93 protein-coding genes, 2 tRNA genes, 1 pseudogene and 1 riboswitch (1 of these 97 running past the window's edge) are annotated in these 115,343 nt (G+C 60.5%); of the genes and pseudogenes, 28 read left to right on the top strand and 68 right to left on the bottom strand.

Annotation, left to right across the window (positions count from 1 at the left end; translation table 11 throughout):
* Positions 1-198: 198 nt before the first annotated feature.
* The 8 genes from KW849_RS19905 to KW849_RS19940 form a co-directional block, all read right to left on the bottom strand.
* The gene (locus KW849_RS19905; RefSeq protein WP_218430960.1) at positions 199-969 is read right to left on the bottom strand and encodes an SDR family oxidoreductase; all 771 of its coding nucleotides are present in this window, start codon (positions 967-969) and stop codon (positions 199-201) included.
* Between the two features lie 949 nt (positions 970-1,918).
* Positions 1,919-2,635, bottom strand: coding sequence for an ABC transporter ATP-binding protein (locus KW849_RS19910; protein WP_218430961.1), 717 nt, complete (start codon positions 2,633-2,635; stop codon positions 1,919-1,921).
* The gene (locus KW849_RS19915; RefSeq protein WP_008001872.1) at positions 2,632-3,507 is read right to left on the bottom strand and encodes an ABC transporter ATP-binding protein; all 876 of its coding nucleotides are present in this window, start codon (positions 3,505-3,507) and stop codon (positions 2,632-2,634) included. The genes KW849_RS19910 and KW849_RS19915 overlap by 4 nt, the downstream gene beginning before the upstream one ends.
* Positions 3,504-4,787: a high-affinity branched-chain amino acid ABC transporter permease LivM gene (gene livM / locus KW849_RS19920; RefSeq protein WP_218430962.1), complete on the bottom strand. Its 1,284-nt coding sequence runs from the start codon at positions 4,785-4,787 to the stop codon at positions 3,504-3,506. The genes KW849_RS19915 and livM overlap by 4 nt, the downstream gene beginning before the upstream one ends.
* Positions 4,788-4,790: 3 nt before the next feature.
* Positions 4,791-5,705 carry a branched-chain amino acid ABC transporter permease LivH gene (locus tag KW849_RS19925; protein WP_108218440.1) on the bottom strand — a complete coding sequence of 305 codons (915 nt, stop codon included), beginning with the start codon at positions 5,703-5,705 and terminating at the stop codon, positions 4,791-4,793.
* A 238-nt stretch (positions 5,706-5,943) separates the two neighbouring features.
* Positions 5,944-7,077 (bottom strand): branched-chain amino acid ABC transporter substrate-binding protein, encoded by a 1,134-nt coding sequence (locus tag KW849_RS19930; RefSeq protein ID WP_108218439.1) that lies wholly within the window; start codon positions 7,075-7,077, stop codon positions 5,944-5,946.
* Positions 7,078-7,440: 363 nt separating this feature from the next.
* Complete coding sequence (locus KW849_RS19935; RefSeq protein WP_218430963.1) at positions 7,441-8,724, bottom strand: FAD-binding oxidoreductase; 1,284 nt, start codon at positions 8,722-8,724, stop codon at positions 7,441-7,443.
* 156 nt (positions 8,725-8,880) lie between these two features.
* Positions 8,881-10,371: an aldehyde dehydrogenase family protein gene (locus KW849_RS19940; protein ID WP_218430964.1), complete on the bottom strand. Its 1,491-nt coding sequence runs from the start codon at positions 10,369-10,371 to the stop codon at positions 8,881-8,883.
* A gap of 174 nt (positions 10,372-10,545) precedes the next feature.
* Here KW849_RS19940 and KW849_RS19945 point away from each other — a divergent pair, with 174 nt between their 5' ends.
* The 3 genes from KW849_RS19945 to nadE all read left to right on the top strand — a co-directional run bounded on the left by KW849_RS19945 (position 10,546) and on the right by nadE (position 13,779).
* Positions 10,546-11,457, top strand: a complete 912-nt coding sequence (locus tag KW849_RS19945) for a LysR family transcriptional regulator (RefSeq protein WP_218430965.1) — start codon at positions 10,546-10,548, stop codon at positions 11,455-11,457.
* A gap of 263 nt (positions 11,458-11,720) precedes the next feature.
* Positions 11,721-12,947 carry a nicotinate phosphoribosyltransferase gene (pncB, locus tag KW849_RS19950; RefSeq protein WP_218430966.1) on the top strand — a complete coding sequence of 409 codons (1,227 nt, stop codon included), beginning with the start codon at positions 11,721-11,723 and terminating at the stop codon, positions 12,945-12,947.
* A 4-nt stretch (positions 12,948-12,951) separates the two neighbouring features.
* On the top strand, positions 12,952-13,779 hold the full coding sequence (nadE, locus tag KW849_RS19955; RefSeq protein ID WP_218430967.1) for an ammonia-dependent NAD(+) synthetase: 828 nt from the start codon (positions 12,952-12,954) through the stop codon (positions 13,777-13,779).
* Positions 13,780-13,930: 151 nt separating this feature from the next.
* Here the strand turns inward: nadE and azu are convergent, their stop codons facing one another.
* Positions 13,931-14,377 carry an azurin gene (gene azu, locus KW849_RS19960; RefSeq protein ID WP_218430968.1) on the bottom strand — a complete coding sequence of 149 codons (447 nt, stop codon included), beginning with the start codon at positions 14,375-14,377 and terminating at the stop codon, positions 13,931-13,933.
* Positions 14,378-14,720: 343 nt separating this feature from the next.
* On the opposite strand from azu, the gene KW849_RS19965 reads away from it, so the two are divergent.
* The gene (locus KW849_RS19965) at positions 14,721-15,308 is read left to right on the top strand and encodes a TIGR00730 family Rossman fold protein (RefSeq protein ID WP_218430969.1); all 588 of its coding nucleotides are present in this window, start codon (positions 14,721-14,723) and stop codon (positions 15,306-15,308) included.
* Between the two features lie 68 nt (positions 15,309-15,376).
* The gene (locus KW849_RS19970; RefSeq protein WP_110660080.1) at positions 15,377-15,568 is read left to right on the top strand and encodes a hypothetical protein; all 192 of its coding nucleotides are present in this window, start codon (positions 15,377-15,379) and stop codon (positions 15,566-15,568) included.
* A 184-nt stretch (positions 15,569-15,752) separates the two neighbouring features.
* Here KW849_RS19970 and KW849_RS19975 read toward each other — a convergent pair whose 3' ends face one another.
* The 11 genes from KW849_RS19975 to rnr form a co-directional block, all read right to left on the bottom strand.
* Positions 15,753-16,643, bottom strand: coding sequence for a transglutaminase family protein (locus KW849_RS19975; RefSeq protein WP_218430970.1), 891 nt, complete (start codon positions 16,641-16,643; stop codon positions 15,753-15,755).
* Positions 16,643-19,129, bottom strand: a complete 2,487-nt coding sequence (locus tag KW849_RS19980) for a circularly permuted type 2 ATP-grasp protein (protein WP_218430971.1) — start codon at positions 19,127-19,129, stop codon at positions 16,643-16,645. The genes KW849_RS19975 and KW849_RS19980 overlap by 1 nt, the downstream gene beginning before the upstream one ends.
* 88 nt (positions 19,130-19,217) lie before the next feature.
* The gene (locus KW849_RS19985) at positions 19,218-22,493 is read right to left on the bottom strand and encodes a transglutaminase family protein (protein WP_218430972.1); all 3,276 of its coding nucleotides are present in this window, start codon (positions 22,491-22,493) and stop codon (positions 19,218-19,220) included.
* A 282-nt stretch (positions 22,494-22,775) separates the two neighbouring features.
* Positions 22,776-25,079 (bottom strand): YgiQ family radical SAM protein, encoded by a 2,304-nt coding sequence (locus tag KW849_RS19990; protein WP_218430973.1) that lies wholly within the window; start codon positions 25,077-25,079, stop codon positions 22,776-22,778.
* A 268-nt stretch (positions 25,080-25,347) separates the two neighbouring features.
* Positions 25,348-26,745 carry a replicative DNA helicase gene (gene dnaB / locus KW849_RS19995; RefSeq protein WP_108218426.1) on the bottom strand — a complete coding sequence of 466 codons (1,398 nt, stop codon included), beginning with the start codon at positions 26,743-26,745 and terminating at the stop codon, positions 25,348-25,350.
* 134 nt (positions 26,746-26,879) lie between these two features.
* Positions 26,880-27,326: a 50S ribosomal protein L9 gene (gene rplI, locus KW849_RS20000; protein ID WP_034149636.1), complete on the bottom strand. Its 447-nt coding sequence runs from the start codon at positions 27,324-27,326 to the stop codon at positions 26,880-26,882.
* Positions 27,327-27,345: 19 nt separating this feature from the next.
* On the bottom strand, positions 27,346-28,239 hold the full coding sequence (locus tag KW849_RS20005; protein WP_108218425.1) for a hypothetical protein: 894 nt from the start codon (positions 28,237-28,239) through the stop codon (positions 27,346-27,348).
* Between the two features lie 36 nt (positions 28,240-28,275).
* Positions 28,276-28,506, bottom strand: a complete 231-nt coding sequence (gene rpsR / locus KW849_RS20010; protein ID WP_002551829.1) for a 30S ribosomal protein S18 — start codon at positions 28,504-28,506, stop codon at positions 28,276-28,278.
* Between the two features lie 28 nt (positions 28,507-28,534).
* Positions 28,535-28,957, bottom strand: a complete 423-nt coding sequence (gene rpsF, locus KW849_RS20015) for a 30S ribosomal protein S6 (protein WP_007982042.1) — start codon at positions 28,955-28,957, stop codon at positions 28,535-28,537.
* Positions 28,958-29,248: 291 nt separating this feature from the next.
* Positions 29,249-30,016 (bottom strand): 23S rRNA (guanosine(2251)-2'-O)-methyltransferase RlmB, encoded by a 768-nt coding sequence (rlmB, locus tag KW849_RS20020; RefSeq protein ID WP_007973273.1) that lies wholly within the window; start codon positions 30,014-30,016, stop codon positions 29,249-29,251.
* The gene (rnr, locus tag KW849_RS20025; protein ID WP_218430974.1) at positions 30,013-32,637 is read right to left on the bottom strand and encodes a ribonuclease R; all 2,625 of its coding nucleotides are present in this window, start codon (positions 32,635-32,637) and stop codon (positions 30,013-30,015) included. Before rnr ends, rlmB begins: the two co-directional genes overlap by 4 nt.
* Positions 32,638-32,862: 225 nt before the next feature.
* Between rnr and KW849_RS20030 the strand changes: the two genes are divergently transcribed.
* The 4 genes from KW849_RS20030 to KW849_RS20045 all read left to right on the top strand — a co-directional run bounded on the left by KW849_RS20030 (position 32,863) and on the right by KW849_RS20045 (position 36,032).
* Positions 32,863-32,949: transfer RNA gene (locus KW849_RS20030), tRNA-Leu, on the top strand.
* Positions 32,950-33,115: 166 nt separating this feature from the next.
* A tRNA-Leu gene (locus KW849_RS20035) sits at positions 33,116-33,202 on the top strand.
* A gap of 263 nt (positions 33,203-33,465) precedes the next feature.
* Positions 33,466-34,476 (top strand): iron ABC transporter substrate-binding protein, encoded by a 1,011-nt coding sequence (locus KW849_RS20040; protein ID WP_218430975.1) that lies wholly within the window; start codon positions 33,466-33,468, stop codon positions 34,474-34,476.
* On the top strand, positions 34,476-36,032 hold the full coding sequence (locus tag KW849_RS20045) for an iron ABC transporter permease (protein ID WP_218430976.1): 1,557 nt from the start codon (positions 34,476-34,478) through the stop codon (positions 36,030-36,032). Before KW849_RS20040 ends, KW849_RS20045 begins: the two co-directional genes overlap by 1 nt.
* Before the next feature lie 97 nt (positions 36,033-36,129).
* Here KW849_RS20045 and KW849_RS20050 read toward each other — a convergent pair whose 3' ends face one another.
* The 12 genes from KW849_RS20050 to KW849_RS20105 all read right to left on the bottom strand — a co-directional run bounded on the left by KW849_RS20050 (position 36,130) and on the right by KW849_RS20105 (position 51,131).
* Positions 36,130-38,064, bottom strand: a complete 1,935-nt coding sequence (locus KW849_RS20050; protein ID WP_218430977.1) for a methyl-accepting chemotaxis protein — start codon at positions 38,062-38,064, stop codon at positions 36,130-36,132.
* A gap of 150 nt (positions 38,065-38,214) precedes the next feature.
* Positions 38,215-39,504 carry an adenylosuccinate synthase gene (locus tag KW849_RS20055; RefSeq protein WP_218430978.1) on the bottom strand — a complete coding sequence of 430 codons (1,290 nt, stop codon included), beginning with the start codon at positions 39,502-39,504 and terminating at the stop codon, positions 38,215-38,217.
* A gap of 54 nt (positions 39,505-39,558) precedes the next feature.
* On the bottom strand, positions 39,559-40,746 hold the full coding sequence (locus KW849_RS20060) for an ATP phosphoribosyltransferase regulatory subunit (RefSeq protein WP_218430979.1): 1,188 nt from the start codon (positions 40,744-40,746) through the stop codon (positions 39,559-39,561).
* Positions 40,747-41,056: 310 nt separating this feature from the next.
* Positions 41,057-41,926 carry a protease modulator HflC gene (gene hflC, locus KW849_RS20065; RefSeq protein WP_056725458.1) on the bottom strand — a complete coding sequence of 290 codons (870 nt, stop codon included), beginning with the start codon at positions 41,924-41,926 and terminating at the stop codon, positions 41,057-41,059.
* Positions 41,926-43,101 carry an FtsH protease activity modulator HflK gene (hflK, locus tag KW849_RS20070; RefSeq protein WP_108218416.1) on the bottom strand — a complete coding sequence of 392 codons (1,176 nt, stop codon included), beginning with the start codon at positions 43,099-43,101 and terminating at the stop codon, positions 41,926-41,928. Before hflK ends, hflC begins: the two co-directional genes overlap by 1 nt.
* A gap of 96 nt (positions 43,102-43,197) precedes the next feature.
* Positions 43,198-44,499 (bottom strand): ribosome rescue GTPase HflX, encoded by a 1,302-nt coding sequence (gene hflX, locus KW849_RS20075; protein WP_008048071.1) that lies wholly within the window; start codon positions 44,497-44,499, stop codon positions 43,198-43,200.
* 12 nt (positions 44,500-44,511) lie between these two features.
* Positions 44,512-44,772, bottom strand: coding sequence for an RNA chaperone Hfq (hfq, locus tag KW849_RS20080; protein ID WP_218430980.1), 261 nt, complete (start codon positions 44,770-44,772; stop codon positions 44,512-44,514).
* A gap of 92 nt (positions 44,773-44,864) precedes the next feature.
* Positions 44,865-45,836, bottom strand: a complete 972-nt coding sequence (gene miaA, locus KW849_RS20085; RefSeq protein ID WP_218431054.1) for a tRNA (adenosine(37)-N6)-dimethylallyltransferase MiaA — start codon at positions 45,834-45,836, stop codon at positions 44,865-44,867.
* On the bottom strand, positions 45,836-47,746 hold the full coding sequence (gene mutL, locus KW849_RS20090; protein ID WP_256357301.1) for a DNA mismatch repair endonuclease MutL: 1,911 nt from the start codon (positions 47,744-47,746) through the stop codon (positions 45,836-45,838). The genes miaA and mutL overlap by 1 nt, the downstream gene beginning before the upstream one ends.
* Entirely contained in the window at positions 47,743-49,173 is a 1,431-nt protein-coding gene (locus KW849_RS20095; protein WP_371319163.1) for an N-acetylmuramoyl-L-alanine amidase, read from the bottom strand. The genes mutL and KW849_RS20095 overlap by 4 nt, the downstream gene beginning before the upstream one ends.
* On the bottom strand, positions 49,174-49,644 hold the full coding sequence (tsaE, locus tag KW849_RS20100) for a tRNA (adenosine(37)-N6)-threonylcarbamoyltransferase complex ATPase subunit type 1 TsaE (protein WP_218430981.1): 471 nt from the start codon (positions 49,642-49,644) through the stop codon (positions 49,174-49,176).
* Positions 49,632-51,131: an NAD(P)H-hydrate dehydratase gene (locus KW849_RS20105; protein ID WP_218430982.1), complete on the bottom strand. Its 1,500-nt coding sequence runs from the start codon at positions 51,129-51,131 to the stop codon at positions 49,632-49,634. The genes tsaE and KW849_RS20105 overlap by 13 nt, the downstream gene beginning before the upstream one ends.
* 63 nt (positions 51,132-51,194) lie before the next feature.
* Here KW849_RS20105 and queG point away from each other — a divergent pair, with 63 nt between their 5' ends.
* Complete coding sequence (gene queG, locus KW849_RS20110) at positions 51,195-52,274, top strand: tRNA epoxyqueuosine(34) reductase QueG (RefSeq protein ID WP_218430983.1); 1,080 nt, start codon at positions 51,195-51,197, stop codon at positions 52,272-52,274.
* Here the strand turns inward: queG and KW849_RS20115 are convergent.
* On the bottom strand, positions 52,256-52,867 hold the full coding sequence (locus tag KW849_RS20115) for a trimeric intracellular cation channel family protein (protein WP_108218410.1): 612 nt from the start codon (positions 52,865-52,867) through the stop codon (positions 52,256-52,258). The two genes, queG and KW849_RS20115, sit on opposite strands and share 19 nt — an antisense overlap.
* Positions 52,868-53,024: 157 nt before the next feature.
* Positions 53,025-53,567 carry an oligoribonuclease gene (gene orn / locus KW849_RS20120; protein WP_008035288.1) on the bottom strand — a complete coding sequence of 181 codons (543 nt, stop codon included), beginning with the start codon at positions 53,565-53,567 and terminating at the stop codon, positions 53,025-53,027.
* Positions 53,568-53,674: 107 nt separating this feature from the next.
* Between orn and rsgA the strand changes: the two genes are divergently transcribed.
* From rsgA to KW849_RS20140, 4 genes are all read left to right on the top strand, one after another.
* A complete protein-coding gene (rsgA, locus tag KW849_RS20125) occupies positions 53,675-54,706 on the top strand; it encodes a small ribosomal subunit biogenesis GTPase RsgA (RefSeq protein WP_095943175.1) in 1,032 nt (343 codons plus the stop codon).
* A gap of 198 nt (positions 54,707-54,904) precedes the next feature.
* Entirely contained in the window at positions 54,905-55,312 is a 408-nt protein-coding gene (locus KW849_RS20130) for a TIR domain-containing protein (RefSeq protein ID WP_218430984.1), read from the top strand.
* Between the two features lie 2 nt (positions 55,313-55,314).
* The gene (locus KW849_RS20135) at positions 55,315-56,274 is read left to right on the top strand and encodes a caspase family protein (RefSeq protein ID WP_218430985.1); all 960 of its coding nucleotides are present in this window, start codon (positions 55,315-55,317) and stop codon (positions 56,272-56,274) included.
* Complete coding sequence (locus KW849_RS20140) at positions 56,274-56,765, top strand: toll/interleukin-1 receptor domain-containing protein (protein WP_218430986.1); 492 nt, start codon at positions 56,274-56,276, stop codon at positions 56,763-56,765. Before KW849_RS20135 ends, KW849_RS20140 begins: the two co-directional genes overlap by 1 nt.
* 51 nt (positions 56,766-56,816) lie before the next feature.
* Here KW849_RS20140 and motB read toward each other — a convergent pair whose 3' ends face one another.
* On the bottom strand, positions 56,817-57,845 hold the full coding sequence (gene motB, locus KW849_RS20145; protein WP_218430987.1) for a flagellar motor protein MotB: 1,029 nt from the start codon (positions 57,843-57,845) through the stop codon (positions 56,817-56,819).
* 3 nt (positions 57,846-57,848) lie between these two features.
* Entirely contained in the window at positions 57,849-58,700 is an 852-nt protein-coding gene (gene motA, locus KW849_RS20150; RefSeq protein ID WP_218430988.1) for a flagellar motor stator protein MotA, read from the bottom strand.
* Between the two features lie 167 nt (positions 58,701-58,867).
* On the opposite strand from motA, the gene KW849_RS20155 reads away from it, so the two are divergent.
* From KW849_RS20155 to asd, 3 genes are read left to right on the top strand one after another with little or no spacing between them, the layout of a single operon-like run.
* A complete protein-coding gene (locus KW849_RS20155) occupies positions 58,868-60,406 on the top strand; it encodes an HDOD domain-containing protein (RefSeq protein ID WP_218430989.1) in 1,539 nt (512 codons plus the stop codon).
* 42 nt (positions 60,407-60,448) lie between these two features.
* The gene (locus KW849_RS20160; protein ID WP_218430990.1) at positions 60,449-61,264 is read left to right on the top strand and encodes a rhodanese-like domain-containing protein; all 816 of its coding nucleotides are present in this window, start codon (positions 60,449-60,451) and stop codon (positions 61,262-61,264) included.
* Between the two features lie 18 nt (positions 61,265-61,282).
* Positions 61,283-62,143, top strand: coding sequence for an archaetidylserine decarboxylase (gene asd, locus KW849_RS20165; protein ID WP_218430991.1), 861 nt, complete (start codon positions 61,283-61,285; stop codon positions 62,141-62,143).
* Between the two features lie 128 nt (positions 62,144-62,271).
* Here asd and serB read toward each other — a convergent pair whose 3' ends face one another.
* Entirely contained in the window at positions 62,272-63,486 is a 1,215-nt protein-coding gene (serB, locus tag KW849_RS20170) for a phosphoserine phosphatase SerB (RefSeq protein WP_108218400.1), read from the bottom strand.
* Positions 63,487-63,621: 135 nt separating this feature from the next.
* On the opposite strand from serB, the gene KW849_RS20175 reads away from it, so the two are divergent.
* On the top strand, positions 63,622-65,145 hold the full coding sequence (locus tag KW849_RS20175; RefSeq protein WP_218430992.1) for an AhpA/YtjB family protein: 1,524 nt from the start codon (positions 63,622-63,624) through the stop codon (positions 65,143-65,145).
* A 292-nt stretch (positions 65,146-65,437) separates the two neighbouring features.
* On the opposite strand, the gene KW849_RS20180 is transcribed toward KW849_RS20175, so the two are convergent.
* The 9 genes from KW849_RS20180 to KW849_RS20220 all read right to left on the bottom strand — a co-directional run bounded on the left by KW849_RS20180 (position 65,438) and on the right by KW849_RS20220 (position 75,117).
* Positions 65,438-66,151 (bottom strand): membrane integrity-associated transporter subunit PqiC, encoded by a 714-nt coding sequence (locus tag KW849_RS20180; protein WP_218430993.1) that lies wholly within the window; start codon positions 66,149-66,151, stop codon positions 65,438-65,440.
* Between the two features lie 443 nt (positions 66,152-66,594).
* Positions 66,595-68,862, bottom strand: a complete 2,268-nt coding sequence (gene parC, locus KW849_RS20185) for a DNA topoisomerase IV subunit A (RefSeq protein WP_218430994.1) — start codon at positions 68,860-68,862, stop codon at positions 66,595-66,597.
* A gap of 7 nt (positions 68,863-68,869) precedes the next feature.
* On the bottom strand, positions 68,870-69,394 hold the full coding sequence (locus KW849_RS20190; protein ID WP_218430995.1) for a TIGR02281 family clan AA aspartic protease: 525 nt from the start codon (positions 69,392-69,394) through the stop codon (positions 68,870-68,872).
* On the bottom strand, positions 69,391-70,380 hold the full coding sequence (locus KW849_RS20195; protein WP_218430996.1) for an esterase-like activity of phytase family protein: 990 nt from the start codon (positions 70,378-70,380) through the stop codon (positions 69,391-69,393). Before KW849_RS20195 ends, KW849_RS20190 begins: the two co-directional genes overlap by 4 nt.
* Complete coding sequence (parE, locus tag KW849_RS20200; protein WP_095943188.1) at positions 70,380-72,284, bottom strand: DNA topoisomerase IV subunit B; 1,905 nt, start codon at positions 72,282-72,284, stop codon at positions 70,380-70,382. The genes KW849_RS20195 and parE overlap by 1 nt, the downstream gene beginning before the upstream one ends.
* Before the next feature lie 43 nt (positions 72,285-72,327).
* Positions 72,328-72,936 (bottom strand): YqiA/YcfP family alpha/beta fold hydrolase, encoded by a 609-nt coding sequence (locus KW849_RS20205; RefSeq protein WP_218430997.1) that lies wholly within the window; start codon positions 72,934-72,936, stop codon positions 72,328-72,330.
* A gap of 192 nt (positions 72,937-73,128) precedes the next feature.
* Positions 73,129-73,944 (bottom strand): 3',5'-cyclic-AMP phosphodiesterase, encoded by an 816-nt coding sequence (cpdA, locus tag KW849_RS20210; protein ID WP_218430998.1) that lies wholly within the window; start codon positions 73,942-73,944, stop codon positions 73,129-73,131.
* A gap of 112 nt (positions 73,945-74,056) precedes the next feature.
* Complete coding sequence (locus KW849_RS20215; protein WP_108218392.1) at positions 74,057-74,509, bottom strand: DUF1249 domain-containing protein; 453 nt, start codon at positions 74,507-74,509, stop codon at positions 74,057-74,059.
* Complete coding sequence (locus KW849_RS20220; RefSeq protein WP_218430999.1) at positions 74,500-75,117, bottom strand: NUDIX domain-containing protein; 618 nt, start codon at positions 75,115-75,117, stop codon at positions 74,500-74,502. The genes KW849_RS20215 and KW849_RS20220 overlap by 10 nt, the downstream gene beginning before the upstream one ends.
* Before the next feature lie 224 nt (positions 75,118-75,341).
* Between KW849_RS20220 and KW849_RS20225 the strand changes: the two genes are divergently transcribed.
* On the top strand, positions 75,342-76,088 hold the full coding sequence (locus KW849_RS20225; protein ID WP_218431000.1) for an RsiV family protein: 747 nt from the start codon (positions 75,342-75,344) through the stop codon (positions 76,086-76,088).
* Here KW849_RS20225 and cytX read toward each other — a convergent pair.
* Both cytX and thiC read right to left on the bottom strand, forming a co-directional pair.
* Positions 76,057-77,349 carry a putative hydroxymethylpyrimidine transporter CytX gene (cytX, locus tag KW849_RS20230; RefSeq protein WP_218431001.1) on the bottom strand — a complete coding sequence of 431 codons (1,293 nt, stop codon included), beginning with the start codon at positions 77,347-77,349 and terminating at the stop codon, positions 76,057-76,059. The two genes, KW849_RS20225 and cytX, sit on opposite strands and share 32 nt — an antisense overlap.
* Positions 77,350-77,500: 151 nt before the next feature.
* Positions 77,501-79,390 (bottom strand): phosphomethylpyrimidine synthase ThiC, encoded by a 1,890-nt coding sequence (gene thiC, locus KW849_RS20235; protein WP_108218388.1) that lies wholly within the window; start codon positions 79,388-79,390, stop codon positions 77,501-77,503.
* A 165-nt stretch (positions 79,391-79,555) separates the two neighbouring features.
* Positions 79,556-79,661: riboswitch (TPP riboswitch) on the bottom strand.
* 204 nt (positions 79,662-79,865) lie between these two features.
* On the opposite strand from thiC, the gene KW849_RS20240 reads away from it, so the two are divergent.
* Complete coding sequence (locus KW849_RS20240; protein ID WP_218431002.1) at positions 79,866-81,305, top strand: TolC family outer membrane protein; 1,440 nt, start codon at positions 79,866-79,868, stop codon at positions 81,303-81,305.
* Between the two features lie 100 nt (positions 81,306-81,405).
* Here KW849_RS20240 and waaA read toward each other — a convergent pair whose 3' ends face one another.
* Together waaA and KW849_RS20250 are read right to left on the bottom strand one after the other, a co-directional pair.
* On the bottom strand, positions 81,406-82,683 hold the full coding sequence (gene waaA, locus KW849_RS20245; protein WP_218431003.1) for a lipid IV(A) 3-deoxy-D-manno-octulosonic acid transferase: 1,278 nt from the start codon (positions 82,681-82,683) through the stop codon (positions 81,406-81,408).
* Positions 82,684-82,694: 11 nt separating this feature from the next.
* Positions 82,695-83,597: a LysR family transcriptional regulator gene (locus KW849_RS20250; protein ID WP_218431004.1), complete on the bottom strand. Its 903-nt coding sequence runs from the start codon at positions 83,595-83,597 to the stop codon at positions 82,695-82,697.
* A gap of 103 nt (positions 83,598-83,700) precedes the next feature.
* On the opposite strand from KW849_RS20250, the gene KW849_RS20255 reads away from it, so the two are divergent.
* From KW849_RS20255 to KW849_RS20270, 4 genes are all read left to right on the top strand, one after another.
* Complete coding sequence (locus KW849_RS20255) at positions 83,701-84,033, top strand: multidrug efflux SMR transporter (protein WP_126048879.1); 333 nt, start codon at positions 83,701-83,703, stop codon at positions 84,031-84,033.
* A 147-nt stretch (positions 84,034-84,180) separates the two neighbouring features.
* Positions 84,181-85,356, top strand: a complete 1,176-nt coding sequence (locus KW849_RS20260; RefSeq protein ID WP_218431005.1) for an FAD-binding oxidoreductase — start codon at positions 84,181-84,183, stop codon at positions 85,354-85,356.
* Positions 85,353-86,165, top strand: coding sequence for an aldo/keto reductase (locus tag KW849_RS20265; protein ID WP_218431006.1), 813 nt, complete (start codon positions 85,353-85,355; stop codon positions 86,163-86,165). The genes KW849_RS20260 and KW849_RS20265 overlap by 4 nt, the downstream gene beginning before the upstream one ends.
* 32 nt (positions 86,166-86,197) lie before the next feature.
* Positions 86,198-87,163, top strand: a complete 966-nt coding sequence (locus KW849_RS20270) for a metal ABC transporter ATPase (RefSeq protein ID WP_218431007.1) — start codon at positions 86,198-86,200, stop codon at positions 87,161-87,163.
* A 172-nt stretch (positions 87,164-87,335) separates the two neighbouring features.
* Here the strand turns inward: KW849_RS20270 and hldE are convergent, their stop codons facing one another.
* The 3 genes and pseudogenes from hldE to msbA form a co-directional block, all read right to left on the bottom strand.
* Entirely contained in the window at positions 87,336-88,757 is a 1,422-nt protein-coding gene (hldE, locus tag KW849_RS20275; RefSeq protein WP_218431008.1) for a bifunctional D-glycero-beta-D-manno-heptose-7-phosphate kinase/D-glycero-beta-D-manno-heptose 1-phosphate adenylyltransferase HldE, read from the bottom strand.
* 102 nt (positions 88,758-88,859) lie between these two features.
* Positions 88,860-88,976 (bottom strand): annotated as a pseudogene (locus KW849_RS31455) (adenylyl-sulfate kinase); the annotation flags it as partial.
* A 99-nt stretch (positions 88,977-89,075) separates the two neighbouring features.
* Positions 89,076-90,878, bottom strand: coding sequence for a lipid A export permease/ATP-binding protein MsbA (gene msbA / locus KW849_RS20280; protein WP_218431009.1), 1,803 nt, complete (start codon positions 90,876-90,878; stop codon positions 89,076-89,078).
* A 154-nt stretch (positions 90,879-91,032) separates the two neighbouring features.
* Here msbA and KW849_RS20285 point away from each other — a divergent pair, with 154 nt between their 5' ends.
* Together KW849_RS20285 and KW849_RS20290 are read left to right on the top strand one after the other, a co-directional pair.
* Positions 91,033-92,895, top strand: a complete 1,863-nt coding sequence (locus KW849_RS20285; protein WP_218431010.1) for a bifunctional O-antigen ligase/aminoglycoside phosphotransferase family protein — start codon at positions 91,033-91,035, stop codon at positions 92,893-92,895.
* The gene (locus KW849_RS20290; RefSeq protein WP_218431011.1) at positions 92,895-94,118 is read left to right on the top strand and encodes an acyltransferase; all 1,224 of its coding nucleotides are present in this window, start codon (positions 92,895-92,897) and stop codon (positions 94,116-94,118) included. The genes KW849_RS20285 and KW849_RS20290 overlap by 1 nt, the downstream gene beginning before the upstream one ends.
* 69 nt (positions 94,119-94,187) lie before the next feature.
* Here KW849_RS20290 and KW849_RS20295 read toward each other — a convergent pair whose 3' ends face one another.
* From KW849_RS20295 to glnE, 15 genes are all read right to left on the bottom strand, one after another.
* A complete protein-coding gene (locus tag KW849_RS20295; protein WP_218431012.1) occupies positions 94,188-95,072 on the bottom strand; it encodes a glycosyltransferase in 885 nt (294 codons plus the stop codon).
* On the bottom strand, positions 95,069-96,223 hold the full coding sequence (locus KW849_RS20300; protein ID WP_008016942.1) for a glycosyltransferase family 4 protein: 1,155 nt from the start codon (positions 96,221-96,223) through the stop codon (positions 95,069-95,071). The genes KW849_RS20295 and KW849_RS20300 overlap by 4 nt, the downstream gene beginning before the upstream one ends.
* Positions 96,220-97,662 carry a PIG-L family deacetylase gene (locus tag KW849_RS20305; RefSeq protein ID WP_218431013.1) on the bottom strand — a complete coding sequence of 481 codons (1,443 nt, stop codon included), beginning with the start codon at positions 97,660-97,662 and terminating at the stop codon, positions 96,220-96,222. Before KW849_RS20305 ends, KW849_RS20300 begins: the two co-directional genes overlap by 4 nt.
* Before the next feature lie 8 nt (positions 97,663-97,670).
* On the bottom strand, positions 97,671-98,567 hold the full coding sequence (locus tag KW849_RS20310; protein WP_218431014.1) for an antimicrobial resistance protein Mig-14: 897 nt from the start codon (positions 98,565-98,567) through the stop codon (positions 97,671-97,673).
* The gene (locus tag KW849_RS20315; protein WP_218431015.1) at positions 98,567-99,697 is read right to left on the bottom strand and encodes a glycosyltransferase; all 1,131 of its coding nucleotides are present in this window, start codon (positions 99,695-99,697) and stop codon (positions 98,567-98,569) included. The genes KW849_RS20310 and KW849_RS20315 overlap by 1 nt, the downstream gene beginning before the upstream one ends.
* Complete coding sequence (locus tag KW849_RS20320) at positions 99,681-101,438, bottom strand: carbamoyltransferase (RefSeq protein ID WP_218431016.1); 1,758 nt, start codon at positions 101,436-101,438, stop codon at positions 99,681-99,683. Before KW849_RS20320 ends, KW849_RS20315 begins: the two co-directional genes overlap by 17 nt.
* A gap of 175 nt (positions 101,439-101,613) precedes the next feature.
* The gene (locus KW849_RS20325) at positions 101,614-101,949 is read right to left on the bottom strand and encodes a YceK/YidQ family lipoprotein (protein WP_218431017.1); all 336 of its coding nucleotides are present in this window, start codon (positions 101,947-101,949) and stop codon (positions 101,614-101,616) included.
* Positions 101,950-102,119: 170 nt separating this feature from the next.
* Entirely contained in the window at positions 102,120-103,571 is a 1,452-nt protein-coding gene (locus KW849_RS20330) for a lipopolysaccharide kinase InaA family protein (RefSeq protein ID WP_218431018.1), read from the bottom strand.
* The gene (locus KW849_RS20335) at positions 103,571-104,323 is read right to left on the bottom strand and encodes a lipopolysaccharide kinase InaA family protein (RefSeq protein WP_218431019.1); all 753 of its coding nucleotides are present in this window, start codon (positions 104,321-104,323) and stop codon (positions 103,571-103,573) included. The genes KW849_RS20330 and KW849_RS20335 overlap by 1 nt, the downstream gene beginning before the upstream one ends.
* The gene (locus KW849_RS20340) at positions 104,320-105,054 is read right to left on the bottom strand and encodes a lipopolysaccharide kinase InaA family protein (protein WP_218431020.1); all 735 of its coding nucleotides are present in this window, start codon (positions 105,052-105,054) and stop codon (positions 104,320-104,322) included. The genes KW849_RS20335 and KW849_RS20340 overlap by 4 nt, the downstream gene beginning before the upstream one ends.
* Positions 105,054-105,860 carry a lipopolysaccharide core heptose(I) kinase RfaP gene (gene rfaP / locus KW849_RS20345; RefSeq protein WP_218431021.1) on the bottom strand — a complete coding sequence of 269 codons (807 nt, stop codon included), beginning with the start codon at positions 105,858-105,860 and terminating at the stop codon, positions 105,054-105,056. Before rfaP ends, KW849_RS20340 begins: the two co-directional genes overlap by 1 nt.
* Positions 105,861-106,982 carry a glycosyltransferase family 4 protein gene (locus KW849_RS20350; RefSeq protein WP_218431022.1) on the bottom strand — a complete coding sequence of 374 codons (1,122 nt, stop codon included), beginning with the start codon at positions 106,980-106,982 and terminating at the stop codon, positions 105,861-105,863.
* A complete protein-coding gene (gene waaC / locus KW849_RS20355) occupies positions 106,982-108,043 on the bottom strand; it encodes a lipopolysaccharide heptosyltransferase I (protein WP_108218367.1) in 1,062 nt (353 codons plus the stop codon). The genes KW849_RS20350 and waaC overlap by 1 nt, the downstream gene beginning before the upstream one ends.
* Position 108,044: 1 nt before the next feature.
* Entirely contained in the window at positions 108,045-109,079 is a 1,035-nt protein-coding gene (gene waaF, locus KW849_RS20360) for a lipopolysaccharide heptosyltransferase II (protein ID WP_218431023.1), read from the bottom strand.
* Positions 109,080-109,282: 203 nt separating this feature from the next.
* On the bottom strand, positions 109,283-112,222 hold the full coding sequence (gene glnE / locus KW849_RS20365; protein WP_218431024.1) for a bifunctional [glutamate--ammonia ligase]-adenylyl-L-tyrosine phosphorylase/[glutamate--ammonia-ligase] adenylyltransferase: 2,940 nt from the start codon (positions 112,220-112,222) through the stop codon (positions 109,283-109,285).
* 383 nt (positions 112,223-112,605) lie between these two features.
* Here glnE and aceE point away from each other — a divergent pair, with 383 nt between their 5' ends.
* Complete coding sequence (gene aceE / locus KW849_RS20370) at positions 112,606-115,251, top strand: pyruvate dehydrogenase (acetyl-transferring), homodimeric type (RefSeq protein WP_218431025.1); 2,646 nt, start codon at positions 112,606-112,608, stop codon at positions 115,249-115,251.
* Positions 115,252-115,262: 11 nt separating this feature from the next.
* Positions 115,263-115,343: the beginning of a dihydrolipoyllysine-residue acetyltransferase gene (gene aceF / locus KW849_RS20375; protein WP_218431026.1), read on the top strand. Its footprint extends 1,863 nt past the window's final position; only the first 81 of its 1,944 coding nucleotides appear in the window; its start codon is at positions 115,263-115,265; its stop codon lies beyond the right edge, outside the window.

The raw sequence follows: 115,343 nt of genomic DNA on the forward strand, positions 1-115,343 counted from the left end.
TCTCCTCTAAAACCTCTAGACCGCCGGGTGTGGCGGGCTGCTTGAGGGAGGAGTCTAGCTGAAGCTTTGTATCGTCTGAACCGGCCCCTTCGCGAGCAAGTCGGATCGCCGCACCGCCGCTCCCACATTCGATCGCGGTCTAATGTGGGAGCGGCGGTGCGGCGATCCGACTTGCTCGCGAAGAACGATGACTCGGTATTAAGCCTTACCACCACTGCGATCAATCGAAAAACCAGCCCAGGTCTGGCTCACCGGCATCAGCTCCAGGCTGTTGATGTTGATGTGCGCAGGCGCATTGAGGACCCAGAAAATGGTCTCGGCGATGTCTTGTGGCTGAATCGGCTCGGCGCCGGCGTAAGTGGCGTTGTAACGCTCCTGGTCCCCGGCAAAACGCACCAGCGAGAACTCACTCTCGCACAGGCCCGGCTCGATGTTGCTGACCCGTACGCCTGTGCCTTGCAGGTCGCAGCGCAGGTTCAGGGAGAACTGTTTGACGAACGCCTTGGTCGCGCCATACACGTGGCTGCCCGGGTACGGATAGTTGCCGGCGATGGACCCCAGGTTGACGATGCCGGCACCACGACCGTGGGCGATCAGGCGTGGCAACAGCAGACGGGTGCTGTACATCAGGCCTTTGACGTTGGTATCGACCATGGTGTCCCAATCGTCCAGGTCGCACTTGGGTGCCGGATCGACGCCCAGGGCCAGGCCGGCGTTGTTGATCAACCCGCGCAGCTTGGCGAAGGTTGGCGGCAGATTGGCAATCGCCTCCTCCATGGCCTTGCGATCACGTACATCGAGCACCAGGCCATGGACTTCGGTCTGCTTCGACAGCTCGGCGCACAACGCATTGAGGCGCTCTTCACGACGGCCAGTCAGCACCAGTTTCCAGCCGGCCTCGGCAAAACGACGGGCGCAGGCTTCACCAAAACCGGAAGTCGCGCCGGTAATAAACAGGGTGTTGGACATCGTGTTCTCCTTGCTTCGGCTGATCGCCAGCCATTGGAATAGAAAATCAGCAGGCAGCATGCCCGGCCACGCTCATACCGGCAACCTTTGCCCCGTAGGAGCTGCCGCAGGCTGCGATCCTTTGATCTTGCCGTGCGCCTGTGGAAAAGATCGCAGCCTGCGGCAGCTCCTACGTTTACCGCACTTTCTGTATAAAAATCGATCAATCCTTGCAAACCCTCGACCAGCGCGGCCTGCAGCCATGTGCGCGCACGTTATCCACAGGCCGGTCCACAGTCTTTGGGGGCAAGTGGAAAAGCTGCAAGCCGCTATCCACAAGGCTTTGCGCGGGGTTTTAAAACTTTTTTGCTTGACCCTCAACCGCCAGCTGTGTAGCCCTTGGCCATTTTCGCGACTGACGGGTCAAACCCGCGATGGCGCCAAGCCAGTAACCACGGCCTTCAGCCGGGTCTTTCCAGAGTTTAGTCACAGACTTATCCACAGGCTTGTCCATGCCGATTCCACGCACTTTCGTCCCGAACAAAAAGGTTGACAAAGCAGCCTTCAAGCCAAGCAAAAACACCTGATCAAAAAATAGTCACACCTCTGAAAGCCACGGTTTCAGGGGCGTACAGCCAGCTACTCCCACGTTATTCACAGCCGGCTCCACAGCAAACGGGGACAAGTCAAAACTGTGACAAAACAACTATTTGCAGCGGCTTTATGTCGCGCTTTGCGAGCTTGGGAATATTGTTTTCCACAATTTCCTGTAGGAGCAGCCGGTCGACGCTCGATAGCTCGCGATGGACGTCAACGATAACCCGCACATTCTGGAAAAACGCGTTGCCCTTGAGACCTTCGCGAGCAACCGAGCGTCGACCGGCTGCTCCTACAGGGGATTTGCGGTGGATTGGAGATGTAAAAAAGCCCCGACGATTGCGCGCCGGGGCTTGTGCATAACAAAGCAGACTCAGTGCCCGCCGAGATAGGCGTTACGCACGTCCTCGTTGACCAGCAACTCCTTGCCGGTACCCGTCATGCGGATTTCGCCGTTGACCATCACGTACGCCCGGTCCGACAACCGCAGGGCGTGGTTGGCGTTCTGCTCCACCAGAAAGATGGTCATGCCGGTCTTGGCCAGTTCCCGCAGTGTCGCGAAGATCTGTTTCACCACAATCGGCGCCAGGCCCAGGCTCGGCTCATCCAGCAGCAACAACTTGGGCCGACTCATCAGTGCCCGGGCGATGGCGAGCATTTGCTGCTCGCCGCCAGACATGGTCATCGCCCGCTGGGTGCGCCGCTCTTCGAGCCGCGGGAACAGCTCGAACATGCGTTGCATGTCTTCCTTGGCGTACTTGTCACCGATAGGGATGGTGCCCATCAGCAGGTTTTCTTCGACTGTCATGTCGGGGAACACCCGCCGCCCTTCCGGCGATTGCGCGATGCCGTTGGAGGCGATGTAGTGGGACGACTTGTGGGTGATGTCCACACCCTGATAGAGGATCTGCCCGTCCGCCGCCCGCGGCTGGCCGAAGATCGACATCAGCAGGGTCGACTTGCCGGCACCGTTGGAGCCGATCAGGCTGACGGTTTCCCCTTCGTTGATGTGCAGCGAGACTTTCTTCAGGGCCTGGATCGGCCCGTAAAACACGTCCAGTTCCTTGAGTGCGAGGATGGGTTTGCTCATAGCACCACTTCCTCTTCATCGGCGCCCAGGTAGGCCGCAATCACTTTCGGGTCGTTACGAATCGCATCGGGTCCGCCCTCGGCGATGACGATGCCGTGGTCCAGCACCACGATGTGATCGGAAATGCTCATTACCATGCCCATGTCGTGTTCGATCAGCACCACGGTCAGATCGTGCTCGTCGCGCAGCAGCCGGATCATCGCGCTCAGCGCTTCGGTTTCCTGGGGGTTGAGGCCGGCGGCCGGCTCGTCAAGGCAGATGATCTGCGGACGGGTGCACATGGCCCGGGCGATTTCCAGGCGACGTTGCTGGCCGTAGGACAGTTCACCGGCCAGGCGGTTGGCGCAATCCACCAGGTCCACCACCTCCAGCCAGTAGAACGCGTGGTCCAGCGCATCGCTTTCGGCCTTGCGGTAGCCCTTGGTATTGAGGATGCCGGCCAGCATGCTGCGGTTGACCCACATGTGCTGTGCCACCAGCAGGTTTTCCAGCACCGACATTTCCTTGAACAGGCGAATGTTCTGGAACGTACGCGCCAGGCCGGCGCGGTTCACCAGGTGGGTGCCGCCGAACGCCTTGTAGAACAGCCGACTGGCGAACGATTTAGGCGACACGAAATCGGTCGGCTTGAACGATTCGCCCAGCAATTTGATGACGTTTGTCTGCTGACCACGCACATTGAGTTCGATTTTGCCGCCGGAGGCCTTGTAGAACCCGGTCAGGCAGTTGAACACCGTGGTTTTGCCGGCACCGTTGGGCCCGATCAGGGCGAAGATCGAATTGCGGTGGACTTTCAGGCTGACATCGTTCAACGCCTTGATGCCGCCGAAGTGCATCATCAGCTTTTCGACACTGAGTACGACTTCGCTCATGGCGCTACTCCTTTACGCGGGGTCACACCGGTACGGCTGATCCGAATCAGGCCGCGCGGTCGCCAGATCATCATCAATACCATCAGGATGCCGAACAGCAGCACGCGGTATTCGGCGAAGCCACGCAGCAGTTCCGGAGCCACGGTCAGCACGAATGCCGCGATGACGACACCTATGGTCGAGCCCATGCCGCCGAGTACCACGATGGCAAGGATCAGCGCCGACTCAAAGAAAGTGAACGACGTCGGATTGACGAAGCCCTGATAGGTGGCAAAGAACACACCGGCCAGACCCGCCGTCGATGCGCCGATGGTGAACGCCGAGAGCTTGACCAGCACGTGGTTCAGACCCATTGAACGACAGGCGATTTCGTCTTCACGCAAGGCTTCCCAGGCGCGGCCGACCGGCATGCGGGTCAAGCGGTCCTTGATGTACAGCACGGCCAGGACCACCAGGAACAACACGGCGTAGATGAAGTAGTACTTCACGTCAGGGTTGTAGGCGATACCGAAGAACTCATGGAACGGCACCCCGCCTTCTTTCGCCCTTTTTCCGAACTCGATGCCGAAGAAGGTTGGCAACGGCGCTGCCATGCCATTCGGGCCGCCGGTCAGGGACAGCCAGTTATTGAGGATCAACCGAATGATTTCACCGAAGCCCAGGGTCACGATCGCCAGGTAGTCACCGTGCAGGCGCAGCACCGGGAAACCGAGGATACAACCGGCCAGACCGGCGGTGATCGCCGCCAGTGGCAACACCGTCCAGAATCCCAGCCCCAGATACTGATAACCGAGCGCCAGGCCGTAGGCGCCGATGGCGTAGAACGCCACGTAACCCAGGTCGAGCAGGCCGGCCAGGCCGACCACTATGTTCAACCCCAGCCCCAGCAATACGTAGATCAGCCCGAGAATAACCACGCCCAGCAGGTAGGAGTTGGAGAAAAACGGGAACACCACGGCGATGACAATCAACAGCGGGATGATCCAGCGCAACCGGGATTTGTAATCAGGCGCCAGTACATGAACCCCGGAGCCGGTGGTTTCAAAGCCTTCGAGAATTCTCAGGCCCTTTGGGGTTTGCAGGAACAGGCTCAAGGCAAAACGACCGGCCATGACAATAGCGACAATCCAGGCCACGCGAGTGGGCTGCAAGTTGAAGCCGTAGCCGTCGAGGACGATGCCGACAATCGGGCCGAACACAATCAGGGCCACGAGGCCGGCAAGAATCGCGTCAACCAGACTTCTTTTGATATCAATGGTTTTTTCAGTGGTTGAAGACATCGCTTACACCTTCGACACAAGAGGACGGCCGAGCAGGCCTTGGGGCCGAAAGACCAGAACGAGAACGAGCAGCGAGAAGCTGAAGACGTCTTTGTAGTCCGAGTTGACCAGACCGGAGAACAGCGACTCGGAGATGCCGAGGATGATCCCGCCGAGCATGGCACCAGGCAGCGAGCCAATCCCGCCGAGCACCGCGGCGGTGAACGCCTTGATGCCGATGACGAAGCCTGCATAGAAGTCGAACGTGCCGTAGTTCATGGTGATCAGCACGCCGGCCAGGGCCGCCATCGCTGCACCAATGATGAACACGTAGGAAATGATGCGGTCGGTGTTGATCCCCAGGATCGAGGCCATCTTGCGGTCTTGCTGGGTCGCGCGGCACATGCGGCCGAGCTTGGTGTACTTGATGACATAGGTCAGCAGGCCCATCCCGACAAACGCTGCGACCAGAATGAAGATCTTGGTGTAGGTGAGCTGGACGAAGCCGGTCCCTACGTCTACTCGCCATGCACCGGTCAGCAGTGTCGGAACGCCTTGTTGGCGGGCACCCTGGGCGATCTGTGCATAGTTTTGCAGGATCAGCGAGATGCCGATGGCGCTGATCAGTGGTGCCAGTCGGGTGGAGTTACGCAGGGGTTTGTAGGCAACACGCTCGATGACCCAGCCATACACCGCCGTGACGACGATGGTGAAGATCAGTGTGCCGAGCATCAACAGAGGGAAGGATTCAATACCGAAGTATGCCAGCAGAGCCAGACTGATTGCCGCGAGGTAAGCGGAAATCATGTAAACCTCGCCGTGGGCGAAGTTGATCATGCCGATGATGCCGTAGACCATTGTGTAGCCGATGGCGATCAGGCCATAGACCGACCCGAGGGTCAGGCCGTTGACCAGTTGCTGCAGGAAAATACCATCCATAACGCAATCTCACGCAATGAGAACCTGCACATGTGGCTGTGCGGTTCTTCTAAGGAAAATACAGATTTACGTCGGAGCAATGTCAGCCACGATCAGGCAGGCCGCCACCGCCCCCTGTAGGAGCTGGCTTGCCAGCGAAAGCGGTTGAACATTCGACCAGGTTGTCGTCTGCATGTCCGCCTTCGCGGGCAAGCCCGCTCCTACAAGGGATCTGGGGGGCACCCGATTGAGTCAGCCCTTACTTCTGTGTTTCCAGCTGGTGGTATTTGCCTTCCTTGTCCCACTGGTAAACCACGTAGTCGGAGACCTTCAGGTCGCCCTTGCTGTCCCAGGTCTTCTCGCCCATGACGGTCTTGACCGGGTTTTTCTTCAGCCAGGCAGCCGCGTCTTCGCCCTTGTTGGACTTGGCGCCGTTGAAGGCTGCAGCCAGGGTCTGGACCGATGCGTAGGCGTACAGGGTGTAGCCTTCAGGTTCGGTGCCGGCCTTGCGGAAAGCGTCTACCACGGTCTTGCTGTCTGGCAGCAGGCGTGGGTCGGCGCCGAAGGTCATCAGTACGCCATCAACGTTCTGTGGGCCACCGGCGGTGGTCACCAGTTCGTCAGTCACGATGCCGTCATCGGACATGAACTTGACGTCTTTGAGGCCTTGTTCACGCAGTTGCCGAACCAGTGGACCGGCTTCCGGGTGCAAGCCGCCGAAGTAGACTACGTCGGCACCGGCCGCACGGATCTTGGTGACGACGGCACTGAAGTCTTTCTCGCCGCGGGTCAGACCCTCGTACAGCACAGGCTTCACGCCGCGTTTTTCCAACTGAGCCTTGGTGGCGTCCGCCAGACCCTGACCGTAGGTGTCCTTGTCGTGCAGTACGGCGACTTTCTTGCCCTTGAGCACGTCGACGACATAGTCGCCAGCCACGATACCTTGCTGGTCGTCACGCCCGCACATGCGGAACATGGCACTCAGGCCGCGCTCGGTGACCTTGGGGTTGGTGGAACCCGGGGTGATCGTGATGATGCCGGCTTCGTCGTAGATCTCGGAGGCCGGGATGGTCGACGAGGAGCAGAAGTGGCCTACCACACCAACGACTTTCTTTTCGGTCAGGTCCTTGGCGACTGTCACAGCCTGTTTCGGCTCGCAGGCGTCATCGCCCTTGACCAGTACGATTTTTTCCCCGTTCACGCCGCCCGCTGCGTTGACCGCGTCGGCCGCCGCCTGTGCACCCTTCATGTACTGTTCGCCAAATGCCGCGTTGGCGCCCGTCATCGGTCCCGCTACGCCGATCTTGATGTCAGCCTGAGCAAACGCAGAAACACCCAGCGCAGTTGCCACTGCGAGGGCCAGAAAGCCTTTCTTGTAAAACGTCTGGGACATGAGGTGGTGCTCCATGGTTTTTTTTAATTGGCACTGCGACTTCACTGAATGCTCAGAGCAAGGGCCGTGCCATCGGTTTTTTATTCTGAAAAAAGTCGCTGCTTTCTTGTTATTTCGACTGTTTCGGGCCCATTTTCATTGGGCGTGCAACCGTCTAAACCGCGGAAGGTAAAACCATTATTTTTTTGAGGCGCAACCCGCCTGCGCCATCATTGCAACCGCGGCTTTAAACGATGTGCAACCAGCCTGTAACAACGTGCGTCACCGAAGTGCACACTGCTGGTGCGGGACTGCTACAACCCGCACCACTACAGGCTAGCCGCAGATCGAAAAAGCGCCGCTTCCCACTGCAAAAATCAACCTTCAGATAACGATCCGCAGGCACTGGCCTGCGTGATACAGCGAGAATCCCGCCTCATACAGACAGCTGCGCAACCCCACCCCGGCCAATGGCTGCATGGGCGCGAAAGGAATCGGTAGCGCTTGAGGATTTCCGTTACACAGGTAATCGGCGAAGGCCTTGCCAACCACCGTTCCCGTGGTCACGCCCCGCCCGTTGTAGCCGGTGACTGCCACCAAACCGGGCGCCGGTTCGAACAGGCGCATCAGATGATCGGGGGTGAAGGCGATGCAACCGGTCCAGGTGCACTCCCACTCCACCGGTTTGAGGTACGGGAAATAGTGCTGCTGCACCCGGTCAGCCCAGGCCTTGAGAAACCAGGCCGGTTTCTGATTGCCATTACCGAGGCTGCCCAGCAGCAGGCGTCCGTCTTTATCCCGACGAATGCTGCTCAAGACCTGGCGGGTGTCCCATGAACCCTGGCCGCCGGGAAGAATTTGCCGGGCAGCCTCTTCGGTCAACGGGACCGAAGCCACCTGGTAGTAATACCCAGGGAAGAAATTGCGCCGCAGCTCCGTCCAGTCGCCTTCGGTGTAGGCATTGGAGGCAATCACCACTTTCTCGGCCATGACCGAACCCTGGGCGGTTTGCACAGACCAGCGCTGACCCTGACGCTCGAGCCGGGTGACCGGGGAATGATCGAACAATTGACCACCGAGGCCGATGGCTGCTTTGGCCAGCCCCGTGGTGTAGGCCATCGGGTTGAGCGTGCCGGCACGGCGATCGAGCAGCGCAGCGGCGATCTTTTTCGTGCCCGTCGCTTGTTCGCAGGCCTGACCGGTCAACAGCTCCACCGGCGCCCCGCGGCGTTTCCATTGTTCTTCACGACTGCGCAAGTCGGCTTCGCCACGGGCGTTGTGCGCCATGTGCAGCGTGCCTTCGCGGCGCAACTGGCAATCGATGTCGTACTTGTCCACAAGGCTGAACACCAGGGATGGTGCTGCACCCAGCATGCGGTTGAGCTGACTGCCGACTAGCGTGCCAAACCCGGCTTCGATCTCGTCCGGTGGAATCCACATCCCGGCGTTGACCAGCCCGACGTTACGCCCCGAACCACCGTGGCCGGCGCGATGAGCCTCCAGCACACAAACGGTCTTGCCTTGCTCCAGCAGATGCACCGCCGCCGACAAACCGGTAAAACCGGCGCCGATGACGCAGGCATCCACCGAAACCTCACCCTTGAGGGCCGAATTGTCCGGCCTTTGCGGCGTCAGTTTTTCCCACAGACACTCTTCGCGTAACGGCATTGCCAGACTCCGAAAATGAAACCTAACCACCCACACAAATCAGTGTGGGAGCGGGCTTGCTCGCGAAAGCGGTATGTCAGTCAACATTAATATCGGCTGACAGATTGCATTCGCGAGCAAGCCCGCTCCCACAGGGGATCTTGTTTGACTCAAGACTCAGTCAAACGTAATACCCTGCGCCAACGGCAACTCCAGCGAATAGTTCACGGTGTTGGTCTGGCGGCGCATGTAGCCGCGCCATGCATCGGAGCCGGACTCACGACCACCGCCGGTTTCTTTCTCGCCACCAAATGCACCACCGATTTCAGCGCCGCTCGGGCCGATATTGACGTTGGCGATGCCGCAGTCGCTGCCTACTGCCGACATGAACTGCTCGGCTTCACGCACGTCGGTGGTGAAGATGCACGAGGACAAGCCTTGTGGCACGGCGTTGTTCAGGCGCAGGGCTTCCTGGAAATCGCTGTAACCGACCACGTACAGGATCGGGGCGAAGGTTTCGTGGCAGACCACATCGCTCTGCTCCGGCATTTCGACGATGGCCGGCGACACGTAGTAGGCATTCGGGAACTTGTCTTGCAGCTGACGCTCACCGCCAAACACCCGGCCGCCTTCGCTCAGGGCCTGTTCCAGCGCGTCCTGCATGTTGTCGAAGCTTTGTTTGTCGATCAACGGGCCGACCAGGTTGCCTTCCAGCGGATGGCCGATACGCACTTTCGAGTACGCGGCTTTCAGGCGGGTGACGATTTCTTCTTTCACCGACTCATGCGCGATCAATCGACGCAGGGTGGTGCAACGCTGGCCGGCGGTGCCGACGGCGCTGAACAGAATCGCGCGAACGGCCATGTCCAGGTCGGCGCTCGGGCCGAGGATCATTGCGTTGTTGCCGCCCAGTTCGAGAATGCTGCGGGCGAAACGTGCGGCGATTTTCGGCGCCACTTCACGGCCCATGCGGGTGCTGCCGGTGGCGCTGATCAGGGCCACGCGCGGGTCATCCACCAGCGCTTCGCCGGCATCGCGACCGCCAATAATCACCTGGCTCAGGTGCGCTGGCGCGTCGCTGAAATTCTTCAGCACGCGTTCGAACAGCGCCTGGCAGGCCAATGCGGTCAGTGGCGTCTTTTCCGACGGTTTCCAGATCACCGGGTTGCCGCAGACCAGTGCCAGCGTGGCGTTCCAGGCCCAGACCGCGACCGGGAAGTTGAACGCACTGATCACGCCAACGACGCCCAGCGGATGCCAGGTTTCGCGCATGTGGTGGCCTGGACGCTCGGAGGCGATGGTCAAGCCGTACAACTGGCGCGACAGACCGACGGCGAAGTCGCAGATGTCGATCATTTCCTGAACTTCACCCAGGCCTTCCTGAGTGATCTTGCCGGCCTCCCAGGACACCAGCTCGCCGAGGTCGGCCTTGTATTCACGCAGGATGTCACCCAGTTGCCGCACCAGCTCGCCACGGCGCGGCGCCGGAACCTTGCGCCACAGTTCGAACGCATGATCTGCGCGACTGATGTGCTGCTCGACTTCAGCAGCGCCTTCCCAGTTCACGGCAGCGATCCTGCTGCCATCGATCGGCGAGTGCACCGGCACTTTGCCGTTCTGGTACAGGGCCGGGTTCACACCTAGACGATCAAGCAATGCGGCAACCATGGGTCACTCCTCAAGCAAAAGACAGTACACGTGCAGCCGCAATAGCACGGCTGATCAGACCTGTAGTTTTAGCTGCACGGAGGTTACTCAACAAACGACCTTTAAGAGAGATATCATTCCGTTTATTCATGCTGTGCATTGCTGGCAATAAGAAACAAGAACCAAGGACCGCCCATGCTGAATAAACGCTACTTGCCATCGATCGCTGCGTTGCAGTGCTTCGAGGCCGTCACCCGGCACTTGAGCTTCACCCGGGCCGCCGAAGAGTTGAACCTGACCCAAAGCGCCGTGAGCAAACAGGTTGCGCAACTCGAAGAGCTGTTGCAACACCTGCTGTTTCGCCGGGTGCGCCGCCGCCTGCAGATGACGCCGGCGGGCGATCTGTATCTGGTTGAGGTGCGAAAAATCCTCACGCAGGTCGAAATGTCGACCCATTACCTGCGCTCCTACGGTGGCGAAACAGAAGTCCTGCGGGTTTCGACGCCTCCCACCTTCGGCGCACGCTGGCTGGTGCCGCGCCTGAAAGGCTGGCGTCTGCGGCACCCGTCGATCCACCTGGACCTGTGCAGCGAACAGGAAGCCGACGACCTGTTGCAAGGTCGCAGCGATCTGGCGTTCTACTTCGGCCAGGGTTCACGACCCGGCACCGAATGCCTGAAGCTGTTCGGCGAAGAGCTGGTGCCGGTGTGCGCCCCGGGCAGCCTGCCTGCCCAACCGTTCACCGATCCGACGCAACTGTCCGATCTGGTACTGCTGCAAAACGCCTCCCGCCCCCAGGCCTGGCACGACTGGTTCGAGCATCAGGGCTACCACACCGAGCACAGCTACCACGGCCCGCGTTTCGAAACCTTTTACATGTGCATCCGCGCCGCCCAGGTCGGTTGCGGCGTGGCGTTGCTGCCGCGCTTTCTGGTGGAAGAGGAACTGGCCGACGGCAAGCTGGTCATTCCCTGGCAGCATGCAATGCCCAGCACGGACGCCTATTACCTTGCATACCCGGAGCACTCGGCGGAAGTGCCCAAGGTGCGGGACTTCGTGAAGTGGATGCTGGAGCAGATCGATAGTCCGGAGGCAGTGCAGCACTAACGTCTTGCACTTTCCCTGTGGCGAGGGGGCTTGCCCCCGTTGGGTTGCGCAGCAGCCCCAAAATTTGCAACTTCGTAGCTGGAGCTATTGCGACTGCTGCGCAGCCGAACGGGGCGATGCGGCGATCCGACAAGCCCCCTCGCCACAAAAACTCACACCTGCAGGGATCTGCTGCGGTCTAAAAAATTGCTGGCAATCCTTGCCTCTGATATGCGCCACTAGCCCCATTGTTCAATACCGCTGCAACGCTGGAGATTCCCGTTATGAGCGAGAGTGTGTTTGCCGATCGCATCGTGCAGAACCTGCTCGACACCGACTTCTACAAACTGACGATGATGCAGGCGGTGCTGCACAACTACCCGAACGTCGAAGTCGAATGGGAGTTTCGTTGCCGTAACAGCGAGGACTTGTGCCCCTACCTGGCGGAAATCCGCTTCCAGATCGAGCGCCTGGCCGAACTGAGCCTGAGCGCCGATCAATTGAGCTTTCTGGAGCGCATCAGCTTCCTGAAGCCGGATTTCCTGCGCTTTCTCGGGTTGTTCCGCTTTAACCTGCGCTACATCCACACCGGCATCGAAAACGGTGAGCTGTTTATCCGCCTGCGGGGCCCCTGGCTGCATGTGATCCTGTTCGAAGTGCCGCTGCTGGCGCTGGTCAGCGAGGTGCGCAACCGCTATCGCTACCGCGAAATCGTACTGGAGCAGGCCCGCGAGCAGCTCTACCGCAAGTTCGACTGGCTGAGTGCCAACGCCAGCAGTGATGAATTGTCCGAATTGCAGGTGGCCGATTTCGGTACGCGCCGTCGCTTCTCCTATCGCGTGCAGGAAGAAGTGGTGAATGTGCTCAAGCATGACTTCCCCGGACGCTTCGTCGGCACCAGCAACGTGCACCTGTCCCGGGAGCTGGACATGAAACCGCTGGGCACCATGGCCCACGAGTGGATCATGGCGCACCAGCAACTCGGCCCACGGCTGATCGACAGCCAGATCGCCGCACTCGATTGCTGGGTCCGCGAATACCGTGGCCTGCTGGGGATTGCCCTGACCGACTGCATCACCATTGATGCCTTCCTCGGCGATTTCGATCTGTTTTTCGCCAAGCTTTTCGACGGTTTGCGCCACGATTCAGGCGATCCGGTATTGTGGGCGGAAAAAGCCATCGCCCACTATCACAAGCTCGGCATCGACCCGATGAGCAAGACACTGACGTTCTCCGACAGCCTGACCCTGCCCAAGTCCCTGGAGATATTCCGGGCGCTGCGCGGTCGGATCAATGTCAGCTTCGGCATCGGCACCAACCTGACCTGTGATATTCCGGGTGTCGAACCGATGAACATCGTGCTTAAAATGGCCGCCTGCAACGGCCAGCCGGTGGCGAAGATCTCCGACGAGCCAGGCAAGACACACTGCAAAGACCCGAATTTCGTCGCTTACCTGCGACACGTTTTCCAGGTTCCTGCCGCCCTTTCAAGTACATCAAGCAAGGAGTGAATTCATGCAAGCCGTACAGCGTGAGATTGCTGAACAGCTCAAGGTCCAGCCGCCATTCGCCGACGAAGCCGCCCTTGAGGCCGAAGTCGCCCGGCGGGTGACCTTCATTCAGGACTGCCTGGTCAATTCCGGGCTCAAGACCCTGGTACTGGGCATCAGTGGCGGTGTCGACTCCCTGACCGCCGGCCTGCTGGCCCAACGGGCCGTCCGTGAACTGCGCCAGCGCAGCGGTGATGCCGCCTATAAATTCATCGCCGTGCGCCTGCCCTACGAGACCCAGTTCGATGAGCACGACGCCCAGGCGTCGGTGGACTTCATCAAACCGGACGAGCGCCACACCGTGAACATCGGCCCGGCGGTCAAATCCCTGGCCAATGAAGTGGCGGCCTTCGAAGGCAAACATGCGGTGTCGGTGGACTTCGTGCTCGGCAACACCAAGGCGCGCATGCGCATGGTCGCCCAGTACACCATCGCCGGCGCAACCCAGGGCCTGGTGATCGGTACCGATCACGCGGCGGAAGCGGTGATGGGTTTCTTCACCAAGTTCGGTGACGGCGCCTGCGACCTGGCGCCACTGAGTGGCCTGGTGAAAAACCAGGTCCGCGCCATCGCCCGCAGCTTCGGCGCGCCGGAGTCGCTGGTGGAGAAAGTCCCGACCGCCGATCTGGAAGACCTGTCACCCGGCAAACCGGACGAAGCCTCCCACGGCGTGACCTACGCCGAGATCGACGCCTTCCTGCATGGCAATCCGGTGCGTGAAGAGGCGTTCAATATCATCGTCGATACGTACAACAAGACCCATCACAAGCGGGTGATGCCGTTTGCGCCGTAACGCCTGCGCGCAGGAGCGTGTAGGAGCTGTCGAGTAAAACGAGGCTGCGATCTTTTGATGTTCAAAATCAAAAGATCGCAGCCTGCGGCAGCTCCTACAAGAGCAAAAAAAAGCGTCCACTAAGGACGCTTTTTTTATGACTGCGATTCGATTACTTCAGGGTTACCGTGCCTTTCATCATCGAGATGTGGCCCGGGAACGAGCAGAAAAAACCGTACTTTTCAGCGGCATCCAGCTTGGACACGTCGAAGGTCACCGAATCGGTTTCCTTGGCGCCGATGATCTTGGTGTGGGCGATCACGCGGGCGTCGCCTTCTTTCAGGTAGTTCTTGTCGATACCGGCGCTCAGGCCGTCGGTGGCGATCGGCTGCATGTCGGCTTCTTTACTCAGCACCCAGTTATGGCCCATGACGTTCTTCGGCAAGCTGCCGGTGTGAGTCAGCTCGACAGTGAAGGTCTTGCAGCTCTTGTCGATTTCAATGGCCTTGGTGCTGAAGGACATTTGATCGGTGGAGTCAATGGTGGTCTTGCACTCGGCAGCCATCAATTGGCTGCTGGCCAGTGTCAACAGGGATACCGCAACAAGTTTGGCAAACATGGTGAATCTCCAAGGCAGGGTTAACGAAATCGCGAACGAACAGAAGACTGCCTGAAAACTTCGCAAGTTCATATGACTTGAATCAAAAATTGTATACAACTTTTGGACTATGAGGCCGATACGAAATATCTACCGGCCAAGTGTCTGGCCCGGGCCTACCATCAGGCCGTCCCCTTCAAATGGAACGCCTGTCATGTCGATCAACAGCCTGTTTTGCAGTTTGCTCGCCGCCTACGCCTGCGGCGCCAGCGGTACGTACGAAACCCCGGAAAACCAAACCTAGCCCTTGGAGTGTCGTGCGCCTGCCTTTACTCTGTGGCCCTGAGCGAACATGGAGCAAGGCATGTCTTTAACATCCGTTTGTGTATTTTGTGGTGCCAGCACCGGCACCAACCCGGCTTACCGCGAAGCAGCCGTGGCCCTTGGCCGGGCATTGGCCGAGCGCAAGTTGACCCTGGTGTATGGCGGTGGCGCCGTGGGCCTGATGGGCATCGTTGCCGATGCGGCCCTGGCGGCCGGCGGTGAAGTGATCGGCATCATCCCGCAAAGCCTCAAGGACAAGGAAATCGGCCACAGCGGCCTGACTCGCCTGGAAGTCGTCGATGGCATGCACGCGCGCAAGGCGCGGATGGCCGAGCTCAGCGATGCCTTTATCGCACTGCCCGGTGGCCTTGGCACCCTCGAAGAACTGTTTGAAGTCTGGACCTGGGGCCAGCTCGGCTACCACGGCAAACCGCTGGGTTTGCTGGAAGTGAACGGTTTCTACAGCAAATTGACGTCTTTTCTCGATCATATCGTCGGCGAAGGCTTCGTTCGCGGGCAGCACCGTGACATGCTGCAAATGAGCGAATCGCCGCAAACCCTGCTCGATGATCTGGATGCCTGGCAACCTTGCGTAGCGCCAAAATGGGCCGAGCAAAAACCCAGCTAACGGCTCGGCACCGATACAGGGCAGAATATGCGCCGCTCAACCTCACCTTCGACCCCAGAGGATCGCCCATGGCCAAACCTAATTATTCCTTCGCCAAACGTCAGAGAGACTTGGCCAAGGAGCAGAAGAAAGAGGAAAAGCTTCAGCGCAAGAAAGCTACAGCTGAAGAAGAAGCAGCCGCACTGAACCCGGAAGCAGAAGGTGAAGTGGCCGCAGAAAGTGATGTTGAAGCACCGAAAGATCAGGCGCCCGACGCCTGAGACCCTCAGGGCCCGATGATCTGATCAGGCCCACCGGATCTGTGTAAAGGGTTGGCAGCTTGGCTGCCGATCCTCTGTAGGAGCGAGCTTGCTCGCGATAGTCGTTAACGATAACGCTGCAAGTCTGACACCCCGGCGCTCTCGGGTTCTTCGCGAGCAAGCTCGCTCCTACAGGGGACCTGCGTTAATCCAGTGGCATCACTGTGACGCGCACTTCCGGATCGTGGTTCCCTCCTCCCAGAATCACCCCCCGCAATGGCGATACATCGGAAAAATCCCGGCCCCAGGCCAGGGTGATGTGCTCCAGCGCCGGTTGCACATTGTTGGTCGGATCGAAATCCACCCACCCCAGCACCGGGCAAAACACCGAAACCCAGGCGTGGGACGCATCGGCACCGATCAATCGCGGCTGCCCCGGTGGTGGCTGGGTCAACAGGTAGCCGCTGACGTAGCGCGCCGCCAATCCTCTGGAACGCACGCAAGCGAGCATCAGGTGAGCAAAGTCCTGGCAGACCCCGCGTCGGCGCTCCAGCACCTCCACCAGCGGCGTCGCCACTTGGGTCGCCTCGGCATCGAAGGTGAACTCGCTGAAGATTTTCTCCATCAGCGCCTGCACGCCGAGCAGTAACGGTCGACCGGGCGGAAAACAGCTTTGCGAGAACTCGACGAAGTTTCTTTTCAAATGCACATACGGCGATTCAAACCGGTATCGGCAGGCTTCGAGCAATTCGGGCGACAGCGGTTGGCTGCTGTAGGTCAGCGCGCTTCGAGTGTTTTCCCACGCCGCAGACCGATTGAAGTCCAGCACAGGCCGGGGCAACACTTCGATCGTGAGGCTGGCGTTGACCAGCAACTCATCGTGGGGACGCTCGAACGCCAGCCGGGTCAGCGGATTGCCGAACACATCCAGTTCATCGCGACGCGAGGTCGGCTGCGGACTGATCTGCAATTGCCGGTCGGTGCAGCGCTGCCAGGCACAAGGCCGCGGCCACAAATGCGCCAGTTGCTGAGCCAGGGACACCGGGCTGTCGTAGTGATAATGGGTGTCGTGGAAGATCTGGTAGCGGGCGCTCATCAGACGGACACCGTGCGCTGACTGACATCGTCGACATGGGCGAAATGCCGCAGCGCCAGGCGATCGGAAACTTGCCCGCTGGCGTCGGCGATCTCCTGCAACAGCGCGGCCAGCCCCTCGATGGCGGCGCGAACACTCGCATCGCCGAACAGCGGATTTTCCAGGCAGCCCAGATCGAATCGCGCCAGACGCGCTACCAATTGTGGCAGCGCTGCTTCACGCGGTACGCCAAAGTCATCATTGAGCCGTTTGAGGGTGCGGGTCACCAGTTTCAACTGGAACAACACGGCGTGAGGGTTCTGCTCGTCGAGCAACAACAGGTCGAGCACCGGGATCAGCTGCGCCACCGCCAGGTATCGAGAACGATAGGTGATACTGCTGTTGCCCAGTTCCAGCAACCACTCCAGCCCGGCCTGATCGAAAGCCCCGGCGCCCCGCAGGAACGCCGCCAGGCTGCCGCTGAGAAACTGCAGACGCTCGAGCCGCCGGCCAATCATCAGGAAACGCCAGCCTTCGTCCCGGGTCATGTCGTCCAGGGCAAAGCCGGACAGTGCCGCCAGGGACATCACCAGACGGTTGAGGAAATCCAGCAACTCGCCGAAATCCGGCTCTTCGGTTTCCAGCTCCATGGCTTCACGCTGCAACTCCACCAGTGCCTGCCAGTTTTCCCGCGAGAGTTTGCCGCGCACCTGTGAAGCAGCCCACTGCAAGCGTTGCAGGTTGGAACGCAGGCTGAAGGGCCAGTCATCGCCGAGCAGCGCCGCCAACAGGCGCTCCGGCAATTCGCCCTCATCGGGCAACAACATCAGCCGTTCGCCGAGATCCACCGCGGCCTGCAGGGCTTGCGGGTCGTCGCCGTCGACATAGCGCGCCAGCATGATGCGCAGCAAACGGGCACTGTCATCGCAACGTTCGCAGTAACGACCAAACCAGAACAGGTTTTCCACCACCCGCGATGGCAGGTACGGATCGCGCCGCACCAGGTCATGCACGCCGATGTTGCGCTGGGCCTTCCATTGTTCGCCGCTGGGCGCACGATCGCCCAGCACCCAGGTGTCCTTGCTGGCGCCGCCGCGCTGCATCGACACCACTTCGGCATCGGCATCGGCGGCGACCCGGGTCAAGCCACCGGGCAGCACCCGATAGCCCTCGCGGCTGGCCACCGCATACACGCGTATGCCGATGGCACGGGGTTGCAGCTGACCGTCTTCGGCTTGCCAGATCGGCGCCTGCGACAATTGCGCGAGTTCTTGCGCCACATAAGCGTATGGTCGTGCCTGCATGCGTTCGGCGAGTTCCTCGCGCTGTTTTTCACTCAAGTCACGGCCAAATACCGGTGCAAAGCTCTGGGACGGAAATGCCGGCTTGATCAGCAGCTCTGGCAGTTTTTCCAGGGCCTGGGCCAATACCGGCGCTTCACCGCACCACCAGGTGGCGATGGACGGCAGGATCAGTTCTTCGCCGAACAGGAATTGATTGATCTTCGGCAGGAAACCCAACAAACCGGGCGACTCCAGCACACCGCTGCCCAGAGCATTGGCCACCAGCACCCGCCCCTGCCGCACGGCCTCAAGCAGGCCCGGCACGCCGAGGGCTGAGTCGGTACGCAGCTCCAGCGGGTCGCAGAAATCATCGTCGAGCCGACGCATGATCACGTGCACCCGGCACAGACCGCTCAGGGTCTTCAGGTAGACCGTCGCATCGCGCACCGTCAGGTCACTGCCCTCCACCAGTGGATAGCCGAGCTGGCGGGCGAGGTACAAATGTTCGAAATAGCTTTCGTTGAAACGCCCCGGCGTCAGCAGCACGACCAAGGGCGCGTCCCCGTCACTCGGGGCCTGACGAGCCAGGGTTTCCTGCAAGGTGCGAAAGAACCCGGCCAGGTGCTGCACCTTCAGATCGCGGTACAGCTCGGGAAAGGCCCGGGACACAATCGTGCGGTTTTCCAGCGCATACCCGGCTCCCGAAGGCGCCTGGGTACGATCCGCCGTCACCCACCAGCGGCCATCGGGCGTGCGCGCCAGATCCACGGCATACAGATGCAGAAAGGCTCCGTCAGGCGGGCTGATGCCCTGACAGGGCCAAAGGAAGTTGTTGTGACCGAACACCAGCTCGGCGGGCAAAAGACCTTCGGCAATCAGCCGTTGCGGACCGTAAAGGTCAGCCAGCACGGCGTTGAGCAACCTGGCCCGTTGCGCGATGCCGGCCGCCAGGTGCTCCCACTCCTCGGCGGCAATGACATGGGGCAGCAGGTCCAGTTCCCATGGCCGGTCAGCGCCTTTGGGATCGGCATAAACGTTATAGGTAACGCCGTTCTCCTGGATTTGCCGGGTCAGCAGGGCCTGACGCTGCACCAGTTGCGCCGGCGTGCTGCGTTGCAACTGTTCGAACAGCCGGCGCCAGTGCGGGCGCACGGCGCCACTGTCGTCGAGCAGTTCGTGATAGGTGCCCGCCGTCAGCGGGTAGCGGTCTAGCAGGTCAGGCATGGAAAGCTCGGCAGACAGCAATGAACGGTCAGACTAACGCAGGCTCGTGACGCCCGGATATACGTAAAATCCGAGCGTCGCGTACGGTTTAGAAACGTCGCAAATCGAGTGTCATCGGTAGCTCGTCGTTAATGTCCAGATTGGGCATAGGAAGCTTCCCTGGTGTGTGTCCGACGCGGAAGAAACGCGCCATCCGCCGGCTCTCGGCCTCGTTGGCGTTGACCGGCAAGCTGTCGTAATTGCGCCCGCCCGGGTGGGCGACGTGGTACTGGCAGCCGCCCAACGAACGCTGCATCCAGGTATCGAGCAAGTCGAACACCAGGGGCGCGTGCACCGGGATGGTCGGTTGCAGGCAGTTCGCCGGTTGCCAGGCACGAAATCTCACGCCCGCGACGAATTCGCCTACACGCCCGGTGGGCTGCAAGGGCACCGGGATACCATTGCAGGTCAGCAGATAACGCTGGGGTGGTAGACCGCTGAGCTTGACCTGCAATCGTTCAAGCGAGGAATCCACGTAACGCACCGTACCACCCATGGCGCCCTCTTCGCCCAACACGTGCCAGGGCTCGAGCGCCTGGCGCAACTCCAGCGCAATGCCACTGACAGCGTAGTCGCCAACCTTGGGAAAACGGAACTCCAGATGCGCGGCGAACCATTCGGCCCGCACCGGATAACCGGCGGCGTTGAGGTCGACGATGACATCGGCGAAGTCTTGCTCGATAAAGTGCGGCAACAGAAAGCGATCGTGCAGCTCCGTGCCCCAGCGCGCCAGTTTCGGCGGCGCATAGGGCTCGCGCCAGAACCGCGCGACCAGCGCTCGCAGCAACAATTGTTGCGCCAGGCTCATGCGGGCATGGGGCGGCATTTCGAACGCACGCAGCTCCAGCAATCCGAGGCGCCCGGTGGCGCCGTCCGGCGAATAGAGCTTGTCGATGCAGAACTCGGCGCGGTGGGTATTGCCGGTCACATCGATCAGCAGATTGCGCAGCAGTCGATCCACCAGCCATGGCGGGCATTCCTCACCCGCTTCAGGCATTTGTGCGAAAGCAATTTCCAGTTCGTACAAGGCATCGTTGCGTGCTTCATCGACGCGGGGCGCCTGGGACGTCGGGCCGATGAACAATCCGGAAAACAGGTAGGACAGCGACGGATGGTTGTGCCAGTAACTGATCAGGCTGCGCAGCAGATCCGGGCGCCGCAGAAACGGCGAGTCTCCCGGTGTCGCGCCCCCCAGCACGAAATGGTTACCGCCACCCGTGCCGGTGTGCCGACCGTCGATCATGAATTTTTCAGTAGTCAGCCGGGTCTGCCGCGCTTCTTCGTAGAGAAACTCGGTGCGCTCGACCAACTCATCCCAGGTCGCGGACGGCTGTACGTTGACCTCGATCACCCCCGGATCCGGGGTGATTCGGAAGTTGCTCAGGCGTGGATCGCTTGGCGGCTCGTAGCCCTCAAGCAACACCGGGCACAGCAACTCTTCGGCAGTGGCTTCGATGGCAGCGACCAGTTCGAGGTAATCCTCGACCCGTTCCAGCGGCGGCATGAACAGGTGCAACCGGCCTTCCCGCGCCTCGGCGCAGAAGGCGGTGCGGGTCAGCCAGTCGGCGGATTCGTCGAGCTTCGGTGCGCGCTCTTGTACCTCGGCAGCTTCGCTTTGGCTTTGCAGTTGCGCGGTGTCGGGCAGCGGCGGGAAGTCTTGATTCGGGTCTTGCGGATGAATGAACGGATATTCCGCCGCTTTCACCCAAGGCTGCGAACCCAACGGCAAGCGATAACCCAGCGGCGAGTCCCCCGGCACCAGGCGGCAGTGCTCGTCGCGCAGATACCAGCGCCCGCTCTGCCACTGATCGCCCTTGGCGGTGCGCGCCAGCGGCAGGACCTGACCGATGACCTTGTCCAGCCCTTGGCTGAATACTTTGCGCAGGCGAGCCCGTTCCAGCGGTTCTTCCAGACGCGAGTCTTCGGCGCTGACGTTTTTCGGCAGCATTCCTTCGCGCCAGAGGTAATAGAAATTGTCTTCGTAGGCCGGAAACACAAAGCGTGTCGGAATCTTCAAGCGTTCGGCGACACTCGCCAAAAATCGCCCGGCCAGTGCGCCATCGGCGCCGTAGTCTTGCTGTTCGTCGGCGATCAGCGCGCTGTTGTGCCAGATCGGCACGCCGTCACGACGCCAGTAGCAATTGAGCGACCAGCGCGGCAGTTGCTCACCGGGGTACCACTTGCCCTGCCCGAAATGCACCAGCCCCTGGGGCGCGTAATGCTTGCGCATGCGCTGGAACAGTTCGGCGGACAACCGTCGTTTATCCGGCCCCAATGCCGCGGTATTCCACTCGGCGCCGTCCGGGTCATCAATGGACACAAAGGTCGGCTCGCCGCCCATGGTCAGGCGCACATCGCCTTCCAGCAGGTCAGCATCGATCTGTCGGCCCAAGGCTTGAATCGCCAGCCACTGGTCGTCGGTGTAGGGCTTGGTGACCCGCGGTGCTTCCCAAATCCGCTCCACGGACATTTCGTGGCTGAATTCGCACTCGCAGGGTTCCACCAGGCCACTGATCGGGGCCGCAGAAGACGGATCGGGACTACAGGCCAACGGAATATGCCCTTCACCGGCAAACAGCCCGGAGGTTGCGTCCAGGCCGATCCAGCCGGCACCAGGCAAGTACACCTCGCACCAGGCGTGCAGGTCGGTGAAATCCACGTCGGTGCCGGACGGACCGTCGAGACTTTTGACGTCGGCGGTCAGCTGAATCAGGTAACCCGACACGAAACGCGCCGCCAACCCCAGGTTGCGCAGCAGTTGCACCAGCAACCAAGCGGAGTCGCGGCACGAACCGGAGGCTTGGTCGAGGGTGTGCTCAGGTGTTTGTACGCCGGGCTCCATGCGGATCAGGTAGTCGATGTCTTCGCTCAGGCGCTGGTTGAGTGCGACGAGAAAATCCACGGCGGGCAACGGTGTGCGGTCGATGCCGTCCAGATAGGCCTTGAACTTCGGCGTCAGGGGCAAGGTTTCCAGGTACGGCGCCAGTTCCTTGCGCTCATCGGCGGCATAGGTGAAGGGAATCTTTTCCGCGTAGGGTTCGAGGAAGAAGTCGAACGGATTGAAGATCGCCATTTCCGCCAGCAGATCGACCTCGATTCGCAATTCCTCGGTCTTCTCCGGGAACACCAGCCGCGCCAGGTAATTGCCCTGAGGGTCCTGTTGCCAGTTGATGAAATGCTGCTCGGGCGAGATTTTCAACGCATAGGACAGAATCCGCGTTCGGCTGTGAGCAGCGGGACGCAGGCGAACGATCTGCGGGCCGAGCTCGACAGCGCGGTCATAACGGTAATGCGTGACGTGGTGCAATGCGACATGAATCGACACGGCGTGCCTCCTGCGAGCCTAGAGCGTATGGGAAAGCGCGCAAGACTTATGCCATCCAGCAATGCTGGCGCTTCCTTCGGTTGCCTGAGGCAGTACAGCACCAAAATCGGGCGAGGCGGGAAAATGGTTTGGCGTTGGCGCACATAATTGTGGCGATCAATCAAAAATTGGTTGGCAATTCCGGCCTCTTCGCGAGCAGGCTCGCTCCTACAAAGGCTCGTTCAGGCCCTGAATGCAAAACGCCAACCCGAAGGTTGGCGTTCTGTTCCGTTCAAGCGAGGCTTAGCGCGGCACGACCGGCTTGCGGGTCGGTTTGGGGCCCTTGCCCTTGGCCGCGTCCTTGCGCTCCTTGGCCGCCTGCTGGTTGCGAGCGAATGCCGCCGCCTTGGCCTGTTCACGCTTGTCCCACGGATTGCCGCCATCGCTCGCGCGGGGTGGCAGGCCGGTGTGCTGAGTGAGGATCTTGGTGGTCTTTTCCCCTGCAACCTTGTGGCTGCCAGCTGGCGTCGAATTCTTGCGACGGGCACTCTGGTAGCTGTCGGTGGACGGCTGGTGCAGCGGGATCAACTGGTTCTTGCCCGGCCCGATCAGATCAGCGCGACCCATGCGGGTCAACGCTTCACGCAGCATTGGCCAGCCTTTCGGGTCGTGATAACGCAAGAACGCCTTGTGCAGACGACGCTGCTCTTCGCTCTTGACGATGGTCACCGCGTCACTCTTGTAGGTGACCTTGCGCAGCGGGTTCTTGCCCGAATGGTACATCGCGGTGGCGGTGGCCATCGGCGACGGGTAGAACGCCTGCACCTGGTCGGCACGGAAACCATTACCCTTGAGCCACAGGGCCAGGTTCATCATGTCTTCATCGGTGGTGCCCGGGTGGGCGGCGATGAAGTACGGAATCAGGTACTGCTCCTTGCCCGCTTCCTTGGAGTACTTCTCGAACATGCGCTTGAACTTGTCATAGCTGCCGATGCCCGGTTTCATCATCTGGTTGAGCGGACCTTCCTCGGTGTGTTCCGGGGCGATCTTCAGGTAACCACCGACGTGGTGGGTCACCAGTTCCTTGACGTATTCCGGCGACTCGACCGCGAGGTCGTAGCGCAGGCCGGAAGCGATCAGGATCTTCTTCACACCCGGCAATTCACGGGCACTGCGGTATAGCTGGATCAGCGCCGAGTGGTCGGTGTTCAGGTTCGGGCAGATGCCAGGGAACACGCACGATGGCTTGCGGCACGCGGATTCGATTTCCGGGCTCTTGCAGGCAATGCGGTACATGTTCGCGGTCGGGCCGCCTAGGTCGGAGATCACGCCGGTAAAGCCGGGAACCTTGTCACGAATTTCTTCGATTTCACGAATGATCGATTCATGGGAGCGGTTCTGGATGATCCGCCCTTCGTGCTCGGTGATCGAGCAGAAGGTGCAGCCGCCGAAGCAGCCACGCATGATGTTCACCGAGAAGCGGATCATGTCGTAGGCCGGGATCTTCTCCTTGCCGTACGCCGGGTGCGGAACGCGCGCATAAGGCATGCCGAACACGTAGTCCATTTCTTCGGTGGTCATCGGAATCGGTGGCGGGTTGAACCAGACATCGACCTCGCCATGCTTCTGCACCAGCGCACGGGCATTGCCCGGGTTGGTTTCCAGGTGCAGCACGCGGTTGGCGTGGGCGTAGAGCACTGCGTCGTTACGGACTTTCTCAACGGACGGCAGACGAATGACGGTCTTGTCGCGGGTCATGCGCGGGCTGGCCAGGATCTGCACGACCTTGGCTTCCTGTGGATCCTCGACCGGACCCTTTTCCTGCTCGATGGCGCAGGCCTGGGTGTCCTGGGTATTCACGTACGGGTTAATGATCTTGTCGATCTTGCCCGGACGGTCGATGCGCGTGGAGTCGACTTCGTACCAGCCTTGCGGCGTGTCACGACGGATGAACGCGGTACCGCGCACGTCGGTGATGTCTTCGATCTTGTGACCGTAGGACAGACGCTGGGCGACTTCGACAATCGCACGCTCGGCGTTGCCGTAAAGCAGGATGTCGGCGCTGGCGTCGATCAGGATCGAGTTGCGCACACGGTCCTGCCAGTAGTCGTAATGGGCGATGCGGCGCAGGGACGCTTCGATACCGCCGAGCACGATCGGCACGTGCTTGTAGGCTTCCTTGCAGCGCTGGCTGTAAACCAGGCTGGCGCGGTCCGGCCGCTTGCCCGCCAAACCACCCGGGGTGTAGGCGTCGTCGGAACGGATTTTCTTGTCCGCGGTGTAGCGGTTGATCATCGAGTCCATGTTGCCGGCCGCGACACCGAAGAACAGGTTCGGCTCGCCGAGCTTCATGAAGTCGTCTTTGGACTGCCAGTTCGGTTGGGCAATTATCCCGACGCGGAAGCCCTGGGACTCCAGCAGCCGGCCGATGATCGCCATGCCGAACGACGGGTGATCGACGTAGGCATCACCGGTGACGATGATGATGTCGCAGGAATCCCAGCCGAGCTGATCCATCTCCTCCCTGCTCATGGGCAGGAATGGCGCTGGCCCGAAACATTCGGCCCAGTACTTGGGATAGTCAAATAACGGCTTGGCTGCTTGCATGTCGATAACCGGTGTTGGCTTTCATTGAATTTCGCGGGCGCGGAATATAGCACAAATTTTGACCAATTCCGACGGCCATGGTCGGAAATTGGTGGGAGCTCTGACACACACAACCTATGTGGCGAGGGAGCTTGCTCCCGTTCGACTGCGAAGCAGTCGCAAAACCAGCAAAAGTGGTGTGCCTGAATCAGTACCGTTGCAGGTATTGGGGCTGCTGCGCAGCCCAGCGGGAGCAAGCTCCCTCGCCACAAGAGCCCTGCATCAACAGTTACTCGTCATCATCGAAGTTATAGCTACCCGGCGCCAGGTTCTCGAATCGGGTGTACTTGCCGATGAACGCCAGGCGGATAAACCCGATCGGGCCGTTCCGCTGCTTGCCGATGATGATCTCGGCGATGCCTTTGTGCTCGGTCTCCGGGTGATACACCTCGTCGCGATACACGAACATGATCACGTCGGCGTCTTGCTCGATCGCTCCGGATTCCCGCAAGTCGGAGTTCACCGGGCGCTTGTTCGGCCGTTGCTCCAGGGAACGGTTGAGCTGCGAGAGCGCCACCACCGGGCATTGGAATTCTTTCGCCAGGGCTTTCAGGGACCGGGAGATCTCGGAAATCTCGTTGGTCCGGTTATCGCCACTGGAACCCGGGATCTGCATCAGTTGCAGGTAGTCGATCATGATCAAGCCGATTTCGCCGTGCTCACGTACCAAGCGGCGGGTCCGGGCGCGCATTTCCGACGGGCTGATGCCGGCGGTATCGTCGATGAACAACTTGCGGTCGTTGAGCAGGTTGACCGCCGAGGTCAGGCGCGGCCAGTCGTCGTCTTCAAGCTGACCGGAACGGACCTTGGTCTGGTCGATACGACCCAGGGAAGACAGCATACGCATGATCAGCGATTCGCCTGGCATCTCGAGGGAGTAAACCAGGACGGCCTTTTCGCTGCGCAACACGGCGTTTTCCACCAGGTTCATCGCAAAGGTGGTTTTACCCATCGATGGACGGCCGGCGACGATGATCAGGTCGGACGGTTGCAGGCCGCTGGTTTTCTCGTCGAGGTCGGTGTAACCCGTGGACAGCCCGGTAATGGCGTTGTCGGTGTTGAACAAGGTGTCGATGCGGTCGATGGCCTTGGTCAGCAGGTCATTGACACCCACCGGGCCACCGGTTTTAGGTCGAGCCTCGGCGATCTGGAAGATCTGCCGCTCAGCCTCGTCGAGAATCTCGGCGGCAGTGCGACCCTCAGGGTTGAACGCGCTGTCGGCAATCTCGGTACTGATGCCGATCAGTTGGCGCAACGTCGCCCGCTCGCGAACGATCTGCGCATAGGCCTTGATGTTGGCGACGGACGGGGTGTTTTTCGCCAGTTCGCCCAAGTAACCGAGACCGCCGACCTGTGAAGTCTGACCTTCCTTGTCCAGTTGTTCGGACAGGGTCACGACGTCGATCGGCATGTTCTGATCGGCCAGCTTGGCGATCGCACGGAAAATCAGACGGTGGTCATGTCGATAGAAATCGCCGTCGGAGACTTGATCGAGCACGCGCTCCCAGGCGTTGTTGTCCAGCATCAGACCACCGAGCACGGCCTGTTCGGCCTCGATGGAATGCGGCGGCACCTTCAGCGCGGCGGTTTGCAGATCGTATTGCTCAGGAGCGGAGATATCGTTCATGGCCACTTGGTTGTTTAGAAAAAGCAGGGATTGAAAAACAGGAGCTACCAAAAAGACAAAGGGCACGACCTGTAAACAGGATCGTGCCCGATGTTACCGGCAAGCACCCGAGGGTGCCAGCCGACAAGTGCTGCTTAAGCTGCTACCACGACAACGCGTACGGTGGCTTCAACTTCGGCGTGCAGGTGCACGGCTACGTCGAATTCGCCTACGTTGCGGATGGTGCCGTTCGGCAGACGAACTTCGCTCTTCTGCACTTCAACGCCGGAGGCGGTCAGTGCGTCAGCGATATCGTGAGTACCGATCGAACCGAACAGCTTGCCTTCGTCGCCAGCGGTGGCAGTGATGGTCACTTCCAGCTCGGCCAGTTGGGCAGCGCGGCTTTCAGCCGACGATTTACGATCTGCTGCAGCTTTTTCCAGCTCGGCACGACGCTCTTCGAACGCAGCCAGGTTGGCTGGGGTCGCAGCGGTAGCTTTACCGTAAGGCAGCAGGTAGTTACGACCGTAACCAGCCTTAACGTTCACTTTGTCACCCAGGTTGCCCAGGTTGGTGACTTTTTCCAGAAGGATCAGTTGCATGTGAAAATCCTCTTAACTTTTAACCTTCACCGTTCGCGTTATCGGCATCTTTCGGTGCCGAACGACCGCGAAAATCAATCAGGCTGTCGACGATGGCCAGGACCACCAGCAACGGATAGATCAGTTGCATGAACAGCAACAGCGTCACGTACAACCCCACCAGCCAGAACCTGGCCAGTCGCTTCTGCGCCACCAGCCCGTGAATCAGGGCCAGCCCGGCGAACACCAGCGGTACGCTGCACAACGGCGTCAACATGGCCATCTGTGGGCCGATGTTCGGCCCCAGAAGCATGCACGCCAGCAGCAACATCGCCGGCAACAGCGGGAAGCGGATGGCGCGAAACTCGCGACCAAAACCACCCGGGTTGTACAACAACGCCTGCCAGTAGCGCCCGACAAGCAGGCTCAGCAAGCTGACGATTTGCAACAACGCCGCAATCAGGCCGGTCAGGACCGGTGCAATCAGGGACGCGAAACGCGCTTGTTCGTCTACCGACAACTTCTGGTAGACGTCACCGAGTAGCGACGGCATGACCTTGATCAAAGCCTGCGCCAGCATCTCGATCTGGGGAGCAAAAGCTGTCCCCAACACCACTGAAAACACCACTCCCATCGCTATGCTGACCAGCAGCACGCGGTTCCAGGACTCGCTTGCGCGCAAAACCAGCGCAAGGCTCGCCGACCCCAGCAGCACCAGAAGTGCCCGTGGGTCTTCGGAGTACAGCCACCAGGCCAATGCCGGCAGCAGTCCCAGAGCAAGAACGCCCAGGGCGTCCCTCAATCCGCGCCGCAGGAGCACAAGGCATCCGGCGGCAGCACCCAACCAATACAACAACGGCATCGCCGCGCATCCAGCCACTACCAGAGTGGCCTGCATACGGCCGCGCATGATGAACTCAGCTATGGCCCGCATGCATTCAATCCTTTGCTACGTGTCGACTGCCCGGTCTCAGCGGCCGTGGCTGTCGGTGTAGGCCAGCAGGGCCAGGAAGCGGGCGCGCTTGATAGCGGTGGCCAGCTGACGCTGATAACGAGCTTTGGTACCGGTGATGCGGCTTGGAACGATTTTGCCGGTCTCGGATACGTAGGCTTTCAGAGTGTTGAGATCTTTGTAATCGATCTCTTTCACGTCTTCAGCGGTGAAGCGGCAGAATTTACGACGACGGAAGAAACGTGCCATTTGATAGGCTCCTTAAAAGGTCCGTGGATTACTCGTCAGCGTTATCGCTGTTGTCGCTGTCATCACTGTCAACGCTTTCAGCGCCTTCGTGCTCAGGACGGTCGCGACGCTCACGGCGCTCACTGCGGTTTTCTTCAGCCTTGAGCATCTCGGACTGGCCGGTAACGGCTTCGTCGCGACGGATGACCAGGTTACGGATCACTGCATCGTTGTAGCGGAAGTTGTCTTCCAGCTCGGCCAGGGCCTTGCCAGTGCACTCAACGTTCAGCATCACGTAGTGAGCCTTGTGAACATTGTTGATTGCGTAGGCCAGTTGACGACGGCCCCAATCTTCCAGACGGTGGATTTTGCCGCCGTCTTCTTCGATCAGCTTGGTGTAACGCTCAACCATGCCGCCGACTTGCTCGCTTTGATCCGGGTGGACCAAAAAGATGATTTCGTAATGACGCATGAATGCTCCTTACGGGTTGTAGCCTGCCGCTCAAAAGCGGTCAGACAAGGAGTGAATGACACTTATGGACTTGCGGACGCTAGACACGTTGGTGCCTGCCATCACAGCAAGGGGCGCAATTGTAGAGAAGGGGCGAGGGAGGCGCAAGGTAATTGGTGATTATTTGAACAATCACTTCAACCATATGCCGAACACCTGTAGGAGCTGCCGAAGGCTGCGATCTTTTGACTTTGATTTTTCAAGATCAAAAGATCGCAGCCTTCGGCAGCTCCTACATGGCATCCATATAGATCAGGATTTCTTGGCGGCAGCCTTGGCTTTGACACTGCGCTGACGCTGCGCCTCGAACAGACAGACACCCGTCGCCACCGACACGTTGAGACTGCTGACACTACCGGCCATCGGCAGGTTCACCAGATAGTCGCAATGTTCGCGGGTCAGGCGGCGCATGCCCTTGCCTTCGGCACCCATGATCAGGATGGTCGGGCCAGTGAGGTCCTGGTCATAAAGACTGACTTCGGCCTCCCCCGCCGTACCGACAACCCACAAGCCGCGCTGCTGGAGTTTTTCCAGGGTGCGCGCCAGGTTGGTCACGGCAACCAATGGAATCACTTCCGCCGCGCCGCAGGCGATTTTTCGCACAACCGGAGTCAGGGTCGCCGACTTGTCCTTCGGCACGATCACTGCCAACGCACCCGCCGCATCGGCCGAACGCAGGCAGGCACCGAGGTTGTGCGGATCGGTCACGCCGTCGAGCACCAGCAACAACGGCGCGCCGTCGGTGCGATCGAGCAATTCGTCGAGCATCGCCTCGCCCCAGACCTGGCTCGGACTCACGTCCGCGACCACGCCCTGGTGCACGCCCTCAACCCAGGCGTCCATTTCGCGGCGCTCGGCCTGGCCGACCTGGACCCGGTTTTCGTTGGCCAGCTCGATCAGCGTCTGGACCCGAGGGTCATTGCGACCTTCGGCCAGCCAGATCTGCTTGACGCGTTTCGGGTGGTGACGCAACAACGCTTCCACAGCGTGTACGCCGTAGATCTTTTCCAACTGACTCATGGCTTGGCCTTAGGTTTACGCGCCCCGCCGCTTTTGGCTGGGGCCGAGCCCGCTTTTGGCGGGCCTTTACGATGTTTGCTCGGTTTGGCTGGCTTGCCGCCGACGGCCTTGTCAGGCGTCGACCGACTGGTCTTTCCCGTAGACGCCGCTTTACCGCCGCTTTTCGCGCCGGCGAGCAACGCCTGCTTCATTTCACGGCTCTTGCGCACTTCAGCGTTTTTCGCCGCTGCATCGCTCGGGCGATAGGCTTCTACAGCCTTTTCCTTGGCAGGACGACGACCGGTTTTCGCCGGAGCCTCTGCTTCGGTTTTAGCCGCGGGCGCTGCCGCTTCGGTGCCACGTTTTTTGCGACCGATCGGCGCGCTGATGGTTTTTTCAGCCATCTCGAAGTCGATCTTGCGCTCGTCGAGGTCGACGCGCATGACCCGCACTTCCACGGTGTCACCCAGGCGGAAACTGCGACCGGTACGCTCACCGGCCAGGCGGTGGTGCACAGGATCGAAGTGGTAGTAATCGCCCGGCAGCGCGGTGACGTGCACCAGGCCTTCGACGTAGATATCGGTCAGTTCGACGAACAGGCCAAAACCGGTCACGGCAGTGATCACGCCCGGGAACGACTCGCCCACGCGATCCTTCATGAACTCGCACTTGAGCCAGTTCACTACGTCGCGGGTCGCTTCGTCGGCACGGCGCTCACTCATCGAGCACTGCTCGCCGAGCTGCTCCAGCGCCGCTTCGTCGTACGGATAGATGCGTGCTTTCGGAATGGTCATCGCACCGGCACGGCGAACGTGCGGGGTGTTCTGCTTCGAATGGATCACGCTGCGAATCGCCCGGTGCGTGAGCAAGTCCGGGTAGCGGCGGATCGGCGAAGTGAAGTGCGTGTACGCCTCGTAATTCAGGCCGAAGTGACCCTGGTTATCAGCGCTGTACACCGCCTGGCTCAACGAACGCAGCATGACGGTCTGGATCAGGTGGAAATCCGGACGATCCTTGATACCGGCCAGCAGTGCCTGGTAATCCTTCGGCGACGGACCATCCTTGCCTTTGTGCAGGGACAGGCCGAGCTCGCCAAGGAAGGCGCGCAGCTTTTCCAGGCGCTCTGGTGGCGGACCATCGTGAACACGGTACAGCGCCGGGATCTCGTGCTTTTTCAAGAACTCGGCGGTGGCCACGTTGGCCGCCAGCATGCATTCCTCGATCAGCTTGTGAGCGTCATTGCGCACGGTCGGACGGATTTCGGCAATCTTGCGCTCGGTACCGAAGATGATCCGGGTTTCCTGGGTTTCGAAATCGATCGCGCCACGCACATGACGAGCCGCCAGCAACACCTTGTACAGCGAGTAGAGCTGCTTGAGGTGCGGCACCACGTCGGTGTATTCGCCGCGCAGCTTGCGCGCTTCGGTGGCTTTCGGCGTTTCGAGCATGGCGCTGACCTTGTTGTAGGTCAGCCGGGCATGGGAGTGGATCACCGCTTCGTAGAAGCAGTAGTCGGTCATTTCGCCGGTTTTGGAGATGGTCATCTCGCAAACCATGGCCAGACGATCGACTTGCGGGTTCAGCGAGCACAAACCATTGGACAGCTGCTCAGGCAGCATCGGAATCACACGCTCGGGGAAGTACACCGAGTTGCCACGAACCTGCGCTTCGGCATCCAGCGCCGAACCGAGCCTCACGTAGCTGGATACGTCGGCAATCGCCACGTACAGCTTCCAGCCGCCGGAGAACAGACGCAGCTTGCCCGGACGGGCTTCGCAGTAGACCGCATCATCGAAGTCGCGGGCATCTTCGCCGTCGATGGTGACGAACGGCAGATGCCGCAGGTCAATGCGCTTCTCTTTGTCTTTCTCTTCGACTTCCGGCTTGAGCTTGCCGGCTTCCTTGAGCACAGCGTCAGGCCAGACGTGAGGAATGTCATAGGTACGCAGGGCAACGTCGATCTCCATGCCCGGCGCCATGTAGTTACCCACGACTTCAACCACGTCGCCTTGCGGCTGGAAGCGTGGCGTCGGCCAGTGAGTGATCTTCACTTCGACGAATTGACCGATCTGCGCGTTGGCGTTACGACCCGGCGTGACCAGCACTTCCTGCTGGATTTTCGGGTTGTCGGCAACCACGAAACCGATGCCACCCTCCTCGAAGTAGCGGCCGACGATGCTCTCGTGAGCCCGGGAAACCACTTCGACGATCATGCCTTCGCGACGACCACGACGATCCAGACCGGATACACGGGCCAGCGCACGGTCACCATCGAACACCAGACGCATCTGCGCCGGGCTCATGAACAGGTCGTCACTGCCGTCGTCCGGCACCAGGAAGCCGAAGCCATCACGGTGACCGCTGACGCGACCCAGGATCAGGTCGAGCTTGTCCACCGGCGCATAAGTGCCGCGTCGGGTGTAGATGAGTTGAGCATCGCGCTCCATGGCGCGCAGGCGGCGGCGCAGGGCTTCGATCTGGTCTTCCGTGGTCAGACCAAACTCTTCGACCAGTTGCTCGCGGTTAGCAGGCGAACCTCGATCAGCAAGGTGCTGAAGGATCAGTTCACGGCTAGGAATAGGGTTTTCATATTTTTCCGCTTCACGAGCGGCCTCGGGATCGAGGGACTGCCAATCGGCCATTAGAGAGTTTTCACCTTGTCTATATGCGGGTTAGTTTGGCATAGGCGTAATGAAACGGGAAATTTCAGGCTAAGACGACCCATCTAAAGCCCTGTATCGACACCGAAAAGCTGTTTTGAAGACCGCTGACGAAATTTTCCAGGTTTTTTTGATTCCGGGGGTTTACAGTTAAAAAGACGCTCCGTATAGTGCGCGCCATCGACGACGGACAACGTTGCCGATACTGCCCAGATGGTGAAATTGGTAGACACGCCAGCTTCAGGTGCTGGTGACCGCAAGGTCGTGGAAGTTCGAGTCTTCTTCTGGGCACCAATTTCGAGCTTGAGATTAGTTCAATTTCAAGGCTCACACAAAAACCCGCGAAAGCGGGTTTTTGCATTTTGGAGTGCTGGTTTATTTTTTTTAAATCAGGGGTTTACAGATCAAATAGCTCTCCGTATAGTGCGCCACATCAACAGCGACAACGCTGAAGATGAATGCCCAGATGGTGAAATTGGTAGACACGCCAGCTTCAGGTGCTGGTGACCGCAAGGTCGTGGAAGTTCGAGTCTTCTTCTGGGCACCAATTCAAATTCAAGGTTAAGACCTTGAATTTCACAGAAACCCGCGAAAGCGGGTTTTTGCGTTTCTGGCATTTGAAAACCACACACGCCCCTGTAGGAGCTGCCGAAGGCTGCGATCTTTTGATCTTGATTTTTTAAGATCAAAAGATCGCAGCCTTCGGCAGCTCCTACCAAAGTATCGCTCACCTCACAAAGCGCATTTGAGAAACAATATCGTTTATCATTGTTGCAAGTTTTTGCAATGCGACAGTGAGGAACCCTGCGAATGATGTTTCGAAATACACTGCACCGTGGCCTGGCCATTACCCTGCTAGGCCTGGCGCTCGCCACTCCCCTCACCCAAGCCGCCGACCCGGTCGCCCTGACCCTCTACAACGGCCAACACAAAGAAGTCGGCGACGCGGTTGCCAAAGCTTTCGAAGCCAAGACCGGGATCCACGTCAATGTGCGCAAAGGCAGCAGCAACCAGCTCGCCAGCCAGATCGTCGAAGAAGGCGATCGCTCTCCCGCCGACGTGATCTACACCGAAGAGTCGCCGCCACTGAACAAACTCGGCGAACAAGGCCTGCTGGCCAAGGCGGATGACGCCACGCTGGCCGTTCTGCCCAAGGAGTACGTCGCCGGCAATGGCACCTGGATTGGCGTGACTGCCCGGGTGCGCGTTGTGGCCTACAACCCGAAACTGGTCGATGAAAAAGACCTGCCGAAGTCGGTGATGGAGTTCTCCGATCCAAAATGGCAAGGCAAGGTCGGCTTCGTGCCCACCAGTGGTGCCTTTCAGGAACAGGCCGTTGCGATCATCAAAGTTCACGGCATGGATGCTGCCGAAGAATGGCTGACCGGCCTGCGTGCATTCGGCAAGACCTACAGCAACAACATGGTTGCACTCAAGGCAGTGGAAAATGGCGAAGTGGCAACAGTATTGGTGAACAACTACTACTGGTTCGCCTTGCAGCGGGAAAAAGGCCAGCTCGACTCGAAACTGCATTATTTCAGCGGCGGCGACGTCGGCGGGCTGATCACAGTTTCCAGCGCCGCAGTCCTCAAATCCAGCAAACACCCCAAAGAAGCACAGCAATTGCTCGCCTACATGGCCAGCGAGGAAGGCCAGCGTGTGATCACCCAGACCACCGCCGAATACCCTCTGCACAAAGGCATGGAATCTGATCGCGGGCTCAAGCCGTTCAGCGAACTGGAAGCACCAAAAGTCACGCCTGCCGACCTCGGCAACGCCGAAGAAGCGCTGGACCTGGAACGTGACGTTGGCCTGAATTGATGGGTGCCTCATTGTCCGCGCATCACGCTCACGCGCCGCGACGCAAGCGGCCGTCTATCTGGCTGATACTGCCCGTGTTGCTGTTGGTGGCGCTCAGCCTCCTGCCTCTGCTGTATGTCGGCCTGAAAGCCTGGCAGGCGGGCTGGGCAGAAGCACTGCATTTGCTATGGCGACCTTATGTGTTCGGCTTGCTGCGCAACACACTCGCATTGATGATTGGGGTCACCGCTGTTTGCGGGGTAATCGGCTTGTCGCTGGCCTGGTTGCTGGAACGCAGTAATTTGCCGGGCCGACGATTGTGGGGCGTGATCCTCTGCCTGCCGTTCGCCGTACCGGCATTTGTCAGCAGTTTTACCTGGGTTTCGTTGAGCGCTCATTTCGAGGGACTTGGCGGGGCTATCCTCGTGATGAGCCTGTCCAAATACCCGCTGATTTTCCTGCCCGTGGCGGCAACGCTGCGCAACCTTGACCCATCCCTCGAAGAGTCCGCGCGCACGCTGGGGCAGAATCGTTGGGGCGTATTTTTCAAGGTCACCCTGCCCCTGCTCTGGCCTTCACTGCTGGCGGGTTCGTTGCTGATTGCACTGCACATGCTGGTGGAGTTCGGCGCCTTGTCGATCATCGGCCTGCAAACCTTCACCACCGCGATCTATCAGCAGTTCGAGCTGGAGTTCAGCAATGCCAACGCCGCGATGCTCTCCGCCGTACTGCTGATGTTGTGCCTGGCGCTGCTGTGGCTGGAGCTGCGCGTACGCGGCAAGGGTCGACACGTGCGCACCGGCCAAGGTGCGGCGCGACGCGCGGAACAGGTTCAACTGGGCCCCTGGGCCGTGGCGGGACAGCTTTATTGCCTGCTGCTGGCAATCATTGGCAGCGGGATTCCGCTGGGCATGCTGGCCTATTGGCTGGCGGTGGGATCATCGGCAGCCTTTCCCATGGCGGCAATCGGCGAGGCATTGCTGTCATCCCTCGCACTGTCGCTGGGTGGCGCCGCACTGTGCCTGGTGCTGGCGGTGCCGGTCGGCCTGCTGGTTGTGCGTTACAAAGGTCAACTGGCGATCTGGGCCGAGCGCCTGCCGTATCTGCTGCACGCCCTGCCGGGGCTGGTCATTGCCCTGACCCTGGTGTATTTCGCCCTGCACTACGTGCCGATGCTTTACCAGACTTCGGCATTGCTGCTGGTCGCCTACGCCCTGCTGTTTCTGCCGCTGGCCCAGGCGCCGATCCGCACTGCCCTGAACAAGGCGGCGCCGCAACTTGAAGAGGCGGCACGCACGCTGGGCGCTTCATCGTTCAGCGCGTTTTGCCGAGTGACGCTGCCGATCATTTTCCCGGCGCTGGGCGCGGCTTTTGCCCTGGTGTTCCTGGATGCGATGAAAGAGCTGACAGCGACTTTGCTGTTGAGCCCAACCGGGCTCAACACACTGGCGACGGAAGTCTGGGCGCATACCGCGAATGTGGAATTTGCGGCGGCTGCGCCTTATGCGGCGTTGTTGATATTGGTGTCGGGGTTGCCCGTCTACCTGTTAACGACCCGAATGTATTTGAGTCGTTGATAAAGCAAAAGATCGCAGCCTGCGGCAGCTCCTACAGGGAAACGCATATTCCCGTGCAGGAGCTGCCGCAGGCTGCGATCTTTTGATCTTTAAGGCATCAAGCCCTGAACTGCCCCAGGCTCGCCTTCAACTGCGCCGCCAGACCATCGAGCACCTTGCCGCTCGCCGTGGTCTCCACGACAGCTTGCGCCGCCTTCTCGGCCTGGGCGTGAATGGTCTGGACCCGCCCCCGCACTGCCTGCGCGCCCTGCGCCTGATGCGCCGCAGCCTGGGTAGCCAGACCTATCGCCGCATGGACCTGCTCGACAGATGCCTGCACCGACTGCTGCAACCGCGCACTGTCACGCAGCACCAGCAAACCCTCACTGGCTTGGCGCCCGGCTTGCCCGATTGCCGCCACCGCCTCACGCGCACCTTGCTGCAACGCCACGATGTGCGCCTGAATATCGCCAGTGGAGCTCTGCGTCTTGCTCGCCAGCGCCCGCACCTCATCTGCCACCACCGCAAACCCGCGCCCCGTCTCGCCGGCACGCGCCGCTTCGATGGCCGCGTTCAGCGCCAGCAGGTTGGTCTGCTCGGCGATGCCGTGAATCACCGTCAGCACCACTTCAATCTGCTCACTTTGCTGTGCCAGACGCTCGATCACTTGCGCGCCTGTATTGACCTGACCCGCCAGCTCCTCGATCAGGCTGCCGACCTTCGCCGAGGTGCGGGTGTTTTCATCGGTGGCCTGGCGAATGTCCACGACCTGCTTGAGCGCCGCCTGCATGGCGTGGCTTTCCGACTGCGCCTCATCGGCCATTTGCGACAGTGCGCGCAAACTCTCCGCCACCTCATCGCGCTGCATGCCAGCCGCCGCATCCGCACCAGCGTTGCGCAAGGTCATGGCGCCAATTTCCACGCCGGTACGCTGGGCCACATCGCCCGCCTCGCGCACGATCGGCTGTAACTTGTCCACAAAGCGATTGACCGCCGAGGCCATGTCGCCGATTTCATCCTTGCTGTTGATCTGCACGCGCTTGGTCAGATCGCCCTCGCCCGCCGCCAGGTCATCCATGGCTACGATCAGCATTTTCAGGCGATTGACCACTCGGCGACCGAGCACCACCGCCAACAACAGCAGGACACTGAAACCCACCACCGCCAGACATGCGCCGATGCGCCAGCGTAATGTCGTAGCAGCTTCCTGCACGGTGCTGGTGGTATTGGCTTTCATTTCAGTTGCCGTGGACTGCGCCGACTGCAGGCGCGAGCGCATGGCCGTTGCGCTGTCAGCCGCCGCGCCTTTCAGACTGTCGCCCACCAGTTGATCGCTGCTGGCGATCAACGCCGAGAAGCGTTTGTCCAGGGCCGTGAGATCGGTCTCCACCGACGCGGTCGAGACTCCCATCAGGACCTTGCCAATTTCCACGCCATTGGGATTGATCGAAGCCTCGGTGTAGAAGACCGATGGATCGTTCTTCGCCGCATCCAGCACCTTGTCGAGCGCCCGCTCGCCCTGGCCTTTTTCCAGCAGCGCCTTGTTGATCGGGTTTTCCCGGTTGAGGTAGCGCGTCAGGTGCTGGCCGGTAGCATCGTCATACACCACGAACAGCACATTGGGATTGCGCTGGGCCCGGCGAGCGAATTCGGAAAGCGTCGGGACGTCGTTGTCCCACATGGCGCGGGGCGCGACTGATGCCAGAAGCTGCGCCATGTCGCTGGCGGAGTCCTTCAGATCCTTTTCCAGGGTCGAACGCAATTGCGCCTGCTCTTTCTCCAGTCGCGATGACAAGCCGGCCGTGAGGCGCTGACGCGTACTGGTAGAGAGGCTGTCCAGACTGGACGTGACTTCGCGCCCTGCCTGCTCGAGCTCGGCAGAGAGCTTTTGACTGTCCGCGCCCAGGCGCAGGCCCAGATCGGCTTCCAGCGCAGTCACCGTGCTCCGGGTCAGAGCAACAGCCACCAGCACCTGCACCAATAGGGCGATACCCAGGGTAACGAACACGGGCCGCAACAAACGGCTTTGTAACAACGAGAGAACGGCCGACATCTGAAATCCCTCTGCTTTGGCGCCATTAAATTGATAGCACGCCGGAAGCAATGCTTTTTTTAATGTTCACAGCAAAGGTCATGCCGTCCGACAGACAAATACGACAAAGGCCCCGATTAAGGAGCCTTTGTGTTTTACATCAACGACTTATCAAGCAAACGGATGACGCAGAACGATGGTTTCGTTGCGGTCTGGGCCCGTCGAAATAATGTCGATCGGCGCGCCGATCAGCTCTTCGACGCGCTTGATGTAAGCACGGGCGTTAGCGGGCAGCTCTTCCAGGGTTTTGGCACCCACGGTCGACTCGGTCCAGCCCGGCACTTCTTCGTACACAGGCTGCAGGCCCACGTAGCTGTCAGCATCAGTCGGGGCAACGGCCTTACCTTGCGCATCCTTGTAGCCGACGCAGATGTTGATGGCTTCCAGACCGTCGAGCACGTCCAGCTTGGTCAGGCAGATGCCCGAGATGCTGTTCACATCGATAGCGCGACGCAGGATAACAGCGTCGAACCAGCCACAACGACGAGCACGGCCGGTAGTCGCGCCGAACTCGTGACCTTGTTTAGCCAGGTGCGCCCCGACTTCGTCGAACAACTCCGTCGGGAATGGACCCGAACCTACACGTGTGGTGTAAGCCTTGGTGATACCCAGGATGTAGTCCAGGAACATAGGGCCAACACCCGAACCGGTAGCAACGCCGCCAGCGGTGGTGTTAGAGCTGGTCACGTACGGGTAGGTACCGTGGTCGATGTCCAGCAGGGAGCCTTGAGCGCCTTCGAACATGATGTCTTTGCCAGCGCGACGCAGGTCGTGCAGCTCGGCAGTCACATCCAGCATCAGCGGCTTGAGCAGCTCAGCGTATTCTTTGCATTCGGCCAGGGTCTTGTCGAATTCGATGGCTGGCTCTTTGTAGTAACCCACCAGCATGAAGTTATGGTAATCCACCAGTTCACGCAGCTTGTCTTCAAAGCGCGGCATGTTGAGCAGGTCGCCCACACGCAGGCCACGACGTGCGACCTTGTCTTCGTAGGCCGGGCCGATGCCACGACCGGTGGTACCGATCTTCAGCTCGCCACGGGCCTTTTCACGGGCCTGGTCCAGCGCAACGTGGAAGGACAGGATCAGCGGGCAGGACGGGCTGATACGCAGGCGCTCGCGCACCGGCACGCCTTTTTCTTCCAGCTTGGTGATCTCGCGCAGCAGGGCGTCAGGTGCAACCACCACGCCGTTACCGATCAGGCACTGCACGCCTTCGCGCAGTACGCCCGACGGGATCAGGTGCAAGACGGTCTTCTCACCGTCGATCACCAGCGTGTGGCCAGCGTTGTGGCCACCTTGGTAACGCACTACGGCGGCGGCATGTTCGGTCAGCAGATCAACGATCTTGCCTTTGCCCTCATCACCCCATTGGGTGCCCAGGACTACGACATTCTTACCCATAACACTTGTCCTCATTCGCGCAAACTTGGTGCCGGCGGCGGCCGGCAGGAAAACTCAAGAAGCCAGTGGCGAAACTTGCCAAAGCCCGTTCTGCTGAATCAATTGCCGGTCGCAGTCCGCTTCACGGGCGGCGGCCAAAGGTTGTCCAGGCAAGGCCTGAACGACACGCTGACCCTCACTGCGCAACTGGCAAACCTGCTGCCAGAGTGCTGCATCCGTACTGTCAGGCATCCAGATACCGCCAGACGGTAGCTCGATCTCAGCACGCCCCAGGGTCACCAGGGTTTTCAAATCGGTAGAGAAACCGGTTGCCGGACGGGCACGACCGAAGTCGGCGCCGATGTCGTCGTAACGACCACCTTGGGCAATCGACTGGCCAACACCCGGCACGAACACGGCGAACACCACACCGGTGTGGTAGTGGTACCCGCGCAGCTCGCCAAGGTCGAAATACAATGGAAGCTCAGGGAAGCGCACGGACAGCCGCTCGGCAATCGCCAGCAAGTCGTCCAGAGCTGCCAGAACAGGGGCCGGAGCCTTGGCCAGGCGCTCGCGGGCCGCAGCCAGCACTTCTCGATCGCCACACAGATCGACCAACGCCCGCAGCATGCCCGACAGATCGGCAGGCAAACCCTCGGTCAAGATAATGACCTCATCGATGGCCTTGCGTTGCAAAGCATCGAACAACTGTTGCTCGACTTCACCGGACAAACCGGCAGCGCGGGCCAGGCCACGGTAGATACCGACATGGCCGAGGTCCATGTGTACATCCGGCACATCGGCCAGTTGCAGCATGGCGAGCATCAGGCTGATGACTTCGACGTCGCTGCTTGGGCTGCCGTCGCCGTACAACTCGGCGCCCAGCTGAATCGGGCTGCGCGAGGACGACAAGGCGCGAGGCTGAGCATGCAGCACGCTACCGGCATAGCACAGTCGACTCGGACCTTCGCGACGCAGGGTATGCGCATCGATGCGCGCCACTTGCGGTGTGATGTCGGCACGGAAACCCATCTGCCGGCCCGATTGCGGGTCGATGACCTTGAAGGTGCGCAGATCCAGGTCCTGGCCTGCACCGGTCAGCAGAGATTCCAGGTACTCGATATGGGGAGTCACGACAAACTCGTAACCCCAGCTCTGGAACAGATCCAACACCTGACGACGCGCGATTTCAATACGCGCCGCTTCCGGTGGCAGTACTTCTTCGATGCCATCTGGCAGAAGCCAGCGGTCTACCGTTGCCATTACGCCTTCCCCTATATCCGGGCGACCAGCCTGTCGGCGATCCTTGAGTGAAGCAGAAAATGATCGGTCCATGCGCAAACCACGCGCATGGGCGACGGAGCGAAAAGCCCTTCTACCGGCTTCGCTGACCACTTTCCTCGAAAAACTGTCGAGCCCATCGGCCCGGCATCTGCTTAAAAACAGCAATCAAACATGCAGACGCAAAAAAGCCGGGAATTTCCCGGCTGCCGCATCATACACACGTTTTCCCAAAGGATCACCCCGCCAGAGGTTTTAGCCGCCCGGCGGGAAGATTCAGGTCAACGTCGTATCAAGGCTTGGCTTTTTCCAGGTAGTGGAAGAAGTCGCTGCTTGGGTCGAGGACCAATACGTCGGATTTGTTCGCGAAGCTTTCACGGTAGGCGCGCAGGCTACGATAGAACGCGTAGAACTCCTGATCCTGACCGTAGGCCTTGGAATAGATCGCAGCGGCCTGTGCATCACCGTCACCGCGAACCTCCTCGGATTCACGATAGGCTTCAGCCAGCAGTACTCGGCGTTGACGATCGGCGTCGGCTCGAATGCCTTCGGCCAGCTCGTTACCCTTGGCGCGGTGCTCGCGAGCTTCACGCTCACGCTCGGTGCTCATACGTTCGAACACGCTGCGGTTCACTTCTTTCGGCAGGTCGATGGTCTTGACCCGAACATCGACCACTTCGATGCCCAGTTCTTTTTCAGCCATCTTGTTCAGCGAAGCAGTGATATCCGCCATGAGCGCATCACGCTCACCCGACACCACTTCGTGCAGGGTGCGCTTACCGAACTGGTCACGCAGGCCCGATTCCAGACGACGGGACAGACGCTCGTCGGCGATCTGCTTGAGGCCGGAAGTCGCGGTGTAGTAACGCTCTGCGTCCTTCACACGCCACTTGGCGTAGGCATCGACCATCACGGCTTTCTTTTCCAGCGTCAGGAAGCGTTGTGTCGGGGCATCCAGCGTCATCAGGCGTGCGTCGAATTTGCGCACCTGGTTGACGTAAGGCACCTTCACATGCAGGCCCGGCTGAACATCGGTCTGGACCACGCGACCGAACTGCAGCAACACCGCACGCTCGGTCTGAGCCACGATGTAGAAGCAGTTCCAGGCAGCGATCGCCACGACGACGCCGACAATAAGGGCGATCAGCGATTTATTGCTCATCAGCGACTCTCCCTGGTACGTGCTTGCTGTTGCTGCAGATCTGCTGCCGCACGCGTATTCGCTTCATTGCTGGTGGCTGCCGCACCGCTCATTGGAGTGCTGGTATTGCGACCACTTTCGACCATTTTGTCCAGCGGCAGGTACAGCAGGTTGTTCTGGCCGTTCTTGTTGCCGGTCACGAGAACCTTGCTGGTGTTGCTGAAGACTTCCTGCATGGTGTCCAGATACAGACGCTGGCGGGTGACCTCAGGAGCCTTGCGGTACTCGGCGACCAGCTTGGTGAAGCGATCGGCCTCACCCTTGGCGCGCGAGACGGTTTCGTCACGGTAACCATTGGCATCCTCGAGGATGCGCTGGGCCTGACCACGGGCTTCCGGCACGACGCCGTTGGCATAGGTTTCAGCCTGGTTGCGAGAACGCTGCTCGTCTTCCCGGGCACGGATCACGTCATCGAAGGCTTCCTGGACTTCGCGCGGTGCCGCTGCGCTCTGTACGTTGACCTGGGTAACGGTGATACCGGTGCGATAGGTGTCCATGAAGCGCTGCAGACGCTCCTTGATCTCGCTGGCCATCAACTCACGACCTTCGGTCAGTACCTGGTCCATCGCGGTGGAACCCACCACATGGCGCAAGGCGCTGTCGGTCGCGTGCTGCAGGCTGATTTCCGGCTGATCGACGCTCAGCACGAAGTCCTGCAGGTTGCTGATCTTGTACTGCACGGTCAGCGGCACTTCGACGATGTTTTCGTCCTCAGTCAGCATCTGGCCCTGCTTGGTGTACGCACGCTCACGCGTGACGTTTTCCATGTACTTCTTGTCGATCGGCGGGAAATAGATGTTCAGACCCGGACCGACGGTTTCGTAGTACTTGCCGAAGCGCAGCACCACGGCCTGCTCCTGCTCGTCGACCACATAGACCGCGCTGTACAGCCATACGGCAGCCAGCACGACCAGACCGATCCCGAGCAGGCCGCCAAAGCCGCCACTCTTGCCCGGACCACCGCCGTCGTCGCTACCACGTTTCTTACCACCACCGAACAACCCGTTCAGGCTTTCCTGCAGCTTTCGGAAGGCCTCGTCGAGATCCGGTGGTCCCTTGCGGTCGCCGTTGTTACGACGCTTGCCACCCCAAGGATCCTGATTATTCGAGTTGCCACCCGGCTCATTCCAAGCCATAGCGCTCTCCATCTGATAAAGCAAAGACGCACCCACGGCGCGCCGACCAATGCTACAGAATGCCTGTCACCGCGGCACAACCGCTTTCTCAGGCTTTTATTGCAAAGTGTGTTGCTCGATGAATTCCATCGGCTGCAATCCCTCGCGGCTTACCAGTCGATTCAACTCGACCCGGGGCAAACGAACGGCCAGCAAACTGATGCCTTCTTCGTCGTGTTCTTCTTTCTGCACCGCACCGAGTTCGAAGAACTGCGCACGCAGCCGAGCGAATCGTTGCGGCAAGCGCAAGGTACCGACAAACAAATCACTGCCCAGTAACTCGGCAATGGCTTGCTCAAGCAATTCCAGACCACTGCCATCACGCGCCGACAGCCAGACCCGTTGGGGCTTGCCGTTTTCGTCGCGCTGGATTTGTGGCTCAACGCCTTCAAGCAAATCGAGTTTGTTATAGACCTCGAGGATCGGCAAGTCCTGAGCACCAATCTCGCCGAGCACCACCATTACCTGCTCGATCTGCAACATGCGATCTGGTTCGGCCGCATCGATCACGTGCAACAACAGATCGGAGTTACTCGACTCTTCGAGGGTAGACCGAAATGCTTCGACCAGCTTGTGGGGCAAGTGGCGAATGAAACCCACAGTGTCCGCCAGGACAATCGGCCCCAGATCGTCTATATCCAGACGACGCAGGGTCGGGTCCAGCGTGGCAAACAATTGATCAGCTGCGTAGACGTCGGATTTCGTCACGTTATTGAAGAGCGTGGATTTACCGGCGTTGGTGTACCCCACCAGGGACACGGTAGGAATATCCGCACGCGATCGGCCACGGCGCGACTGTTCTCGCTGGCTGCGTACTTTCTCCAGCCGACCCTTGATCTGCCGCAGGCGAACCCGCAGCAAACGGCGGTCGGTTTCCAGCTGGGTTTCACCCGGGCCACGCATACCGATACCGCCACCTTGGCGCTCAAGGTGAGTCCATCCACGAACCAGCCGGGTGCTCATATGGTCAAGCTGGGCCAGTTCGACCTGGAGCTTGCCTTCATGGGTACGGGCGCGCTGGGCGAAAATATCGAGAATCAGACCGGTACGGTCGATCACGCGACACTCGAAAACACGTTCGAGGTTACGCTCCTGACTGGGTGTGAGGATGTGATTGAAAATCACCAGATCGGCCTGTTCGGCTTTGACCAGGTCGCGCAGTTCCTCGACCTTGCCACTGCCAATCAGTGTCTTGGCGGTTGGCCGATGACGCGGCACGTTAAAAAACGCGACGGTCTCGGCACCCGCCGAATTAGCCAGCTCCTGAAACTCCTGCGGATCTTCGCGCGCCTCAGGGTCCTGTCCATCCAAGTGAACGAGGATTACTCGCTCACCACCACCGTGGCGCTCAAAGAACAAAGGAGACTCCTATCAGGCGTTACCTGGCTCAGCGTCACCTACTTCGGATTCGGTTGCGCTAGGCAGACGAATTGGACGAACCGGCACCACTGTAGAGATCGCGTGTTTGTAGACCATCTGGCTGACGGTGTTTTTCAGCAGGATAACGAACTGGTCGAAAGACTCGATCGTGCCTTGCAGTTTGATACCGTTGACCAGGTAGATGGACACCCCAACTTTCTCTTTACGTAACGTATTCAAGTAAGGGTCTTGTAGCGAATGCCCTTTTGACATGTGCCGCACTCCTTTAAGGATTCAATATAAAAATAGGTAAACAGATGGCTTTGGCCGTCACACCCCCAAGGATAGACGGCAATTGCAAGGACTCAGCTCAATATGGAGACGGTCCCCAAGTATTTCAAGGCGCGCGGCAGATTGTCGCAATCCAGACTGTCCAGCCAATGCAGATCAGTCCAACTGCGCAGCCAGGTGAACTGACGTTTCGCCAATTGGCGTGTGGCGATGATTCCACGCTCCTGCATCTCGGCTGACGTCAGCTTGCCATCCAGGTAGTCCCAGACTTGGCGGTAGCCTACTGCACGTATAGACGGCAACCCGGTATGCAGGTCACCTCTATTACGCAGGGCTACGACCTCGTCAATGAATCCCTGTTCCAACATTAAAGTGAATCTTTGTTTAATTCGCTCATGCAGTACCTGGCGATTTGCCGGAGCAATGGCCAAGTTCGCGACAGTATAGGGCAATTGTTGCAGTCCCGAAGCGGCTGCTTCAGTACTTTGCACAGATTGTTGCAACCGCAGGGCGGTCATGCTTTGACCGCTGACACGATAAACCTCCAGTGCTCGACTCAATCGCTGGGGATCGTTCGGATGTATTCGGGCTGCGGACTCCGGATCAATCACCGCCAATTGTTCGTGCAAGGCTTGCCAGCCAAGGCGCGCAGCCTCTTCTTCGATTTGCGCGCGGACCTCGGGATCGGCGGCAGGCATATCCGCCAGACCTTCAACCAAAGCCTTGTAATAGAGCATGGTGCCGCCCACCAGCAGCGGAATTTTTCCGCGTGCGGTGATCTCCGCCATGGCTTCCAGGGCGTCACGGCGGAAATCCGCAGCCGAATAGCTCTCGGCCGGGTCGAGAATATCGATCAGACGATGCGGATATTGCGCCAGCAGCTCTTTGGAAGGCTTGGCGGTGCCAATGTCCATGCCACGGTAGACCAGAGCCGAATCGACGCTGATCAACTCGCAAGGCAGGACCTTGGTGAGCTCGATGGCCAGGTCGGTCTTGCCGGCGGCGGTCGGGCCCATCAGGAAAATCGCAGGTGGGAGCTGGCTCATCAACGACCGCGCAAGAAGAGTTTGTCCAGATCGTCCAGGCCCAGCTGGGTCCAGGTCGGTCGGCCATGGTTGCATTGACCGCTGCGCTCGGTGTTTTCCATGTCACGCAGCAGACCGTTCATTTCCGGCAGGGCCAGGCGTCGATTCGCACGAACCGCACCGTGGCAGGCCATGGTCCCGAGCAATTCATTCAGGTGCGCCTGAATGCGGTCGCTGGTGCCGAACTCCATCAGATCAGCCAGGACGTCGGCGACCAGCCGGTTGGCCTCGGCCTGCTTGAGCAGTGCCGGAATCTGCCGGATCGCCAGGGTTTCCGGGCCCAGACGCTGCAATTCAAAGCCCAGGCGCTGGAACCAGGCGACATGCTCCTCGGCGCAATCGGCTTCACGCTGGCTGACGGCCAGGGACTCCGGCACCAGCAACGGCTGGCCGCTCAGGCCCTCGCTGGCCATCGCCACCTTCAGACGCTCATACATGATCCGCTCGTGGGCGGCATGCATGTCCACCAGTACCAGGCCTTGGGCGTTTTCCGAAAGAATGTAGATGCCCTTGAGTTGTGCCAGTGCATAACCGAGCGGCGGGATGTCGTCCTGCCCGGCCGGTAGCGCGACGGCATTGGCCTCGGGCAGCGGCGCAAAGAACTCGCGATAGGCGGCCTGCGCTTCGGCGACAGGAACTCCGGACTGCGGACGCGGCGTGTATTGATATTGAAAACCCGCGCCAGCACCCGAACCCGCAGGCGTACTGAACGACGGCTGAGCCTGAGGCTGCTCCAGCAGCGCATTGGCGGCCAGGCGCATTTCGCCTTGGGGCCCGAATTCACCGGCTTCGAGGCCGGTAGGCCGGACGATGGCCGTGGCAACCGGCGCCGCCAGATGATCGTCCGGCCGCACATCGCCCAAGGCGCGGTGCAAGGTGCCGTAGAGGAAATCGTGAACCATGCGCCCTTCACGGAAGCGCACTTCGTGCTTGGTCGGGTGCACGTTGACGTCCACGCCGGTCGGATCGACTTCGAAAAACAGCACGAAGGTCGGGTGCCGACCGTTGAACAGCACGTCGCGATAAGCCTGGCGTACCGCGTGAGCCACCAGTTTGTCGCGCACCGCACGGCCATTGACGAAGAAATACTGCAAGTCGGCCTGGCTGCGGTTGAAGGTCGGTAGGCCGACCCAGCCCCATAGATGCAGGCCGTTGCGCTCGATCTCGATCGGCAGCGCCTGCTCCAGGAAGCCCGGCCCGCAGATCGCTGCCACGCGCCGGGCACGGGCCGCATCATCATGGGCCTCGTGCAGGCTGAGGATGGTCTTGCCGTTGTGGCGCAGATGGAACGCCACATCGAAGCGCGCCAGGGCCAGGCGCCTGATCACTTCTTGCAGGTGATCGAATTCGGTTTTTTCAGTCTTGAGAAATTTGCGCCGCGCCGGCGTATTGAAGAACAGGTCGCGCACTTCAACCGAAGTGCCCACCGGATGGGCCGCGGGCTGCACGCGAGGCGCCATGTCCCGGCCTTCGGTCTCGACCTGCCAGGCCTGATCGGCGTCGCGGGTGCGCGAGGTCAGGGTCAGGCGTGCCACGGAGCTGATCGATGCCAGGGCCTCACCACGAAACCCCAGGCTCATGACCTGTTCGAGGTCTTCCAGGTTGCGGATCTTGCTGGTGGCGTGACGGGCCAGCGCCAGCGGCAGGTCATCGGCGGAAATGCCGCTGCCATCGTCGCGCACCCGCAGCAGCTTGACGCCGCCCTGCTCCACATCGACATCGATACGCCTGGCACCGGAGTCAAGGCTGTTTTCCAGCAGTTCCTTGATCACCGAAGCCGGGCGTTCGACCACCTCACCCGCGGCAATCTGGTTCGCCAGTCGCGGGCTGAGCAGCTCGATGCGAGCGCTGTTGTTCACGACTTGATTCATTCTTTGGCCGCCAGTTCAGTGCCCGGAATGGTCAGGTGCTGACCGATCTTGAGCTCATCGCTCGACAGGTTGTTGGCGCTGCGCAGGGTCGCGGGCGACACCTGATAGCGCACGGCAATCATCGCCAGGGTCTCGCCCGGATTGACGCGGTGGTCACGTGGCCCCTGCACAATCTTGCCGGAATCGCGCAGCCAGGCAATGTAAGTGCCCGGTGGCGGGTTCTGCTGGAAGAACTGGCGCACGCCGCTGCTGATCGAACGCGCCAGCGCCTGCTGGTGGCTGGACGCGGCAAGCTTCGAGGCTTCGTTGGCATTGGAGATGAATCCGGTTTCCACCAGGATCGACGGAATATCCGGCGATTTCAGCACCATGAACCCGGCCTGTTCGACCCGCTGCTTGTGCAGAGGCGTAACCCGGCCAATGTTGCTCAGCACCTTCTGGCCAACGTTCAGGCTGGACGTCAGGGATGCCGTCATCGACAGGTCAAGCAGCACGCCGGCGAGCATGCGGTCCTTGTCATCGAGACTGACGTTGCCGGCACCACCGATCAGGTCGGAACGGTTTTCGCTGTCGGCCAGCCAGCGGGCCGTCTCCGAGGTCGCGCCGCGATCAGACAGGGCAAAAACCGAGGCACCGAACGCGGCGGCAGAAGGCGCGGCATCGGCGTGAATCGAGACGAACAGGTCGGCGCCTTTCTTGCGGGCAATTTCGGTACGGCCGCGCAACGGAATGAAGTAGTCACCGGTACGGGTCAGTTCGGCGCGGAATCCTTTCATGCCGTTGACCTGCCGTTGCAATTCACGGGCAATGGCCAGTACCACGTCTTTTTCACGCTGACCGCGAGAACCCGAAGCCCCCGGGTCTTCGCCGCCGTGACCGGCGTCGATCACCACAATGATATCGCGCTTGCCGGCCGGGGCTGGTGGCAGCTTGATCGCAGGCTCCGCAGGCGTGACCGGCACGGCGGGCACTGTAGCGACCGAAGGCGTTGGTGCTGGAGGAGGAGCGGCATCCGCGGCGTTATCGAACAGATCGACCACCAACCGGTTACCGTACTGGGCGTTCGGCGCCAGGGAGAAGCTCTTCGGCGTTACCGCCCTTTTCAGATCGATAACCACCCGCAGGTCGGTCGGCGTGCGTTGAGCCGAACGCATGGCGGTGATCGGGGTGTTCGAGGTATTGACGTTGAGTGGCGCACCGAGGGTCGCGCCATTGATGTCGATGACCAGACGATCCGGAGCCGTCAGGGTAAAGACGCTGTGTTGCACCGGGCCGGTCAGGTCAAACACCAGTCGTGTGTTGTCCGGTGCCCGCCACAGACGAACACTGTTGACCTTCGTATCGGCCACAGCGTCGACGGTCACCGCCAAAAACAACACCCCTACGGCAGCCACCAACGCGCGAAAGCGCATACCTAACCCCATCATCTATTTGGATTCCAATGCCAAAGCGGCACACCAGGTCTCGCCACGCGAGCCCTGGGATAAAATGTTCAGCGAACGCCCGCTGTCTTGCGGGCTAATGGTAATGGTCAGGTCCGGCTTTGGCAAAAAGCCTGCACCTTTTTCTGGCCACTCGATCAGGCACAGCGCGTCGTCTTCGAAGTAGTCACGGATACCGAGGTACTCAAGCTCCTCCGGGTCGACCAGACGGTACAAATCGAAATGGAAGGCGTGAATGTCGCCAATCTCGTAGGGCTCAACCAGGGTGAAGGTCGGGCTTTTGACTGCCCCGACATGCCCCAAGCCGCGGATAATGCCTCGGGACAAGGTGGTTTTGCCCATCCCCAGGTTGCCCTCGAGGAAGATCAGGCCATGGCCTTGGGTGATTCGGGCAATGCGTGCGCCAAAGTCGCTCATGGCCTGCTCATCGGCCAGGTACAGGGTTACTTCAGACACGGTGCTTGCTCCTCCAACAACTGACGAATGGCTGGAATCAGATCACTGGCCGCCAGCCCACGGCCGAATTTTCCTTGTTGCTCGCCGGCATTGGCGTGCAGCCAGACTCCCAGGCAGGCCGCGTCGAATGCGGCCATGCCCTGGGCCAGCAGAGCCCCGAGCAAACCGGCCAGCACGTCGCCCAGCCCGGCGGTGGCCATCGCCGGATGGCCCTGATGACACAGCGCCAGATGCCCGTCGGGACTGGCAATCAAACTTCCGGCACCTTTGAGCACCACGACCGCTGTGTATTTTTTGCTCAATGCACGGGCAGCTGCAGGACGATCAGCCTGAACCTCGGCAGTGCTCAGGCCCAGCAACCGCGCTGCCTCCCCGGGATGCGGCGTGATCACGCAATCCCTGGGCAAGCTCACACAGGCTTCGGCCAACATGTTCAGCGCATCGGCGTCCCAGACTTGCGGCAGTGGTGCGTTGGCGGCGGCCGACAACAGGCTGCGCGCCCAGGCAGTCTGACCCAGACCCGGGCCGACCACCAACACGGAAGCTTTTTGCAGCAATTCCATCAACTGATTGGCCGAAGAAGCGCCCAACACCATGGCCTCAGGGATTCTGGCCAGGGCCGCCGGCACATGTTCGCCGCGGGTTGCCACCGACACCATGCCCGCACCGCTGCGCAGCGCAGCCTGCGCGCTCAGCAGGATCGCTCCGCCATAACCGCGATCACCGCCGATCAGCAGCACATGGCCGAACTTGCCTTTATGGGAAGCAGGTTGCCGGAAGGCCAGACGCGGCAGGTTAGCCGCCGTCAGGCGAAGGGCACTGCGCGGTGCCGCCTCAAGCAGCTGTGGATCGGCGCGCAGATCGTTGAACACCAGCTCACCCACCACATCCGCCGCATCACCGGTGAACATCCCCAGCTTCAACCCGATGAACGTCACTGTCAGATCGGCACTAACCGCGCAGCCAAGCACACGACCGGTATCGGCGCACAGCCCCGAAGGGATATCCACCGCCGCAACCGGCAACCCGCTGGAGTTGATCGCGGCGATGGCGCTGGCATACGGCTCACGCACTTCGCCGCCCAGTCCGGTGCCAAGCAAAGCATCCAGCACAATGCCGCGCATTCCGGATTGTGCGGTCCAGGGCTCGATGAGCACTTTTTCAGACGCTGCCTCGGCATGGGCCAACGCCGCATCACCCTGCAAGCGCTGCGGATCCCCCACCGCCAGCACCCGCACTGTCCAACCGGCACGTTTGGCCAGCGCCGCCACCAGATACCCATCCCCGGCATTGTTGCCGTGACCGGCCAGCACGCTCATTTCTTTCGCTGTCGGCCATCGGCGGACCAAGGCCCGCCAGGTCGCATGTGCTGCACGCTGCATCAATTCGAAGCCCGGTGTGCCGGCCGCGATCAGGCTCGCATCGAGGCTTCGCACTTGTGCAGCGCTGTACAGCGCGTCGGGTAATTCATCTTTAATGTGCGGCATGCGTCTTCGGGCTCCGATGTCTGGCAGAATTATACGCACCTCAGCTCCGGTTTCTCTCGCCTCATGCCCGCTATTACCACAGATCTGCCCGCCCTCGCCCAATCCATCAAGGACTGGGGCCGCGAGCTGGGCTTTCAACAAGTCGGCATCAGCGGCCTCGACCTGGCCGAGCATGAGCAGCATCTGGAGCGCTGGCTCGCCGCCGGCTACCACGGCGAAATGGACTACATGGGCGCTCACGGCAGTAAACGCTCGCACCCCGAAGAGCTGGTGCCAGGCACATTGCGCGTGGTGTCCCTGCGCATGGACTACCTGGCGGGCGACACCCACATGGCAAAAATGCTCGCCCAGCCGGAAAAAGCCTACGTCTCGCGTTATGCCCTGGGTCGCGATTACCACAAGTTGATCCGTAAACGCGTGCAACAACTGGCGGAAAAGATCCAGGCGGTCATCGGGCCTTTCGGCTATCGCGCTTTCGTCGACAGCGCCCCGGTGCTGGAAAAAGCCATCGCCGAACAGGCCGGCCTGGGCTGGATCGGCAAAAACACCCTGGTGTTGAATCGCAAGGCAGGCAGTTATTTCTTCCTCGCCGAATTGTTCGTTGACTTGCCGCTGCCGGTAGACCCGCCCCACGCCACCGAACACTGCGGACGGTGCAGCGCCTGCCTCGACATCTGCCCGACCAATGCCTTCGTCGGCCCCTATGTGCTGGATGCCCGGCGCTGCATTTCCTACCTGACCATCGAACTCAAAGGCGCGATCCCTGAAGACCTGCGGCCGCTGATCGGCAATCGGGTGTTCGGTTGCGATGATTGCCAGATTGTCTGCCCGTGGAACCGCTTCGCCCGTCCGTCCGGTGAAAGCGACTTCAAGCCGCGGCACAACCTGGACAACGCCGGGCTGGCGGAACTGTTCATGTGGGATGAAGAGAAGTTTCTCAGCAGTACCGAAGGCTCGCCGCTGCGCCGGACCGGCTACGAAAACTGGTTGCGCAACCTGGCGGTAGGATTGGGCAATGCGCCTTCAACGATTCCGGTGCTGGAAGCGCTGAAGGCGCGACGGGAACATCCGTCGGAACTGGTACGTGAACATGTCGAGTGGGCATTGCGGCAGCACGCCGAACGTCAGGCTTCGTCGTTGTAGACGAACTTGGGCATTTCCCAGTGGAAACGGATCGCCAGCAAGCGCAGCAAAAATCCACCGAACAGGGTGATCAGAATCGATTGTTCATCGGGTAATTGCAGATAGATGCAGAGCATGTAGCACCACGCCGCCGCAAACGACACGCTGGCATAGAGCTCACGCCGGAAGATCAGCGGAATGTCATTGCAGAAGATGTCCCGCAGGATGCCGCCGAAAACCCCGGTGATCACGCCGCTGACCGAGGCCACCAACATGCCGTGGCCCATTTCCAGGGCGGTGATGCAGCCGATCAGGGTGAAAGCCACCAGGCCCATGGCATCGAGCACCAGGAACAGTGAACGCAGATGGCGCATCCAACGCGCCGTGAACACCGTAACCATCGCGGCGACAGACGTCAGCACCAGGTATTCGGGGTGTTTGACCCAGGTCAGCGGGTAGTGCCCAAGCAGCACGTCGCGCACCGACCCGCCACCCAGCGCCGTGACGCAAGCGATCAGCACCACACCGAACCAGTCCATGCCACGACGCCCGGCAGACAGGGCGCCGGTCATGGCTTCGGTGGTGATGGCGATCAGGTAGAGCATCAGCAGCATGGTGGCGATCCTTGCAAAAAGGCGCGCAGTCTACTCACTTCACCAAAGCCTACAACCCCCTGTAGGAGCTGCCGCAGGCTGCGATCTTTTGACTTTGGTGTTCAAGATCAAAAGATCGCAGCCTGCGGCAGCTCCTACACAAGGACCGTGGGCCGTATCAGAACTTGATGAAATGCTTGCGGTAGTGCTGCAACTCGGCGATGGATTCGCGGATGTCGTCCAGGGCCAGGTGGGTGCTGCCCTTCTTGAAGCTGTCACGCACATCCGGTGCCCAGCGCGCGGCCAGCTCTTTGAGCGTGGATACGTCGAGGTTGCGGTAGTGGAAGAAGCTTTCCAAAGATTTCATGTGGGTATAAAGGAAGCGACGATCCTGGCAGATGCTGTTGCCGCAGATCGGCGACTTACCCTTGGGCACCCACTTCTCCAGGAAGGCGATGGTTTCGGCTTCGGCTTCGGCCATGCTGATGCGGCTGTCGCGAACCCGCTGGGTCAGCCCGGAACCGCCGTGCTGACGGGTGTTCCACTCGTCCATGCCGGCGAGGATTTCGTCGCTGTGGTGAATGGCGATCACAGGGCCTTCGGCCAGGGTGTTCAGGTCACTGTCGGTGACGATGGTGGCCATTTCGATGATGACGTCGGTATCCGGGTTCAGACCGGTCATTTCCAGGTCGATCCAGATCAGGTTCTGCGGGTTTTGCATGTGTCGGCTCCTAGGCAATGCTGCGCAGTTTAGCCTAGGCCGGTGGCCGGGCGTGCTAAACTCGCGGCCGTTTTACTTAATCGCTGCATTCTTGATACGGAACACCCATGGCCAAACGCCAACTCAATCGTCGTCAAAACTGGCGCATCGAAAAGATTCAGGGCGAGCGCGCCGCCCGCGCCGCCAAACGCGAGTCCTCGGCTGTCGAGGCACTTGAGGGCGGCGATCTGGGCCCGGAACAGCACGGTCTGGTGATCGCGCACTTCGGCGTGCAGGTCGAGGTCGAGGCCCGCGACGGCGAACTGGCCGGCCAGGTGTTCCGTTGCCACCTGCGCGCCAACCTGCCGGCGCTGGTGACCGGCGATCAGGTGGTCTGGCGTGCCGGCAACCAGGGTATCGGCGTGATCGTGGCGCAACTGCCCCGCAACACCGAGCTGTGCCGCCCGGACAGTCGTGGCCAGCTCAAGCCGGTGGCGGCGAACGTCGACATGATTGTCATCGTGTTTGCACCGCTGCCCGAGCCCCACGCCAACCTGATCGACCGCTACCTGGTCGCGGCCGAGCATGCGGGCATCAAACCGCTGTTGCTGCTGAACAAGTTCGACCTGATCGACGACAACAACGCTCCTGCGCTGAATGCCTTGCTCGCGGTGTACCGCACCCTCGGCTATCCGGTGCTGGAAGTGTCGGCGCACCACGGCAACGGTATGGAGCAGTTGCAGAAGCAGCTGGACGGACGCATCAGCGTGTTCGTCGGTCAGTCCGGTGTCGGCAAGTCATCGCTGGTCAACAGCCTGCTGCCGGAAGTCGAAACCCGCGTCGGTCCGTTGTCCGAGCTGTCCGGCCAGGGCACTCACACCACCACCACCGCGCGGTTGTTCCACTTCCCCGGCGGCGGTGAGTTGATCGACTCCCCGGGTATCCGCGAATTCGGCCTGGGCCACGTCAGCCGCGCCGACGTCGAAGCCGGTTTCATCGAGTTCAACGACCTGCTCGGCACTTGTCGCTTCCGCGACTGCAAGCACGACCGCGAACCTGGTTGCGCCCTGCTCAAGGCCCTTGAAGACGGCCGCGTGCAGCAGCAACGCATGAACAGCTACCGCTCGATCATCGCCAGTCTGCCGGAAAACGGCTACTAAACAGACGTACCGACCGCCCTGCCTTCAGCGGGGCGGCCGGTGGCCGGATCTTCCCCTGCTTAAACATCAGACCTTTCTGTAAGACACCCGCACCGGCGCTTGTAGGGCATTTCTCTTTGAGTCACATCCCCTTGTAGCCGCCAGCCAATAGCCTAGCTTCAGACCCTCTTCGCACTCCAGCGACACCGAGGGACACCCATGCAAACCTACCATCTGTTCATCAGCCACTCGTGGAACTACGCCGACGCCCACGACAATCTCGTGCGTTTGCTCAACGCCAAGCCGGGTTTCGCGTACAAGAATTTTTCGGTGCCATCGGACAACCCGATTGTCGACGCGAAAACCGACAAACAACTTGAGGAGGCCATCGAAAACAAGATTCGCCCGTGTTCGGCGGTATTGATCATGGCCGGGATGTATTCCACCTACAGCAAGTGGATCAACAAGGAAATCGAGATCGCCAAGCGCATGGGCAAGGTGATCATTGCGATCAAGCCGTTCGGTGCCGAGCGGATTTCCACGGTGGTACGTGACGCGGCACATGCCGAATGTGCGTGGAACACCAACAGCATCATCGATGCGATTCGCAAGCATACGGCGGTGTAACCATGCGCAAGGGACTGTTTATCGGCATCAACGACTACACCCATGTGTCGCGCCTGAGCGGTTGCAGCAATGACGCCATGGCCATGGCATCCGTGTTGAAAACCGACGCCAATGGCGATCCGAACTTCAAGAACATCGTACTGACCTCCGCCGAGGACTACCTCGGCCGGGAAAAGCTCGAAGACCAGATCCGCGAGCTGTTTGTCGGGGACTGCAATGTCGCGCTGCTGTATTTCGCCGGCCACGGCAGCTTCGACACCGACACCGACGAAGGCATGTTAATCCCGCAGGATTACAAGAGCGCCAAGGACGGGATACGCCTCAGCGACATCCTCAACTGGGCGAGCAAAGCCACGAAGATCAAAAACAAAGTGATCATTCTCGACTGCTGCCAGAGCGGCTCGGCCGGCGAACTGCGCGCCTTGCGCAGTGAAGGCAGCGTGGTCGGCGAAGGCATGACGATTCTGACTGCCTGCAAAAAGGAAGAACCGGCGATGGAGGGCGCGCAACACGGCGTGTTCACCGGATTGCTGCTCCAGGCCCTGCACGGCGGAGCCGCGAACATCCTGGGCAAGATCACCCCCGGCAGTCTTTATTCGTTTGTCGACAATGCCCTCGATGCCTGGGAACAGCGTCCGGTGTTCAAGACCAACGTCTCACAGTTCATCTCCCTGCGCGAAGTGTCGCCACTGATCCCCAAGGAAATCCTGCGCAAACTCCCCGAATGGTTTGCCGAAGCGGAGTCGGTGTACCCCCTCTCCCCCAGCTTCGAGCCCACCGAACCCGAGTTCAACCCGGAACAGGGCGAGGTCTTCGCCCAACTGCAAAAGTGCAACCGCCACAGCCTGGTCGAACCGGTGGACGCCGAACACATGTACTACGCCGCCATCCACTCCACCGGCTGCCGCCTCACCGCCCTCGGCGCCTATTACCGCGAACTCGCGATCAAGGGACATTTCTGATGCCAGTGTTTATCAGCTACCGCCACATGGATCGCGCCCACGCGGTCAAAATCAACGCGCGCCTGATCCAGGCCAACATCAAGACCTACCTCGACGTGCTGGATGCCGAGTCCCAGACCACCGATGACATCACCGGAGTGATCACCCGCAACATCAGCGAATGCACGCACCTGCTGGCGGTGGTGTCGGAGAAAACCGCGCTGTCCTGGTGGGTGCCGTTCGAAATCGGCGAGGCGACCATCACCAACCGGCGCATCTGCTCGTTCAAGACCGGCCCGACAGAGCTGCCGCTGTACCTCGATAAATGGCCGAAGCTGACCAGCGACCGGGACATCGAGTTTTTTATTGATGCTTATCGCACCGAGTCGACACTCAAGCGCTCGATGTCACTGGATTCGGTGAACGGTAGCGAGTCGGTGCGCAGCGTTAACAAATCCAATGCGGATCGCTTTCACGCTGATCTTAAATCCCGAATCACCCGAGGCTTTTAACGTAGGAAACGCCGACAAAAAAGCCGACATCGCTGTCGGCTTTTTTTTCGGTCACTGCTTGGGCGGCTCACCCGGTTTCGGTGCCGGGTCGTCGAACAGGTTCAGACGCTCGCGCAGTTCGTGGGCCGGCAGCGGTTCCTTGTCCGCCGGCAACGCGTTCGGGTCGACCGGTGTAGCCGGTGCGGCTCCCGGAACGGCCGAACCTTGCGGCGCATCAGGAGCAGGTTCCGTCCCCTGCGAACCTTCAATCGCACGCTGGGCTTTCTTGGTCAGCACCACGATGTCGATACGACGGTTCACCGGGTTGAACGGATGCTCGCGATCGAACAGGGCCGACGAGGCATAACCGACCACCCGCGCCACCTGCGCATCCGGATAGCTGCCCGCCACCAGCGCACGACGCGCGGCGTTCGCACGGTTGGCCGAAAGCTCCCAGTTACCGAAATCACCGGTACCGGTGTATGGCTTGGCATCGGTGTGGCCGCTGATGCTGATTTTGTTCGGCACCGCCTTGATGGTGTCGGCCATGGCCAGCAGGATGTCTTCGAAATACGGTTTCAGACGGGCCGAGCCTGAGTCGAACATCGGGCGGTTTTCTGCGTCCATGATCTGGATACGCAGGCCGTCCTGCGTGATTTCGAACAGGATCTGATCCTTGAACTTCTGCAGCTGCGGGTTCTCTTCAACCTTGTTCTGCAGTTCTTGCAGCAACAGTTCGAGGCGCTCCTTTTCGACCTGCTCGGCCATGCCTTCGACATGGTCGGTATCGATGGTGACCTTGTCCGGCTGCGGCTGGGACTTCACTTCGGGGTTGAGGGTGTTTTCCGGCGCCAGGGTCGGCGTGCCGCCCAGATCGATGATGTAGGGCGTGCCGCTTTCGGAAAAGCCGATCGGGTCCTTGAAGTAACCGGCGATGGCAATCTTCTGTTCCGGCGTGGCGGTGGACAGCAGCCACAACACCAGGAAGAACGCCATCATCGCCGTGGCGAAGTCCGCGAAGGCGATTTTCCAGGAGCCTCCGTGATGCCCGCCCGCGTACTTTTTGACGCGTTTGATGATTATCGGCTGGTTATTTTCCATAACTTAACGACCACGAACCGCTTGTTCCAGCTCGGCGAAGCTTGGACGGTGCGCCGGGTACAGAACCTTGCGACCGAACTCCACCGCCAGCGATGGCGGCATGCCAGAAGCCGAAGCGACCAGCGAGGCCTTGATGGCTTCGTAGACGTTCAGTTCTTCCTTGGCTTCATGGGCCAGGGCATGGGCCAGCGGCCCAAAGAAACCGTAGGCGGCGAGAATACCGAAGAAGGTACCCACCAGTGCCGCACCGACGTGCACACCGATCATTTTCTGGTCGCTATCACCCAGGGAGGCCATGGTCACCACGATACCCAATACTGCCGCAACAATACCGAAACCGGGCATTGCGTCGGCGATACCATTCACCGCGTGAGAAGGATGATCCAGGTCTTCCTTAAGGCTGGTCAGTTCCATGTCGAACAGGCCTTCGAGCTCATGGGGAGCCATGTTGCCGGAGGACATGATGCGCAGGTAGTCGCAAATGAATGCGGTCATGCGCTCGTCCTTGAGAACGGTCGGGTACTTGGCGAAAATCGGGCTCGCGGTCGCATCTTCAATGTCGCCTTCGATGGCCATCATGCCTTCGCGGCGGCTCTTGTTGAGGATCTCGTAGATCAGGCCCAGCACCTCCAGATAGAAAGTGTGGTTGAAGCGCGAGCTGAACATTCCCAAGGCTTTCTTGAGAACGTGCTTGACCATATGACCAGGGTTGGCCTGCAAGAATGCGCCGAGGGCGGCGCCACCGATGATCATGACCTCGAAAGGCTGGATCAGGGCGGCAATCTTGCCGTGGGAAAGCACGTATCCGCCGAGCACGCTCGCGAATACGACGATGATGCCGATAATTTTAGCCATAGGTTAGGAGAGCACTTACTGAGTCGGGTTCAAGGTCATATTCGGTAGTTAAAAAATCTCTTCTTCTCCTTATCGGCAAAACTGCGCGAGACTATAGCCCGTTCAGGCGAAAAACTAATTTGACCCCATCCGGGCATAGGTAATGTTGACGATGATCGCCTCCCACCATGGTTAACGAAACGAACGTTCCAACGCCAAAACCAACGACGCTCGAAGGCTGGGTCAAGCTGCTCAATGGCGTACGTCTTCCCGTCCCGCAAGCCAGCCACGACCGTGTCTGCAAAGCCATCCGCGACAATCGCAGCTCACTGCGTGACATCGCCGACCTCATGCAAGGTAGCCCGGCCCTGGCCTTGAGCGTGATTCGCGAAGCCAACCGGCACACCCACGGCAGCATGATCGAGCCTGCGGAAAACCTTGAGATCGCAATCAATCGCCTCGGCCTGAAGCGCACCGAAGAGCTGCTCGCGCGCCTGCCCGCCGAACCCCAGTCCGAGATTCCCAAAGCCTTGCGTCAGCTGCAGATGATCAGCCTGCACGCCACGCAACAAGCCAACGGTTTTTTTGCCAGTCGCCTGGCGCGCCTGTGGCAGGACATCCATTGGGGCAGCCTGCTGTTTCTTTCGCCTCTGTGGCCTTTGGCGCTGACTCATCCGAAACTGCTCGAAGAGTGGGAGCTGCGGGTCATCCATAAAGGTGAGTCGGCACGCAAAGTCGAACAGCAACTGTTTGGTGTACGCCTGCTGGACATCGGCCAGGCGCTGGTGGAGGTCTGGCGATTGCCGATCTGGGTGCAGCAGGGTTATCGCCTGTTGCTCACCGAGCAGCGGGAACTGGTGAAAGTCCTGCGCATCGCCCGTGACAGTGAGCATCCACTGCGCCAGCAGAACCGTCTCGACGACGATCCAACCCTGCGTCGCTGGCTCAATCAGCCGGCCAACACAGTGCTACTGGCCAACGGGCTGGCGCTGTCGGCGCAACACGCCTGGAACAGCCCGCACAGTGAGCGCTGGCAATTCCTGACCAGCCTTTATCTGCAAATGCCGATGGACGAGGTGCAGCAGCAACTGCACCAGCAAGCCGCCAACAGCGCACGCCAACACGCCATGCCCGACCTCTGGCACCCTGCCGAATCGCTGATTTGGCCGTGGGGCATGAACCGTGTCCACGCAGGCTTGCTGCCGGCAGCGGCACCCTCCGCCGAAGACCTGGCGAAGTGGCGCAAGCAATGTGCCGAATTGCTGGTCGAGCCGAGTCGTTTCACCAATGCCATGCACCTGACCATCGCCGCCCGGGACGCCCTGGTGGCCTGCGGCATGCGTCGGGTGATGATCCTGATGGCCGACCGCACTCATGCCAACCTGCGCGTGCACCAGACGGCCGGCCTGCCGAAGGAAGCGGCCGGGTTGAACTACGTGGTCAGCCAGAGCAACGTGTTGCAACGCCTGCTCGCGCAACAGGCCCAGGTGCGCCTGACGCCAGCCAACAACGTGCAATTCTCGGCCCTGCTGCCCAACAGCCTGCGTTCGCAGTTCAGCGGCGAACATCTGCTGCTGCGCTCGCTGGTCAACAATGGCCGGGTGATCATGATCGTCGTGGCGGACCAGGGCGGCGGACCGTTTTCGGAAGTTTCCGTACAGGCCTTCGGCAAAACCGCGCAGTGCATCGAGAAAGCCCTGCACAGCTTTAGCCACCGTGGCCAATAAGGCTGCGCTACAATCCTCCCTTTTGTGCTCTGGAGACCTCACATGTCTGACTTCTCTGGCTTGCCGCTGGTGATCGAGCCGAGCGACTTGCTCCCTCGCCTCGACGCCCGCGAACTGATTCTGGTGGACTTGACCAGTGCCGCCCGCTACGCCGAAGGGCATATTCCCGGCGCGCGCTTTGTCGAACCGAAACGCACGCAGCTCGGCCAGGCCCCCGCCCCGGGGTTGATGCCCCCGCAGGCAGCACTCGAAGCGCTGTTTGGTGAGCTGGGACACAACCCCGATGCGGTCTACGTGGTGTATGACGACGAAGGCGGCGGTTGGGCCGGGCGCTTCATCTGGCTGCTGGATGTCATCGGCCACAGCAAGTACCACTATGTCGACGGCGGCCTGACGGCCTGGCTGGCAGAGGGTTTGCCCATGTCGATCCAGATCCCGCCGTCCGTGGGTGGCCCGGTTTCACTGACCTTGCATGATGAGCCCACCGCCACCCGCGAATACCTGCAAAGCCGACTCGGCGCCGCCGACCTGGCAATCTGGGATGCTCGCGGCCCGCTGGAGTACTCCGGCGAGAAAGTCCTCGCAGCCAAGGGCGGGCACATTCCCGGCGCGGTCAATTTCGAATGGACCGCCGGCATGGATCAGGCGCGCCAGTTGCGCATCCGCACCGACATGCAGCAGATCCTCGAACAACTCGGGATCAGCAAAGACAAAGAAGTGATTACCCACTGCCAGACCCACCATCGTTCTGGCTTCACCTATCTGGTGGCCAAGGCTCTCGGTTATCCGCGGGTCAAAGGCTACGCCGGCTCCTGGGGCGAATGGGGTAACCATCCCGACACGCCCGTAGAGATTTAAGGTTTTTAAGGACAGTTAATGAACAAGCGTCTGTTTATCGTCAGCCAGTACCTGCTGCCCCACAACTTGCTCTCGCGACTGGCCGGCTGCATTGCCGAATGCCGCGTGCGCTGGTTCAAGAATGCCTTTACCGCCTGGTTCGCCAAGCGTTATCAGGTGGACATGTCCCAGGCGCTGGTCGAAGACCTGACCGCCTACGAGCACTTCAACGCGTTCTTCACCCGCGCACTGAAAGACGGTGCCCGTCCGCTGGACGAAACCCCGGGCGCGATCCTCAGCCCGGCCGACGGCGCGATCAGCCAGCTCGGCCCGATCGAGCACGGCCGCGTGTTCCAGGCCAAGGGCCACAGCTTCAGCGTGCTGGAACTGTTGGGTGGCGATGCGGCAAACGCCGCGCCGTTCATGGGCGGTGACTTCGCGACCATCTACCTGTCGCCGAAGGACTATCACCGCGTGCACATGCCACTGGCCGGCACCCTGCGCGAGATGGTCTACATCCCGGGTCGCCTGTTCTCGGTCAACCAGACCACCGCTGAAAACGTTCCGGAATTGTTTGCCCGCAACGAGCGCGTGGCGTGCATTTTCGACACCGAGCGCGGCCCGATGGCCGTGGTACTGGTGGGCGCGATGATCGTGGCTTCGATTGAAACCGTCTGGGCCGGTCTGGTCACGCCGCCGAAACGTGAGCTGAAAACCTTCCGCTACGACGAAACCGCACGCGCGCCGATCCACCTGGAAAAAGGCGCAGAACTGGGTCGCTTCAAGCTGGGCTCGACCGCTGTCGTGCTGTTCGGACCGGATCAAGTGAAGTGGGCTGAAGAGATGACCGCCGGTACAGCGGTGCAGATGGGTCAGGGCATGGGCTCACCAAAAGCCTGATCAACGCACATACATGTAGGAGCGAGCTTGCTCGCGATGAACGGCGAGGCGACGCGGGCATTCAGATTGCCCGCGTCATCGTTAACGCCCATCGCGAGCAAGCTCGCTCCTACAGTAGTTTTGCGGTGTTACAGCTGCCCGTCGCGATCACGGAAGCCCAGCAGGTACAACACACCATCCAGACCCAGGGTCGAAATCGCCTGCTTGGCCGACTGCTTGACCAGCGGCTTGGCGCGGAATGCCACGCCCAACCCGGCAATCGCCAGCATCGGCAAGTCATTGGCACCGTCACCGACCGCAATGGTCTGCTCCAGGCGCAAGCCTTCCTTGTGTGCCAGTTCCTTCAGTAAATCGGCCTTGCGCTGCGCATCGACAATCGGCTCGACCGCCACACCGGTGACTTTGCCGTCGACCACTTCCAGTTCGTTGGCAAACACGTAGTCGATACCCAGCTTGGCCTGCAATTGCTTGGCGAAGTAGGTGAAGCCGCCCGACAGAATCGCAGTCTTGTAGCCCAGGCGCTTGAGTTCGGCGAACAGGGTTTCGGCGCCTTCGGTCAGGCGCAGCGAGGCGCCGATGGAGTCCAGCACATTGACGTCCAGACCTTTGAGCAAGGCCAGGCGCTCCTTGAAGCTGGCACGGAAATCCAGCTCACCGGCCATTGCCCTCTCGGTGATTTCCGACACTTTGTCGCCGACGCCTGCAGCCTTGGCCAGTTCATCGATCACTTCGGCTTCGATCAGCGTCGAGTCCATGTCGAACACCGCCAGGCGACGGTTGCGCCGGAACAGTGAATCTTCCTGGAAGGCGATGTCGACGTTCAGTTCCTGGGCAACGCTGAGGAATTCGGCACGCAGCGCCTGCGGATCAGCCGCCTCGCCACGCACGGAAAACTCGATGCAACCCTTGCCCTTGTCGGCCGGCGTATCCAGCGGCATACGCCCGGAAAGACGATCGATGTGGTCGATGTTCAGGCCATATTTGGCGGTGATCGAACTCACGGCCTGCAACTGCCCGGCTGTCACCTTGCGGGTCAACAGGGTCACGATGTGGCGTTTTTTACCCTGGTTGCCGACCCACTGCTGGTAATCCTCTTCGGACACCGGCGTGAAACGCACCTGTTGATCGAGCTCGTACCCCTTGAACAGGATGTCCTTGAGCACGGATTTGCCTTGTTCGGTGTCGGGAATTTCAACCAGGATGCCGAACGACAAGGTGTCGTGGATCACCGCCTGACCGATGTCGAGAATGTTCACACCACCCTGGGCCAGAACGCCGGTAATGGCCGCAGTCAGACCCGGACGGTCGACTCCCGTGATGTTTATCAGGACGATTTCGCGCAAGGCGCACCCCCGCAGGTGGAAAAAAAACGCATTCTACCCACTTTCAGTGACCATCGGGCACCGCGAGCGCTTTGACGGCCTAGGGCCTGTCGCTATACTGCGCGTCAACTTCACGGACAAAAGAGCCGAGCTCAAGTGAACCGGCCTACGCCAGTAAAAACCGACAACTTCTTCCTGCTGATCTTCCGGGCACTGCGCCACCGCCGTGTACCGATTGCATTGCGCATCGCCAGCCATAACGTGATCCTGGTCGCCCTGGCCCTGGTCATCTATGCCGGTGTGATGGGCTTGCAGTTCAAGCAGGCCATGCACGAGCAGGCGGATGCGCTGGGCGAAAGCCTGACTACGCAGACGGCCACCTCAGCCACCGAGCTGTTGGTGTCCAACGACATCCTCAGTCTCAACGTGCTGCTCAACAACCTTACCAAGAACAAGCTGGTGGCCCACGCTGCCATCTACAGCATGGATAACCGCATCCTTGCCGAAGCCGGTCAGCGCCCCAAACACGGCCTGCTGGGCGAAGCCGAGGGCATCTACCAGAGCAAGATCACTTTTCAGGACGTGACGGCTGGCCAGCTGCGCATCAGCCTGGACATGGATCAGTTCCAGCAGCCGATGACCATCAGCCTGCAAAGCATGGGCATTCTGAGCGCGATCCTGCTGGCTTTGTCCCTTGCCTTGAGCTTGCGCATGGGCCGCTATCTCTCGACGCCGCTGCTGCAACTGCGGGTGTGGTTGCGCAACATCGACGAATACACCCCGGCCACCGAGCGTAATGACGAAATCGGCGACCTGGCGCGCCAGCTTCACGCGAGTTACGCACCGGAACCCGCCGAGCCGGAACCTGAGCCTGAGCCTGAGCTCGACGACAGCGATTACGACGATGCCGAACCGGGTTTCGAAGTGCGCAACCTGCGCGATCCAAGTTTCGATGAAACTCGTCCGATGGCCGCGATGAAAGCCGCGCCACGGCGCATTGTCAGCACAGTCGAAGACGATGATGACGACGATGCCTTTGCCGACTTGCTCGATGTTTCGGCAGACAACGCGGCCAAACCGGTGGCCAAACCCGTGGTATCCAGCGTGCCGCAGCACAGCGCCGTACTGGCCGTGCAACTGGGCTCCCAGGAACAACTGCGACGCCTGCCGCGGGCGCGCCTTGAAGAGCTGCTCGAACGCTATCGCGACTGCCTCGACCAAGCCGCTTCCCTGTATCAGGGCGAAGTGGAGACCTTGAACGATGGCAGCACGCTGATGCTGTTCCACACCGAAGACAGCGGCGACGATTACCTGACCAACGCCATTTGCTGTGGCGAGCTGCTGCGAGCCCTGGGCCACCAGTTGCAGATCGAAGTCGCGGACAGCGGTATCACCCTGCAATTGCAGCTGGGCCTGACCCTCGGTGACGAACTGTTCGGCCTGAGCCAGATCGACCTGCTGCTGACCGACTCCGCCCAGGACGCCCTGGCCCTGTCGCAACACAGCCGCAACCTGCTGCTGGTGGAGCGCAAGATCAGTGACGACGCGTTGATCCGCCAGCGCGCACGGATCCGCCCGATTGCCAGCCCAGAGGGCGCGTGCTGCGTGGAACGATTGATGGAGCCGTATCCATCGATGCTGGAAAGGCAATTGGCGCGGATGCACGAACGCCGGGCGTAACCGCTGCCGAAGGCTGCGATCTTTTAGCCTTTGAACCTGGAAGCCCGCAGATGAGCGATCGTCTGCGGGCTTTTTTGTGGCCTGCTCTGACGCTTTCGCTGCGATGCGGCGACCCGACAAGCCAGCTCCTACAATGGATCGGTGTAAGCCGCCATTTTGTGAACGACGCAAAACCTGTAGGAGCTGGCTTGCCAGCGAAGAGGCCGGAACAGGTACTAAAGATACCCCGACAGCAGAAACAACAAAGCCCGCACAAGGCGGGCTATGTATGGGGAACAGCTTCAGTTCCGGGTCAGAAGCGGAACACTTCCATATCCGTCCGAACCGGCGCGGCCATCGGGATCTTCGGCTGCTTTCCCTGTTCTACCGCAGGTGCTGCCGCCTTGGCTGCCGGCTTGCGCGGGACCTCGGCGATCGGCGGCTGATTGGCCAACGGCTTGAGCGCCACCGACAGCTGTTCGGCCAGGCGTTGCAACAACACGCCCTGCGCCTGGACCTGAGCCGCCGTACTACCGGCATGCTGTTCCTGCAAATGGATGATGCGGTTGTCACGGACCTGTCCGCGACGGTCGATCAAGCGCCATTGCGCATCGAGGATCGCCGGTTGTTTTGCACCCGAATCCAGGCGCGTGATAGTCAGCAGCACCTGAACATCCGGGGTGAAGCCCACTGTCGCCGGCGCCAGCACTACGCGCTGGCTGTCCAGGTGACCTGCGACCTGACGCAGCAGCAGCTGATCGATATCCGACGAAAGGCTGCCTGCCCAACGACCGTCGGTCGAGGCTTGCAGGCTGCCATCCGGCTGGCGCTGCAACAGGGTTTCGCGTTGCAGGTAGTCGGCCACGGTGACCGGCCCCAACAATACCGCCATGCCCGCGTTCTGTGCAGGCTGAACCGGACTTCCGGCATCCAGTTGGTACAACGACACCGGCTGGTGAACGCTGCAACCCGCCAGGCCAAGAACGCCGGCGAGCATAAGAATAAAAGGAAGGCGCAGAGCAGTCATCGTCCCATCCAGGTGATCGTAAAAAGGCTGACCACAGTAAAAATACTCAATAAATATGAAGAACGCGCGGCAATGCCGGCGCTTGAAAGGCCATATCATCCGTGAATATGCGTTCCGACTCCAGTGCAAAGCGCCGAACTACGGGTTAAATCGTAGATCGGCGCTTCCAGGGGGCGTTCTCGCCTAGTTTCCCCACCGCGTTGTCGCCTTAAAGCGGGCCAGGCAAGGCGCAGGCCGCTGGGAATGGTTGTTCCCTTTCCAAGGCCTGCAACGCAGCCTGGCCCACTTTAAGGCACAACCCGAAGGGCCGGGCCTGCTGTTGTGCAGGGCTGCGTTGCTCGAAGCTTATTTGGAATGACCAAACCACGCTTCTCGCGCCTTGCCCTGCACAACAGCAGACCCGGCGCGGTGGGGAAACTAGTCGAGAACGCCCCCTAAGTCGCCTAATTGAGGTTTTCGACGAGCAGCGCATCAACCCGCTGGAAGCCACGCGGCAATTTGTTGCCACGACGACCACGTTCACCCTTGTAGTGCTCGAGGTCGTCCGTTTTCAGTGACAGGGTACGTTTCCCGGCCTGCAACACCAGTGTTGCCCCGTCCGGCAATACGGCGATGTCCGTCACATACTCTTCGCGACTGGCCACTCGCTCACCAGGAATCCCGATGATCTTGTTGCCTTTGCCCTTACCTAATTGTGGCAGGTCGCTGATCTTGAAGATCAGCAGGCGACCTTCGGTCGTCACCGACGCTAGCCAGTTCTGCTCACGATCAGCCACCGGGCGCGGCAGCATGACCTTGGCATTATTCGGCAGACTCAACAAGGCCTTGCCCGCCTTGTTCTTGGCTTGCAGGTCTTCACCCTTGACCACGAAACCGTAACCGGCGTCGGAGGCGATCACGTACAGCGCATCGTCTTCCGGCATCAGCACGCATTCGAAACTCGCCCCCGGCGGCGGCGTCAGGCGACCGGTCAGCGGTTCGCCCTGGCCACGGGCCGACGGCAAGGTGTGCGCGGCCACTGAATAACTGCGACCGGTGGAGTCGATAAACACTGCGAACTGGTTGGAGCGTCCGGCTGCCAGGGCCTTGAAGCCGTCCCCGGCCTTGTAGGAAAGCCCCGTGGCGTCGATTTCGTGGCCTTTGGCGGAGCGAATCCAGCCTTTTTCCGACAGCACCACCGTCACTTTCTCGTTCGGCAGCAGATCGTGTTCGGTCAGGGCCTTGGCTTCGGCGCGCTCGACAATAGGCGACCGACGGTCATCGCCGTAGGTTTCCGCGTCCTTGATCAGTTCGCTGCGCACCAGTTTTTTCAACTTGGCTTCGCTGCTCAGCAGGGCTTGCAGCTTGGCTTGTTCCTTGAGCAGTTCATCCTGCTCGGCACGCAGCTTCATCTCTTCCAGTCGCGCCAACTGACGCAGACGGGTGTCGAGGATGTAGTCGGCCTGGATTTCGCTGAGGGCGAAGCGCTCGATCAGCGCGGCTTTCGGGTGCTCCTCGGTACGGATAATGTGGATCACTTCATCCAGGTTGAGGTAGGCAATCAACAAGCCGTCCAACAGGTGCAGGCGACGCTCGACCTTGTCGAGGCGGAATTGCAGGCGACGACGCACGGTCTGCACCCGGAACTCCAGCCATTCGACCAGCAGCGCACGCAGGTTCTTCAACTGCGGCTTGCCGTCCAGGCCGATGATGTTGATGTTGACCCGATAGCTCGACTCCAGCTCGGTGCTGGCGAACAAATGCTGCATCAAGGCATCGTGGTCGAAGTTCTTCCGAGCCCCCGGAATGATCACGATCCGGCACGGGTTTTCGTGGTCGGATTCGTCACGCAGGTCGGCAATTTGTGGGGCCTTGGACGGCTTGGCCTGCATCATCGCGGCGATCTGCTCCAGCACCTTGGCGCCCGAGACCTGATGTGGCAGCGCGGTGACGATGATGTCGCCGTCTTCGATGTGATACACGGCGCGCATGCGCACCGAGCCGCGACCGGTTTCGTAGATTTTCAGCAGGTCGGCGCGCGGGGTGATGATTTCCGCTTCGGTCGGGTAGTCCGGGCCCTGGATGTGTTCGCAGAGCTGTTCGACCGTAGCCTTGGGCTCGTCGAGCAAGCGCACGCAGGCGGTGGCGACTTCGCGCAGGTTGTGCGGCGGAACGTCGGTGGCCATACCCACGGCAATGCCAGTGGTGCCGTTGAGCAGAATGTTCGGCAGGCGGGCCGGCAAGACCAGTGGCTCGTCAAGCGTGCCGTCGAAGTTCGGCCCCCAGTCCGCCGTGCCCTGGCCCAGTTCGCTGAGCAGCACTTCGGAATAACGCGACAGCCGCGCTTCGGTGTAACGCATGGCGGCGAAGGACTTGGGATCATCCGGCGCACCCCAGTTGCCCTGGCCGTCGACCAGCGTGTAGCGATAGCTGAACGGCTGGGCCATCAGCACCATGGCTTCGTAGCAGGCCGAATCGCCGTGAGGGTGGAACTTACCGAGCACGTCACCGACGGTACGCGCCGACTTCTTGTGCTTGGAATCGGCGTCCAGCCCCAACTCGCTCATCGCATAAATAATGCGGCGCTGTACCGGTTTCAGGCCGTCGCCGATATGCGGCAAGGCACGGTCCATGATCACGTACATGGAGTAGTTGAGGTAGGCATTTTCGGTGAAGTCAGCCAGTGACCGGCGTTCTACACCGTCCAGGCTGAGATCAAGGGAGTCGCTCATGCGGGCCTCATCGGTTCGTTGTCTGGCGCAGCAGCATGGTGCCACCGCGCTGGGTAAATTCAAGTTTGTTCAGTGCGCTCATGCCGAGCAACACCTGATCGCCATGCAGCCCCGGGGCCACCAGTGCGCGTACATCCCGCAGCACGATGTCGCCCAGTTGCAGGCGTTCGATACGGGTGCGATAGCCCTGGCTCAGGCCATTAGCCGTGCTCAGGGTCACGCCGAATCCTTCTTCGAGCCTCAAGCGCTTGGCCAGGTCCGCCGGAATCGACACATCGGTCGCCCCGGTATCGAGCATGAAGTCCACCGGCTGGCCGTTGATCTGGCCGCTGGCAACGAAATGCCCCTGCACATTGCTCACCAGTTTCACCTCGATGAAACCTTCGCCCTGCTCCGAACTGACCACCACATTCGGATTTTGCTGACGCGCTTCCCACTGGGCGAAAAACCGCGTGGCCAGAAACAGCGCCGCACACCAGGCCAGCACCATGAATACCCGGCCTATGCGCTGCCCCGGGCTTTTTTGTCTCATGGCCTGGCACTCCAGCCACCTTCCGGTGCCACGAAGCGCCAGACCACCGGACGGACTTCGCCATCGGCGCGCGCGCCGAAATTATTGTCGACACCGATCCAGGCGCCATCGGCATCCACGATCAACGCCTCTTCCATCCCGTAGTCCTGTGGATAACGACGGTTTGGTTGTAACAACTCGACGGCGTACGACCAGCAGCGCTCAGCCTTGGCCGTCTGCGGATCCCGGCGGCAGATCTGGTAGGCGTTGCGTTCAAGCGTGAACAGCTTGCCGTTGAACAGCGACAGGTCAGAAAAATCCCGCAGTACAGCTTTGGCGTCAGGAAATTGCTCGGGCTGCATTTCCATGCCAGCCTCGCTCAGCAGCACGCAGCCACCGTCGCAATCCCACAACGTCTGCTTGCGCTTGATCATCAGCAGTCCGCGGCCCTGGCGCTCTGCGGCGAGCCACATCTGATCACCCGCAGGATTGACCGCCAGCCCTTCGAGCAACGCATTGAACTGCAATAGCAGGCCTCTGGCCCGTGCCTCGCGAACCAGCATCGGCGAAATTTTCAGCCAGGCGGCTGGTCCCGCTGGTGGCACTTGCAAGACAGCGGCATGGCCTTCGCTGACGATGTAGCGATTGCCGGCGCTGTCGCAGCTGATGCCTTCAAAGTCCAGATCGCCGCCACGCACGAACGAAGCCCCCCAGACGCGAGACTTCAGCCCCCAGGGCAAGCCGCTGTCAGGCACCGGCGGTACGTCGATGTGCACCGTTTGTGCCTGCCAGGCAGATTCGCGGGTATCCAGGCGGTAGATCTGATTATCGTCGCGGTCGGAAACCGCCCACAGATCATTGCCGCACTGCGCCAGCCCGGACAGGTTGCCGCCGCGCATGCCGTCGACGACATGTTCGGACAACAGGCGCAGCTGTGGCGCCGGCTCGGCGGATACCATGTTCGACATCAGCAGCAACCCACAAGCCAGGGCAAAGCCCAGACGCATCAGCCCAGCACCTCGGCCAGGTTGCCCTTGGACTCCAGCCAGGTCTTACGGTCGCCGGCGCGTTTCTTCGCCAGCAGCATGTCCATCATTTCCGAGGTCGCCTCGAAATCTTCCAGGGTCAACTGCACCAGACGCCGGGTGTTCGGGTCCATGGTGGTCTCACGCAGCTGTGGCGGGTTCATTTCGCCCAGGCCCTTGAATCGGGTGACCTGCGGCTTGCCGCGCTTCTTCTCGGCCACCAGACGATCGAGGATGCCATCGCGTTCGGCTTCATCGAGGGCGTAGTAGATCTCTTTACCCAGATCGATGCGGTACAACGGCGGCATCGCGACGTAGACGTGACCGGCATCCACCAACGGGCGGAAATGCTGGACGAACAAGGCGCACAGCAAGGTTGCGATGTGCAGGCCGTCGGAGTCGGCGTCGGCGAGAATGCAGATCTTGCCGTAGCGCAGTTGGCTCATGTCGGCCGCGCCCGGATCGACACCGATGGCCACCGCGATGTTGTGCACTTCCTGACTGGCCAGCACTTCGCTGCCGTCGACTTCCCAGGTGTTGAGGATCTTGCCGCGCAACGGCAGGATCGCCTGGAACTCTTTGTCCCGCGCTTGCTTGGCCGAGCCGCCAGCGGAATCACCTTCCACCAGGAACAGCTCGGAACGCATCGGGTCCTGGCCGGCGCAGTCGGCCAGTTTGCCCGGCAGCGCCGGGCCTTGGGTAATGCGTTTGCGCTCGACCTTCTTGCTGGCCTTGAGGCGACGACCGGCGTTGTTGATCGCCAGTTCCGCCAACAGCATGCCGGTTTCCGGGTTGGCGTTGAGCCACAGGCTGAACGCATCCTTGACTACACCGGAGACGAACGCCGCCGCCTCACGGGACGACAGGCGCTCCTTGGTCTGACCGGAGAATTGCGGTTCCTGCATCTTCATCGACAGTACGAAGGCGATGCGTTCCCAGACGTCTTCCGGCGCCAGCTTCACACCACGTGGCAACAGGCTGCGGAATTCGCAGAACTCGCGCATGGCGTCGAGCAGGCCTTGACGCAAACCGTTGACGTGAGTACCGCCCTGGGCTGTCGGGATCAGGTTGACGTAGCTTTCCTGGACTGCGTCGCCACCTTCGGGCAGCCACAGCAGCGCCCAATCCACCGCTTCTTTATTACCGGCCAGGCTGCCGCAAAACGGCTCGTCCGGCAGGCGCTCGAATTCGCTGACCGCATCCACCAGGTAGGAACGCAGGCCGTCTTCGTAATGCCATTCGACTTTCTCGCCGGTGGCCTTGTCTTCAAAACTGACCAGCAACCCCGGGCACAACACGGCCTTGGCCTTGAGCACGTGCTTGAGGCGGCTGATGGAGAATTTCGGAGAGTCGAAGTATTTCGGATCCGGCGCGAAGAACACGCTGGTGCCGGTGTTGCGCTTGCCGACAGTGCCGATGATTTCCAGCTCGGTGGCCTTGTAGCCATCCTTGAAGGTCATCTGGTATTCGTTGCCGTCACGTTTTACACGCACCCGCACTTCGGTGGACAAGGCATTGACCACGGAAATACCCACCCCGTGCAAGCCGCCGGAGAACTGGTAGTTCTTGTTGGAAAACTTGCCACCGGCATGAAGCTTGGTGAGGATCAGCTCGACGCCCGAAACACCTTCCTCAGGGTGAATATCCACCGGCATGCCACGGCCGTCATCGCTGACTTCCAGGGAATGGTCGGCATGCAGGATCACCTGTACCGATGAGGCATGCCCGGCCAAGGCTTCGTCGACGCTGTTGTCGATGACTTCCTGGGCAAGGTGGTTCGGCCGACTGGTGTCGGTGTACATGCCGGGGCGTTTGCGCACCGGGTCGAGGCCCGAGAGGACTTCGATGGCGTCTGCGTTATAAGAGCTAGCGCTGGGAGTGGCCATGGGGTCTCGTCGTCAGTCATTCATTGAAAATAAGAGCGAGATTTCACAATGCCGTGAAATCAATCGCCTGATACAAATCTGCGCCAATGCCGGCAAAGCTCAGCATGGCCGGAAGCTGTGCGGCAAACCCCTGGTAACCATGGTCGCCGCCGGCCTGGATGCGCAAGGCACAAGCCCGGTAATACTGCTGGGCGAGGCGATAGTCCAGCGTTTCGTCCCCGGTCTGCAGCCATACCTGATAGCGCTGTGGATCCCGGGGCGCCGCTACTTCCAGTTCGGCCAGGGCCGTCACGTGGTCGTGGGTCATTTCCCAGGTCTCATCGGTATACAGGTTTTTCTGCGTTCCCAGAAATCCGTCGAACATCCGGTGCGGACCGACGGCAGGGTTGATCAACAGGGCTTTCAGGCCAAGGCGCTCGGCCAGGTGAGTGGCATAGTAGCCGCCGAGCGAGCTGCCGACCAGCAGTGGCCGACCGAGCTCGGAAATAGCCTGCTCCAGTTGTGCGATAGCCTGGCGCGGGTGATGGTGCAACGCAGGAACGCGCAAGTGTTCGCTCAGGCCCAGGCGCTCCATCACCTCGACCAACTGACAGGCCTTCTTCGACAACGGCGAGCTGTTGAAGCCGTGGACATAAAGGATCGAACCGGACATTTGAGCTCCCTGTGCGTCGGCTAAAAAGCCGGAGTTTACAGGGACTCGGGGGGTGTTGGGCCAGCATCCTTGGAAATGAACGCCACCCTGTAGGAGCTGGCTTGCCAGCGAAGGCGGACTGTCAAATAACATATATGTTGAATGTGATGCCCTCTTCGCTGGCAAGCCAGCTCCTACGGGGGAATTGGGACATCAATAGCCGTTGGAGCCGTAATCCACCGTGAACTCAAACCCGGTGACCCGCTCCACACCGGTTTCCAGCCGCCCGTCGGGCAGCAGCCGCAACCAGCGATAGCCTGGCGCCTGTTCCCCGACCTTGAAATCCTCGCTGCCCGGCTCGAACTGGATGCAGGTCGACGGCGAGGCAATCAGACGCACGCCGTTACGTAATTGATCGATTTCCTGGTGCACATGTCCCCACAGCACGGCACGCACCTGTGGAAAACGATCCAGCACTTCAAAAAACGCCTCGGGATTACGCAGGCCGATAGGCTCCATCCATGCGCAACCGATGGACATCGGGTGATGGTGGAAGCACACCAGATGATGGCGATCCGGCGCTTCGCTCAACGAGCGGGCGAGCAACTGCAACTGATCGTCCTGCAAATACCCCGGCACCGAGCCCGGCACGGCGGAATCGAGCAATGTGACCCGCCAGTTGCCGATATCCACCACCGGTTCGAGCAAGGCGCTCTGCACCGCCGCCTCGGCCATGAACTGCGGCTCATCGTGATTGCCGGGAATCCAGCGCGCCGGCGCATCGAGCTGACGCGTCATGTCGCGAAATTGCCGGTAGGATTCCAGGGTCCCGTCCTGGGACAGATCACCCGTGGCCAGGATCAAATCAATCCGCGGCTGTTGCGCGCGCACCAGTTCGATGACCTTTTGCAGGCTGTCGCGGGTATTCATGCCCAGCAACGCGCAGTCCGCTTCGGCAAACAGATGGCTGTCGGAGAGTTGCACCAGCAACGCCGGATCGGCGGTGGTCAATGTGGATACGCTCGGCAAGGCGTTCTCCCAGGGCGTGATCACGGGGATGGGTAAGTGCCGCAATTATGCTGGGGGACGATCGAAAGGGGAAACCTGTGAACCTGACATAGTTCACAACTGCGCTTCACAACTAACGTACTACTTCGTATTCATGCCCCAGCGCCAGGCAATGGCTCAGCCATTCGCCCAGAAACATGTTCAACTGGGCTTTTTCGTCCGGCTGGTGCATCGCGGCGTTCGGGTAAGGATAGATGCCACGAAAGCGTCGCGCATGTTCGGCGCTAACCACTTCGGCCATGCGCGCGTCGTGATAGACCTGTACTTCCAGTTGCGGCACCGGCAGCCACGGCAGGCTGTGCTCCTGGCGCACTTGCAGGGTCGTGGTATAAGGACAGGTCAGCAGCACTTCCAGGGCCAGCACACCCAGCATCTGGTCGCCATGGGTCACGGCAATGCGCCGTGCGGCGGGCTCGCTGCGCATGTCCGGCAGCAGTCGCATCAGGCGCGCATAGTTCGCCTCGCAAGACGCTTGCAGCCCCACCAGGTCCACCCGATAGCGATCGCGCAGCTTGTTTACGACCATAACCCCCTCACTTCAACGCGGTTCAAAGCCAGCCATTGCAAGGCAATGATGCTCGCCGCGTTGGCAATACGTCCGTCGCGTACGGCTTGCAGGGCATCTTCGAAAGCCCAGACCGTGACGCGGATGTCTTCTGCCTCTTCCTCCAGCCCATGCAGGCCGCCAACCCCGGCACTGTCGCAACGCCCCAGATACAGATGCACGAATTCGTTGCTGCCGCCCGGCGATGGAAAGTAATTGATCATCGGCCAGAGCGCTCCGATTACCAGCCCAGCTTCCTCCTGCGCTTCGCGGTGAGCAACTGCTTCCGGCACTTCATCCTTGTCGATCAGACCAGCGACCAGTTCGATCAGCCACGGGTTGTCGGTCTTGCCCATGGCTCCGACGCGAAACTGCTCGATCAGTACCACTTCATCGCGCTGCGGGTCGTAAGGCAGCATGCAGACCGCGTCATGACGAACGAACACTTCGCGATTGATCTCGCGGCTCATGCCGCCTGCGAACAACTCGTGACGCAAGTGCACACGTTCGAGTTTGTAGAAGCCCTCGTAGCACTTTTCGCGCCGCACGATATCAACGGCGGTCGGAATGGCGTTGGTAAAATCCGTCATGACTATCCTCGTTACTGCAAATCCTGTTTGAGGCTGCTTTTTTTCCTGGGCCTCGACTTCGCGCCATCCTAACGCGCCCGTGATGTTTGATGCAGCCCTTTCCAGTCAGCGGGATGGACGGTGAGGGCGAAACCCACTCTAATTAGCTTAGTGGCGAACTGACTGCTTTGTTGAGAGTCGAAGCCGGTAACTTTTTGCCTTCCCCTGTTTCAGAAAGGACGCACATGTCGTTTTTCAAAATCGCCTCCGTGGCCGCTATCGCGCTGACCTTGGGCGCTTGCGCGAGTCTGTTCCAGCCCAACTACCGGACGCCGCTGGAAACCACCCGCGATGCCTCCGAGCAACTCAAGCCCGGTTGCAGCAACCCGGATTGCCCGCTGGTCAACATCGACACCCTGCACTTCCCGGCCGAGCCTGCACTGGACGGCATCATCGAAAAACGCCTGCTGCAAATGACCCGCACCTCGCCCGATGCCCCGGTGGCACCGACCCTGGCGGCCTATCGCGAAGAGTTTTTGCGCACCGCCGGCCCACACAACAGCAGTTATCTGCAGGCGAAGGTACGTGAGCAGCATGACGGCTTGGTGATCGTCGAATTGTCCAGCTACCTGGACACCGGCGGTGACCATGGCACGCCGGGGCGAGGCTTTATCAACTACTCACGCCAGCAGCATAAAGTGCTGACGTTGTCGGACATGCTGCTGCCAGGGCAGGAGGAAGCGTTCTGGAAAGCGGCGCAGGTGGCGCACAACAGCTGGCTGATCAGCACCAAGCTCGATCAGGAACCGGAGTTCGTGAAGAGCTGGCCGTTCCAGAAAACCCGGAACGTGGCGCCGACCTACGGCGGGGTGATCCTCAAGTACGAAACCAGCAGCATCGCGCCTTACGCGCTGGGCCATGTCGAACTGAAGATCCCCTACCCTCGCCTGAACGGCATCATCAAACCCGAGCTGTTTCCCGGCCGTAACTGAAGGCCCGGCCCAGCACAAGCTGCAGCAGCCCTGCCACTACCAGTGCCGGCAGGGTGGCGCCGACATCCGGATACAGGTTGGCCAGCAAATGATAGGTGCTGACCCCGCCCAGCCAGGCGAGCAGCGCCGGCCAACGCAGTGCGGCCGAGGCCACCTGGCCGCTACGCTTGCGCAGGATGAAGTGGTCCACCAGCACCACGCCGAACAACGGCGCAAACACCGAACCGATCAGTAGCAGGAAGTTCTGATACTGGGCCAGCGGCGCCAGCAGGGCAATCAGCGTGCAGATAACGCCGATAGCCAGTGCCAGGTGCTCGACTTTGGCGCGCAACAGAATCCCGCTGGACACCGCCGCCGAGTGAATATCGGCAAAAGCGTTTTCCGATTCATCCAGAAGAATCAGCAGCAGCGGAATCCCCAGGCCGGCACCGGCCAGCGCCAGCAGCAAGGCATTGACTTCACCGCTCGGCGCGAACGCCAGGGTGTAGGCCACGCCCAGGCTCATCAGCCAGAAATTACCGATGAAGAAACCGATGGCGGTGCCACCGAAGACGTTTTTCGCCCGCTTACCGAAGCGCGAATAGTCGGCGATCAGCGGCAACCACGACAGCGGCATGGCAATGGCGATGTCGAAACCCACAGCGAACGGCATCGAACCGTCACCGGCCTGGGCCCACAATGCGGCCAGGTCAGCCTTGGCGAACAGGTTCCAGGTCAGCCAGGTGCAGGCGGCCAGCAGCAGCCAGATCCCCCATTTGCGCAGGATCTGCCGGACGAACGTCAGCGGACCGCTGACTGCCAACAGGGTCGCCAATGCGCCGAAGAACAGCGTCCAGAGCAATGGATTGGACAGCAGGCTGCCTTCGCTGAACGCTTTGGCGCCCAACAGGCTGGCGGCATCGCGCATGACGATGATTTCGAACGAACCCCAGCCGATCAGTTGCAACAGGTTCAGCACCGCTGGCAGGCTCGCGCCTTTGGTACCGAGGCTGAGCTTGAGCGCGGCCATCGACGACAGGCCGGTGTCGCTGCCAATCACTCCGACCGCCGCCAGCAGTAGAACGCCGACCAGGGTGCCGAGAAAAATCGCCAGCAACGAACCCGACAGACCCAGGCCTGGCGCGAGCAATGCACCGGTCTGCAACACCATCAGGCCGATGCCGAGGGAGAACCACAAGGAAAACAGGTCGCGGCCGCCGAACACACGCTTGTCGGTCGACACTGCGATATCGGGGGAGTAAGTGCTGGGTTGAATGCTCAAGGGTGTTATCTCAGAGGGACATTTGTTGTTGTGTAGATCGCTATCGCCAGCAGGCTGGCTCCCACAGGGGACATGTGAACGCCACAGATCCAATGTGGGAGCCAGCCTGCTGGCGATGGGGCCTGTGCAGGCCCCACCCTTTCAGGTCAGATCAAACTTTCTGATACAGCTGACTGCCTTCCTGCTTGAACCGCTCGGCCTGTTCGGCCATGCCTTGGGCAACGTCCACGTCGACCGCTTCGATCCGTTGGTTAGCCGCATACTCGCGGACTTCCTGGGTGATCTTCATCGAGCAGAATTTCGGCCCGCACATCGAGCAGAAGTGCGCGACCTTGGCCGAGTCCTTCGGCAGGGTTTCATCGTGATACGAGCGGGCAGTGTCCGGATCGAGGCCCAGGTTGAACTGGTCTTCCCAACGGAATTCGAAACGCGCCTTGCTCAAGGCATTGTCGCGGATCTGTGCGCCCGGGTGCCCCTTCGCCAGATCGGCGGCATGCGCGGCGATCTTGTACGTGATGATCCCGGTCTTCACGTCATCCTTGTTCGGCAGGCCCAGGTGCTCTTTCGGCGTTACGTAGCAAAGCATGGCGCAACCGAACCAGCCGATCATCGCCGCACCGATACCGGAGGTGATGTGGTCGTAGCCCGGAGCGATGTCGGTGGTCAGCGGGCCGAGGGTGTAGAACGGTGCCTCGTCGCAGCACTCAAGCTGCTTGTCCATGTTCTCTTTGATCAACTGCATCGGCACGTGGCCCGGGCCTTCGATCATGCACTGCACGTCGTGTTTCCAGGCAATCTTGGTCAGCTCGCCGAGGGTTTCCAGCTCGCCGAACTGAGCTTCGTCGTTGGCGTCGGCAATCGAGCCCGGACGCAGGCCGTCGCCCAGCGAGAAGCTGACGTCGTAGGCCTTCATGATTTCGCAGATGTCTTCGAAATGGGTATAGAGGAAGTTCTCTTTGTGGTGCGCCAGGCACCACTTGGCCATGATCGAACCGCCGCGGGAGACGATGCCGGTCACGCGTTTGGCAGTCATCGGCACGTAACGCAACAGCACGCCGGCGTGGATGGTGAAGTAGTCGACGCCCTGCTCGGCCTGCTCGATCAGCGTGTCGCGGAACAGTTCCCAGGTCAGGTCCTCAGCGGCGCCGCCGACTTTTTCCAGGGCCTGGTAGATCGGCACGGTACCGATCGGCACCGGCGAGTTACGGATAATCCACTCGCGGGTTTCGTGGATGTGCTTGCCGGTGGACAGATCCATGACCGTGTCCGAACCCCAGCGAATGCCCCAGGTCAGTTTCGCCACTTCTTCTTCAATGGACGAACCCAGGGCACTGTTGCCGATGTTGCCGTTGATCTTCACCAGAAAGTTACGGCCGATGATCATCGGTTCAAGTTCGGTGTGGTTGATGTTGGCCGGAATGATCGCGCGGCCGCGGGCGATTTCGTCACGGACGAATTCAGGGGTGATGATTTTCGGTACGCTGGCGCCGAAGCTGTGGCCGGCGTGTTGCTGGTCCAGCAGGCCGGCGGCGCGGGCCACTTCCAGCTTCATGTTTTCGCGGATGGCGACGTATTCCATCTCGGCGGTGATGATGCCTTTGCGCGCGTAGTGCATCTGGCTGACGTTGGCACCCGGCTTGGCACGACGCGGGTTGTTGACGTGGGCGAAACGCAGTTTGGTCAGCTCCGGATCGGCAAGGCGCTCCTGGCCGAAGTTGGAGCTCAAGCCGGACAGACGTTCAGTGTCGCCACGGGACTCGATCCACGGCGAACGCACGTCGGCCAAGCCTTTGCGCACGTCGATGATGACATTGGGGTCGGTGTAGGGGCCCGAGGTGTCGTACACCACTACCGGCGCGTTGATTTCGCCGCCGAAGTCGGTCGGGGTCACGTCCAGGCTGATTTCGCGCATCGGCACGAGGATGTCGGGGCGAGTGCCCTGGACATAAATTTTTTGCGAGCGGGTAAACGGCTGAACCGATTGCTGATCGACCTTGGCCGAGTCACTCAGATTGGTGGCGATTTTTGATTTTGTAGTCATCACGGGCTCTCCAGACACACATCCAGGCAGTGGATTTTTTGTCGGAGCGAACCTGTAAACGAATGGGCGCACGGGTGCTGGAAAACCAGCTGTGCTGTGCTCAATGCTCGAGGGGTGTTCGATTGTCGAACAACATCCCGGACGAAGCACAAGAGGACTCGCCGGGTGACGAGAAATCTTGTTCCCTACGCAGGCGCTAACCTGATCAGGTTCAACGGGATCCGAAATTATTCGATCTCAGCCTCATAGCAAGGCACCCCGACAAGAACCCGGCCAGTCTAGACACAACTGGCAAAGAACGCCAACCCCACTGCAAATACCATGATGAATGGCGTAATTACACGCAGTATCAGGATTGTTGCAGCCCCAATGCACAACTACACTCGCTACGCTGAGCCGGCATTGACGCTGTCAAAGCAGGGCCTTAGCCTTGGCGCTCAAATTACCTTCGTAATATCAATTCTAGGGATCGTCTATGCTGCGCAAACTCTCACTGGCCCTTGCCGTGTCTTGTGCGTCCAACGGAATGGCCTGGGCAGCAGATGTGCCCTTATCGAACAAGACGGACCTGGTCAGCGTTTATCAGGAAGCCGTCAACAACAACGCCGATCTGGCGGCTGCCATCGCCCAATATGGCGCGCAGAAGGAAGTCGTACCCCAGGCCCGCGCCGGGCTGCTGCCGAACCTCTCGGCCGGCGCGAATATTTCCGAGGTGCGTACGGATCTCGATCAGCCGTCCGCCACGCTCAACCGCGACGCTCATTCTTACCAGGCCACTTTGGCGCAGCCGCTGTTCCGGGCTGATCGCTGGTTCCAGTTCCAGGCCGCCAAGGAAGTCAACGAACAGGCCGCCCTGCAACTCTCGGCGACCGAGCAAAACCTGATCCTGCAAACCGCTGACAGCTATTTCAACGTGCTGCGCACCCAGGACAACCTGGCCTCGACCAAGGCTGAAGAAGCGGCGTTCAAACGCCAGCTCGATCAATCCAACGAGCGTTTCGATGTCGGCCTCTCGGACAAGACCGACGTATTGAACTCACAAGCCAGCTACGACACCGCACGCGCCAACCGGATCGTTGCGCAGCGCCAGGTGGACGACGCCTTTGAAGCATTGATCACCCTGACCAACCGTCAGTACAACTCGATCTGGGGCATCAGCCATAACTTGCCGATCCTGCCGCCAATACCGAACGACGCCAAGGCCTGGGTCGAAACGGCGGGCAGGCAGAACCTCAATCTGTTGGCCAGCAACTATGCCGTCAGCGCCGCCGAGCAAACCCTCAAGCAGCGCAAGTCCGGGCACTTGCCAACGGTTGATGCGATAGCCAAATACGAGAAAGGCGACAACGACGCATTGGGCTTCAGCAACCCGAACAACCAGGCCGTGCCGTTCGGTGGCAACGCCGAGCAAACGACCGTTGGCCTGCAACTGAACATCCCGATCTACAGTGGTGGCTTGATCAACTCCCAGGTGCGTCAATCGTATGCACAGCTGGACCAGACCGAGCAGCAACGCGAATCCCTGCGCCGCAGCATCGTGGAAAACACCCGCGACCTGCACCGCGCGGTGAACACCGATGTCGAGCAGGTACAGGCGCGCAAGCAATCGATCATTTCCAACCAGAGCGCGGTGGAAGCGACTGAAATCGGCTATCAGGTGGGTACGCGAAACATCGTCGATGTGCTGGATGCGCAGCGCCAGCTCTACACCTCGGTGCGCGACTACAACAACACCCGCTACGACTACATCCTCGACAACCTGCGCTTGAAGCAACAGGCCGGCACGCTGAATCCGGGGGATCTGCAAACCCTGGCACGCTGGCTCAATCCGAACTACAACCCGGACAAGGACTTCCTGCCACCGGATCTGGCCAAGGCTGCGGCTGAGCAGTTGAAAGCGCGACCGGAGCAGTAAAAGCAAAAGATCGCAGCCTGCGGCAGCTCCTACAGGATGAACATCAATCCCGTGTAGGAGCTGCCGCAGGCTGCGATCTTTTTCTGTCCGACCACTCGGTCTATCTTTCGATCAAACGCCCCAACCCGTCCAGCAACCGCTGCAACGCACCTTGATTAGTGCGCATCACGTTCAACCCGGCCTCTGCCATGCGCTGCGCATCACGGGGCAGTTCGAACAGCCGCTGCACCGCCACCGCCAGCCCTTCGGCATCCTCCACTTCCTGCAACGCCCCGGCACTGCGCAATTGCGCGGCGATTTCGAGGAAGTTGAAAAGATGCGGCCCGCTCAATACCGGCTTAGCGAGGGCCGCCGGCTCCAGCAGGTTATGCCCGCCGTTGGGCACCAGGCTGCCGCCGACGAATGCACTGTCAGCCAAGGCGTAGAGAAACAGCAACTCGCCCATGGTGTCGCCCAGCAGCACCGACGTATTCGCATTGACCGCATCGCCGCTGGAACGCCGGACCGTGGCAAACCCTTGTTGTAGGCACAACCCGTACACCGAATTGAAGCGCTCCGGATGACGCGGTACCAGAATCAGCAAGACATCGGGATGAGTGGCCAGCAACTGACGATGGGCAGCCAGCACCACCTCGTCTTCGCCGTCATGGGTACTGGCCGCGATCCACACCGGTCGCTCCAGCGCCTGCCATTGCCCGCGCAATTGGCTGGCGCGCTCCAGCAGTTGCGGGTCGATGGTCAGGTCGAACTTGATCGAGCCCGTGACCTGGACTGTTTCGGTCCGGGCGCCCAGGTTACGCAAGCGTTGCGCCTCGGCTTCGGTCTGCACTGCGAACAGGCTCATCTCCGCCAGCATCGGCTGGGTCAGCGTGGGAAACCGGCCATAGCCCTTGGCCGAACGCTCGGACAGCCGCGCATTGGCCAGCGCCACGGGGATCCCGCGTTTGGCACACTGATGGATATGGTTGGGCCACAGTTCGGTTTCCATGATCACCGCCAGTTTCGGCTGGACCCGATCGAGGAAGCGCCGGGCGGCGCACGGCAAATCGTAAGGCAGATAGCAGTGCTGGATGCGCGGCTCATTGGCGAACAGTGCCAGGATCCGTTCCGACCCGGTCGGCGTCATGCAGGTCACGGTGATCGGCAGATTCGGATAACGCGCCAGCAAGGCGCGGATCATTGGCGCGGCCGCAATGCTTTCGCCCACCGACACGGCGTGCACCCAGATGCCGCCCGGTTTCATCGCGGGCATCCCGAAGGAAAAGCGCTCGCCGATGCGCTTGGCATAGGCCGGCGCCTTGCGTGCGCGCAGCCACAGCCGAATCGCTACCAATGGCAGCCCCAGATAAAACAGCGCGGTGTAGAGAGTTCTATTCATGGCGGCGGAGTTTATCGGCTTTTTTCGCCAATCGTCTGCAAGTGCACGGCAAAACGTTCGGCGAGCCAGCGCGCCGCAGGACCGAGCGGCTCATCCCGGCGCCATACCAGTTCCACCACCAAGGCCGGCGGGGTCCATTCGCTGACCAGTTCGACCATCTGATTCTGATAAGTCGGGTACTGCACTACGTGGCGTGGCAACCAGGCCCAGCCGAGGCCACGCACCAGCCATTCGGCCATCACATAGAAACTGTCGGCGCGCCAGACTTGCGGGCTGGCCGGGTCACTGCCGGGATAAATGCTCGACGCCGTGGACATCAGCAACTGCCGATGTTGCGCCAATTGTTGGCTGTCCACTGCGCCTTTACGCGCCAACGGATGATCCTTGCCGCACACCGTGACCATTTCCACGCTGCCCAGCACCCGCCGTTCAAGTGCCTCGGGAATCTGATCGTGAAAGAACAGCAGCCCCAGATCGGCGCGCCGCTCCACCAGCTTGCGCGCGACATCGCCTTGGGCGGCGCTGGTCAGTTGCACTTCAAGGCTGGGGAACTTTTCCGCCAGGGCTTCGAAGCTTTCGATGATCGGCTGATAAGGCATCGCTTCATCCTGCGCCACACGCAGTCGCGCTTCCTGCCCGCGCATCATCGCCAGCGCCCGGCCGTTGAGCCGTTCGCACTGGCGCAACACCTCCCGAGCTTCGTCCAGCAAAGCGGTACCGGCTTCAGTGAGCTTCGGTTGACGCCCGCTGCTGCGGTCGAACAGGCTGACACCCAGGTCTTCTTCCAGCAGCGCTATCGAACTGCTGACCGCCGACTGCGCCTTGCGCTGATCCCGCGCCACGGCAGAAAACGACCGCTGCTCCGCTACGCTGACAAACAACTGCAGCTGCTCCAGATTCCATTGCATGCTCATGGCTCAACCCATCTCTCAGACAGATAGGTAATGACTTTACCGCATCTGGCGAATCTCTAGAATGCCGACCTCAGAGAGCAACACTTCACACGAGGATTGACCCATGACCGCTTACTACTACCTGGCCATTGCCATCTGCGCCGAAGTGATTGCCACTGTTTCGATGAAAGCCGTCAAGGGCCTCAGCACCCCGCTGCCGCTGGTGCTGGTCATCGTCGGTTACGGGATCGCCTTCTGGATGCTGACCCTGGTGGTGCGCAGCGTTCCGGTGGGTGTGGCGTACGCCGTGTGGGCCGGCATGGGGATCGTGATGGTCAGCGTCGCGGCGCTGTTTATCTACGGGCAGAAGCTGGACGTGCCGGCGATGCTGGGGATGGCGTTGATTGTGCTGGGCGTGGTGGTCATCCAGCTCTTCTCCAAGACTGCCGGGCATTGATAAAAAGATCGCAGCCTGCGGCAGCTCCTACAAGAACAGATCAGGCCCACCCGTAGGAGCTGCCGCAGGCTGCGATCCTTTTCCCGTCTCAGCTCCAATCCATGAATCTGTATACTGCGCCCTCGTCTTGAACACAGAGGTCGCTGCATGCCATCCGTTATTTCCACCGACGTTCTGATTGTCGGCGCTGGTGTCGCCGGCCTCTGGCTGAATGCACGCCTGCGCCGCCAGGGTTTTTCGACCGTGCTGGTGGAAAGTGCCAGCCTCGGTGGCGGGCAGAGCGTGAAGTCCCAGGGCATCATCCACGGCGGCGCCAAATACGCGCTGCATGGCGCCCTGACCGGCGCCTCGGAAGCCATCGCCGACATGCCGCGCCGCTGGCGTGAAGCCCTGGCCGGTGACGGCGAGCTGGATCTGTCCGGCGTGCGCCTGCTGTCCGAAGCTCATTACCTCTGGTCCCCCGGCACCCTCGCCGGCAACCTCACCAGCTTCTTTGCCAGCAAGGCCGTGCGCGGTCGCGTCGATCAGGTCAAGGGCGAGCAATTGCCGCTAGCCCTGCAGGACAAGCGCTTCAAGGGCAAGGTCTATCGCCTCGCGGAACTGGTGGTCGATGTGCCGAGCCTGATCGAGCGCCTGGCCGATCTGGCCGGAGATGGCTTGCTCGCAGGGCAAAAGATCGAGCCGCTGCTGGAAGGCGGTGTGCTGGTCGGCCTGAAGGTGGACGAGCGCGAGATCCGAGCCCAACGCATCGTCCTGAGCGCCGGTGCCGGGACGGCTGCATTGCTTGAAGCGCTGGGCCTGAGCCAACCCGCCATGCAGCGCCGCCCGTTGCACATGATCATCGCCAAGGGGCCGAGCCTCAAACCGCTTTACGCCCATTGCCTGGGTGGCGGCACCAAACCGCGCATCACCGTGACCACGCACCCGGCGGCGGATGGCCAATGGGTCTGGTACCTGGGCGGCGATATCGCGGAATCCGAAGGTGTGACCCGCGAGCCCGCCGAGCAGATCGCCACCGCACAGAAAGAACTCGGCCAGTTGCTGCCGTGGATCGACTTGAGCACGGTGCGTTGGGCCACCCTGCGTGTGGATCGCGCCGAACCCCTGCAATCAGGCCTGACCCGCCCCGACAATGCGTTTCTCGCAGAAGAAGGCCGCCTGCTGGTGGGCTGGCCGACCAAGCTCGCCCTGGCGCCGGACTTCGCCGACCGCGTGATCGCCAGCCTGACCCGCGACGGTATCCAGCCAAGCCACCCGGCAGCATTGCCTGAGCTGCCGAAGCCGCCGATGGGTGTACCTGCCTGGGAGCAACTGCTGCCATGAGCCAACCGACCCTGCACGACCTGCATCGCCCGCTGGGCAGTACCGGCCTGGTGGTTTCACCCTTGGGCCTGGGCACGGTGAAACTGGGCCGCGACCAAGGGGTGAAGTATCCCAACGGCTTCAGGATTCCCGATGACGATGAAGCGCGCATGTTGCTCAAACTCACCCGCGACCTGGGCATCAACCTGATCGACACCGCCCCGGCCTATGGTCGCAGCGAAGAGCGCCTCGGCCCGTTGCTGCGCGGTCAGCGCCGGGATTGGGTGATTGTCAGCAAGGTCGGTGAAGAGTTTGCCGACGGCCAGTCCCGTCACGATTTCAGCGCCGCACACACTCGAATGTCGGTGGAACGCAGCCTGCAACGTCTTGAAACGGACTTTATCGACCTGATGCTGGTGCACTCAGATGGTAACGACCTGGCGATCCTCAATGACTGCGAAGTCTACGAGACCCTCGCCGCGCTCAAGGCCGAAGGCAAGATTCGCGGTTTCGGCTTTTCCGGCAAAACCGTCGACGGTGGCCTGAAGGCACTGGAGCAAGGCGACTGCGCGATGGTCACCTACAATCTGAACGAACAAAACGAGAAGGCCGTGATTGACTATGCTGCTGCACACGGCAAAGCCATTCTGGTCAAGAAAGCCCTCGCCAGTGGTCATGTCTGCCTGAGTCCGGGGGTGGATCCGGTGCGCGCCAGTTTCGAATTGTTGTTTGAACATCCGGGTGTTGCCAGTGCTATTGTCGGGACCATCAATCCGCTGCACCTCGCCCACAATGTCGCGACCGTTGCCCAGGTCCTACGTAGCCACTGACGCCGCCCACGCGGCCTTAAGCAGGAGCCGACATGTCGCGTACGCTCATCAGAAAGAACCCGAGCAACTTCAAGACCCTGCCGTTATTCGTCGAAGCGACCCCCGAAGGCCTGGCTTATCAGAGCGTCGGCAGGCCGCTGAACTTCGCCCAGACCCTGCAACGTCGTCGTCCGGTGACGGTCGGCGACAGCGAACGGTTTGCTCTGGAACTGGCCAATCTCGGGGTTTCGGTGCGCCTGACCCTGCATTGGCAGAATCGCGATTATTGGGTGCTGGTGCGCCAACGCCGGCAGGACCGTGGCGATGTGGTGCTCAAGCTGATCTCCGGATACGTGCCGGCTCATGAGCTGAACCTGCCCTTGCACACGGCGATCCAGGAAATTGCCGAAGAATGCCTGCTGGAAACTCCGGAAGGCTGGCTCGGTGGGCGGTTCAATGACACCTGGCTGCCGACGCCCTACTCGGCCGCCCTGCATTACCGTGAAGCCCTGCCGTTTCGCTTGTCGCCACTGTCCGGCTCGGCGCGACCGGTACGTTGCGCCAACCTGATGCTGATAGAGCGTCCACGGGCTTACGTGCATTTGCCAACGGCCTCGCTGCAGCTGATCTACGACTTGCGCCTGGACGTTCCCAAGGAAGCCAAATCCCTGAGCCTGTTCCATGTCGATGAAAGACTGGAAGGCGATCAACTCGTCGCCCGCCTCGACCGCAAGCGCCCCGATCTGTACTTGATGCCCTTGCAGGACGGCCACCCGATGGCTGAGCTCTATACCCTGAAAAAGGATCAACTGTACCCGGCCAGCACGCGCGGCCTGTACCTGGCCGAGAGTTTTGCCCGACAGGAAGGCTGGTTGGTGCGCGATGAGCGGATTCGCTGGAAGGACTGGGTGAGACAGCAGGGTTTGACCCCGCCGGGGAAGGATTCGGGGTTGGCGCGGTTGCGAGGGAAGGCCAAATTGCTGCTGAAGAAAATCGTACTGCGCAAGGCGGCACGATAGCAAGAACAAGGAGCGGGGCTTTTGTGGCGAGGGAGCTTGCTCCCGCTCGGCTGCGCAGCAGTCGTGAAACCACCAGACGCGGTCCGCCTGAAAAACCGCGGTGCATGGCTTTGGGGCCGCTGCGCGACCCAGCGGGAGCAAGCTCCCTCGCCACAGCAAGCCCACGCCACAATCAAGACTTGCGGATCTTCTCGACAATCGCGGTGGTTGAGCTGTTTTCCACCAGCCCCAGCACTTTCACGGTGCCGCCGTAGGCCGTCACGATGTCCGCGCCGACCACCTGGTCGATCCCGTAGTCACCGCCCTTGACCAGCACATCCGGCTTGACCGCGCTCAGCAGGTTTTCCGGAGTGCCTTCCGGGAAACTGATGACCCAGTCCACCGCCCCCAGACCGGCCAGCACCGCCATGCGCCGGTCGACACTGTTGATCGGACGGCCCGGCCCTTTCAGGCGACTGACCGATGCATCGTCGTTTACCGCAACGATCAAACGATCGCCCTGGGCTCGCGCCTGCTCGAGGTAGGTCACATGACCGGCGTGCAGGATGTCGAAACAACCGTTGGTGAACACGATCCGCTCTTTGTGCGCGCGGGCATCGTCGACCGCCAGCAACAGTTGCTCAAGACCTAGCACACCGCGCTCGGAACCCTCCTCGCGCTGGATCGCACGACGCAGTTCCGGCGCACTGATGGCTGCCGTACCGAGTTTGCCGACCACGATACCGGCCGCCAGATTGGCCAGAGCCACCGCGTGAGGCAGTTCTTCGCCAGCGGCAATCGCGGCCGCCAGAGTGGAAATCACCGTATCGCCGGCACCGGTCACGTCGAACACTTCACGGGCACGGGCCGGCAAGTGCAGTGCCGGGTGATCCGGACGCAACAAGGTCATGCCGTGTTCGCCACGTGTCACCAGCAAGGCACCGAGGTCCAGATCGTGCATCAGCTGCGCGCCCTTGCTCACCAATTCGTGCTCATCGGCGCAACCACCGACGATGGTTTCGAATTCGTTGAGGTTTGGCGTGATCAGGCTCGCACCGCGGTAGATCGAGAAATCCTTGCCCTTGGGATCGGCCAGCACCGGAATGCCACGGGCACGGGCGGCCTGAATCAGCGCCTGATGGTTTTTCAGCGCGCCTTTGCCGTAGTCGGACAGCACCAGCACCTTGATGCCTTCGAGCAACTCATCGACCTGCGCAGCCAGCGCCAGCGCGTCAGTGGCGAAGGATTCTTCGAAGTCGATACGCAGCAATTGCTGGTGACGGCTCATCACCCGCAGCTTGACGATGGTCGGCTGGTGCGCGATGCGCTGGAAGATGGCCCGCACGCCAGCGCCCTTGAGGCTGTTGACCAGGCTGTTGGCGGCTTCATCGTCGCCGGTGACACCGACCAGCGAGGCCGGGGCCCCCAGGGCGGCAATGTTCAAGGCAACGTTGGCAGCACCGCCCGGGCGGTCTTCGATGTGATCGACCTTGACCACCGGCACCGGCGCCTCAGGAGAAATCCGTGAGGTACCACCATGCCAGTAACGGTCGAGCATGACATCGCCGACTACCAAGACAGGGGCTTGATCGAATCGCGGCATGGACAACTTCATGGTGCAACCCACATACAAAATGAACAGGGGCGCGATATTAGCACAGGGTTGGCGTCGGCTTGTGCGGTGGCTGCAAGCGGATGATTCGCGGGGCTTTTTTGCTCATTTTTTGAGCAGAAGATCCGCCAGACGACACGCATCGCTCATCCCCATCGCTTGCGCATCGATTTCGCACTCGGCATGCAGCGGCGCCTCGTAGGGACTGTCTATAGCGGTGAATCCTTGATCGGGCAAGAAACGTAAAGGTCTGGATACAATTCACCGGACGCGTTGCGCGTCGGGTGTGCGAAAGGGCGAGCCAGGCTCGCCCTTTCGGGGTCAGGCGATGTCTTCGGCCGGGGCGTCGAGGCCCATCGCGTTGAGGCGCGAGTAGTAGCCGTTTTGCGCCAGCAGTTGCTCATGGGTGCCGCGCTCGACGATTTTCCCTTGATCCATGACCAGGATCAGGTCGGCCTTCTCGATGGTCGACAGGCGGTGAGCGATCACCAGCGTGGTGCGACCTTTCATGACCTGATCCAGGGCGGCCTGAATATGCCGCTCGGACTCGGTATCGAGTGCCGAAGTCGCCTCGTCGAGAATCAGCAGTGGAGCATTCTTCAACAGTGCCCGGGCAATCGCCAGGCGCTGGCGCTGACCACCGGACAGCAGCACGCCGTTTTCCCCGACCTGGGTATCCAGGCCTTCAGGCAACTGAGCAATGAAGTCCATCGCGTAGGCATCTCTGGCCGCTTTTTCAATGTCTTCACGGGGGGCGCCAGCCAGGTCGCCATAAGCTATGTTGTTGGCCACGGTATCGCTGAACAGGGTCACGTGCTGAGTCACCTGGGCGATATGCCGACGCAGGTTCAACAGTTTGTACTGCTCCACTTCGACGCCATCGATGAGGATTTCGCCCTTGTCGTGGTGGTAGAAACGCGGAATCAAATTGGCCAGGGTCGACTTGCCGCTGCCCGAACGTCCCACCAGCGCCACCATTTGCCCGGGCTCGACCGAGAAACTGATGTCATTGAGCACCTGACGCTCGGTGTCAGGGTAGGTAAAGCTGAGGTTGCGCACGTCCAGGCGACCGCTGACGACGTCACGCTCGACGGTGCCGGTATCGACTTCAGGTTCGACATCCAGTTGCTCGAAGATACTTTCGGCACCGGCCACACCCTTCTGGATGGTCGAGCTGACTTCGGACAGCTGGCGAATCGGCTTGGGCAGCAGGCCGGCCAGGGTGATGTAGGCCACCATGTCGCCGGCTGACGCATCGCCACGCAGGAACAGTACCAGGAACATCAGCACGGCCATGGCGGTGTAGATCACCAATTGCAGCAGCGGCGTGTAGATGGCGCCGGTGCGGGTCATGCGCAATTGCTTGTCAGTGTTGCCCTGGCTGGCGTCGAAGAAGCGTTTTTCTTCATAGGCTTCACCGCCGAAGCTGCGCACCACGCGATAACCCTGGATAGTTTCGGACGCCACATGCGTCACGTCTCCCATGGCCAGCTGGATTTTTTTGCTCTGCTTGCGAAATTTCTTGCTGGCGGTGCGCACCATGATGGCGATCAGCGGCAGGATGGCGACCATGACCAGCGTCAGGCGCCAGTTCATGAACAACAGCGAGGCAAACAGAAAGATCACCGTCATGCCTTCACGAATTACGACCTTGATCGCATCCGTTGCCGCCCCCGTGACCATGGTCACGTTGAAGGTGATACGTGAAATCAGGTGCCCCGAGTTATGCTTGTCGAAATACCGGTTTGGCAACACCAGCAGATTGTTGAACAACTGCACCCGCAAGTCATGGACCAGGCCCAGGGAAACCTTGGCCAGGAAGTAGTTGCCCAGGTACGACCCCAACCCCTGCCAGGCAGCGATCAGGATGATCAACAACGGCACCGCCTGCAGCAGTTGCAGATCCCGCAGGTAGGGCACGCTTGGAAACAGCGCCGCTTCAGGGTTGGACAGACCGTCGACGAAGTACTTGAGGATGTAGCCCAGCATTGGCTGCGTCGAAGCGAAAATCAGAAAACCGACGATGCTGATCAGGAACAGACTGATGTACGGCCGGACATAGCCGAGCAGACGGAAGTAGATTTTCAAGCTCGATGGGCTTGCACTGAGACTGGAGTCGGTCATATCACGCGAATATCGATAAAAAGGACGCTGACTTTAGCACAGCTTCCCCAGGGTTCTGGCAATCGCATACAGTCTGTGTATTGTGGCGCGTCAGATAGCCACCAGATGCCCCTGCCTTGGTACGCTCGCTCAATTCAGGAATAAGTTACTCAGCATGCAATTAAACGCTTTGAACAGCACGTCCAATAGAATCTTCGACTTCATTTGCTTGTGGATCCTTCCGCTCGGTTATTTATTGCTGCTTTGTGCGCTGTTTTTCCTGCCAGGGCGCAGTGTGCATCACAAGCTTTACTATGGCCTGTTCAGCATTCCGGCACTGATTGCGCTGAGCCTGCGTCCGCGGCTCAGTAAAGAACTGCTGCACGAACCGATCGTCATTGCAGCCCTGCTGTTTGTGGCGTGGGCACTGCTCAGTCTGCGCTGGGGACCGGGCGGTGACATCGACTTCGGTCAGTTCAAACCCCCATTGCACACCCTGTTTCTGTTCGTCGGCTGCTACCTGCTGGTGCGCTATCGCAGCGAAATCATTCAGCCCCTGCTGTTCTGCGCCGCGATTGTGGCGCTGGTCGCCACTGTCTACAACCTGTACAGGTTCGGTCTGATCTACCAACCGCAAATGCGCCTGATCGGAGTAGGTGCGTTCGACAATCCATTGCTCAGCTCCCACGTTTTCGGCTTTTTCTGTACCTACTGGCTGAGCCTGAGCATGACCTGCAAGCGACGCCAGGTACTTTGGTTGAGCATACCGGCGATGGCGATCATGTTCGCATCCGTGCTGTCCACCGGATCAAGGACCCCACTGGTTGCACTGACATTGGCTGCGCTGTGGTTGTGTTTCATCTGCTGGAATCGACGCTCGGTCTTCATGCTTGGTTCCATGCTCATTGCAGGAACGGCGACGTTCGCGATGTTTGCGGACAAAATCTTCGAAAGAGGCAGCTCCTTCCGTATCGAGCTCTGGCAATTGTCCCTGGACAGGATCGCTGAACATCCATGGATCGGGCACGGCTACAACGCCGAACTGACCCTGGACCCAGGTGTCGGATACAGCCTGCAGGAACCCCATAGCTTTGCCCTGGGCGTGCTCTACTACGTCGGCATTATCGGTTTGCTGCCATGGCTGTTCTTCCTCGCGTGGAGCTTCATCAGCAGCCAGCGCCATCGCGTGCAACCACTGTTTATCATTGCCTCCGCCTGGCTGGCCTTCGGTATCGGCGCGGGCCTGACCGAAGGTGGCGGGATTATCTCTCGCCCCAAGGAGCACTGGTTCCTGCTGTGGATCCCGTTGGCACTGATTGCCGCGTTGAGCATCAATCAACGGGCCAGGCGCCTGCTGGACATGCCGATCAAGACCGCTACGCCAAGCGCCCTGCAACAGCTGACGGCCGAGGCCCGGGTCATCGAAGAAGATGGTTTGGGCCCCAAAGTCCTGCGCCTGACCGATGGCAGCTTTCTCAAGCTGTTCCGCCGTCGCCGCTGGTACACCTCGGGCAGTTTCACGCCCTACTCCGATCGTTTTGCCGTCAACAGCGTGCAACTGCGCAGCATGGGCATCCCGACACCGCACATCCTCGACCTTTACCGGTTCGAAGACGGCAGCACCGCTGTGCACTACTCTCCCTTGCCGGGCAACACGCTGCGCCAGATCCTGCAAGGCATCACCGCCCCGGCGGTGCGCCAGGCACTGGTGGAGCGCTTCGGTAAATTCATGGCCCAACTGCATCAGCAAGGGGTCTACTTTCGCTCCCTGCACCTGGGCAATGTGCTGGTGCTGGAGGACGGCGAGTTCGGCCTGATCGACCTGGCCGACCTGCGAATTTACCCTTCATCGTTGAGCCCTTCCCTGCGTCGGCGCAATCTGCGCCATATGCAGCGCTACGCATCAGATCGGCACTGGCTGTTCGAGGATCACTTCGAAGCGCTGCTGCAGGGATACGCCGCGGCGGCTTCGAAAGCCGATGTGGATAATTTGCACAGGCACGTGCTGGCCGGGAGTCCTCCAGCCCAGGCGCACTGATGATAGAAACCAACCCGTTTATCGCGATGACGGCCTACCTGCTCGCCATCGCGACCGCTGCGCTACTGTTGCACAGCGTGCCGAGATTCACCCGACAGCTGGAGCATTGCGGCGAAAGCCGCTTTGCCGGCATCGACGGCTTACGCGGGTATCTGGCCTTCGGCGTGTTCGTGCACCACTCGATCATTACCTGGATCTTTCTGCAAACCGGCGTGATCGATTTTCCGCCGAGCAACTTCTACTCGCAGCTCGGCCAGGGTAGCGTCGCCCTCTTTTTCATGATCACCAGCTTTCTGTTCTGGGACCGCTTGCTCACCCACGGGCGGCAACACGACTGGCTGGCATTTGCGGTATCGCGGCTGTTTCGCCTCTACCCGCTCTACCTGCCGCTGATGTTGACCGTATTTGTCTGTGTGTTCTATTTGCAGGACTGGGAACTCAAGGACTCCGGCACCCAGCTCATTGGCCAGACCCTGGCCTGGCTGGTCTTCGACCGGCCAGACGTCAACCAGCACCACCAGACCGGCATGCTGATCTCCAACGTCACCTGGACACTGGGGTACGAGGTGTTTTTCTACCTGGCCCTGCCACTGGCCGCCATGGTGTTCATTTATCGCGGAGGCTGGATGCAGACGGTGCTGTGCCTGATCGGCATCTACGCCCTGTACCAGGTGGTTGGCTGGGAACACTCGCTGAAGAAGCACTTGCTGGCCAGTTTCCTCGGCGGCATCGCTGCGGCGTACTGGGTTCGCCGTCCACAATGGGTCGCCTGGAGCCTGTCTCCGCTGGCGGGCATCATCGCCCTGCTCGCATTGGCGATCGCCTTTACGGTGTTCAACCGGGCATTCAACCTGGGAGCGCTGCTGCTGCTTTCACTGTTCTTTGTGATCGTGGCGTCCGGCAATACCTTGTTCGGCGCCCTGAGACCACGCAGCATTCGCTGGCTGGGGGAAATCAGCTACAGCACGTATTTGCTGCACGGCTTCGTGCTCTGGGTACTGGTGCAGCGACTGCCGCCGGTATTGCATCTTGACGCCCGGCAAGCCTGGGTCTTCCTGCCGTTGCTGGCTGTGTGCAGTTGCCTGCTGATCATCATCAGCAGCCTGACTTACCTGTACATCGAAAAGCCCGGTATCAATGCCGGCAAGAAAACCCTGCACTGGTTGCGCCAGAGCAGAACGCCGAGGAAAGAATTTTTGGAGGAGACAGCTCAACAAACTTGAGCAATCGTCGCGGCATATCGCCATCCAACATCCCGCACCACCCCGCACCCCTTGAGTCCAGCCTATGGCTCAGTCTTTCTCCAGCCGCGAGAAATACATCCGCCCCAGCCCGCGCCAGGTTTTCTTGTTCCAGGCCTTGAACGGAATCTGCGCCAGCAGCTCCCGCGCCAGCTTGCGATCACGGTTGGCGGTCTTGAGGAACATGGAGTTGAGAAATTTGTAGCGCACCTCGTCATACAGCGGGTGATCGCTGAAGAGCGCGTAGGTGCGCAGGATGCTGTCGATCATGAAGCGGTGGTTCTTGTAGGAGTTGGTGGCGTGCTTGCGATAGCGCGCCATCAACACATTCAGACCATCGATAAAGTAACCGGCATGGGTCACCTTCAGTTCAATCAGCAAGTCTTCCAGGCGAATGGTCGGGTCGAAACCGCCCACCTTCTCCAGTGCTTCGCGACGAATCATCAGCGTGGGTGCCGGTGGATAGGGCTTGCGCTCCAGGAACATGTCTTCGAAGTCCAGGCGACGAAATGGCACATCCCGGCGCTGGCGCTTCTCGGGGTAGAGATTTCCGTCGGCATCGATCAACTCGATGTTACCGGCGCAAATGCCGACTTCGGGTTTGCCGTCCATATGCGCGACCTGGGTGGCGATTCGCTCCGGCAACATGATGTCATCCGAACCGAACGGCACGATCAGGCTGCCCTTGGCCCGGGCAATCGCACCGTTGAGGGTGTTGGTCAGCCCCTGGTTTTCCTGCACCCGGAAATCGAAACCATGGATAACCTGCAGCGCTTTGATCCGCTCGACGCTGTCATCTTTCGAGCCATCGTCGACCACCAGCAACTCGATGTTCTGATAGGTCTGGTTGAGGACGCTGAGAATGCTTTCCTCGATGTAAGGGGCATGGTTATACGACGCGATGATGACTGTGACGATGGGTTGCGCGTCGTTCATGGCTGTTCCTTGCGGGCCTGTTCCAGGCCGGAGTCGATCAGATTGAGGTATTCGCGACGGAACTCCTCGATGTCATGGTGTTGCTGCAGATAACGGAAGGCCTGCTCGCCCTTGGCCTTTAGCTCGTCATCCGAAAGGCCAAGGTAAGTGTCCAGCGCCGCCTGCAGCGTCGGCACATCCTTCGGTGTAATCGCCAGGCCACCGGCCCCCTCGATGAGCGGCAGCATGGCCGGCACGTTCGAGGCAATCACCGGCAAATGCCCGCTCATGCCTTCAAGCAGCGCCAAGCCGAGGCCTTCGGCCAGGGAAGGCATGGTCCAGATATCGAAAGCGCGAATGTACTGCAGGGCAATTTCCTTGAACCCCAGCAAATGGGCGCGACCGCTGAGGCCGAGGCGGTCGATTTCCGCCGCCAGGCGCGACTCTTCGCGGCCGGCTCCGATGATCGCCAGCTGGGTATTCGGGTATTTGTCCTTGAGTGCCGCGAAGGCCTGCAGCAAATAGATATGGCCCTTGACCGGCACCAGTCGCCCCAACGCACCGATCAGCCGCACCGACGGATCGATGCCCAACATTTCACGGGCCTTTTCACGACTGTGTTGCAGACCTTCGGCCTGCTCGATGTCGATGGCATTGGTGATGGCGTAGGTATTCTGATCGGTGAAGCCGCAGTCACAGTCCAGCAGATACTGTTTCACCGCAGGCGACACGCCAACGAAGCGCCAGTGACGATCGATCAGGCGCTGGGTCTGGCGGCGCCGGTAAAATCGGTCGTACTCGCCAAAACCGTGGGAAATGCCGATGCACAAAGGCACTTTCAGCCAGCGGTTGAGCGCCAGCATCATGTTCACCGGCTTGAAGCGGTTGCAGATCACCACATCGAATTTTTCCCGACGGCAGAACTTGTATAGCTGCCACATGGCCCGCAGGCGCATGCCCTTGAGGGACTTGTCGGAAAATTCGAAGTACACCGAACGGTCAGCTCGACTCACCGCCTCGCCCGGCCCGGGTTTGCCGCGCAGAAACGCGGCGGTCACTTCATAGCGATCACTGGGCAGGGCCTTGACGATTTGCTCCGCGAGGTCGGCGAAATCATGGGCTTTGACGTTGTAGTCAGGCTGCAGTTGCAGGACCTTTGACCGCTGACTCATAACTCTCCCCGCTGAGAAACATTGCCTGGTGTGTGCTTGAGGGACCACAAAAGCTCGTGGCGCCGGACGGCCTTGCGAAAGAATTCGTTCTGGCCATAGGTGGGCGGCAAGCGGCCGGCCAACAACCGTTGGATCAACCGACGCAAGCGACGCTTGAACGGCATCGCCGGTTGCAGGTCGTGCATCATGCCCAATGCCATGGCCTTGTCTCGCTGCTGTTCCAGCGGCAAGGGCAGGCAATAAGGCTGCATCGGTCGGGCCGGATCGAAGGCCGGCGGCAAGGCGATGCCATCACCGGTATCGCCCATCGGCCAGCGGTCGTTGTCGTGCAGGTGGTTGGCATAGCCCAATAGCGTGGTCGGTTGCCAGTCCAGGCCTTGCAAGGCTTCGAGGACTGCCGCCTGGGCGCAGATATGATCGGGATGCGGATCCAGGGTCGCGTGCGGCAAGACGATGACCTCGGGCCGAGCCCGCAGCAGCAACGCTCGCAGATCCGCCAGCAGGTTGTTCCAGGTCGGCGCGCCATCGACATCGCCGGGCAGCGCGAAAGGATTCAACCGGCGGAACAGACGGGTGTCGCTCATATCCGCTTCCCTCGATCCCGCCGCCACCGCAGGCGCAGCCTGCATGCTCGGTAACTGCAGACAGAAGTAACCCAGCTGTACGCAATGAGCCTCTGGCACACCGGCCCAACGTGGCACGGCGATGCTGTCCCAGGTGCGCAGGCGGCCTTTCAAGCGGGCCGCATCGACCTTGTTCAGGCCCATCTGCCGATAGTGTTCGGCTTCGATTTCACCCGCCGTCAGCGTGACGATCCAGGTCTCGTCGGCCTGGCTGTACAAACCGTAGGCCGCCAATTCGGCGTCATCGGCGTGGGGGGCGATGACCATCACCCGCTGACGCCGGTAATCCGGATGCTCGAACGCCCACAGCACGGGCTCACCAAACACGCGACAGAAACGCCCGCGCAAGCGCAGGTCACCGCGGGACAGCGCCCGAGCCTGACCACTGAGATTGAGGTAACGCAGGCCGTTCACGCCCCGCTCGAAGGTTTGTCGGTCAGGGTTTTCGCCCCCCGCCAACTCGACCACCGGATCGAGAAAACGACCCAGCCAGGTGCTTTTCACCCGCAGGGCCAGCACCAGCGTCGCGTCGTCGACCAGCATCACGCCCTCGTCCAGCCGCAAATGTTCACCGCTCAGGTGCACCTTGGGCTGTGGCGTGTAGGGGGGAAAGCTGTACTGGTAGTCGTCTTTCGGCGAGTAGAACAGATGATCGGCAAACCAGGCTTCGTGGGCAATCCAGCCCAGAACCGCCAGCACCAGCGGCAACCACCAGGCCACCAGCACACCCATGACGATCAACAGCACCAGCGCAATCAACAGGCCGATACGTTTATTGCGCCGGTGGCGCTTGAGCAGTTGCTGTTTGCGGCTCATGGCTTGGCTCATACGGTGAAGACCGGCACAGGGTTGCACCAGCGATCCTTGTATTCACGGTCGGCGCGACCGAAGGAAAAGCGCAACGGTTTGTCCTGCGCCCGGGCATGCTCCCAGGCGCTTTGCGTGTTGAGAAAACTCAGTACGCTGCCTGGGCTGAACTCACGGGTTTGCGGATCGACCCCACCGTTGATGTACTCGACGCTGATCCACTGCGGGGTCTCGACGCGGTACACCAGTTGAATCGCAATCGGCGCATCGTTGAGGAAAATCACCGAACCGATCAGCAACTCGCGCAGCAACTCGATGACCTCGGCCATGCGTTCGGCACCCGTCGCCGGGAAGCCCCAGCGGCGCTGGAACAGGTCGCAATAAATCGCCGCCAGCTCAGCACTGGAAAATTCGGACATCGGCCGCACCACGCCACCGGCCTCTTCCAGCAAGCGCAATTCGCGGCGCTGGTTATAGCGAAATTTTTTCGACAGTTCTTCGGGTGTACGGGCCATGGCCAGTTGCTCGGTCTGCAACCTGATGCCAGTGAAACGGCCTTCGCTCAGCGCCGACAGATACCGCGCGCGATGGCGCAAAGGCACCTGGGCATCGGCAGCGGCGGGCAGGATGATCTCGGCGTTGCCAAGGTCGAACAGACCTTTTTTGCCGCGACGTTTGAGCACGTCCTTGGACAAGGCCAGGTCGCGCCCCCAGGTCGGGATCGCCGCCTTGACCTCGTCACCCTGGACCCAGGCCAGGTAGCGCACCGGAATCTCGGCCAGTTTCGCCAGCCGCTCGACCACCATCGGATGAGTGGCGACGCTGCCGCCATAACGCTGCCAGGTTTCGGCGTAAGTCGAGGCGTCGACTACCGCCCAGCCACGCTCGCGCCAGCCTTGAAATCGGTTGAGCATCAGCCCCTCGGTGCCAGTTCGGTAACGTGCGGCAAATGCCAGAAAGCATCGCGCACCGCGCGATCGGAGAAGCGTTCGCGCAAGCGCTCGAGCATTAACTCGGCACACTGTCGGCGTTGCTGATCATCCATGCCAGCCAGATGTTGCAGCCCTTGGGCCAGACGCTCGGCATCGCCCAACGGGAACAGGATGCCCACGCCTTCGACCACCTCTTTCGCTCCGCCGCACGCCGTTGCGAGCAAAGGTACACCAGCGGCCATGGCCTCCAGCAGCACCATGCCGAACGGTTCGTGATCGGAGCTCAGGACAAACACATCGAAGGCCCGGAAGTAGTTGCGCGCATCCGGTACCTGACCGAGAAACAGCACCCGGTCACCGATACCCAGCTCCCGGGCCTGAGCCTTGAGGTTTTCCTCCAGACGCCCCTTACCGAGAATCACCAGCTGACTGTTGGCCGGCAACCCCGGCAACGCCTCGGCAAAACCGTGCAACAGCGTGGCCTGGTCCTTGTCCGGATGCAGCCGTCCGACGTTGCCGACGATCCAGGCATCCGCCGCCAGCCCGAGGGTTTCCCGGGCCTCGCGAGCCGACACCTGCGTGGCTTGCAAAGCATCCACGTCGATACGGTTGTACAAGGTCTGGATCCGCGAGCCCGGCCACTTCGGCAGGCAATTGCGCATGTCGTCGCGCACGGCGTCGGACACACCGAGCAGACTCAAACGCTTGCGGAAAATATGCGCGAACAGTTTGCGGCTGCCACGCTTGTAATCGTCAAAAGCGTGATGCACGCCAATCACCGGCAACGACGTGCCGAGCAAGGCGATATAGATCGGCTTGAAGCGGTGGGCGATGCAGAAACTGAAGTTGCGCGACGCGGCGATCTTGCGCAGATCACCGATGGCACCCAGCTTCAGGCCACGAATGGCCTTGGAGCTGTACTCCATGAACAGCACTTCATCGCTAGCACAGCCCGCGGCGACTTCGGCATCGGCAACCCCGGTGAGAAACACCGTGGTCACTCGATAACCAGTCCCCGCGAACAGGCTGGCGTACTGCCGTGCGCAGTCCAGGAACGGCCCGTCATAGCCGTGGCAGAACTGCAGCACATGGCGTTCAGCCGAACGTGTCATAGGCGTTCGCGCCCTCTTTGACCACCAGGATGTCTTCCATGATCAGGTATTGCAGATCGGAGCCGAAGAACATGTTCAAGGCGTCGGTCGGCGAGCAGATCATCGGTTCGCCGCGACGGTTGAGCGAGGTGTTGAGCGACACGCCGTTGCCGGTGAGCACTTCCAGCGCTTTCATCATGTCGTAGTAGCGCGGGTTGTATTCGCGCTTGAGCACCTGGGCGCGGGAGGTGCCGTCTTCATGGACGACTTCCGGCACGCGGGTCTTCCACTCTTCCGCCACTTCAAAGGTGAAGGTCATGAACGGAGCCGGGTGATCGATCTTGATCATCTGCGGCGCCACGGTGTCGAGCATCGACGGGCAGAAAGGCCTCCAGCGCTCGCGGAACTTGATCTGGTGGTTGATCCGGTCAGCCACGCCCGCAATGCTCGGGCAACCGATGATCGAACGACCACCCAGTGCACGCGGACCGAACTCCATGCGGCCCTGGAACCAGGCCACCGGGTTGCCATCGACCATGATTTTGGCGATCTGTTCCGGCATGCTGTCGAGCTTGCGCCACGTCGGCTTGTCGGCGTGACGGGCGCACGCGGCGATCACGTCTTCGTTGCTGTACGACGGGCCGAGGTAGACGTGTTCCATCTTCTCGACCGGTACACCACGGGCGTGGGACACATAGGCTGCCGCGCCCACCGCGGTACCGGCGTCGCCGGAGGCAGGCTGAACAAACAGCTCCTTGACGTCGTCGCGGGCGATGATTTTCTGGTTGAGCTTGACGTTCAACGCACAGCCACCGGCGTAGGCCAGTTTGCCGGTTTCCTTGAGCACGTCGCCCAAGTAGTAGTCGATCATCTGCAGCGCAATTTTTTCGAATAGCGCTTGAATGCTCGCAGCGTAGTGGATGTAAGGCTCGTCGGCGATGTCGCCTTCGCGCTTGGGACCCAGCCACTCGATCAGCTTCGGTGAGAAGTAGTAACCCTTGCCCTTCTCTTTGTAACGACGCAGGCCGATAACGTTGGCGTAGTCGGTGTTGATCACCAGCTCGCCGTTTTCGAACGAAGCCAGGCGCGAGAAATCGTATTTGCTGGCATCGCCATACGGCGCCATGCCCATGACCTTGAACTCACCGTCGAGCATATCGAAACCGAGGAACTCGGTGATCGCGCCGTACAGGCCGCCGAGGGAGTCCGGATCGAAGAATTCCTTGATCTTGTGGATCTTGCCGTTTTGGCCGTAACCGAAGAAGGTCGTGGCGTACTCGCCCTTGCCGTCGATGCCTAGGATCGCGGTTTTCTCTTTGAAACCGGAGCAGTGATAAGCGCTGGAGGCGTGGGCCAGGTGGTGTTCGACCGGCTCGATCTTGATCTTCTTCGGATCAAAACCCAGTTGCTCCAGGCACCAGACGATCTTGTTGCGATAACGCTTGTAGCGACGGTTGCCCATCAGGATCGCGTCGAGGGCCCGGTCCGGGGCGTACCAGTAACGCTTGGCGTACTGCCAGCGAGCCTTGCCAAACAGGCTGATCGGTGCGAATGGAATCGCTACCACGTCAACGTCGGACGGCTTGATGCCAGCCTGTTCCAGGCAGAACTTCGCCGATTCGTAGGGCATGCGGTTCTTTGCATGTTTATCGCGTACGAAGCGCTCCTCTTCAGCCGCCGCGACCAGCTTGCCGTCGATGTACAGGGCTGCGGAAGGATCATGGCTAAGGGCGCCGGACAGGCCAAGAATCGTCAATGCCACAGGGGTCTAGCCTCTTTAGTCTGCATGCAGGCGCAAGCGCCTCAAAAATTAATGTGCCCTCGCAAGGGGCGAGAGACAGCTAAAGGGCGGGATTATAGCTTAAAAGCAGCGGCAAGCCTCTAGCCGCAAGCGGCCAGAAAATGCGACGGGGACCTCGCGGCATTTTTATCCGCGTTTATCCGCGCGCAGGTCGCCAATAGATGGAAATATTGCCGTCCACGCTTTGCCGGTAAATCGTGTACGGCAAGACGACGGTGTCCAGGACCCCGCAGAAGACCAGATCCACCAAAACGGCCGATGCGAGGATACCCGTAGGATCGGGCGGTGCATTCAATACACAGAAGTCGTAAGCCAGGCCGCTGTAGACCCGAGGAATGGACTGGCAATAGGTCTTTTGCCTGCGCAGCCCCTGCGCTGCGTCGGCTTCATCCTGCAGGACAGTGGCGGCGGTTCCGCAGCCCATTAGCGACACTGATAAAACACCCCATGAAACTGCCATTTTGATCGTCACAGCCTGACCTCCGAGAACGTCAGGCAAACTAGCATCGGGGCGATTTGGGCCACAGTTCATCACTTCCCAAGATCGCGTAGGACGGTTCACAAGAACCTGTCGCCCTTCTCGACTGGCAGTTCCGGCCCCTTCGCGATCCGACTTGTTCGCGAAAGGACCGAAGGTCCGATTCAGGCCGCGCTAGAGATGTCTTTGGGCAAACGCTGATCGATGACCTGATAAAGGGCGCTGCCTTCCGGCCAGTTGCGCATGAACCGCGCGCGATCCCTTGCATACGCCGGGGCGAAACTGCCAAGGGAGCGGTGCTGGCACATCGAATCGAGATCGATCAGCGCCCAGCGATCCTGCTGCCAGAACAGGTTATGCCCCTTGAAGTCGCCATGGCTGATGCGTTCGCGAATCAGCTCGGCAAACAAATGATCCAGCGCCGCCAGCTCGGCTTCCGGTGCGTCGCCGCTTTCAACGTACGGCGCAAAACGCTCAATGATGTCCGGGCCCGACAGGTACTCGGTGATCAGGTAAGCCCGGCTGCGCAGCCACAGAAAACGCGTTTCCAGCAACGCCAGCGGCTTGGGCGTGGCAATCCCTAGGAACGCAAGGCGGTTGCCTTCGCGCCACGAATGCCAGGCCCGGCTCGGGCGCCAGAAGCGTTTGAACCAGTGGGCGAAGCCCTTGATGTTGTAGCGCTTGATCACCAGCGTGCGGCCATCCACCTCGACCTTGCCGACGCTCGCCGCGCCCCCGGTCTTGTACAGATGCCCCTGATCGAGCAGGGTATCGGCCTGCTCCAGCACCAGCACCATCGACGGCTCTTCCTCGCGGCGAATCGCCCGCAAGCCGAAGGCCCCGCGCTGGACGCTGAACAGCGTGCACTCGCGACCGACCTTGATCAGGAAGTCCTTGAGGCGCCAGCTGCGGACCTTGTCGATCTGCTTCTGCAACGCCTCCATGGGCAAGGCGTGTTCGCCGTTGCTCAGCAGGTAATACACCAGCAATTCTTCAATGAAGGGCTCAATCGACTTCGGCATCTGGGCGAAGAACACCCCGAGGTTTTCCAGGACTTTCTGCCGGGACAGCGGCTGGCCCGGCGTTTCGGAGCAAATCCCGGCGCCGTCGATCAAATACAGACGACCACGCTGACGCAGCAAATTGTCCAGGTGCAGGTCCTCCTGCCACAGACCTTTGCGGTGCATCTGACCGATCGCTCCTAACGCCTCGGCCAGCACTGCCCCTTGCCCATCGGATAGTACCGGCTGCTGCTCAACCTGCTTCCAGGTATCACCAAGGCTTTCGGCACCCTCCAGAAACTCGAACAGCAGCCAACCACCCTCGCCTTCTTTCAGGCCATCGGCCAACAGCTGCGGCGTGGTCAATCCTTGAGCAGCAAGCAAACGCACGCCGTCCAGCTCCCGCTGGAAGTGCCGCGCAGCCTTGCTGCCGACCAGCAACTTGGCCAACACCGGCCGGCCACGCCAGACGCCGGCACCGACATAACGTTGCCCCGGCAACACCCGCAACAGGCTCAGCAGTTGCAGCTCGGCGGGGCCGGCGGCGTCGGCCAGCGAAACGCTCAGCGGCAAGCTTGGGGCACGGCCGGCAGACTTCAGTTCGGACAAACGCATCAGCGCGGACTCTTTTGGCTGCGCCGCGCGGTCAACCGCTGCAGCCAGTTGTCGATCAACGAGCTGTCCTGCGGTTGGTCCAGATAGGCGGCCAGCAATTGCCGCAGGTGCGACTCGCCCCACTCGGGCGCGCGGCGTGTCAGCGGCTCCAGATCCTTGATTCGGTCACGCTGCCCGTACAACAGCGGCCGGGTCTTTTCCAGGTCGATCAATTGAGCCTGATAGCCGCTGCCGGTGGCGCGCATGAAAATGTGCTTGGGATAAAAGCACCCATGTACCTGGCGTGCGGCGTGCAACTGCCTGGCCAGCTCGCCACTGGCCTTGAGGATGTCCGAATGCTGCTCAGGGCTCAATTCAGCCCAGCGCTGCAACAGCGAGTCGAGGTCGTCCCAGCCGTCCAGGGCACGCGTCATCAGGATCGCGCGGACTTCGCCATTGACCTTGCGCTCCCCGTAGAACACCGCTTCCAGCGCCGGAATGCCCATCTTCCGGTAGCGGGAGATGTTGCGAAACTCGCGAGCGAAACTCGGCTCGCCGAACGGCGCGCGCAAGGTGCGGGTCAGGTAGTCGCTTTGACGCTTGAGGTAGAAACCATGACCTTCCAGGTCCAGCCGAAACACGCTGCTCCAGCCGCCGCGACCGGTGTTGGGTTCGTCCACCGCATCGAGTTGCTTGGCCCAGAGTGCTTCGAATGTGCCAAGGCCGTGGCGCTCAAGCAGCGCACGGTCTTCAGCGGCCAGAAAATCAGTCATTCGCGTCCCTCGAAAAATCTCACCACATGCCGGATGCGTTTTTTGTCCGCTGCGTTGAGCCGGGTCCGGTTGCGGTATTGCAGGTAAAAGCGCAGGCGCTGGGTCGCCGACAATTGATACTTGGCGACCTTGTCCAGGCACGCCAGATCCTTGGTGATGCGGTACTTGAGCCAGAAACCGCGCCAGAAATCGCCGTTGGGGCAATCGATCAAAAACACTCGAGCTTCATCATCGATCAGCAGGTTGCGCCACTTCAAATCGTTATGGGTGAAGCGGTGGTCGTGCATGGTCCGGGTGTATTGGGCCAGCTGACGACTGACGGTATCGACCCAGGCGCGATCCGACAATTTCGGGTCGTGTCGCTCGGCCAGTGCCGACAAGTCTTCGGTACGCGGCAGTTCCCGGGTAATCATCGCGCCGCGAGCGTAGGCCGCACCGCGCCGCTCCAACCCCCAGGCCACCACTTCGGCAGTGGGGATGCCCCACTTGGCGAAGCGCTTGAGGTTCTGCCACTCCATCTTCACCCGAGGCTTGCCCAGGTAACGCCGCAAGCCTTTGCCAGCACCCACGTAGCGCTTGACGTAATAGTTGACGCCATTGCGCTCGACCCGGATGACCTCCGAGAGCACGTCACTGGTCAAACGCTCGCCTTGCAGCGCAAACACAGCCTCAAGGCTGCCAAAGTCATCGGCCAGCTCGCTGTAGGCCGGATCCAGTTTCCAACCTGACATCAGAGCGCATCCCCGTATCGCAGTTTACGCTCGTAGAGCTTGTTGGCCTTGCCATCGAGCCATGCCAGCAAAGCGGCCTCTTCACTCAGGATCTGGCGCAGCGGTTGCTGGAAATAGCCTTTGAGGAAACGCAGCTTGTCGCGGCGGGTCAGGCCGATGTCCAGCGCGGAAAAGTACAGGGCCGCCAGATCCTTGTTGCGCCAGCGCGAAGTGATCGCCGGACGGGTCTGGGCGCGGTGCAGGTCGATCACCGAGAGCTTGAAATCGTCCGCGGTCACCGGTTTGTCGGTGTGCAGCAGGAAGTGGCAGATGTAGCAGTCGCGGTGGTTGACCCCGGCGCGGTGCATCATGCCGGTCATGCGTGCGACTTCGGCAATCAGTGCACGCTTGAGCTTTGGCTCCGGTGGCTGCTTGATCCAGTTGATACTGAAATCTTCGAGACTGACCGTCGGCGCCAGCTCTTCGGTGACGATGAACGAGTGTTGGTCGGCCGGGTTGCTGCCCTTCTCGCCATACGCGACGGCGGTCATGGTCGGCACGCCGACTTCCTGCAGGCGTTGAATAGCCTGCCACTCCTGACCGGCCCCCAATACTGGAAGCTTGGCAGTGAGCAGGTTCTTGAAAATTTCGCCCCAGCCGATGCCACGGTGGATTTTCACGAAAAATCCGTTGCCATCGACTTCCGTGCGTAAGGTCCGGCGTGCTTCCAGCTCGCGGTACACCTCGCCCTTGAGCCCCTCGACTTCGGCGAACGGGTCGCGTCCGGCCCAGAGGCTCTTGAACGGTTCAGCCAGCATCAACTTCATTTAAGCGTGCTCCGCCAGAATCACATCGGCCGCGTGCTGCGGCATGCTATAGAGGTCGTCCGTCTCGGCGTAGGCCAGACCATTGCGGCTCCAGGCCGCCCTTGCTTGAGCGTCGTTCAACATGCCGGTCAGGTACTGCGTCAGCTGTGCCTGATCGAACGGTTCGTCCAGCACCAGGCCGGCGTCGGCCTCGGCAATGTAATGGGCGTACCCGCACACCGCGCTCACCAGCACCGGCAGGCCAGCCACCAGCGCTTCGAGCAGCACGGTGCCGGTATTTTCGTTGTACGCCGGGTGGATCAACAGATCGGCACCCAACAGGAAACGCGGGATGTCGCTGCGCCCCTTGAGGAACGTGACGTTGTCACCCAGTCCCAATGTCGCACTCTGCATCTGGAATAACTTGGGGTCATCCTGGCCAATTACAAACAGCCGGGTGCGTTTCCTCAACTCGGCAGGCAATGCCGCCAGTGCCTTGAGGCTACGGTCCACGCCCTTGGTCTTGAACCCGGAGCCGATCTGCACCAGCAGCAGTTCGTCGTCCTTGAGATCGAATTCAGCGCGGAACCCGGCGCGAATTTCATCGGCATCCGCCGGTCGGCGACGGTCTTGGGCGATACCCGGTGGCAGCAGGTGGAAACGCTCCAGCGGCGTGTCGTAATGCTTGATGAACAGCGGCTGCTGGACCTCGGAAATCATCAACACTTCAGTCTTGGCGTCCCTGGCGAACACCGCCCGTTCGTATTCGGCGAAGTGGCGATAGCGGCCCCAACGGCGATACAGCGAGTTGCGCAGGTTCTGTGCCTTGTCTTCGAAGCAGCCGTCGGCAGCGTAGTAGACGTCCAGGCCCGGCATCTTGTTGAAGCCGATCAGGCGGTCGACCGGGCGTTTGGCCAGGTCCGCTTCCATCCATTCGCTGAGCTTTTCGTTGCGCCGATGATTGAAGAACGCCTTGACCGGCGCCACCAGCACTTCGAAGCCCGGCGGCACGTCGCCTTCCCAGATCAGCGTGTAGACGCGAATCTGATGGCCGCGCTTCTGACACTCCAGGGCAATGCGCATGAAATCGCGCTGCAAGCCGCCGAACGGAAAATATTTGTACAGGACAAATGCCAATTGCATCAGCGCAGCTCCTCAGCCATTAACAACGTGCTCAGTCGGCTGGCGACACGCTCGGGATTCAGACGCGTGAAGCACAGGGGCCACTCGCGTTTCAGGTCAAATTGACGGGCATCTTCGGCCGTCGGTTGATAGGTGCATTTCTTTTGCAGGCACGGCGCACAAGGGAAGTCGCTGGCCATGTGAATCTGCACCTTGCCATAAGCGCCGGTCAGGCCCGGGTTGGTCGGGCCGAACAGCGACAACGTCGGCACATCCAGCGCGGCGGCCAGATGACCAAGACCGGTGTCGACCGCCACGCAGGCTTGCGCGCCGGCCAGCACCTTGCCGACACCCGCCAGGTTCAGTTTTGGCAGCACTTCGGCGTGCTTGAAACCCGCGGCGATACGCTCGGCCCGGGCTTTCTCCAGGGCATTGCCCCAAGGCAACTTCACCCCGACGCCAAGATAGCCGACCCGTTCGGTCAGCTCGCGCCAGTAGGCTTCGGGCCAGTGCTTGGTGTCCCAGGTGGTGCCGTGCAAAAACACCACGTAAGGATTCTTGCGCGGCAATTCCACCAGGCGCTCGATATTCAGTCCGTAGTCGCCCAGGCCTTTGGGCAAGTCATAACCCAACGCAATGGCGAACAACTGACGCACTCGCTCCACCGCGTGCTGCCCACGGGCAACGGCCAGACGTCGATCATAAAAGCGCGCAGCAATGGGCTCGCGTGCGGAGCTTTTATCGAGGCCAGCCACCGGAGCCTTGACGTAACGGGTCAGCCAGGCGCTTTTCAGCAAGCCCTGGGCGTCTATCACCAAGTCATATTGGGTGGCGCGCACGCTTTGCTTGAAGCGCTTCCACTCGCCGCTCTTGATGGTCTGCCAGATGTTTTTGCGCCAGCGACGGATCGCCACCGGAATCACCTTTCCCACCGCCGGATGCCAGGTCGGGATCTCGGCAAAGCCTTCTTCCACCACCCAGTCGAATTTGATGCCGGGAATCGCCCGCGCCGCATCGGTCAACGCCGGTAACGCGTGAATGACGTCGCCCAGCGAAGAAGTCTTGATCAACAGAACCCGCAAGCTATTTGACCTCGACCACAGTGCCTTGCAACCGCTGCAAGGCTTCGTTCACGGCCTGCGGCATGAGCTGGCGCAGGCAGTTGTAATGACCGAAACGGCAGGTGCGATCGAAGCACGGACTGCACTCGATGCCCAGGCGTACGATTTCGACATGCTCGGCCAGCGGTGGCGTGAAACCCGGCGACGTCGAACCGTAGACCGCGACCAGCGGGCGGTTCAGCGCAGCGGCGACGTGCATCAGGCCGGAGTCGTTGGACACCACAGAATCTGCACAGGACATCAGGTCAATGGCTTCGGCCAGCGAGGTGCCGCCACTGAGGTTCACAGACTCTTCACGCAGACCGGGAATCAGCCGCGCGCGGATGTCTTCGCCCACGGCATGGTCGTTTTTCGATCCGAATAGCCAGACTTGCCAGCCTTCGCGGATCTTCGCTTCGGCGACCTTGGCGTAATGCTCGGACGGCCAGCGCTTGGACTCGCCAAATTCGGCACCAGGGCACAGGGCCAACACCGGACGGTCGAGGGTCAGGCCGAACTTTGCCAGTGCCGCCTCGCGCGTGACCGGGTCAATCTGCAGTGTCGGGCGCGGATAGGGTTTTGGCAACTCGACGCCCGGCTCATAAGCCAAGGCCATGAAGCGCTCGATCATCAGCGGGTAACGATCCTTATCCAGCGTGCGCACGTCGTTGAGCAGGCCATAGCGAAACTCGCCACGCCAGCCGGTGCGTTTCGGGATGCCGGCAAAGAACGGCACCAGCGCCGACTTCAGGGAATTGGGCAACAGAATCGCCTGGTCGTACTGGCCGGCCAGGGATTTGCCGATGCGCCGACGCGTCGCCAGTTCCAGCACACCGTGACCGAGCGGAAAACTCAAGGCCTGGCGAACTTCGGGCATACGCTCAAGAATCGGCCGGCTCCACTCGGGGGCCAGCACGTCGATTTCGCATTGCGGGTGGCGTTGTTTCAGACACTGGAACAGTGTCTGCGCCATCACCATGTCACCGACCCAACTGGGCCCAACGATCAGAATTTTCATGTGGTTTCCATAAACGAACCGGGGAGGCCTACGCCTCCCCGCCTCGAAAATTCTACAGAACAACGCAAATCTACTGTAGGAGCGAGCTTGCTCGCGATGAACCCGAGAACTCCGCGGGGTGTCAGGCTCTCCGCGTTATCGTTAACGACCATCGCGAGCAAGCTCGCTCCTACAGGGAATATTGGCGTATCAAATATCCCGTTTCAGCTTAGCCCCAGCTCACGCCAGATCCGCATGACCTGCTGCCGCTCGTCCGCGAACTGGTCGCCCGGAATCACCCCGGGGTCTTTCTGCAAGGCCTGCCGGTGGGCGGCGGAACGGTACGCTTTATACGCTTCACGCAACAGGCTGGCATCTTCGACGGGCATCAGCCCTTCATGCTCCAGCTCTTCCAGAATGCGGATATTATCCGTCCAGCGCAGCAATGGCGGGTGTGTTTCGGACCACGCCAGGGCCGCGTATTGCACCATAAATTCAATATCGACGATACCTCCGGCGTCCTGCTTGATATCGAACGGCGCCGTGGCTTCGAAGGCATTTGCCCCGGTGCCGGCCGCCGTGCTCTTGCTGCCGAGGTTATCGCGCATCTTGGCGCGCATCTCGCTGACCTCCTGGCGCAGGGTCGGCAAATCACGCGTCTTGCCCAATATCGCGGCGCGGACTTTCTCGAATGCCTGGCCGACATCCTGACTGCCCACCAGCACTCGCGCCCGCACCAGCGCCTGGTGCTCCCAGGTCCAGGCTTCGTTCTCCTGATAACGGGCAAACGCCCCCAGGGAACTCACCAGCAACCCCGACGCGCCGGACGGCCGTAGACGCATGTCCACTTCATACAACTGCCCGGAGTTAGTCTGCGCCGTCAGCAAATGAATGATCCGCTGGCCCAGACGGGTGAAAAATTGTGCGCTATCGATGGGTTTGGGTCCGTCGGTTTCAGCCTGCGGATCGCCATCGTGGATGAACACCAGGTCCAGGTCCGAACCATGCCCGAGTTCCAGGCCGCCGACTTTCCCATAACCGACAATGATGAAGCCGGGATCGCACAAGGTGCCATCGGTGCGCAGCGGCGTGCCGTACTTGGCCACGGTCTGGCGCCAGGCCAGTGCCAGCACTTGTTCCAGGATCGCTTCGGCGAGCCAGGTCAGGTAATCGCTGACTTTCATCAGCGGCAGGCTGCCGGCGATTTCCGAGGCGGCCACCCGCAAGCGGTGCGCCAGCTTGAAGTGACGCAGGGCCTCCATTTGCTGCTCGAGGTCGTCCTCGGGAATTCGCGTCAGACGCTCGCGCAACTCGGCCGCCAGCTCTGGCGCCAGTGGCGGTTTGAACAAGCGGCCTTCGTTGAGCAGTTCGTCGAGCAGCAGCGGAAAACGGGTGATTTGCTCGGCGATCCACGGGCTCGCCGCGCACAGCGTCAGCAAGCGCCGTAGCGCACCGGGGTTTTCGGTCAACAGCACCAGGTACGCAGAACGACGGGCCACGGCTTCAACCAGCGGCAGCACCCGTTCCAGTACCAGGTCCGGATTGTCATGTTCCACGGCCTGTGCCAGCAAACGCGGAATAAAAGCATCAAGGCGTTCGCGCCCCAGACGCTGCATCGCCCTCAATTGTGGGCTGCTGCGCAAGCCGGCCAGGGCTTTCAAGGCTTTGGGGGCATCCTTGAAGCCACCCTCTTCCAGTTGGCGGCAAGCGGCCTCATCGTCCTGGGCCTCTTCCCACAGCGGCAACCACTCACCGCCGACCACCACTTCGCTTTCGGCACCCTGCTCTTCGTCGGGATCGGCGATCACCTGCCCGAAGTGCCAGGCCACGCGGCCGCGCCAATACATCAATTGTTCGTGGAAGGCCGTCCAGTTGGCGAAACCCAGCATAAAGGCAATACGCGCCTGATCCTGCTCGCTATCGGGCAACATCTGCGTCTGGCGGTCGGCAATCGCCTGAATCGCGTGTTCGGTGTAACGCAGGAATTCATAACCCTCACGCAGCTCGCCGATCACGGCCGGCGGCAGGTAACCCTGACCTTCCAGCGTGCTCAGCACCTTTAATAGCGGGCGTTGCTGCAAGCTCAAATCGCGGCCGCCGTGAATCAGCTGGAACGCCTGGGCAATGAACTCGACTTCACGAATACCGCCGGAACCGAGCTTGATGTTGTCGGCCATGCCCTTGCGTCGCACTTCCTGCTGGATCAACTGCTTCATGGTGCGCAGCGCTTCGATGGCCGAGAAGTCCAGGTAGCGCCGGTAAACGAACGGCCGCAGCATCTCCTGCAGTTGCGCGCCGGCGACTTGATCGCCGGCCACCACCCGCGACTTGATCATCGCGTAGCGTTCCCAGTCGCGACCCTGGTCCTGGTAATACTGTTCAAGCGCGTTGAAGCTCAGCACCAGAGCGCCGGACGAACCGTAAGGTCGCAAGCGCATGTCAACGCGAAATACAAAGCCATCGACGGTCATCGGGTCCAGGGCCTTGATCAGCCGCTGGCCCAGACGAATGAAGAACTCCTGGTTATCCAGGGCGCGTTTCACACCGACGGTTTCGCCGCCCTCGGGGTAGGCAAAAATCAGATCGATGTCCGAGGACAGGTTCAACTCCACGGCACCGAGCTTGCCCATGCCGAGAACGACCATCTGCTGCGGCTCGCCGCTTCGCCGGCCGGTCGGCACGCCGAACTGCTGGCAATGCCGCACGTACAACCATTGATAAGCCTGATCGATACTGGCATCGGCCATGTCCGAGAGGTCGCGGCAGGTCTGGATCAGGTCAGCCTGACGGGTCAGGTCGCGCCAGATGATCCGCACCTGATGGCGTGCACGCTGACGGCGCAAGGCGCGAGCAAGCTGATCATCGGTCTCGGCCACGCTCACGGCAGCGGCAATCTGCGCGCACAACTCACCGGGAGCGAAGCAGCGGTCCAGTTCGCCGGACTGCACTAACGCCAGCAACATCAAAGGGTCACGAATACACTGTTCAATCACGAAATCGCTGGCGGCGGTCACGCGGGCAAATTGCGCCCAGCGTTCCGGCGTCCAGGTGGACAGCCCGTGGTCATCGTCCAGGGCAGCGACGGCAGCCCGGAACGACTGCTCGGCGCGAGTGACCAACGGCAGGAGAATGGCGGGCAGTTCGGCAAGCGAAGGGAGGCTCATGGTCTATCCTTGATCGGCGTATAACGGACTGCATGTAGTGGTTTTCGAAAACTCACTACCTGAGGGACTGTCGAACAAAAGTTAGAAATAGCTGAAATTTCTTTAGTTTTGGCAGCCAGCATCAAGCTTTTACCTTTTGTAGTTGGAAAAAGACCAACCTTAACGATTATTCTCACAACGCAGCCGGGGGCTACAAGCCGCTCATCTGTAGTTTTACTACTCGTATATACATTAGACGGGCTGAAATGCCGGAAGATTTGTAGTAAAACTACACGCCGCCGGAACAACCTGTCGGCAATCCAAGAATTCATAACGTCTGCCCACAAGGCCAGTCGCTAACTCAGGCAACCGATTCTGGTAGCCTTTCCGCCCTGGAGCAAGCCATGCAAGACCTCGATCCCGTCGAAACCCAGGAATGGCTGGACGCCCTGGAATCGGTTCTCGACAAAGAAGGCGAAGACCGTGCTCACTATCTGATGACCCGTATGGGTGAACTCGCGACCCGCAGCGGTTCGCAGTTGCCTTACGCCATCACCACGCCTTACCGCAACACGATCCCCGTTACCCACGAAGCACGCATGCCTGGCGACCTGTTCATGGAACGCCGCATTCGCTCGCTGGTACGCTGGAACGCGATGGCCATGGTAATGCGTACGAACCTGAAAGATTCCGACCTCGGCGGTCACATCTCCAGCTTCGCTTCCAGTGCAACCCTGTATGACATCGGCTTCAACTACTTCTTCCAGGCCCCGAGCGACGAACACGGCGGCGACCTGATCTACTTCCAGGGCCACACCTCGCCAGGCGTTTACGCCCGCGCGTTCATGGAAGGCCGCATCACCGAAGACCAGATGAACAACTTCCGTCAGGAAGTCGATGGTCAAGGCCTGTCGTCCTACCCGCACCCTTGGCTGATGCCTGACTTCTGGCAGTTCCCGACCGTATCCATGGGTCTGGGCCCGATCCAGGCGATCTACCAGGCACGCTTCATGAAGTACCTGGAACACCGTGGCTTCATCCAGCCGGGCAAACAGAAAGTCTGGTGCTTCCTGGGCGACGGCGAGTGCGACGAGCCGGAATCCCTGGGTGCCATCTCCCTGGCCGGCCGCGAGAAACTGGACAACCTGATCTTCGTCATCAACTGCAACCTGCAGCGCCTCGACGGCCCGGTTCGCGGCAACGGCAAGATCATCCAGGAACTCGAAGGCGTGTTCCGCGGTGCCCAGTGGAACGTGACCAAAGTCATCTGGGGCCGTTTCTGGGACCCACTGCTGGCCAAGGACGTCGACGGCATCCTGCAACGCCGCATGGACGAAGTCATCGACGGCGAGTACCAGAACTACAAAGCCAAAGACGGCGCGTTCGTGCGTGAACACTTCTTCAACACGCCTGAACTCAAGGCGATGGTCGAAGACCTGTCCGACGACGAGATCTGGAAGCTCAACCGCGGCGGCCACGACCCGTACAAGGTCTACGCGGCGTACCACGAAGCGGTCAACCACAAAGAACAACCGACCGTCATCCTGGCCAAGACCATCAAGGGTTATGGCACCGGTGCCGGCGAAGCGAAAAACACTGCGCACAACACCAAAAAGGTCGATGTCGAAAGCCTGAAGTTGTTCCGCGACCGCTTCGACATCCCGGTCAAGGACGATGAACTGGAAAACCTGCCATTCTTCAAACCGGAAGTAGGCAGCGCCGAAGCCCGTTACCTGAGCGAGCGTCGTACCGCACTGGGCGGCTTCGTACCTCAGCGTCGCGCCAAGAGCTTCAACATCCCGACGCCGCCACTGGACACCCTCAAGGCGATCCTGGACGGCTCGGGCGACCGCGAAATCTCCACCACCATGGCTTTCGTGCGGATCCTCGCGCAGCTGGTCAAGGACAAGGAAATCGGTCCGCGCATCGTGCCGATCATCCCGGACGAAGCCCGTACCTTCGGTATGGAAGGCATGTTCCGTCAATTGGGCATCTACTCCTCCGTCGGCCAGCTCTACGAGCCAGTCGATAAAGACCAGGTGATGTTCTACAAGGAAGACCAGAAGGGCCAGATCCTCGAGGAAGGCATCAACGAAGCGGGCGCCATGAGCTCCTTCATCGCTGCCGGTACTTCGTACTCCAGCCACAACCAGCCGATGCTGCCGTTCTACATCTTCTACTCGATGTTCGGCTTCCAGCGTATCGGCGACCTGGCCTGGGCCGCTGGCGACAGCCGCACCCGTGGCTTCCTGATCGGCGGCACCGCCGGCCGTACCACCCTGAACGGTGAAGGCCTGCAACACGAAGACGGTCACAGCCACCTGCTGGCTGCCACCATCCCGAACTGCCGCACCTACGATCCAACCTACGGCTACGAGCTGGCGGTGATCATTCAGGACGGCATGAGGAAGATGACCGAAGAGCAACAGGACGTCTTCTACTACATCACCGTGATGAACGAGTCGTACCAGCAGCCAGCCATGCCGGCCGGTGCCGAAGAAGGCATCAAGAAAGGCATGTACCTGCTTGAGGAAGACACCCGCGAAGCGGCGCACCACGTTCAGCTGATGGGCTCCGGCACCATCCTGCGTGAAGTCCGTGAAGCAGCGAAGATTTTGCGTGAAGAGTTCAACGTCGGCGCCGACGTGTGGAGCGTTACCAGCTTCAACGAACTGCGTCGCGACGGCCTGGCCGTTGAACGCACCAACCGTCTGCACCCTGGCCAGAAGCCTAAGCTGAGCTACGTCGAAGAGTGCCTGAACGGCCGTAAAGGTCCGGTCATTGCGTCTACCGACTACATGAAACTGTTCGCCGAGCAGATCCGTCAGTGGGTACCGTCCAAGGAATTCAAAGTCCTGGGCACCGACGGTTTCGGCCGCAGCGACAGCCGCAAGAAACTGCGTCATTTCTTCGAAGTCGACCGTCATTTCGTGGTGTTGGCAGCCCTGGAAGCACTGGCTGACCGTGGCGACATCGAACCTAAAGTGGTGGCCGAGGCCATCGCCAAGTTCGGTATCAACCCGGAAAAACGCAACCCACTGGACTGCTGAGGAGAGATTTTGTGAGCGAACTCATTCGCGTACCTGACATCGGCAGCGGTGAAGGTGAAGTAATTGAACTGTTTGTGAAGGTCGGCGACCGT

Origin of the sequence: Pseudomonas sp. PDM26 (assembly GCF_019219185.1) — a bacterium.
Classification (GTDB): Bacteria; Pseudomonadota; Gammaproteobacteria; order Pseudomonadales; family Pseudomonadaceae; genus Aquipseudomonas.

Coding starts and splice junctions, on each gene's coding strand:
- hldE (WP_218431008.1), bottom strand. CDS start 88,757: ATGAAGTTGTCCATGCCGCGATTCGATCAAGCCCCTGTCTTGGTAGTC.
- mutL (WP_256357301.1), bottom strand. CDS start 47,746: ATGAATCAAGTCGTGAACAACAGCGCTCGCATCGAGCTGCTCAGCCCG.
- KW849_RS20300 (WP_008016942.1), bottom strand. CDS start 96,223: ATGAGTCAGCGGTCAAAGGTCCTGCAACTGCAGCCTGACTACAACGTC.
- KW849_RS20305 (WP_218431013.1), bottom strand. CDS start 97,662: ATGAGCCGCAAACAGCAACTGCTCAAGCGCCACCGGCGCAATAAACGT.
- queG (WP_218430983.1), top strand. CDS start 51,195: ATGCCCGCTATTACCACAGATCTGCCCGCCCTCGCCCAATCCATCAAG.
- KW849_RS20155 (WP_218430989.1), top strand. CDS start 58,868: ATGGTTAACGAAACGAACGTTCCAACGCCAAAACCAACGACGCTCGAA.
- KW849_RS20040 (WP_218430975.1), top strand. CDS start 33,466: ATGATGTTTCGAAATACACTGCACCGTGGCCTGGCCATTACCCTGCTA.
- KW849_RS19990 (WP_218430973.1), bottom strand. CDS start 25,079: ATGCAAGCAGCCAAGCCGTTATTTGACTATCCCAAGTACTGGGCCGAA.
- KW849_RS20180 (WP_218430993.1), bottom strand. CDS start 66,151: ATGACTGCTCTGCGCCTTCCTTTTATTCTTATGCTCGCCGGCGTTCTT.
- KW849_RS20105 (WP_218430982.1), bottom strand. CDS start 51,131: ATGCCGCACATTAAAGATGAATTACCCGACGCGCTGTACAGCGCTGCA.
- KW849_RS20260 (WP_218431005.1), top strand. CDS start 84,181: ATGCCATCCGTTATTTCCACCGACGTTCTGATTGTCGGCGCTGGTGTC.
- KW849_RS19925 (WP_108218440.1), bottom strand. CDS start 5,705: ATGGATGGTATTTTCCTGCAGCAACTGGTCAACGGCCTGACCCTCGGG.
- KW849_RS20330 (WP_218431018.1), bottom strand. CDS start 103,571: ATGCGTTTGTCCGAACTGAAGTCTGCCGGCCGTGCCCCAAGCTTGCCG.
- motB (WP_218430987.1), bottom strand. CDS start 57,845: ATGGAAAATAACCAGCCGATAATCATCAAACGCGTCAAAAAGTACGCG.
- hfq (WP_218430980.1), bottom strand. CDS start 44,772: ATGTCAAAAGGGCATTCGCTACAAGACCCTTACTTGAATACGTTACGT.
- KW849_RS20195 (WP_218430996.1), bottom strand. CDS start 70,380: ATGCGTCTGGGCTTTGCCCTGGCTTGTGGGTTGCTGCTGATGTCGAAC.
- parC (WP_218430994.1), bottom strand. CDS start 68,862: ATGAGCGACTCCCTTGATCTCAGCCTGGACGGTGTAGAACGCCGGTCA.
- KW849_RS20335 (WP_218431019.1), bottom strand. CDS start 104,323: ATGACTGATTTTCTGGCCGCTGAAGACCGTGCGCTGCTTGAGCGCCAC.
- nadE (WP_218430967.1), top strand. CDS start 12,952: ATGCAAGCCGTACAGCGTGAGATTGCTGAACAGCTCAAGGTCCAGCCG.
- hflK (WP_108218416.1), bottom strand. CDS start 43,101: ATGGCTTGGAATGAGCCGGGTGGCAACTCGAATAATCAGGATCCTTGG.
- KW849_RS20095 (WP_371319163.1), bottom strand. CDS start 49,173: ATGATGGGGTTAGGTATGCGCTTTCGCGCGTTGGTGGCTGCCGTAGGG.
- KW849_RS20255 (WP_126048879.1), top strand. CDS start 83,701: ATGACCGCTTACTACTACCTGGCCATTGCCATCTGCGCCGAAGTGATT.
- KW849_RS20055 (WP_218430978.1), bottom strand. CDS start 39,504: ATGGGTAAGAATGTCGTAGTCCTGGGCACCCAATGGGGTGATGAGGGC.
- KW849_RS20315 (WP_218431015.1), bottom strand. CDS start 99,697: ATGACACGTTCGGCTGAACGCCATGTGCTGCAGTTCTGCCACGGCTAT.
- KW849_RS20115 (WP_108218410.1), bottom strand. CDS start 52,867: ATGCTGCTGATGCTCTACCTGATCGCCATCACCACCGAAGCCATGACC.
- KW849_RS19965 (WP_218430969.1), top strand. CDS start 14,721: ATGTCTTTAACATCCGTTTGTGTATTTTGTGGTGCCAGCACCGGCACC.
- KW849_RS20295 (WP_218431012.1), bottom strand. CDS start 95,072: ATGAACGACGCGCAACCCATCGTCACAGTCATCATCGCGTCGTATAAC.
- waaA (WP_218431003.1), bottom strand. CDS start 82,683: ATGAATAGAACTCTCTACACCGCGCTGTTTTATCTGGGGCTGCCATTG.
- KW849_RS20140 (WP_218430986.1), top strand. CDS start 56,274: ATGCCAGTGTTTATCAGCTACCGCCACATGGATCGCGCCCACGCGGTC.
- KW849_RS19910 (WP_218430961.1), bottom strand. CDS start 2,635: ATGAGCAAACCCATCCTCGCACTCAAGGAACTGGACGTGTTTTACGGG.
- orn (WP_008035288.1), bottom strand. CDS start 53,567: ATGCAAAACCCGCAGAACCTGATCTGGATCGACCTGGAAATGACCGGT.
- KW849_RS20050 (WP_218430977.1), bottom strand. CDS start 38,064: ATGTCGGCCGTTCTCTCGTTGTTACAAAGCCGTTTGTTGCGGCCCGTG.
- KW849_RS20285 (WP_218431010.1), top strand. CDS start 91,033: ATGCAATTAAACGCTTTGAACAGCACGTCCAATAGAATCTTCGACTTC.
- aceE (WP_218431025.1), top strand. CDS start 112,606: ATGCAAGACCTCGATCCCGTCGAAACCCAGGAATGGCTGGACGCCCTG.
- asd (WP_218430991.1), top strand. CDS start 61,283: ATGAACAAGCGTCTGTTTATCGTCAGCCAGTACCTGCTGCCCCACAAC.
- KW849_RS20135 (WP_218430985.1), top strand. CDS start 55,315: ATGCGCAAGGGACTGTTTATCGGCATCAACGACTACACCCATGTGTCG.
- rpsF (WP_007982042.1), bottom strand. CDS start 28,957: ATGCGTCATTACGAAATCATCTTTTTGGTCCACCCGGATCAAAGCGAG.
- rplI (WP_034149636.1), bottom strand. CDS start 27,326: ATGCAACTGATCCTTCTGGAAAAAGTCACCAACCTGGGCAACCTGGGT.
- thiC (WP_108218388.1), bottom strand. CDS start 79,390: ATGACTACAAAATCAAAAATCGCCACCAATCTGAGTGACTCGGCCAAG.
- azu (WP_218430968.1), bottom strand. CDS start 14,377: ATGTTTGCCAAACTTGTTGCGGTATCCCTGTTGACACTGGCCAGCAGC.
- rfaP (WP_218431021.1), bottom strand. CDS start 105,860: ATGAAGTTGATGCTGGCTGAACCGTTCAAGAGCCTCTGGGCCGGACGC.
- KW849_RS20225 (WP_218431000.1), top strand. CDS start 75,342: ATGTCGTTTTTCAAAATCGCCTCCGTGGCCGCTATCGCGCTGACCTTG.
- KW849_RS20190 (WP_218430995.1), bottom strand. CDS start 69,394: ATGAGACAAAAAAGCCCGGGGCAGCGCATAGGCCGGGTATTCATGGTG.
- KW849_RS20060 (WP_218430979.1), bottom strand. CDS start 40,746: ATGGCAACGGTAGACCGCTGGCTTCTGCCAGATGGCATCGAAGAAGTA.
- miaA (WP_218431054.1), bottom strand. CDS start 45,836: ATGAGCCAGCTCCCACCTGCGATTTTCCTGATGGGCCCGACCGCCGCC.
- KW849_RS19970 (WP_110660080.1), top strand. CDS start 15,377: ATGGCCAAACCTAATTATTCCTTCGCCAAACGTCAGAGAGACTTGGCC.
- KW849_RS20250 (WP_218431004.1), bottom strand. CDS start 83,597: ATGAGCATGCAATGGAATCTGGAGCAGCTGCAGTTGTTTGTCAGCGTA.
- KW849_RS20215 (WP_108218392.1), bottom strand. CDS start 74,509: ATGGTCGTAAACAAGCTGCGCGATCGCTATCGGGTGGACCTGGTGGGG.
- livM (WP_218430962.1), bottom strand. CDS start 4,787: ATGTCTTCAACCACTGAAAAAACCATTGATATCAAAAGAAGTCTGGTT.
- KW849_RS20310 (WP_218431014.1), bottom strand. CDS start 98,567: ATGCTCAACCGATTTCAAGGCTGGCGCGAGCGTGGCTGGGCGGTAGTC.
- KW849_RS20045 (WP_218430976.1), top strand. CDS start 34,476: ATGGGTGCCTCATTGTCCGCGCATCACGCTCACGCGCCGCGACGCAAG.
- KW849_RS19940 (WP_218430964.1), bottom strand. CDS start 10,371: ATGGTTGCCGCATTGCTTGATCGTCTAGGTGTGAACCCGGCCCTGTAC.
- KW849_RS20205 (WP_218430997.1), bottom strand. CDS start 72,936: ATGTCCGGTTCGATCCTTTATGTCCACGGCTTCAACAGCTCGCCGTTG.
- KW849_RS20005 (WP_108218425.1), bottom strand. CDS start 28,239: ATGCGGGCCATAGCTGAGTTCATCATGCGCGGCCGTATGCAGGCCACT.
- KW849_RS20220 (WP_218430999.1), bottom strand. CDS start 75,117: ATGACGGATTTTACCAACGCCATTCCGACCGCCGTTGATATCGTGCGG.
- KW849_RS20290 (WP_218431011.1), top strand. CDS start 92,895: ATGATAGAAACCAACCCGTTTATCGCGATGACGGCCTACCTGCTCGCC.
- rsgA (WP_095943175.1), top strand. CDS start 53,675: ATGGCCAAACGCCAACTCAATCGTCGTCAAAACTGGCGCATCGAAAAG.
- motA (WP_218430988.1), bottom strand. CDS start 58,700: ATGGCTAAAATTATCGGCATCATCGTCGTATTCGCGAGCGTGCTCGGC.
- pncB (WP_218430966.1), top strand. CDS start 11,721: ATGAGCGAGAGTGTGTTTGCCGATCGCATCGTGCAGAACCTGCTCGAC.
- dnaB (WP_108218426.1), bottom strand. CDS start 26,745: ATGAACGATATCTCCGCTCCTGAGCAATACGATCTGCAAACCGCCGCG.
- parE (WP_095943188.1), bottom strand. CDS start 72,284: ATGGCCACTCCCAGCGCTAGCTCTTATAACGCAGACGCCATCGAAGTC.
- KW849_RS19935 (WP_218430963.1), bottom strand. CDS start 8,724: ATGCCGTTACGCGAAGAGTGTCTGTGGGAAAAACTGACGCCGCAAAGG.
- rpsR (WP_002551829.1), bottom strand. CDS start 28,506: ATGGCACGTTTCTTCCGTCGTCGTAAATTCTGCCGCTTCACCGCTGAA.
- KW849_RS20265 (WP_218431006.1), top strand. CDS start 85,353: ATGAGCCAACCGACCCTGCACGACCTGCATCGCCCGCTGGGCAGTACC.
- KW849_RS19975 (WP_218430970.1), bottom strand. CDS start 16,643: ATGAGCGCCCGCTACCAGATCTTCCACGACACCCATTATCACTACGAC.
- KW849_RS20130 (WP_218430984.1), top strand. CDS start 54,905: ATGCAAACCTACCATCTGTTCATCAGCCACTCGTGGAACTACGCCGAC.
- hflC (WP_056725458.1), bottom strand. CDS start 41,926: ATGAGCAATAAATCGCTGATCGCCCTTATTGTCGGCGTCGTCGTGGCG.
- glnE (WP_218431024.1), bottom strand. CDS start 112,222: ATGAGCCTCCCTTCGCTTGCCGAACTGCCCGCCATTCTCCTGCCGTTG.
- KW849_RS20240 (WP_218431002.1), top strand. CDS start 79,866: ATGCTGCGCAAACTCTCACTGGCCCTTGCCGTGTCTTGTGCGTCCAAC.
- KW849_RS20340 (WP_218431020.1), bottom strand. CDS start 105,054: ATGTCAGGTTGGAAACTGGATCCGGCCTACAGCGAGCTGGCCGATGAC.
- rnr (WP_218430974.1), bottom strand. CDS start 32,637: ATGGCCGATTGGCAGTCCCTCGATCCCGAGGCCGCTCGTGAAGCGGAA.
- KW849_RS19980 (WP_218430971.1), bottom strand. CDS start 19,129: ATGCCTGACCTGCTAGACCGCTACCCGCTGACGGCGGGCACCTATCAC.
- KW849_RS20270 (WP_218431007.1), top strand. CDS start 86,198: ATGTCGCGTACGCTCATCAGAAAGAACCCGAGCAACTTCAAGACCCTG.
- KW849_RS19945 (WP_218430965.1), top strand. CDS start 10,546: ATGCTGAATAAACGCTACTTGCCATCGATCGCTGCGTTGCAGTGCTTC.
- KW849_RS20350 (WP_218431022.1), bottom strand. CDS start 106,982: ATGCAATTGGCATTTGTCCTGTACAAATATTTTCCGTTCGGCGGCTTG.
- KW849_RS19915 (WP_008001872.1), bottom strand. CDS start 3,507: ATGAGCGAAGTCGTACTCAGTGTCGAAAAGCTGATGATGCACTTCGGC.
- KW849_RS19930 (WP_108218439.1), bottom strand. CDS start 7,077: ATGTCCCAGACGTTTTACAAGAAAGGCTTTCTGGCCCTCGCAGTGGCA.
- msbA (WP_218431009.1), bottom strand. CDS start 90,878: ATGACCGACTCCAGTCTCAGTGCAAGCCCATCGAGCTTGAAAATCTAC.
- KW849_RS19905 (WP_218430960.1), bottom strand. CDS start 969: ATGTCCAACACCCTGTTTATTACCGGCGCGACTTCCGGTTTTGGTGAA.
- waaF (WP_218431023.1), bottom strand. CDS start 109,079: ATGAAAATTCTGATCGTTGGGCCCAGTTGGGTCGGTGACATGGTGATG.
- KW849_RS20160 (WP_218430990.1), top strand. CDS start 60,449: ATGTCTGACTTCTCTGGCTTGCCGCTGGTGATCGAGCCGAGCGACTTG.
- rlmB (WP_007973273.1), bottom strand. CDS start 30,016: ATGAGTCAGTTGGAAAAGATCTACGGCGTACACGCTGTGGAAGCGTTG.